101 protein-coding genes and 8 pseudogenes (1 of these 109 running past the window's edge) are annotated in these 111,410 nt (G+C 70.1%); 56 read left to right on the top strand and 53 right to left on the bottom strand.

Translation table 11 applies throughout. The features are described 5' to 3' along the window. Window positions 1-1,100 carry the 3' portion of a polyhydroxyalkanoate depolymerase gene (gene phaZ / locus RUMESO_RS20720; RefSeq protein ID WP_037283154.1) on the top strand. Its footprint begins 196 nt before the window's first position, so only the last 1,100 of its 1,296 coding nucleotides appear in the window; the start codon falls outside the window, past its left edge; the stop codon is at window positions 1,098-1,100. 1 nt (window position 1,101) lies between these two features. Here phaZ and RUMESO_RS20715 read toward each other — a convergent pair whose 3' ends face one another. Continuing rightward, window positions 1,102-1,959 carry an alpha/beta hydrolase gene (locus tag RUMESO_RS20715; protein WP_051521560.1) on the bottom strand — a complete coding sequence of 286 codons (858 nt, stop codon included), beginning with the start codon at window positions 1,957-1,959 and terminating at the stop codon, window positions 1,102-1,104. Continuing rightward, window positions 1,956-2,684, bottom strand: coding sequence for an alpha/beta hydrolase (locus RUMESO_RS20710; RefSeq protein ID WP_037283150.1), 729 nt, complete (start codon window positions 2,682-2,684; stop codon window positions 1,956-1,958). The genes RUMESO_RS20715 and RUMESO_RS20710 overlap by 4 nt, the downstream gene beginning before the upstream one ends. A gap of 124 nt (window positions 2,685-2,808) precedes the next feature. Here RUMESO_RS20710 and thrS point away from each other — a divergent pair, with 124 nt between their 5' ends. The 3 genes from thrS to RUMESO_RS20695 all read left to right on the top strand — a co-directional run bounded on the left by thrS (window position 2,809) and on the right by RUMESO_RS20695 (window position 6,890). Continuing rightward, entirely contained in the window at window positions 2,809-4,755 is a 1,947-nt protein-coding gene (thrS, locus tag RUMESO_RS20705) for a threonine--tRNA ligase (protein ID WP_037283147.1), read from the top strand. 99 nt (window positions 4,756-4,854) lie between these two features. Beyond that, on the top strand, window positions 4,855-6,513 hold the full coding sequence (locus tag RUMESO_RS26605) for a YsnF/AvaK domain-containing protein (RefSeq protein ID WP_051521559.1): 1,659 nt from the start codon (window positions 4,855-4,857) through the stop codon (window positions 6,511-6,513). Between the two features lie 167 nt (window positions 6,514-6,680). After that, window positions 6,681-6,890 carry a cold-shock protein gene (locus tag RUMESO_RS20695; RefSeq protein WP_037283145.1) on the top strand — a complete coding sequence of 70 codons (210 nt, stop codon included), beginning with the start codon at window positions 6,681-6,683 and terminating at the stop codon, window positions 6,888-6,890. Between the two features lie 584 nt (window positions 6,891-7,474). Here RUMESO_RS20695 and RUMESO_RS20690 read toward each other — a convergent pair. The 3 genes and pseudogenes from RUMESO_RS20690 to thyX all read right to left on the bottom strand — a co-directional run bounded on the left by RUMESO_RS20690 (window position 7,475) and on the right by thyX (window position 9,827). Then, the gene (locus tag RUMESO_RS20690; protein ID WP_037283142.1) at window positions 7,475-7,690 is read right to left on the bottom strand and encodes a hypothetical protein; all 216 of its coding nucleotides are present in this window, start codon (window positions 7,688-7,690) and stop codon (window positions 7,475-7,477) included. Between the two features lie 206 nt (window positions 7,691-7,896). After that, window positions 7,897-8,916 (bottom strand): hypothetical protein, encoded by a 1,020-nt coding sequence (locus RUMESO_RS25415; RefSeq protein WP_156363043.1) that lies wholly within the window; start codon window positions 8,914-8,916, stop codon window positions 7,897-7,899. After that, window positions 8,909-9,827, bottom strand: a pseudogene (gene thyX, locus RUMESO_RS20685) (FAD-dependent thymidylate synthase). Before thyX ends, RUMESO_RS25415 begins: the two are co-directional and overlap by 8 nt. Window positions 9,828-10,016: 189 nt before the next feature. Here thyX and RUMESO_RS20680 point away from each other — a divergent pair. Genes RUMESO_RS20680 through RUMESO_RS20655 form a run of 6 tightly spaced genes read left to right on the top strand, consistent with a single transcriptional unit; the run spans window position 10,017 to window position 15,493 of the window. Continuing rightward, window positions 10,017-11,588 (top strand): hypothetical protein, encoded by a 1,572-nt coding sequence (locus RUMESO_RS20680; RefSeq protein ID WP_051521558.1) that lies wholly within the window; start codon window positions 10,017-10,019, stop codon window positions 11,586-11,588. Further along, the gene (locus RUMESO_RS20675) at window positions 11,588-12,967 is read left to right on the top strand and encodes a surface lipoprotein assembly modifier (RefSeq protein ID WP_037283140.1); all 1,380 of its coding nucleotides are present in this window, start codon (window positions 11,588-11,590) and stop codon (window positions 12,965-12,967) included. The genes RUMESO_RS20680 and RUMESO_RS20675 overlap by 1 nt, the downstream gene beginning before the upstream one ends. Before the next feature lie 52 nt (window positions 12,968-13,019). Continuing rightward, window positions 13,020-13,448: a VOC family protein gene (locus tag RUMESO_RS20670; protein ID WP_037283138.1), complete on the top strand. Its 429-nt coding sequence runs from the start codon at window positions 13,020-13,022 to the stop codon at window positions 13,446-13,448. Window positions 13,449-13,452: 4 nt separating this feature from the next. Beyond that, on the top strand, window positions 13,453-14,166 hold the full coding sequence (locus RUMESO_RS20665; RefSeq protein WP_037283136.1) for a DUF1194 domain-containing protein: 714 nt from the start codon (window positions 13,453-13,455) through the stop codon (window positions 14,164-14,166). Beyond that, entirely contained in the window at window positions 14,163-14,864 is a 702-nt protein-coding gene (locus tag RUMESO_RS20660) for a DUF1194 domain-containing protein (RefSeq protein ID WP_037283135.1), read from the top strand. Before RUMESO_RS20665 ends, RUMESO_RS20660 begins: the two co-directional genes overlap by 4 nt. Further along, on the top strand, window positions 14,861-15,493 hold the full coding sequence (locus RUMESO_RS20655) for a DUF1194 domain-containing protein (protein WP_051521557.1): 633 nt from the start codon (window positions 14,861-14,863) through the stop codon (window positions 15,491-15,493). Before RUMESO_RS20660 ends, RUMESO_RS20655 begins: the two co-directional genes overlap by 4 nt. A 73-nt stretch (window positions 15,494-15,566) precedes the next feature. On the opposite strand, the gene RUMESO_RS20650 is transcribed toward RUMESO_RS20655, so the two are convergent. Both RUMESO_RS20650 and RUMESO_RS20645 read right to left on the bottom strand, forming a co-directional pair. Next, the gene (locus tag RUMESO_RS20650; protein ID WP_037283134.1) at window positions 15,567-16,073 is read right to left on the bottom strand and encodes a MarR family winged helix-turn-helix transcriptional regulator; all 507 of its coding nucleotides are present in this window, start codon (window positions 16,071-16,073) and stop codon (window positions 15,567-15,569) included. Between the two features lie 111 nt (window positions 16,074-16,184). After that, window positions 16,185-16,457, bottom strand: a complete 273-nt coding sequence (locus RUMESO_RS20645) for an FAD assembly factor SdhE (RefSeq protein WP_037283131.1) — start codon at window positions 16,455-16,457, stop codon at window positions 16,185-16,187. 77 nt (window positions 16,458-16,534) lie between these two features. Between RUMESO_RS20645 and RUMESO_RS20640 the strand changes: the two genes are divergently transcribed. The 3 genes from RUMESO_RS20640 to RUMESO_RS20630 all read left to right on the top strand — a co-directional run bounded on the left by RUMESO_RS20640 (window position 16,535) and on the right by RUMESO_RS20630 (window position 19,082). Then, complete coding sequence (locus tag RUMESO_RS20640; RefSeq protein WP_037283129.1) at window positions 16,535-17,737, top strand: pyridoxal phosphate-dependent aminotransferase; 1,203 nt, start codon at window positions 16,535-16,537, stop codon at window positions 17,735-17,737. 70 nt (window positions 17,738-17,807) lie between these two features. Next, entirely contained in the window at window positions 17,808-18,644 is an 837-nt protein-coding gene (locus RUMESO_RS20635; protein WP_211262947.1) for a TIGR02587 family membrane protein, read from the top strand. 12 nt (window positions 18,645-18,656) lie between these two features. Next, on the top strand, window positions 18,657-19,082 hold the full coding sequence (locus RUMESO_RS20630; protein ID WP_051521556.1) for a hypothetical protein: 426 nt from the start codon (window positions 18,657-18,659) through the stop codon (window positions 19,080-19,082). 1 nt (window position 19,083) lies between these two features. Here RUMESO_RS20630 and RUMESO_RS20625 read toward each other — a convergent pair whose 3' ends face one another. The 6 genes from RUMESO_RS20625 to RUMESO_RS20605 all read right to left on the bottom strand — a co-directional run bounded on the left by RUMESO_RS20625 (window position 19,084) and on the right by RUMESO_RS20605 (window position 23,863). Beyond that, entirely contained in the window at window positions 19,084-19,689 is a 606-nt protein-coding gene (locus RUMESO_RS20625) for a DedA family protein (RefSeq protein WP_037283127.1), read from the bottom strand. Next, a complete protein-coding gene (locus RUMESO_RS20620; protein WP_037283125.1) occupies window positions 19,689-21,074 on the bottom strand; it encodes an MATE family efflux transporter in 1,386 nt (461 codons plus the stop codon). The genes RUMESO_RS20625 and RUMESO_RS20620 overlap by 1 nt, the downstream gene beginning before the upstream one ends. Before the next feature lie 64 nt (window positions 21,075-21,138). Further along, entirely contained in the window at window positions 21,139-21,942 is an 804-nt protein-coding gene (locus tag RUMESO_RS20615; protein WP_051521555.1) for a GNAT family N-acetyltransferase, read from the bottom strand. Between the two features lie 62 nt (window positions 21,943-22,004). Continuing rightward, a complete protein-coding gene (locus tag RUMESO_RS27540) occupies window positions 22,005-22,478 on the bottom strand; it encodes a 2OG-Fe(II) oxygenase family protein (RefSeq protein ID WP_245639366.1) in 474 nt (157 codons plus the stop codon). A 20-nt stretch (window positions 22,479-22,498) separates the two neighbouring features. Beyond that, window positions 22,499-22,966 carry a 2-oxoglutarate and iron-dependent oxygenase domain-containing protein gene (locus RUMESO_RS27535; RefSeq protein ID WP_082484426.1) on the bottom strand — a complete coding sequence of 156 codons (468 nt, stop codon included), beginning with the start codon at window positions 22,964-22,966 and terminating at the stop codon, window positions 22,499-22,501. Between the two features lie 9 nt (window positions 22,967-22,975). Beyond that, window positions 22,976-23,863 carry an NAD-dependent epimerase/dehydratase family protein gene (locus RUMESO_RS20605; protein WP_037283123.1) on the bottom strand — a complete coding sequence of 296 codons (888 nt, stop codon included), beginning with the start codon at window positions 23,861-23,863 and terminating at the stop codon, window positions 22,976-22,978. Window positions 23,864-24,143: 280 nt separating this feature from the next. Between RUMESO_RS20605 and RUMESO_RS20600 the strand changes: the two genes are divergently transcribed. From RUMESO_RS20600 to RUMESO_RS25405, 3 genes and pseudogenes are all read left to right on the top strand, one after another. Then, entirely contained in the window at window positions 24,144-24,632 is a 489-nt protein-coding gene (locus RUMESO_RS20600) for a glutathione S-transferase family protein (protein WP_245639365.1), read from the top strand. 85 nt (window positions 24,633-24,717) lie between these two features. Then, window positions 24,718-26,671 (top strand): annotated as a pseudogene (parE, locus tag RUMESO_RS20595) (DNA topoisomerase IV subunit B). Between the two features lie 266 nt (window positions 26,672-26,937). Then, window positions 26,938-27,663, top strand: a complete 726-nt coding sequence (locus RUMESO_RS25405) for a hypothetical protein (RefSeq protein ID WP_156363042.1) — start codon at window positions 26,938-26,940, stop codon at window positions 27,661-27,663. 77 nt (window positions 27,664-27,740) lie between these two features. Here RUMESO_RS25405 and RUMESO_RS20590 read toward each other — a convergent pair whose 3' ends face one another. Further along, window positions 27,741-28,904, bottom strand: a complete 1,164-nt coding sequence (locus tag RUMESO_RS20590) for an acyl-CoA dehydrogenase family protein (protein ID WP_037283121.1) — start codon at window positions 28,902-28,904, stop codon at window positions 27,741-27,743. Window positions 28,905-29,030: 126 nt separating this feature from the next. On the opposite strand from RUMESO_RS20590, the gene RUMESO_RS20585 reads away from it, so the two are divergent. Together RUMESO_RS20585 and RUMESO_RS27530 are read left to right on the top strand one after the other, a co-directional pair. After that, a complete protein-coding gene (locus RUMESO_RS20585) occupies window positions 29,031-29,720 on the top strand; it encodes a winged helix-turn-helix transcriptional regulator (protein ID WP_037283119.1) in 690 nt (229 codons plus the stop codon). Window positions 29,721-29,764: 44 nt separating this feature from the next. Further along, window positions 29,765-31,645: a hypothetical protein gene (locus tag RUMESO_RS27530; protein WP_245639364.1), complete on the top strand. Its 1,881-nt coding sequence runs from the start codon at window positions 29,765-29,767 to the stop codon at window positions 31,643-31,645. 122 nt (window positions 31,646-31,767) lie between these two features. Here the strand turns inward: RUMESO_RS27530 and RUMESO_RS20570 are convergent, their stop codons facing one another. The 3 genes and pseudogenes from RUMESO_RS20570 to RUMESO_RS20560 form a co-directional block, all read right to left on the bottom strand. Further along, window positions 31,768-32,178: a c-type cytochrome gene (locus RUMESO_RS20570; protein WP_245639363.1), complete on the bottom strand. Its 411-nt coding sequence runs from the start codon at window positions 32,176-32,178 to the stop codon at window positions 31,768-31,770. Between the two features lie 62 nt (window positions 32,179-32,240). After that, entirely contained in the window at window positions 32,241-32,921 is a 681-nt protein-coding gene (locus tag RUMESO_RS20565) for an ABC transporter ATP-binding protein (RefSeq protein ID WP_037283115.1), read from the bottom strand. Next, window positions 32,914-34,162: pseudogene (locus RUMESO_RS20560) on the bottom strand (lipoprotein-releasing ABC transporter permease subunit). Before RUMESO_RS20560 ends, RUMESO_RS20565 begins: the two are co-directional and overlap by 8 nt. A gap of 149 nt (window positions 34,163-34,311) precedes the next feature. On the opposite strand from RUMESO_RS20560, the gene RUMESO_RS20555 reads away from it, so the two are divergent. Further along, window positions 34,312-34,986, top strand: a complete 675-nt coding sequence (locus RUMESO_RS20555; protein WP_037283112.1) for an NADPH-dependent F420 reductase — start codon at window positions 34,312-34,314, stop codon at window positions 34,984-34,986. Between the two features lie 4 nt (window positions 34,987-34,990). Here the strand turns inward: RUMESO_RS20555 and RUMESO_RS20550 are convergent, their stop codons facing one another. After that, a complete protein-coding gene (locus RUMESO_RS20550) occupies window positions 34,991-35,704 on the bottom strand; it encodes a ThuA domain-containing protein (RefSeq protein ID WP_037283109.1) in 714 nt (237 codons plus the stop codon). A gap of 120 nt (window positions 35,705-35,824) precedes the next feature. Here RUMESO_RS20550 and RUMESO_RS20545 point away from each other — a divergent pair, with 120 nt between their 5' ends. Then, window positions 35,825-36,319, top strand: a complete 495-nt coding sequence (locus RUMESO_RS20545; protein WP_037283106.1) for a DUF2243 domain-containing protein — start codon at window positions 35,825-35,827, stop codon at window positions 36,317-36,319. Between the two features lie 3 nt (window positions 36,320-36,322). Here the strand turns inward: RUMESO_RS20545 and proS are convergent. The 3 genes and pseudogenes from proS to RUMESO_RS20530 form a co-directional block, all read right to left on the bottom strand. Next, window positions 36,323-37,659: pseudogene (proS, locus tag RUMESO_RS20540) on the bottom strand (proline--tRNA ligase). Window positions 37,660-37,821: 162 nt separating this feature from the next. Then, a complete protein-coding gene (locus RUMESO_RS20535; protein WP_051521554.1) occupies window positions 37,822-38,253 on the bottom strand; it encodes a hypothetical protein in 432 nt (143 codons plus the stop codon). Between the two features lie 161 nt (window positions 38,254-38,414). Continuing rightward, the gene (locus RUMESO_RS20530) at window positions 38,415-38,855 is read right to left on the bottom strand and encodes a cupin domain-containing protein (RefSeq protein WP_051521553.1); all 441 of its coding nucleotides are present in this window, start codon (window positions 38,853-38,855) and stop codon (window positions 38,415-38,417) included. 106 nt (window positions 38,856-38,961) lie between these two features. On the opposite strand from RUMESO_RS20530, the gene RUMESO_RS20525 reads away from it, so the two are divergent. The 5 genes and pseudogenes from RUMESO_RS20525 (at window position 38,962) to RUMESO_RS20505 (ending at window position 45,591) form a co-directional block, all read left to right on the top strand. After that, on the top strand, window positions 38,962-39,903 hold the full coding sequence (locus tag RUMESO_RS20525) for a LysR family transcriptional regulator (RefSeq protein WP_342670809.1): 942 nt from the start codon (window positions 38,962-38,964) through the stop codon (window positions 39,901-39,903). A 66-nt stretch (window positions 39,904-39,969) separates the two neighbouring features. Continuing rightward, window positions 39,970-41,036, top strand: a pseudogene (locus RUMESO_RS20520) (AI-2E family transporter). Continuing rightward, on the top strand, window positions 41,033-41,788 hold the full coding sequence (locus RUMESO_RS20515; protein WP_082484421.1) for an HdaA/DnaA family protein: 756 nt from the start codon (window positions 41,033-41,035) through the stop codon (window positions 41,786-41,788). The pseudogene RUMESO_RS20520 and the gene RUMESO_RS20515 overlap by 4 nt, the downstream one beginning before the upstream one ends. A 24-nt stretch (window positions 41,789-41,812) precedes the next feature. Further along, a pseudogene (locus RUMESO_RS20510) lies at window positions 41,813-43,974 on the top strand (RNA degradosome polyphosphate kinase). Between the two features lie 60 nt (window positions 43,975-44,034). Then, the gene (locus RUMESO_RS20505; protein ID WP_082484451.1) at window positions 44,035-45,591 is read left to right on the top strand and encodes a Ppx/GppA family phosphatase; all 1,557 of its coding nucleotides are present in this window, start codon (window positions 44,035-44,037) and stop codon (window positions 45,589-45,591) included. Window positions 45,592-45,930: 339 nt separating this feature from the next. Here RUMESO_RS20505 and RUMESO_RS20500 read toward each other — a convergent pair whose 3' ends face one another. The 5 genes from RUMESO_RS20500 to RUMESO_RS20480 form a co-directional block, all read right to left on the bottom strand. Beyond that, window positions 45,931-46,431 carry a hypothetical protein gene (locus RUMESO_RS20500; RefSeq protein WP_051521552.1) on the bottom strand — a complete coding sequence of 167 codons (501 nt, stop codon included), beginning with the start codon at window positions 46,429-46,431 and terminating at the stop codon, window positions 45,931-45,933. A gap of 37 nt (window positions 46,432-46,468) precedes the next feature. Further along, window positions 46,469-47,470 (bottom strand): endonuclease/exonuclease/phosphatase family protein, encoded by a 1,002-nt coding sequence (locus tag RUMESO_RS20495; protein ID WP_037283102.1) that lies wholly within the window; start codon window positions 47,468-47,470, stop codon window positions 46,469-46,471. Window positions 47,471-47,480: 10 nt separating this feature from the next. Next, complete coding sequence (locus tag RUMESO_RS20490) at window positions 47,481-48,173, bottom strand: molecular chaperone DjiA (protein WP_037283216.1); 693 nt, start codon at window positions 48,171-48,173, stop codon at window positions 47,481-47,483. 26 nt (window positions 48,174-48,199) lie between these two features. After that, window positions 48,200-48,448 carry a GNAT family N-acetyltransferase gene (locus tag RUMESO_RS27525; protein ID WP_245639362.1) on the bottom strand — a complete coding sequence of 83 codons (249 nt, stop codon included), beginning with the start codon at window positions 48,446-48,448 and terminating at the stop codon, window positions 48,200-48,202. A gap of 222 nt (window positions 48,449-48,670) precedes the next feature. After that, entirely contained in the window at window positions 48,671-49,276 is a 606-nt protein-coding gene (locus RUMESO_RS20480) for a VOC family protein (protein WP_037283101.1), read from the bottom strand. Window positions 49,277-49,427: 151 nt separating this feature from the next. Between RUMESO_RS20480 and RUMESO_RS20475 the strand changes: the two genes are divergently transcribed. Beyond that, on the top strand, window positions 49,428-49,940 hold the full coding sequence (locus RUMESO_RS20475; protein WP_037283099.1) for a DUF4174 domain-containing protein: 513 nt from the start codon (window positions 49,428-49,430) through the stop codon (window positions 49,938-49,940). A gap of 79 nt (window positions 49,941-50,019) precedes the next feature. Here RUMESO_RS20475 and RUMESO_RS20470 read toward each other — a convergent pair whose 3' ends face one another. From RUMESO_RS20470 to RUMESO_RS20455, 4 genes and pseudogenes are all read right to left on the bottom strand, one after another. Next, a complete protein-coding gene (locus tag RUMESO_RS20470; RefSeq protein WP_037283098.1) occupies window positions 50,020-50,235 on the bottom strand; it encodes a hypothetical protein in 216 nt (71 codons plus the stop codon). Window positions 50,236-50,556: 321 nt separating this feature from the next. Next, window positions 50,557-50,913 carry a hypothetical protein gene (locus tag RUMESO_RS20465; protein ID WP_037283096.1) on the bottom strand — a complete coding sequence of 119 codons (357 nt, stop codon included), beginning with the start codon at window positions 50,911-50,913 and terminating at the stop codon, window positions 50,557-50,559. Between the two features lie 13 nt (window positions 50,914-50,926). Next, window positions 50,927-51,490: a DUF6497 family protein gene (locus RUMESO_RS25400; RefSeq protein ID WP_156363041.1), complete on the bottom strand. Its 564-nt coding sequence runs from the start codon at window positions 51,488-51,490 to the stop codon at window positions 50,927-50,929. Beyond that, a pseudogene (locus RUMESO_RS20455) lies at window positions 51,471-53,002 on the bottom strand (acyl-CoA carboxylase subunit beta). The gene RUMESO_RS25400 and the pseudogene RUMESO_RS20455 overlap by 20 nt, the downstream one beginning before the upstream one ends. A gap of 200 nt (window positions 53,003-53,202) precedes the next feature. Between RUMESO_RS20455 and RUMESO_RS20450 the strand changes: the two are divergent. The 3 genes from RUMESO_RS20450 (at window position 53,203) to RUMESO_RS20440 (ending at window position 55,927) form a co-directional block, all read left to right on the top strand. After that, a complete protein-coding gene (locus tag RUMESO_RS20450) occupies window positions 53,203-53,544 on the top strand; it encodes a DMT family protein (RefSeq protein ID WP_037283094.1) in 342 nt (113 codons plus the stop codon). Between the two features lie 4 nt (window positions 53,545-53,548). Beyond that, window positions 53,549-54,754 carry a multidrug effflux MFS transporter gene (locus RUMESO_RS20445; protein WP_037283092.1) on the top strand — a complete coding sequence of 402 codons (1,206 nt, stop codon included), beginning with the start codon at window positions 53,549-53,551 and terminating at the stop codon, window positions 54,752-54,754. 75 nt (window positions 54,755-54,829) lie between these two features. Next, the gene (locus RUMESO_RS20440) at window positions 54,830-55,927 is read left to right on the top strand and encodes a catalase family protein (RefSeq protein ID WP_037283090.1); all 1,098 of its coding nucleotides are present in this window, start codon (window positions 54,830-54,832) and stop codon (window positions 55,925-55,927) included. Between the two features lie 112 nt (window positions 55,928-56,039). Here the strand turns inward: RUMESO_RS20440 and RUMESO_RS20435 are convergent, their stop codons facing one another. Further along, window positions 56,040-56,747: a thermonuclease family protein gene (locus RUMESO_RS20435; protein ID WP_082484416.1), complete on the bottom strand. Its 708-nt coding sequence runs from the start codon at window positions 56,745-56,747 to the stop codon at window positions 56,040-56,042. Between the two features lie 189 nt (window positions 56,748-56,936). Between RUMESO_RS20435 and RUMESO_RS20430 the strand changes: the two genes are divergently transcribed. Both RUMESO_RS20430 and RUMESO_RS20425 read left to right on the top strand, forming a co-directional pair. After that, window positions 56,937-57,437, top strand: coding sequence for a hypothetical protein (locus RUMESO_RS20430; protein ID WP_051521550.1), 501 nt, complete (start codon window positions 56,937-56,939; stop codon window positions 57,435-57,437). Window positions 57,438-57,441: 4 nt separating this feature from the next. After that, the gene (locus RUMESO_RS20425) at window positions 57,442-58,200 is read left to right on the top strand and encodes a DUF1194 domain-containing protein (protein WP_037283088.1); all 759 of its coding nucleotides are present in this window, start codon (window positions 57,442-57,444) and stop codon (window positions 58,198-58,200) included. 91 nt (window positions 58,201-58,291) lie between these two features. Here the strand turns inward: RUMESO_RS20425 and RUMESO_RS20420 are convergent, their stop codons facing one another. From RUMESO_RS20420 to RUMESO_RS20405, 4 genes are all read right to left on the bottom strand, one after another. Beyond that, window positions 58,292-59,680 carry an alpha/beta hydrolase gene (locus RUMESO_RS20420; protein ID WP_245639361.1) on the bottom strand — a complete coding sequence of 463 codons (1,389 nt, stop codon included), beginning with the start codon at window positions 59,678-59,680 and terminating at the stop codon, window positions 58,292-58,294. 104 nt (window positions 59,681-59,784) lie between these two features. Next, entirely contained in the window at window positions 59,785-60,576 is a 792-nt protein-coding gene (locus RUMESO_RS20415; RefSeq protein WP_037283086.1) for an SDR family NAD(P)-dependent oxidoreductase, read from the bottom strand. After that, a complete protein-coding gene (locus RUMESO_RS20410; protein ID WP_082484413.1) occupies window positions 60,569-61,849 on the bottom strand; it encodes a zinc-dependent alcohol dehydrogenase in 1,281 nt (426 codons plus the stop codon). Before RUMESO_RS20410 ends, RUMESO_RS20415 begins: the two co-directional genes overlap by 8 nt. A gap of 12 nt (window positions 61,850-61,861) precedes the next feature. After that, on the bottom strand, window positions 61,862-62,719 hold the full coding sequence (locus RUMESO_RS20405; protein WP_082484411.1) for an SRPBCC family protein: 858 nt from the start codon (window positions 62,717-62,719) through the stop codon (window positions 61,862-61,864). Window positions 62,720-62,902: 183 nt separating this feature from the next. Between RUMESO_RS20405 and RUMESO_RS20400 the strand changes: the two genes are divergently transcribed. Continuing rightward, window positions 62,903-63,382 carry a hypothetical protein gene (locus RUMESO_RS20400; RefSeq protein WP_037283084.1) on the top strand — a complete coding sequence of 160 codons (480 nt, stop codon included), beginning with the start codon at window positions 62,903-62,905 and terminating at the stop codon, window positions 63,380-63,382. A 45-nt stretch (window positions 63,383-63,427) separates the two neighbouring features. Here RUMESO_RS20400 and RUMESO_RS26600 read toward each other — a convergent pair whose 3' ends face one another. Further along, entirely contained in the window at window positions 63,428-64,363 is a 936-nt protein-coding gene (locus tag RUMESO_RS26600; RefSeq protein ID WP_211262946.1) for a UDP-galactopyranose/dTDP-fucopyranose mutase family protein, read from the bottom strand. Next, window positions 64,258-65,772, bottom strand: a complete 1,515-nt coding sequence (locus RUMESO_RS26595; RefSeq protein ID WP_211262945.1) for a glycosyltransferase family 1 protein — start codon at window positions 65,770-65,772, stop codon at window positions 64,258-64,260. Before RUMESO_RS26595 ends, RUMESO_RS26600 begins: the two co-directional genes overlap by 106 nt. Window positions 65,773-66,100: 328 nt before the next feature. Between RUMESO_RS26595 and RUMESO_RS20390 the strand changes: the two genes are divergently transcribed. The 3 genes from RUMESO_RS20390 to thpR all read left to right on the top strand — a co-directional run bounded on the left by RUMESO_RS20390 (window position 66,101) and on the right by thpR (window position 71,313). After that, complete coding sequence (locus RUMESO_RS20390) at window positions 66,101-69,340, top strand: DEAD/DEAH box helicase (protein ID WP_037283082.1); 3,240 nt, start codon at window positions 66,101-66,103, stop codon at window positions 69,338-69,340. Window positions 69,341-69,405: 65 nt separating this feature from the next. Then, a complete protein-coding gene (locus RUMESO_RS20385) occupies window positions 69,406-70,731 on the top strand; it encodes an erythromycin esterase family protein (RefSeq protein WP_245639360.1) in 1,326 nt (441 codons plus the stop codon). Window positions 70,732-70,767: 36 nt separating this feature from the next. Then, window positions 70,768-71,313 carry an RNA 2',3'-cyclic phosphodiesterase gene (gene thpR, locus RUMESO_RS20380; RefSeq protein WP_037283079.1) on the top strand — a complete coding sequence of 182 codons (546 nt, stop codon included), beginning with the start codon at window positions 70,768-70,770 and terminating at the stop codon, window positions 71,311-71,313. An 85-nt stretch (window positions 71,314-71,398) separates the two neighbouring features. Here thpR and RUMESO_RS20375 read toward each other — a convergent pair whose 3' ends face one another. After that, a complete protein-coding gene (locus tag RUMESO_RS20375) occupies window positions 71,399-72,406 on the bottom strand; it encodes a UDP-glucuronic acid decarboxylase family protein (protein WP_051521549.1) in 1,008 nt (335 codons plus the stop codon). A 128-nt stretch (window positions 72,407-72,534) separates the two neighbouring features. Then, complete coding sequence (locus RUMESO_RS20370) at window positions 72,535-73,623, bottom strand: MDR/zinc-dependent alcohol dehydrogenase-like family protein (RefSeq protein WP_245639359.1); 1,089 nt, start codon at window positions 73,621-73,623, stop codon at window positions 72,535-72,537. A 292-nt stretch (window positions 73,624-73,915) separates the two neighbouring features. On the opposite strand from RUMESO_RS20370, the gene RUMESO_RS20365 reads away from it, so the two are divergent. The 8 genes from RUMESO_RS20365 to RUMESO_RS20335 are packed head-to-tail and all read left to right on the top strand — an operon-like array spanning window position 73,916 to window position 81,210. Beyond that, complete coding sequence (locus RUMESO_RS20365) at window positions 73,916-75,022, top strand: NAD-dependent epimerase/dehydratase family protein (protein ID WP_037283077.1); 1,107 nt, start codon at window positions 73,916-73,918, stop codon at window positions 75,020-75,022. After that, window positions 75,019-76,077: an SDR family NAD(P)-dependent oxidoreductase gene (locus RUMESO_RS20360; RefSeq protein WP_245639358.1), complete on the top strand. Its 1,059-nt coding sequence runs from the start codon at window positions 75,019-75,021 to the stop codon at window positions 76,075-76,077. The genes RUMESO_RS20365 and RUMESO_RS20360 overlap by 4 nt, the downstream gene beginning before the upstream one ends. Next, a complete protein-coding gene (locus RUMESO_RS20355) occupies window positions 76,074-77,159 on the top strand; it encodes a glycosyltransferase family 4 protein (RefSeq protein WP_037283074.1) in 1,086 nt (361 codons plus the stop codon). The genes RUMESO_RS20360 and RUMESO_RS20355 overlap by 4 nt, the downstream gene beginning before the upstream one ends. 1 nt (window position 77,160) lies before the next feature. Further along, window positions 77,161-78,264, top strand: coding sequence for a CgeB family protein (locus RUMESO_RS20350; RefSeq protein WP_037283071.1), 1,104 nt, complete (start codon window positions 77,161-77,163; stop codon window positions 78,262-78,264). Further along, window positions 78,261-79,352: a CgeB family protein gene (locus RUMESO_RS20345; RefSeq protein WP_037283068.1), complete on the top strand. Its 1,092-nt coding sequence runs from the start codon at window positions 78,261-78,263 to the stop codon at window positions 79,350-79,352. Before RUMESO_RS20350 ends, RUMESO_RS20345 begins: the two co-directional genes overlap by 4 nt. Further along, complete coding sequence (locus RUMESO_RS20340; RefSeq protein WP_245639357.1) at window positions 79,349-80,125, top strand: CgeB family protein; 777 nt, start codon at window positions 79,349-79,351, stop codon at window positions 80,123-80,125. The genes RUMESO_RS20345 and RUMESO_RS20340 overlap by 4 nt, the downstream gene beginning before the upstream one ends. Next, window positions 80,044-80,436, top strand: coding sequence for a glycosyltransferase family protein (locus tag RUMESO_RS27520; protein WP_425414937.1), 393 nt, complete (start codon window positions 80,044-80,046; stop codon window positions 80,434-80,436). The genes RUMESO_RS20340 and RUMESO_RS27520 overlap by 82 nt, the downstream gene beginning before the upstream one ends. Window positions 80,437-80,448: 12 nt before the next feature. Then, window positions 80,449-81,210: a potassium channel family protein gene (locus RUMESO_RS20335; RefSeq protein WP_037283066.1), complete on the top strand. Its 762-nt coding sequence runs from the start codon at window positions 80,449-80,451 to the stop codon at window positions 81,208-81,210. Window positions 81,211-81,490: 280 nt separating this feature from the next. On the opposite strand, the gene RUMESO_RS27515 is transcribed toward RUMESO_RS20335, so the two are convergent. Together RUMESO_RS27515 and RUMESO_RS20325 are read right to left on the bottom strand one after the other, a co-directional pair. Further along, on the bottom strand, window positions 81,491-82,258 hold the full coding sequence (locus RUMESO_RS27515; protein WP_037283063.1) for a hypothetical protein: 768 nt from the start codon (window positions 82,256-82,258) through the stop codon (window positions 81,491-81,493). 11 nt (window positions 82,259-82,269) lie between these two features. Further along, window positions 82,270-83,037 carry a ZIP family metal transporter gene (locus RUMESO_RS20325; RefSeq protein ID WP_037283060.1) on the bottom strand — a complete coding sequence of 256 codons (768 nt, stop codon included), beginning with the start codon at window positions 83,035-83,037 and terminating at the stop codon, window positions 82,270-82,272. A gap of 200 nt (window positions 83,038-83,237) precedes the next feature. On the opposite strand from RUMESO_RS20325, the gene RUMESO_RS20320 reads away from it, so the two are divergent. Both RUMESO_RS20320 and RUMESO_RS20315 read left to right on the top strand, forming a co-directional pair. Then, entirely contained in the window at window positions 83,238-83,822 is a 585-nt protein-coding gene (locus RUMESO_RS20320; protein ID WP_037283057.1) for a DUF1003 domain-containing protein, read from the top strand. 486 nt (window positions 83,823-84,308) lie between these two features. Continuing rightward, the gene (locus RUMESO_RS20315; protein ID WP_037283054.1) at window positions 84,309-86,189 is read left to right on the top strand and encodes a glycoside hydrolase family 2 protein; all 1,881 of its coding nucleotides are present in this window, start codon (window positions 84,309-84,311) and stop codon (window positions 86,187-86,189) included. A 31-nt stretch (window positions 86,190-86,220) separates the two neighbouring features. Here the strand turns inward: RUMESO_RS20315 and RUMESO_RS25930 are convergent, their stop codons facing one another. Together RUMESO_RS25930 and RUMESO_RS20310 are read right to left on the bottom strand one after the other, a co-directional pair. Continuing rightward, entirely contained in the window at window positions 86,221-86,379 is a 159-nt protein-coding gene (locus RUMESO_RS25930; protein WP_169791214.1) for a hypothetical protein, read from the bottom strand. A 59-nt stretch (window positions 86,380-86,438) separates the two neighbouring features. After that, entirely contained in the window at window positions 86,439-87,266 is an 828-nt protein-coding gene (locus RUMESO_RS20310) for an aldo/keto reductase (protein ID WP_037283051.1), read from the bottom strand. Window positions 87,267-87,474: 208 nt separating this feature from the next. On the opposite strand from RUMESO_RS20310, the gene RUMESO_RS20305 reads away from it, so the two are divergent. After that, window positions 87,475-88,080, top strand: coding sequence for an NADPH-dependent FMN reductase (locus RUMESO_RS20305; protein WP_051521547.1), 606 nt, complete (start codon window positions 87,475-87,477; stop codon window positions 88,078-88,080). A 21-nt stretch (window positions 88,081-88,101) separates the two neighbouring features. Here the strand turns inward: RUMESO_RS20305 and RUMESO_RS20300 are convergent, their stop codons facing one another. Further along, complete coding sequence (locus tag RUMESO_RS20300; protein WP_037283049.1) at window positions 88,102-89,466, bottom strand: glycoside hydrolase family 1 protein; 1,365 nt, start codon at window positions 89,464-89,466, stop codon at window positions 88,102-88,104. Between the two features lie 327 nt (window positions 89,467-89,793). On the opposite strand from RUMESO_RS20300, the gene RUMESO_RS20295 reads away from it, so the two are divergent. Next, complete coding sequence (locus RUMESO_RS20295) at window positions 89,794-90,825, top strand: aldo/keto reductase (RefSeq protein WP_037283046.1); 1,032 nt, start codon at window positions 89,794-89,796, stop codon at window positions 90,823-90,825. Then, window positions 90,822-92,165 (top strand): family 1 glycosylhydrolase, encoded by a 1,344-nt coding sequence (locus RUMESO_RS20290; protein WP_037283043.1) that lies wholly within the window; start codon window positions 90,822-90,824, stop codon window positions 92,163-92,165. The genes RUMESO_RS20295 and RUMESO_RS20290 overlap by 4 nt, the downstream gene beginning before the upstream one ends. Before the next feature lie 870 nt (window positions 92,166-93,035). Here RUMESO_RS20290 and RUMESO_RS20285 read toward each other — a convergent pair. The 8 genes and pseudogenes from RUMESO_RS20285 to RUMESO_RS20255 all read right to left on the bottom strand — a co-directional run bounded on the left by RUMESO_RS20285 (window position 93,036) and on the right by RUMESO_RS20255 (window position 102,163). After that, the gene (locus RUMESO_RS20285; protein WP_037283040.1) at window positions 93,036-95,360 is read right to left on the bottom strand and encodes an FdhF/YdeP family oxidoreductase; all 2,325 of its coding nucleotides are present in this window, start codon (window positions 95,358-95,360) and stop codon (window positions 93,036-93,038) included. A gap of 96 nt (window positions 95,361-95,456) precedes the next feature. Further along, entirely contained in the window at window positions 95,457-96,977 is a 1,521-nt protein-coding gene (locus tag RUMESO_RS20280; protein ID WP_037283038.1) for an FAD-dependent monooxygenase, read from the bottom strand. Window positions 96,978-97,049: 72 nt separating this feature from the next. Continuing rightward, a complete protein-coding gene (locus RUMESO_RS20275; RefSeq protein ID WP_245639355.1) occupies window positions 97,050-97,859 on the bottom strand; it encodes a DeoR/GlpR family DNA-binding transcription regulator in 810 nt (269 codons plus the stop codon). Between the two features lie 69 nt (window positions 97,860-97,928). Continuing rightward, the gene (locus tag RUMESO_RS27990) at window positions 97,929-98,339 is read right to left on the bottom strand and encodes an ABC transporter permease (RefSeq protein ID WP_281177592.1); all 411 of its coding nucleotides are present in this window, start codon (window positions 98,337-98,339) and stop codon (window positions 97,929-97,931) included. Window positions 98,340-98,544: 205 nt separating this feature from the next. Beyond that, window positions 98,545-98,796: pseudogene (locus RUMESO_RS27985) on the bottom strand (ABC transporter permease subunit); the annotation flags it as partial. A 194-nt stretch (window positions 98,797-98,990) separates the two neighbouring features. Further along, window positions 98,991-100,514, bottom strand: coding sequence for a sugar ABC transporter ATP-binding protein (locus RUMESO_RS20265; protein ID WP_037283036.1), 1,524 nt, complete (start codon window positions 100,512-100,514; stop codon window positions 98,991-98,993). After that, window positions 100,511-101,032 carry a DUF2291 family protein gene (locus RUMESO_RS20260; protein WP_082484406.1) on the bottom strand — a complete coding sequence of 174 codons (522 nt, stop codon included), beginning with the start codon at window positions 101,030-101,032 and terminating at the stop codon, window positions 100,511-100,513. Before RUMESO_RS20260 ends, RUMESO_RS20265 begins: the two co-directional genes overlap by 4 nt. Before the next feature lie 186 nt (window positions 101,033-101,218). Continuing rightward, complete coding sequence (locus RUMESO_RS20255) at window positions 101,219-102,163, bottom strand: D-ribose ABC transporter substrate-binding protein (RefSeq protein ID WP_037283034.1); 945 nt, start codon at window positions 102,161-102,163, stop codon at window positions 101,219-101,221. Window positions 102,164-102,442: 279 nt separating this feature from the next. Between RUMESO_RS20255 and RUMESO_RS26585 the strand changes: the two genes are divergently transcribed. The 6 genes from RUMESO_RS26585 (at window position 102,443) to RUMESO_RS20225 (ending at window position 108,801) form a co-directional block, all read left to right on the top strand. Further along, window positions 102,443-103,147: a hypothetical protein gene (locus tag RUMESO_RS26585; RefSeq protein WP_211262944.1), complete on the top strand. Its 705-nt coding sequence runs from the start codon at window positions 102,443-102,445 to the stop codon at window positions 103,145-103,147. Continuing rightward, window positions 103,078-103,989 carry an L-fucose/L-arabinose isomerase family protein gene (locus RUMESO_RS26580; RefSeq protein ID WP_211262943.1) on the top strand — a complete coding sequence of 304 codons (912 nt, stop codon included), beginning with the start codon at window positions 103,078-103,080 and terminating at the stop codon, window positions 103,987-103,989. The genes RUMESO_RS26585 and RUMESO_RS26580 overlap by 70 nt, the downstream gene beginning before the upstream one ends. Further along, the gene (locus RUMESO_RS20245) at window positions 103,986-104,810 is read left to right on the top strand and encodes a transketolase (protein WP_037283033.1); all 825 of its coding nucleotides are present in this window, start codon (window positions 103,986-103,988) and stop codon (window positions 104,808-104,810) included. Before RUMESO_RS26580 ends, RUMESO_RS20245 begins: the two co-directional genes overlap by 4 nt. 2 nt (window positions 104,811-104,812) lie before the next feature. Beyond that, a complete protein-coding gene (locus RUMESO_RS20240; protein ID WP_037283031.1) occupies window positions 104,813-105,772 on the top strand; it encodes a transketolase family protein in 960 nt (319 codons plus the stop codon). Continuing rightward, window positions 105,772-107,235: an FGGY-family carbohydrate kinase gene (locus RUMESO_RS20235; protein WP_037283030.1), complete on the top strand. Its 1,464-nt coding sequence runs from the start codon at window positions 105,772-105,774 to the stop codon at window positions 107,233-107,235. Before RUMESO_RS20240 ends, RUMESO_RS20235 begins: the two co-directional genes overlap by 1 nt. A gap of 522 nt (window positions 107,236-107,757) precedes the next feature. Then, window positions 107,758-108,801 (top strand): LLM class flavin-dependent oxidoreductase, encoded by a 1,044-nt coding sequence (locus RUMESO_RS20225; protein ID WP_037283025.1) that lies wholly within the window; start codon window positions 107,758-107,760, stop codon window positions 108,799-108,801. Between the two features lie 12 nt (window positions 108,802-108,813). Here the strand turns inward: RUMESO_RS20225 and RUMESO_RS20220 are convergent, their stop codons facing one another. Then, entirely contained in the window at window positions 108,814-109,146 is a 333-nt protein-coding gene (locus tag RUMESO_RS20220; RefSeq protein WP_169791213.1) for a Dabb family protein, read from the bottom strand. A gap of 169 nt (window positions 109,147-109,315) precedes the next feature. Here RUMESO_RS20220 and RUMESO_RS20215 point away from each other — a divergent pair, with 169 nt between their 5' ends. Both RUMESO_RS20215 and RUMESO_RS20210 read left to right on the top strand, forming a co-directional pair. After that, window positions 109,316-109,705 carry a hypothetical protein gene (locus tag RUMESO_RS20215; protein WP_037283023.1) on the top strand — a complete coding sequence of 130 codons (390 nt, stop codon included), beginning with the start codon at window positions 109,316-109,318 and terminating at the stop codon, window positions 109,703-109,705. Between the two features lie 53 nt (window positions 109,706-109,758). Further along, window positions 109,759-110,706, top strand: a complete 948-nt coding sequence (locus RUMESO_RS20210) for a glutathione S-transferase family protein (RefSeq protein ID WP_037283006.1) — start codon at window positions 109,759-109,761, stop codon at window positions 110,704-110,706. Window positions 110,707-111,410: the final 704 nt, after the last annotated feature.

Raw genomic sequence — 111,410 nt, 5'->3', positions numbered from 1 at the left:
TCTCGGCGGTCACGGGCGACGACGGTCGCGACCACACGGTCCGGATCGAGACGGTCGTCAGCAAGCCCTTCGGCAACCTCATCCACTTCCGCGTCCCCGGCCGCTTCCCGCGCGAGCGGCGCGTGCTCCTCGTGGCGCCCATGTCGGGGCACTACGCGACGCTCCTGCGCAAGACGGTGATCTCGCTCCTGCCCGACTGCGAGGTCTACATCACCGACTGGACCAACGCCCGCGACATCCCTGTCTCCGACGGCAAGTTCGACGTCGAGGACTACACCCTCTACGTCGCCGAGTTCATGCGCCACCTCGGGCCGGACATCCACGTCATGGCCGTCTGCCAGCCCGCGCCGCTGGTCCTCGCCGCGACGGCGTTGCTGGCCGAGGAGGCGCCCGAGGCGCAGCCGCGCACGCTGATCCTCGTGGGCGGGCCCATCGACCCGGACGCCGCGCCGACCGAGGTCACCGACTTCGGCCGCCGGACGACCATGGGCGTGCTCGAGCAGACGGTAATCCAGCAGGTCGGCTTCAAGTACCGGGGCGTGGGCCGGATGGTCTATCCGGGGCTCCTGCAGCTCGCGTCCTTCATGTCGATGAACGCGCAGACCCACAGCCAGAGCTTTCTCGACCAGATCCTGCGGACCGCCAAGGGCGAGGCGGGCGACCACGACAAGCACAACGCCTTCTACGACGAATACCTGGCCGTCATGGACATGACCGCCGAGTTCTACCTTTCCACCGTCGAGCGCATCTTCAAGGGCCGCGAGATCGCGCGGAACGAGTTCACCGTGGACGGGCGCCGGGTGGACATCGGCCGCATCTCGACCGTCGCGGTGATGGTCGTGGAGGGCGAGAAGGACGACATCTCGGCGCCTGGCCAATGCCTCGCCGCGCTCGACCTGCTGACCGGGCTCCCTTCCGCCAAGAAGGCCGCTCACCTGGAGCCCAAGGCAGGGCACTACGGCATCTTCGCGGGGAAGAGCTGGCGCGACAACATCAGGCCGCTGGTGCTCAAGTTCATCGACGGCAACTCCGGCAAGCACGGGCGGCGCGGGCGGGGGCTGTCGCTGATGCCGGCCGTCGCGGCCTCGACGGGCGAGTAGTTCAGAGGGCCCTGATCCAGTCCAGCGTGGCGCGGACCAACGGCTCGGTCTGGCCGGGGCTCAGGGCATCGCCGGCGATGACATGGGCCATGGGGTCGTCGCCCTGCCCCGGCGTGGGCGCGATGTGGCGCGACGGCCCGCCCCAGCGGCGCATCACGGCGGCGGTCAGGGCCGGGTCCACGATCTGGTCGGCCTCCGAATGGACGAAGAGCGCGGGCGCGCGGATCGCCTCGAGGTCGGCGCGGCGGATGGCGCGGACGGCCTGGGCCATGGGGACATAGGCGCGGACGGGGAAGCCGTTGGTCCAGATGCCGGAGGCGGAGCTCGCCGCCGGGGGTCGCTGCGGACGGCGGATCAGGTAGGGCGCCCAGTGGGCGGCGAAGGGCGCGTCGAGCGCGGCCTGAAGGCGGCGGAGGCGCAGGCCGAAGTTGGGCGACAGCATCGCCGCCGCCGCGACCGTCTCCCCCGTGGCGAGCGCCAGCGTCAGCACCGTGCAGCCGGTGGAGCAGGAGACGGCGAGGACACGGTCCCCGAGCGCATGCCCGATGGCGAGCGCCTCGGCCACGTCCGCCCGCCACTCGGCCAGCGTTGCCCGACCCATGGCGTCGCCGTCCTGGCCGTGGCCCGAGAGCCGGGTGCCGAAGTGGTTGGCGCCCAGGGCCTCGGCGACCTTTTCGGAGTAGGGCGAGACCTCGCGGCGGCTGGCGGAGAAGCCGTGGATGTAGACCACCGACCACGGCGTGCGGCGCGGGCCATCGGCCCAGAGGATGCGCTTCTCGCAGCCGGGCCGCAGGCCGGGGACCTGCGCCTCCCTCCCGGCGAGCCAGGCGTCGAGCGACTCCGGCGGAGGGAGCGTCACGAGACCTCCTCGATGGCCCGCGCGATGAGCTTGAGGCAGCGGGGCGAGGAGAAGCGGTGGTCGGCGTCCTTGACCAAAGTGAGGCGGATGTCCGGCCCCGTCGCGTGGTCGAGGAGGCGCAGCGCCGTCTCGGTCGAGACCTCCCGGTCGGCGGTGCCCTGGAGCATCCGCGTCGGCATCGGCAGGTGCAGGGGGGCACGGAGGACGAAGTTCTCGCGCCCGTCCTCGATGAGACGGCGTGTGATCCTGTAAGGCGCGCCGTAGTCCGAAGGCGTCTCGATGTGCCCGTCCTGCATGAGGCGCTCGCGCAGGAAGTCGGGAGCGTTGGCCCACATGCTGTCCTCGGTGAAGTCCGGCGCGGCGGCGATGGTGACGAGGCCAGCGACCCGCTCCGGCGCCTCGCGCGCGATCAGGAGGGAGAGCCAGCCGCCCATCGAGGAGCCGACGAGGACCACGGGCCCGGGCGCAAGGTCGAGGATCGCCTCGGCGTCCTCGCGCCATTCGGTGATGGCGTGGGCCTCGAACTCCCCCTCGCTCTCGCCGTGGCCGGAGTAGTCGAAGCGGAGGAAGGCGCGGCCCCTCTCTTTCGCCCAATCGGACAGCCAGGCGGCCTTGGTCCCCGTCATGTCGGACCGGAAGCCGCCCAGGAACACGACATGGGGCCCCTGCCCCGACTCGCGCCGCACCGCGAGGCGTCGTCCGTGCGGCGTGGTGATGATCTCCATGGTCCGGCCTCCTGTTCGCTCGCGCATGGTGCCCCGGGCCTTGACGCCTCCGCAAGCCGTGGGCAGAAACCCCGGACCCGCAACCGGGCGCATTCGTGGGCGCCAAACCGACGAGGAGCAGGCCATGGCCTCCATCTCCCTGACATTCCCCGATGGCAACTCCCGGGACTACGAGGCCGGGGTGACCGCCGCCCAGGTGGCGCAATCCATCGCCCCCTCGCTCGCCAAGGCCGCTGTGTCTGCCACGCTCGATGGCAAGCACTGGGACCTCCAGTGGCCCATCGAGCAGGACGGCCAGATCGCCATCCGGACGCTCAAGGACGCCGAGGGGCTGGAGCTGATCCGGCACGACCTCGCGCACGTCATGGCGCGGGCGGTGCAGACGCTCTGGCCCGACGTGAAGGTGACGATCGGCCCGGTGACCGAGACGGGCTGGTTCTACGACTTCGACCGCGCGGAGCCCTTCACGCCGGAGGACCTGGGCCTGATCGAGGCCGAGATGCGCAAGATCATCGCGGCGCGAGATGCTGTACGGACCGAGGTCTGGGACCGCGACCGGGCGCTTGCGCATTACGAGGCGACGCGCGAGCCCTTCAAGATCGAGCTGATCGACCGCATCCCGGAGGGGCAGCCGATCCGGATGTACTGGCACGGCGACTGGCAGGACCTCTGCCGCGGGCCGCACCTGCAGAACACGGGGCAGCTCCCGGGCGACGCGTGGAAGCTCATGGGCGTGTCGGGCGCCTACTGGTTCGGCGACGTGAACCGGCCGCAGCTCCAGCGCATCACGGGCGTCGCCTTCCGCACGCGGGACGAGCTCAAGGCCTATCTGACGATGCTGGAGGAGGCCGCGAAGCGCGACCACCGCAAGCTGGGACGCGAGATGGACCTCTTCCATATGCAGGAGGAGGCGCCGGGCATGGTCTTCTGGCATCCGAACGGCTGGACCATCTACCGCACGCTCGAGGACTACATGCGCCGGCGGCTCATCAAGGCCGGCTACAAGGAGATCAAGACGCCGCAGGTCGTGGACCGCATCCTCTGGGAGAAGTCCGGCCACTGGGAGGCTTACCGCGAGAACATGTTCATCGTGGAGGTGGACGAGGAAGGCGCCAAGGAGAAGCGCGTCAACGCGCTCAAGCCGATGAACTGCCCCTGCCACGTCCAGGTCTACAACCAGGGCCTCAAGAGCTACCGCGACCTGCCGCTGCGGCTCGCCGAGTTCGGGTCGTGCCACCGCTACGAGTCGTCGGGGTCCATGCACGGGCTGATGCGGGTGCGTGGCTTCGTGCAGGACGACGCCCATATCTTCTGCACAGAGGACCAGATCGAGGAGGAATGCGCGAGGTTCCTCGACCTCCTCAGCTCGGTCTACAAGGACCTCGGCTTTGCCAAGTTCGACATCAAGCTTTCCACGCGGCCCGACGTGCGGGTGGGCTCGGACGAGGTCTGGGACAAGGCCGAGACGGCGCTCGAGAACGCGATCCGCAAGGTGCGGAACGACTATGTCGTCGATCCCGGCGAAGGGGCGTTCTACGGGCCGAAGCTCGACTTCAAGCTGACCGACGCCATCGGGCGGGAGTGGCAGTGCGGGACGTTCCAGGCGGACTTCAACCTGCCCAACCGGCTGGACGCCGAATACGTGGGCGAGGACGGCGCCAAGCACCGGCCCGTGATGCTCCACCGCGCCGTGCTGGGGAGCTTCGAGCGCTTCCTCGGCATCCTGATCGAGCACTATGCCGGCAAGCTGCCCTTCTGGCTCGCCCCTCGGCAGGTCGTCGTGGCCTCCATCGTGTCGGACGCGGACGACTTCGTGCGCGAGGTGACGGAGGCGTTGCAGGCGGCAGGGCTCCGGGCGGAAGCGGACACGCGGAACGAGAAGATCAACTACAAGGTCCGCGAGCATTCGGTCGGCAAGGTGCCCGTGATCCTCGCCATCGGCCAGAAGGAGGTCGAGGCGCGGACCGTCTCGATGCGGCGGCTCGGCGAGGAAGGGCAGCGCGTGATGCCGCTGGGCGAGGCGATCTCCCTTCTCGCGCGGGAGGCGCGGGCGCCGGACCTGCAGGGCTAGGTTCCGCCCGAAATTAAGCGCGGCGCGCGGAACGAACCCGCGCGCCTGTCCGTTTGTCTGGCATCCCGCCCAGCGGGGCAGACAGGCAGCGGAATCCCCATGGCGCAAGTCCCCTCTTTCGACCCGACCGATCCCCGTGCCCGGGAGGACCGTCTTCGCGTTGCGGAGCGGCTCCCCGAGAACGGGGTCATCGAGCGCGTCGAGGAGCGGGCCGTCATCGGCAAGCGCATCGTGGACGAGGGCGGCATCCGGGTCTCCACCCGGACCGAGACCGTCCAGGACACCGTCCGCGACACGCTCGAGGATGTGGCCGTGGAGGTGGAGCGCGTCCCGGTGGGCCGCTTCGTCGAGGCGGCGGAAGCGCCGCGCAGCGACGGCGACGTCACCATCCTGCCTGTCTACGAGGAGCGCCTCGTCGTCGAGAAGAGGCTGTTCCTGGTCGAGGAAGTCCACGTCCGCCGCAAGGCCCGGAGCCGCGAGGTCGAAGTGCCCGTCGAGCTCCACCGCCAGGTGGCGGAGGTGGAACGGCTTCCCCCGCTGGGCGAACACGCAAGTCCAGACACCCACTCAGGAGTGACCAGAATGATGGACGACACCTATACCGGCACGCGCACCGTCACCGCGATGTTCGACACGGCGGCCGAGGCGGAGCGCGCGGCCTCGCGGCTGCGTTCGGCGGGGATCCCCGACAGCCAGATCCGCGTCACCCAGGGCTCGAACACGAGCTATTCGGGCACGGTCGACACCAGCGACACGACCTACCGCGACCAGCACAAGGGCTTCTGGGACTCGCTCGCGGACTTCTTCTTCCCGGAGGAGGATCGCTACGCCTACGCCGAGGGGCTGGCGCGGGGCTCGCACATGGTGACCGTGAGCGGGTTCGAGTCGACGATGTACGACGCCGTGGTCGACATCCTCGACGACGAGGGCTCGGTGGACCTCGACGCGCGGGAGAGCGAGTGGCGGTCGTCGGGCTGGTCGGACTACCGGACCTCGCCCTACTACGCGAACCCGAACGACATCTCGGGCACCGGCGGCATGGCTGGCGGGACCTCGGGGCTGTCGGGCGCGGCGGCGGGGCTGGGCCACACGATCGGCAGCGCGGCCGAGCGGACCGGCGACGCGATCGCCCGTGGGGCGGACCGGGTGGGCGATGCCCTGACCGGGGACAGCAACACGCGCGGCACGATCTATGACGACGGGATGCAGGACCGCAACCTGCAGATGGCGGCCGACACCGGGCGCCGCAGCCAGGCGGACCTGGGCTCGCAGCAGCAGGGCTATGCCGACACGGCGTCGATGCGGCAGACGACTGGGCTCGGCGCCACCGACTACCGCGACGAGGACTACAACGAGGACGGCACGCTCAAGGTCGTCGAGGAGCGACTGAACGTCGGCAAGCGCGAGGTCGAGGGCGGCGCGGTGCGCGTCCGGTCCTATGTCCGCGAGGAGCCGGTCTCGGCCGACGTGGACCTGCGGGCGCAGCGCGTCTACGTGGAGCGCCGTCCGGTGGACCGCGCGGTGAATCCGGGCGACGTGCAGTTCGGCGACCGGACGCTGGAAGCCCGCGAATACCGCGAGGAGCCGGTCGTCAACAAGGAGGCCCGCGTGGTCGAGGAGATCGGCCTGCGCAAGGAGACCGAGGTCGAGCGGCAGACCATCCAGGACACCGTCCGCAAGACCGAGGTCGAGATCGAGGACGAGCGGACCGGCGACCGCACGCGGCTGACGGGCGACCGGACGCGCGACGACATCTGACGGCGCGCAGCGTCTGAACGGGGCCCCGGGCGCGATGGCGTCGGGGGCCTTTCCTTTGCCGGGCCTTGCAATTTCGGGTTGCGGACACGTTGCCCGCTTGGCCCCGACGCCTAGGTTTCCCGGCGTGAACGGGCGCCAGGCGCCCAAGGCGCGACGGAGAGACGACGATGGCCAGCGGCACTGTGAAATGGTTCAACACGACGAAGGGCTACGGCTTCATCGCGCCGGATGATGGCGGGAAAGACATCTTCGTCCACATCTCGGCGGTGGAGCAATCGGGGATGACGGGGCTCGCGGACAACCAGAAGGTCGAGTTCGACATGATCGAGGGCCGCGACGGCCGGAAGATGGCCGGGAACCTGCGCAAGGCGCAATGAGGCCGGCGCAGGAGGTTGGAACGGCCGGAGCGTGGCTCCGGCCGTTTCCGTTCGGTCCCGGGCCGTCACGGTCGGCGTGTGGAGAGCCACGCCGCCCGTCGTTCCCGGGGGCCACCTCGTCCGGCGGCCAAGCCGGCACGGGTGGGAGCGCGCTTCGGCACGCGGCGGCTGGGTCTTTGCGATGCCTGCCCAAGGCATCTCCCAGGGGGTGAGGGGCCCGCGCCCACCCTTCAAAGAGCTCTCGTCCGTGAAGCCTCTCTCGCGCTTGGGCGAGCCCCGGACATGGTCAGTCATGTGATCCTGGCGAGGGGCTGGCCGACCAAAGCCCCTGCCGAGGGAGGCGCGAACCAAAGGACTCCCGCGCGACTCTGAGGAGGAGAGTGCGGGAGAGAGGTTAACGAGTGGTGAACGCGGCGTTCGGTGGGGGGTGGGGGGACGCAACACCTCAGGGGCAAGGGGCTGATATTGCTGCGGAAGTGCTCGCGTCAGTTGTTGCGTCGCCCCGGTGGGTGGGCTTCAGCCGGCCGCGAGGTGGGACGAATCAGCACCGTCTCGGGCCGGGGATGGCGGGGTGGGACACCACCCTACTCCGGCCGGGCGACTCGGCGCGAGCGGGCGAGGTAGGGGAGCACGAAGAGCCAGAGGCCGGTGAGGAGGAGCAGGAAGAGCGGCGCCAGCGGGAGGAAGTAGACCCACTGCGCGGGCTCGGAGCCCAGGCCCAGGGCGAGGAAGATGCCGGCGACCAGCAGGGCGAAGACGAGGCTCGTCCAGCGGTGGGTTTGGCGGATCAGGCGGGACATGGGTGGGCTCCGTGAGTGTGGGGCGGCAAGACGGGACAGCAGTTGAGGCCTGCCGCAGGGTGGGTGAAGCTCCGAAGGGGCGCCACCCACAGCGTCCCTCCTTCGCCCCGAGAGGGCCTCGGCGTGGGTTGCGAACCCGATGCGGACTTCACCTACCCTAAACCTGCTTTTCCTCACTCAACTGACGTTCTCCAAGACTTACACTATCAACCCAAACTGACCGGCATACTTGCCTTAGGCAGCATTTCAATAACCGATGCACTTGAGCCCCCGCTGCTTTCCGAAGAGCGCGTGAAACCCGTTTCGTGGAGTTTGTAAATCGCCGAAGCAGCGTGATTCAAAATAATGTCACGCGCTTCACCATTACTGCCCGCATCTACAAGAACCTTGTAGGTTAGCAGAGCGTTCTGTCGGTGCCGATTGACTGCTTCATTGTGCCGATTCGCAAGGAAGTTCCTTGAACAGAATATGAGCATAAACACAAGGACTGAGAACATCAGCACTTTCGCGAGAGTATACTGGACCAATTCGATGCTGTTTGTTGGCGCGAGCCATGTCCATTTTGGCAAAAAGAGCGCTATCAGGCCAAACAGGCCTACAGCAACAGCCATAGTCACTGTGGCCCGCCGCCAAGATCGGCTCTGGGCTTCATATCTGTCGGCCTCGTTCTTAAAATAGATTGCCTGCTGTGTAACACCCTGTTCGCTAGCTACCCTTCGGACATCATCGAGCACTCGTTCAATCTCTGCTTGGGCATCCTGTTGTTGAGCAAGTGCCAACTGCGACTCATCGCGCATCCTCTGAAGCGCTGCCTGCTGCTCGATCTCAAGACGTCCGAGGTCGGCAGTTCTTGCAACAGCATAGGCCACCAAAGGAAATAACTGAGTGAAGACACCTTGATATAGAGAGTCCAGCTTAGCTATTAAATTCTGCCGACGAGTTGTGTTGTCCCCGGCTTCCAAATCAAAGTTCTTAATTTCCTGAATCACTGAAAACACAGAGTCAGATAAATTCTGTATCATTTCAAGTTGTTGCTGAGGAAAATGTCCGAGCGAGCTGGACGGAAGCTGCCTGAATAGGGATACGAGCCTACTGACAGGCTCAACAGCATCTTCGAACGAATACTGGCCGTGTTTCGCGAGGACAACCGATGCAGGCTCAATACTTTGAACCCGCTCTAAGCTGCGCTGAACACTTGGAGCTTTCAAGTCTGCAAGATCAACCATTTGTGCCCCACACCCCCTCAAATTCCCGCCATTCCCCCTTGCTCATCCCAGAGGTCTCCTGCGTGACGACCTCCCCGGCAAGCCTCCGCTTCAGCACCTCGACACCTTTGGCGGAGAGTTGGGCGCCTCCCATCCGGTAGTCCTCGAAGGCCGACCAGGCGAAGGGGACCCAGTCGCGGGTGATGCGGGCCAGGGCCTCGGCGTAGACGCGGATCTCGTACTGGGCGTGGGAATCGGCGCGCAGACGCAGGAAGTTGAAGAGGTTGTGGAGGTTCGTCTTCCAGTACCACTGGGTGTAGACGTTCATGGGGAGGTTCATGCGGGCGAGCTCCCTCGCGAGGCCCTGCTGGCCCTCCTGCGAGATCATCGCCTCGTAGTGGTCGTAGGCCTGCGTGGCGTCCTCGCGCAGCCAGTCGAGGACGCGGGCGGCCTCGTCGTCGGAGAGGGTCTCGCCCCCGGCCCCTGGTTGTTGACGGCGCTCTTGGGGCGGCCAGCGCCTCGCGCGCGGGGATGTAGAACTCGCGGTCGAGGATGGAGTAGCGGGCGGAGTATTCGTTGACGCTCGCGGTGCGGTGGCGGATCCACTGGCGGGCCACGAAGACCGGCAGCTTCACGTGGAGCTTGACCTCGCACATCTCGAAGGGGGTCGAGTGCCAGTGGCGCATGAGGTAGCGGATCAGCCCCTCGTCGTTCTGCACGGACTTGGTGCCGCGCCCGTAGGAGACGCGGGCGGCCTGCACGATGGACGAGTCGTCGCCCATGTAGTCAACGACGCGGACGAAGCCGTGGTCGAGCACCGGGTGGACGAGGTGGAGGTGCTTCTCCATGCCCTCGGCGACGGGGCGGAGCGTGGGGCGGGCGGTCTCGCGGAGGGCCGCGATCTCGGCCTCCTGCTCGGGGGTCAGCGGCATGGGTCGGTCCTCCTTGCGACGGGGGGCAGCTTAGCGGCTGGGCGGGCGGCGGAAAGCGGCGCCGGACCTCGGGCGCGCGTGGGCCGTGGCCCGGCGGCGACACAGGACGGCGGGCCGAGTCCGCGCAGTTGACGGCGAAGCGGGTCGTCGGCGAGGGTCGGGCCAAATCCTTGTGGGACAGGTCGTCATATGAACCGCACTCTTATCATGCTTGGCCTCCTGGCCGCTCTTTCGGCCTGCGGCGACGGGCAGCCGTTCTTCGACGAGGATAGCGGCGGCGGTGGCGACGGCGGGACCAACGTGGATACCGACGACGACGGGATCATGGATTCCGAGGACACCGACGACGACAACGACGGCATCCTCGACGAGGACGAGGTCGATTCGGACAAGGACGGCCTGATCGACGACAAGGACCGCGACGACGACAACGACGGCATCCTCGACACGCGCGAGGCCGATTCGGACGACGACGGGCTGATCGACGACCTCGACCCGGACGACGACAACGACGGCACCCCCGACCGGCGCGAGCCCGACACCGACGACGACGGGCTGATCGACGACCTCGACCCGGACGACGACAACGACGGCACCCCCGACGCGAACGAGGTCGACACCGACGGCGACGGGCTGATCGATGATCGGGATCTGGACGACGACAACGACGGGACCCCAGATACCAGCGAGGTGGACACCGACGGCGACGGGCGGATCGACGATTTCGACCAAGACGACGACAACGACGGCACCCCCGACACCAGCGAGATCGACTCCGATGGCGACGGGGTGATCGACGACCTGGACCCCGATGACGACAACGACGGCGTGCCGGACGTCGACGAGGTCCCCGGCGGCATCAACGGCGACCCCGAACTGCCGCCAGGGACCGAGCGCCCGACCCCGGAGGAGAGCATCTTCCGCCGCGAGGCCCCGAGCGCGACCGGCGGCTATGTCAGCGACGTGACCTACAACGCCGCGAACGACACCTTCGAGGTCGACAACCTCGCCTTCGACGGCGACAACGTCTACACCCGCGAGGACAACCCGGCGGTGACCACGCTGAGCGACCCGGACGGGCAGGCGCTCTACACCGTCTACGAGGCCGCGACCGTGGTGCCGGATGACCTGAGCGGCAACGAGGTCAGCCAGCTCCAGTACCGGGCGATCCTGGGCCGGTCCACGACCGTCGCCGCGAACGGCGAGCCGACGACGCAATTCGCCATCGTGCGGACGGGGTCCTTCGTGGACTACGGCTTCGGCGGCTTCGTCTACGAGCGGAACGGCGGCGTGGAGCTGCCCACCAGCGGCCAGGCCACCTTCGCCGGGGACTATGCCGGGATGCGCGTCATGGCGGGCGCTGCCCCGGGCGACGACCTCTACTACGTGACCGGCGAGGCCCAGGTCGATGTCGACTTCGCCGACTTCAACGACGGCGGCGGCGTGAAGGGCCAGATCACCGACCGCGCCTACACGGACAGCGAAGGCAACGCCATCGTGGTCGACCTTCCCGATGCGGACCTGCTCTTCGACATCGGGCCGGGCACGGTGACGCAGAACGGCGAGATGGCGGGCGGCATCCGCAGCACCCGCGTGGACGAGAACGGCGAGGTCGTGGAATACGAGGCGGGCAACTACTACGCGATCATGGCCGGCGACAACGCGGACGAGATCGTCGGCATCGTGGTGGTCGAGAGCGCGGACCCCCGCTTCGACGGCGTGACGGCGCAGGAGACCGGCGGCTTCATCGTCTACCGGTGATGCGCGGTCCGCTCCTTACCCTGGCGCTCGCCCTTTGGGCGGGCGCTGCCCATTCGCAGGTCGTGACCGACGCGGCGGGCCTGCGCGAGATCTCGGCGCGGCTGCTGGCGCAAGGGCAGCCGGCGGAGGCCCGCAACATGGCGGAGGCCCTGCTCCGGCGCGACCCGGAGGACGTGACGGCGCTCCTGCTGCTGTCGCGGGCGGCCATCGAGATGGGCGAGACCAGGGAGGGGCTGGACGCGGCGCGGCGGGCGCACGGCCTCTCGGACGGGACGCAGCGCTTCCTCGCGTCGCGGCTGATCGCCAAGGCCTATTTCGACCTCGGACAGGACACGCTGGCCCAGTTCTGGCTGCGGCGCGCGCGAAGCGACGCCCCCAACGCCGAGGCGCTGGCCGCGCTCGAGCGCGACTACCGGTCGGTGCGGGCCCACAACCCCCTCTCGGTGTCGTTGAGCTTCGGGATCGCGCCCTCCTCCAACGTGAATGGCGGCACCTCGGCGGATGTCGTCTGGCTCTACATCCCGACCTTCGGAGGCTACCTTCCCACCATTCCCGTGGGGGACGCTCTGCCCCTCTCCGGCCTGCGCGTCTCGGGCGGGGCGACGCTGTCCTACCGGATCGCGACGGGGGAGCGGTCGGCCACCTTCCTCGAGACCGCCGTCAACGGCACGACCTATGTCCTGAGCGACGAGGCCAAGCGGACCGCCCCGGACGCGGAGGGGAGCGACTACGCCGACCTCGCCTTCTCCGAGAGCCTCGTCCATCGCTGGCAGGCCGAGGGGGCGACCGGCCCCTCGGCGCTGCGGGCGACGGTGGGCCGGACCTGGTACGGCGGCGAGCCCTACACCCGCTTCGCGCAACTGGGCTACGACCGGTCCTTCGTGCTGGACGAGGACGACCGGCTCTCGCTGTCGGTGTTCGCCGACTGGACCGAGCGGCGGCAGGAGCTGAGCGGTGGCGAGGTGGACCTCGACCGTACGCGCTCGATCGGCCTGAGGGGGCGCTGGACGCATCTGCGCGAGGGCGGGGACCGGTTCAACGTCTCGCTGGGCGCGCGTGACTACCTGAACGAGCTGCCCGACACGACCTACAGCGGCGTGACCGCCGGAACGGGCTACGACTGGGCCGAGCCGATCCTCGGGGTGCATCTCGGCCTGGGGGCGGAGATCGACTGGCGGCGGTTCGACGAGTCATTCCTCGCGCCGGAGGGGCGCGACGACCTGCGCGGGACCCTGCGGGCCACGATGGGGTTGCCGGGGCTCGAGGTCTGGGGCTTCGAACCCACGGTGACCATCGAGGCGAGCCGGACGGAATCGGATGCGGACCGCATCGACCGGAACGCCCTGAGCCTCGACCTCGGGTTCGAGTCGACCTTCTGACTGGCGCGGCCCGCCCGGCCTGCTAGGTTCCTTCCGCAAAGGGAGGGACGGAATGACGGTCCGATATCTGCACACCATGGTCCGCGTGAAGGACCTCGATGCGTCCAAGGCGTTCTACGAGAAGCTGGGGCTGCGCGAGATCCGTCGCATCGACAACGAGGGGGGACGCTTCAGCCTCGTGTTCATGGCGCCCCCGGGACAGGAGGAGTGCCCGGTCGAGCTGACCTGGAACTGGGACGGGGACGAGGGACTGCCGTCGGATTCGCGGCACTTCGGGCACCTCGCCTACGAGGTGGACGACATCTACGAGATGTGCCGGCAGTTGCAGGACTCGGGCGTGACGATCAACCGGCCGCCCCGGGACGGCCACATGGCCTTCGTGCGGTCGCCCGACAACGTGTCCATCGAGATCCTGCAGAAGGGCGAGCGGAAGCCTCCGCAGGAGCCCTGGTCCTCGATGCCCAACACCGGCCACTGGTGAGCGGATGCGCCGGCCCCCTGCCCTGCTGATGCTGGCATGGGGGGCGGCGCTGGCCGGGGGCGCCGAGGCGCAGGACTGCCGGCTCGCGCTGGTGCTCGCTCTCGACGTGTCGTCCTCGGTGGACGCGAGCGAGGACCGGCTCCAGCGCGAGGGGCTGGCGCGGGCGCTGGTCGCGCCGGGCGTGAGGGAGGCCTTCCTCGCGGGAGATCCGGTCGCCCTCGCCGCCTTCGAGTGGTCGGGTGAACATTCGCAGGTGGCGATCCTGTCGGGCTGGGAGCTGGTCACCGACGAGGCGGACCTCGACCGCATCTCGCGCACGATCCTGGACAGCCGGAGGAGCCGCAGCAACCTGCCCACGGCGGTGGGCGCGGCGCTGGGCCATGCGGCGACGGAGCTGCGGAACGCGCCGGCCTGCCGGGCCAAGACCATCGACGTGGCGGGCGACGGCGTCCACAACGACGGGTTCTCCCCCCGGCTCGCCTACGAGAACTTTCCGCTGGCGGACGTGACCGTGAACGCGCTGATCGTGGGCGGCGCGGGGGGCGAGGACGCGCGGCTCGTGGCCTGGTTCCAAGCCGAGGTGCTGCATGGCCCGGGGGCCTTCTCGGTCTATACGCGGGGCTACGACGACTACGCGAACGCGATGGAAGCCAAGCTCCTGAAGGAGCTGGAGCTGCCGATGGTGGGCGGGGTGCCCCTGGACGGGGCGGCGGGGTGACCGGGACTCTGGCCGCCGTGGCGGTGGCGCTGGGCCTGGCGGGCCCCGCGGCGGCGGACTGCCGGCTCGCGCTGGTGCTGGCGCTCGACATCTCGTCCTCGGTCGATGCGACGGAGGACCGGCTGCAGAGGGAGGGGCTGGCCGGGGCGCTGGTGGCGCCCGAGGTGGTGCGGGCCTTCCTGACCGGGGAGCCGGTCGCGATCTTCGCCTTCGAGTGGTCGGGGAGCCGGGTGCAGACCCCTCTCCTGCCCGGCTGGATGGTGGTGCGGGGCGAGCCGGACCTGAGGCGCGCGGCGGAGGCCATCGCGGGAAGCGAGCGGAGCCGGGACGACCTGAACACCGCGCTCGGCGCGGCGCTGCGCCATGCCTGGGAGGCGCTGCAGGCCGGGCCGCCCTGCCGGACGCGGACGGTGGACGTGTCGAGCGACGGGATCAGCAACGCGGGCGCCGACCCGGGCGAAGTCTACGCGGCCCTGCCCTTCGAGGGCGTGACGGTGAACGCGCTGGTGATCGGCGGCGAGGCGGAGGACAGCCCGCTCGTGGACTGGTTCCGCTGGGAGGTCCTGCACGGGCCGGACGCCTTCCTGATCCACGCGCGGGACTTCGGCGACTACGAGCAGGCGATGGTGTCGAAGCTCCTGCGGGAGCTCGAGCTGCCGGAGGTGGCGGGCGCCGTGCTCGGAGGGGCGTCCGGGTGAGGACCTGGGGCGGCCTGGCGCTCGCGCTCGGGCTGGCGGGACCGGCGGGGGCGGAGGGGTGCCGACTGGCCCTGGTGCTGGCGCTGGACGTGTCGGTGTCGGTGGACGCAGAGGAGGACCGGTTGCAGCGTGAGGGGCTGGCGCGGGCGCTGATGGCGCCGGAGGTGGCGTCGGCGTTCCTGCGGGGGGACCCGGTGGCGCTGTTCGCCTTCGACTGGTCGGGGGCCGCTTCGCAGCGGGCGATCCTGCCCGGCTGGGTTGTGGTGGAGGCGCAGGCGGACCTCGCCCGCGTGGCGGCGGCCATTGCGGGCAGCCGGCGGACGACCGGGCCGAGCGACTTCACGGCCGTCGGCGCGGCGTTGGAGTTCGCCGGCGCGGCCCTGGCGGAGGCGCCGCCCTGCCGGGGCCGGACGGTCGACATCTCGGGCGACGGGCAGATCAACGACGGGCCCCGGCCGTCCGCCGTCTATGCCGACCCGTTGTGGGAGGGGGTGACGGTCAACGCCCTCGTCATCGGCGGGGCGGAGGACGGGCGCACGCTCGGGGCGTGGTTCGAGGCGGACGTCTGCGGGGACCCGGGGCGTTCTGGATGCTTGCGGACGGCTATGGCGACTATGAGCGGGCCATGAGAACGAAGCTCCTGCGGGAGTTGGAGCGGCCCGTCGTGAGCGGGCCTGCCCTCGGAGGGGATGCGGGGTAAGGTCAGTAGATGTAGCGGATCTGGTCGGACCAGTACCGCTCCACCCGCTTGAGGGAATGGGTGAGGCCGTCGAGGGTGTCGGCGTCGAGGATGCCGCGCGAGGTCAGCCCCTCCGCGTGGGTGGCGAAGAGCCTGGCCACGATATCGCGCAGGCGGCGGCCCTTGTCGGTCAGGCGGACGCGGACGGAGCGGCGGTCGACCTCGCTCCTCTGGTGGTGCATGTAGCCGAGCTCGACGAGCTTCTTGAGGTTGTAGCTGACGTTCGAGCCCTGGTAGTAGCCGCGGGTCTTGAGCTCCCCGGCCGAGACCTCGTTCTCGCCGATGTTGAAGAGGAGGAGCGCCTGGACGGGGTTCACGTCCTCGATGGCGAGACGCTCGAACTCGTCCTTGAGGACGTCGAGGAGGAGGCGGTGGAGGCGTTCCACCAGGGCGAGGGCGTCGAGATAGCCGCGCATGAAGGCGGCGTCGCGTGCGGGAAGGATGGGCTCGGGGGCGAGGCGGAGGTTCATGTCGCGACTCCGTTGGATGGGATTTGCGACAGGTTGGCGTCAAATTACCAAGATAAGGTTAAGCTGGAACAACGTTTTCGTCCGAACCTCGACAATTCGATTCGAATCCGCTCAGTCCGGCCGCGTGAGGCCGACGGCGCGCTCGCGGATGCGGGCGACGAGCGGCGCGAGGCGTGCAGGCGGCTCGGCCGTGCCGGTGATCCAGGCGAGGAAGTCGTGGTCGTTCTCGGCCAGCAGCGATTCGTAGAGGTCGAGGTCGTCCGGTGTCAAGGCGGTCAGCTCCCTCGTGGAGAAGTCGCGCAGGATGAGGTCCATCTCGCGGATGCCGCGCCACATGGAGCGGGTCTTCAGCCGCCCGAGCCGTGCCTCGTGCGTTTCGGTCATGCTGCTGCCTCCTTGGCGCTTGCGGGACGGGCGGCGCGCGCCTAAGGCGAGCGGGTCCCCTGCCAGCGAGCCGTCCGATGTCCTTCCTGTCCAGCACGCTCGACCGCGTCAAGCCGTCGCCCACCATCGCCGTCACCACGCGCGCGCAGGAGCTGGTCGCCCTGGGGCGCGACGTGATCGGCCTGGGAGCCGGCGAGCCGGACTTCGACACGCCGGAGAACATCAAGGAGGCGGCGATCCGCGCGATCCGGGCGGGCAAGACGAAGTACACCGCCGTGGACGGCATCCCCGAGCTGAAGCGGGCGATCTGCCAGAAGTTCGACCGGGAGAACGGGCTGGCCTACCAGCCGGCGCAGGTCTCGGTCGGGACAGGCGGCAAGCAGGTGCTCTACAACGCGCTGATGGCGACGCTGAACCCGGGGGACGAGGTCGTGATCCCCGCGCCCTACTGGGTGAGCTACCCGGACATGGTGCTGCTGGCCGGCGGGCAGCCGGTCTTCGTCGCGGCGGGGCCGGAGGCGGGGTTCAAGATCACGCCGGAGCAACTGGAGCAGGCGATCACGCCCCGGACGAAGTGGCTGATCTTCAACTCGCCCTCGAACCCCACGGGGGCAGGCTACACGGCGGCGGAGATCAAGGGGCTCGCCGAGGTGCTGATGCGGCACCCCCATGTCTGGGTCCTGTCGGACGACATGTACGAGCATCTGGTCTTCGACGACTTCGAGTTCGCGACGCCCGCGCAGGTGGAGCCGGGGCTCTATGAGCGGACGCTGACGGTGAACGGGGTCAGCAAGGCCTATGCGATGACCGGCTGGCGGATCGGCTATGCCGCCGGGCCGGTGCCGCTGATCCGCGCCATGGGCAAGATCCAGTCGCAGAGCACGTCGAACCCCTGCTCGGTCAGCCAGTGGGCGGCCGTGGAGGCGCTGACCGGGCCGCAGGACTTCCTCGCGCCGAACCGGGCGCTGTTCCAGCGGCGGCGGGACCTCGTGGTGGGAATGCTCAACGAGGCGGAGGGCGTGCATTGCCCGAAGCCCGAGGGGGCCTTCTACGTCTATCCCGACATCTCGGGCTGCATCGGCAAGGTGAGCAAGGGCGGCGCTCGGATCGAGACGGACGAGGACTTCGCGACGGCGCTCCTCGACGAGACGGGGGTCGCGGTGGTGTTCGGGGCGGCCTTCGGCCTGAGCCCCGCCTTCCGGGTCAGCTACGCCACCAGCGAGACGCAGTTGAGCGAGGCCTGCGCGCGCATCCAGGACTTCTGCGCCGGGCTGCGCTGACGGCCGGCGGGGAACCGGCAAGGTCCCGGTTCGTTGGTGGCACGAATGCGGCCACCGGCGGAGCAAGGGCTTGTCGGACCAGTCGAAAAGCGATTCGCAGGGCCTGACGAACCGGGACTATGCGGTGGACCTCCTCCGGGCCTTCGGCGGGGCGGTGATCTTCGCCTTCCCGCTCCTGATGACCATGGAGATGTGGTGGCTGGGCTTCACCATGGACCGCTGGCGGCTGGTGCTGTTCCTGGCGCTCAACCTCGCGCTGCTGGAAGGGCTCTCCTTCGTCGCGGGATTCCGCAAGGCGTTCAGCCTGAAGGACGACACGCTCGACATGCTGGCGGCCTACGGGGTGGGGATCCTCGCCTCGGCGGCGCTGCTCCTGGCCTTCGACCTGATCTCCTGGGGGATGAACGCGGACGAGGTGCTGGGCAAGATCGCCGTGCAGGCCGTGCCGGCGAGCATCGGCGCGATGGCCGCGCGGCGGCAGCTCGGCGACAGCGAGGAGGAGGACGAGCGGCCGGACTGCTACGGGGGCGAGCTGTTCCTGATGCTGGCGGGCGCGCTGTTCCTGGCCTTCAACGTGGCGCCGACCGAGGAGATGATCCTGATCGCCTACGTGATGACGCCGTGGCACGCGATCGTGCTGGTCGTGGTGTCGCTGCTGATGCTGCACGCCTTCGTCTATTCGCTGGAGTTCTCGGGACAGGAGGAGAAGCCCGGCGGGAACGGGTTCTGGCGGACCTTCTGGGGCTACAGCCTCGCGGGGTACGCGATCGCGCTCTTGGTGAGCCTGTACGTGCTCTGGACCTTCGGGCGGACGGACGGGGTCGCCCTGGGGCAGGTGGCGATGATGGTGACGGTGCTGAGCCTCCCGTCCGCGCTGGGCGCCGCCATCGCGCGGCTGATCGTCTGAGGGAGGAATGGCGTGGCGGACATGGCGGCGGATCACGGGAGGCAGGAGCGGGCGCAAGGGGAATCGACGCCGTTGCTCGAATGGGTCGCGGGCGCGATCGGGGCGATCCTGACCCTGGCGCTGCTGGGCTTCCTGGGCTGGCAGGCCTGGACGAGCCCCGGCGACGTGCCCCCCGAGGTGACGGTGCGGCTGGAGGAGGTGCTCCCGGCCGGCGAGGGGTTCGTGGCGCGGATCGCGGCGGTGAACGGCTCGTCCGAGACGGCGGCCGGGGTGGAGGTGGAAGGCGTGCTCAGCCGCGGCGGCGAGGCGGTCGAGACCGCGCGGGCCACGCTCGACTACGTGCCCGGCCATTCGGAGAAGCGGGGCGGGCTGTTCTTCGCGGAGGACCCGCGCGAAGGGGACCTCCGGCTGAGGGCGCTGGGCTACCAGGAGCCGTGAGTCAGGCGCGGCGGCGCATCAGGCCCCGGACGAGGCGATAGAGGTAGAGCGCGACGATCGCGACCACGACGAGGGTGGAGACCGGGTTCACCCATTTCTCGACCAGCTCGTAGTTGTCCTCGAGGAGGTAACCGGCCCCGGCGAGGATCGCGATCCAGACGGCGCTGCCGACCGCCGTGTAGGCCAGGAAGGCCGGGAAGGACATTTCCGACAGTCCGGCGGGGACGGAGATCAGCGTCCGCACCGTGGGGACGAGGCGTCCGAAGGACACCGCCAAGGGGCCGTAGCGGTGGAACCACTGCATCGCGGTCTCCGCCTCCTCGCGCGACATGGTCAGCCAGACGCCGTGGCGGTCGAGGAAGCGCAGGAACCTCTCGCGGCCCCAGGCTCGGGCGAGGCCGTACCAGAGGAGCGTGCCGAGGGTGGAGCCCAGCGTGGCGACGATCAGGAGGCCCGTGAGGCCGATGGCGCCCTGCGCCGCCTTGAAGCCCGCGAGGGGGACGATGAGCTCGGATGGGATCGGCGGGAAGACGTTCTCGAGGATCATCAGGAGGCCCACCGCGAGGAGGCCCCCCTGCTCGATCCAGCCGGTGATGAAGTCGAACATCAGGCGTGCAGTCCTGTGAGGGGCCGGGAGGCGAGGCGCCAGAAGCGGGCCATGAGCAGCGAGGCGGCGCAGACGAGGGAGATGACGAGGCCGAGCCAGACGCCGATCTCCTCGCCGCCGAAGACGAAGCCGAAGGCGTAGGCGGCGGGGAGGCCGATCACCCAGTAGCTGAGGGCCGCCAGGACCATGGGGATGGCGGTGTCCTGGATGCCGCGCAGGAGGCCGATGGCGAGGACCTGCGCGCCGTCGAAGATCTGGAACACGGCGGCGAGCGCGAGGAGCGTGACCCCGACCTCGAGGACCTGCGGGCGGGCGGGATCGGAGGGGTCCACGAAGAGCGACAGGAGCGTCTCGGGCCAGAGGAGGAAGACGGCGCTGGCCAGGAGGGCGAAGCCCGCCGACATGAGGATGGCGACGAGCGCGCCCTGGCGCATCCCTTCGCTGTCCCCGCGCCCCAGCGCCTGGCCGGTGCGGACGGTCACGGCCTGCGAAAGGCCAAGGTGGAGCATGAAGGTGAGCGACGCGAGCTGGAGCGCGACGCCGTGGGCCGCGAGAGGCACGGCGCCGACCCAGCCGACCATCATGGCGGAGCCGGCGAAGAGCCCGACCTCGGCCAGGAGCTGGCCGCCGATGGGCCAGCCCAGGCGGAAGACGCGATCCAGGGCCGCCCAGTCGGGGCGCCAGAGGCGCTGGAGGAGGCGATACTCGGGCAGCTTCCAGACCGCGTAGCCGAGGAGCGCGAGGGCGCCGGCCGAGTTGGTGGTCAGCGCGACCCAGGCCGCGCCCTCGATCCCCATCTCGGGGAAGCCCCAGCGTCCGAAGATGAAGGCATACCCCAGGACGGCGTTCATCACGGCGATGCCGATGGTGGACCAGAGCAGGACCGCCGTGTGCTCGAGCGCCGAGAGGAACGAGCGCAGGAGCGAGATCACCAGGGCCGGCACGATCATCCAGCCGGCGATGTGGAGGTAGCGCCCGGCGTAGTCGGCGACCTCGGGCTTCTGGCCCATGGAGGCGAGCAGCGGCCCCGAGAAGATCAGGATCGGCATGATGAGCGCGGCGAAGCCCAGAATCAGCCAGAGGCCCATGCGGGTCACGCGGCGGACCTCGGTCGCGTCCCCTTCCTGCGCGGCGGTGGCGACGAGGGGCATCACGGCCACGGCGAAGCCCGAGCCGGTGATGAAGAGGATGAAGTAGAAGGAGCTGGCCAGCACGATGCCGGCGAGCGCGGTCACGTCGTACCAGCCCATCAGCACGACGTCGGTCGCATGAATCGCGAATCCCGCGATGTTCGAGCCGATCAGCGGCAGCGCGAGGCCGAGGAGGCCGCGCGCATGGCCGGACCAGCCCGCGAGGGGCTGCGAGAGGGTGGGCGCCTGGGTCATGGGGGCGAGTTAGGCTCGTTTGCAGGATGCGTCCAGAGGCGATGCGGCGGAGGGCGGGGTTCCCCTACCCCGCCTCCGGACGCCAGTTGGTGCGGAGGTAGAGCGGCTGGAAGCCGGCACGGGTGATGTTGCGGTAGGACGGGTGGTCGGCGATGCCGCCCGGCGGAGGCGTGCCGGTCTCGGTCACGGCGACGCGGGCGCCCTGCCCGCGCGCGTCGCCCAGGCGGCGGGCCAGGAGCGCGGATTGGGCGCCCTGGCGGCGGAACTCGGGGAGCGCGCAGCCCATGCCGAGCCAGGCGACCTCGCCCGAGACGGCAAGGGCCGCCGCCGCCCCGGGCGTCTCGCCCTCGTAGGCGACGTAGACCGTCCAGCCGGGCAGGCCGACCAGGGACGCGATCCAGGCGGCGAAGGGCGGCGGGGCTCCGAAGGCGGCGGCCACGACCGAGCCGAAGTCCGAGGCCCGATCGGGCCCAACGACGCGGAGGTCGAGGCGGCTGCCCGCCTCGGGCAGGTCGGTCAGGGAGCGGCCGAACTTGGTCCAGGAGCCGCTGGGCCGCAGCCCGAGCCGGGCGGGCCGGTCGTCGTCCTCGGGCAGTTGCAGGGTCCAGGCCGGCGAGGCGTTGCCGCGCATCCAGTCGGCGCTGGCGGCGAGGTCGTCCGCGGAGGGTTTCTCGGGCCCGGCGCGCTGGGCGCGGTTGAACTGGATCGTCGGAGCCGCCTTGATCGCATAGGCGGTCATGGCGCCGAAGCTCCGGCTCGCAAGGCCGGTCGCGGCGGCGAAAGGAGGCGGCGCGGCGGCGTACATCGCGTCCCAGGCCAGGGCCTCGATGCCCTCAGCCTCGGTGCGGTCAGGGAGGTCGCGTGCCATGGTCGCCCTCGGGGTTCGAGGGGATCATGGCACGACCTTGACCTTGGGTAAACCTAGAGGAGTCAGGTCCCGGGCGAGGTGAACTTGGCGCGGAGGTAGGGGCCCGAGCGGACGGGCGGATAGGCCGAGGAGCCGTCGAGGGGAACGATCTCGGCCTCCCAGTCGGGCTGGTGGAAGAAGGCGAGGCTCTGGCGCGCGGGCTGGCCGGGGATGGCGACGACGCGGTGGAGGGTGGAGACCCAGCGGTCGGCGGTCCAGCGGGCCATGAGGTCGCCGATGTTGACGACGAAGGTGCCGGGCGGGGCCGTGACCTCGATCCAGTCGCCGCTTCGGGGGTCCCTGATCTCGAGGCCGCGCGAGCCGGGCTGCGGGAGGAGGATCGTGAGGGAGCCGTAGTCGGTGTGGGCGCCCGCGCGCTGCTGGCCGGGGAGCGTGCTGGGCGGCGTGGCCGGGTAGTGGAGCGCGCGGAGGGCGGAGACGGGGACGGTCAGGTAGGCGTCGAAGTGGTTCTCGGGCAGGTGAAGCGCGACGGCCATGGCGCCCATGACGCGGGCGGCTAGGTCCTCCAGGGCCGTGTAGTAGGCCGTCCAGGCCTTGCGGAAGCCGGGGAGGTCGGGCCAGGGATCGGGACGTAGCAGAAGGCGTAGGCGTCGGGGTCGCTCAGGCCCTGGGGAATCGTGAGGGGCCGCCGTTGAAGCTTTCCTTGAGGTCGGGGGGCGGTCTCATCGCCGCGCGACTTCGCCATGGGCCGTCGCGGTCGGGGCCGAGCCAGGCCGTAGGGGTCGCCGGGCTTGGCGGCGACCTTGGCCTTCTCCTCAGGGGGTTGGGCGAAGAAGGCCTGCGCCGCCGCCCACACGCCCCGGATCGTCGCCTCGGGCACGCCGTGGCCTGCGAGCACGAGGAAGCCCGTCTCGCGGCAGATGCGGTCGAGATCCTCGGTCCGGGCCTGCCGGTCGGGGCCGGTCGCGCCCTCGAAGGCGGCGAGGTCGAAGGCGCGGACGAGCGGGGCGGCGGGGGCATCCATCGAAGGCCCTTACGGTTTGGAGGGGAGGTCGCGCCAGCCGTGGGACGGCGCGTAGTTGAGGAGTCGCTTGGCCTTGGCGTTGCAGTAGAAGGTCTCGTGCTCGCCCAGGGGTCGCTTGACCGGGATGCCCTTGTAGAAACGCTCGATCACCTCGGCCGTGGGGATGCCGACGGAGGAGTCGTCGTTGGACACGTTGAAGACCTGGTAGCCCAAGCCGTCCGTCTTGAGGCAGCGGTCCACCATGTGGCCGAGGTCGCGGGCGTCGATATAGGCGAAGATGTTGCGGCGCCGGACCTCGGGCGTCTCGCGCCAGGCCTTGGAATAGGTCAGGTATTCATGCGGCTCGATGACGTTGTTGATGCGGAGCGCGTAGATGTCGAAGCCGGTGCGCGCCTGGAAGCTGCGGGCCGTGACCTCGTTGACGACCTTGGACATGGCGTAGCTGTCCTGCGGGACGGTCGGGTGCTCCTCGTCCACCGGGATGTAGTCGGGCCGGACCTCACCCTGGGCGAAGCAGACGCCGTAGGTCGTCTCGCTGGACGCCACGATGATCTTGCGGATGCCGAGCTTGGTCGCGGCGTCGAGCACGTTGTAGGTGCTCAGCACGTTGACGCGATAGGTCTCGTTGTCCGCGGTCAGGAACATCGACGGGATGGCCGCGAAGTGGACGACCGCGTCGTAGCGGGCGGGCTCGCGGTCGAGGTCGTCGCCCGAGGCGGGCGAGGCCATGGCGTTGAAGACCTGGTGCCCGTCGGTGAGGTCCACCTTCAGGAACGGCACGCCCGGATGGCGATGCGGCGTGAGGTCGATGTTGGTGACCTGATGCCCCTGTTCGGCCAGATGGGCGATGGCGTGCTTGCCGGCCTTGCCGGAGCCTCCGGTGAAGAAGACGCGCATGGTGTTCCCTCCTTGCCTCGTCCGGAATGAAGCCCGGTGGGCGCCGGCTTTCAAGGGCGCGTGAGGAGGATTAGCAAGGAAGGTCTGACAGGAAGGAGTCCGCGATGCCCCTGCTCCATGGCTGCTATCGGTCCCGCGCGAGCCGCAACATCTGGCTGGCCCATGAGATCGGGATGGACCTGCCGATCCGAACGGTCTGGCAGGCCTACCGGCTGGACGACCCTTCGGGGCCAGCCGCGCCGCTCAACACGCACTCGCCGGAGTTCCTAGCGCTGTCCCCATGGGCGCGATCCCGGTGCTGGAGGACGACGGCCTCGTGCTGGCCGAGTCGCTGGCGATCAACCTCTACCTCGCGCGGCGCCATGGCGGGGACCTCGGGCCGCGCGACGAGGCGGAGAACGCGCTGATGGTGCAATGGGCGCTGTTCGGGGCGGCCAGCGTCGAGGAGCCGGCGCTCGCGATCCAGAACGCCTATCAGTATGGGCGCACGGAGACCGAGGAGGGCCGCGCCGAGGTCGAGCGGGCCAAGGAGCGGCTGCACCGGCCGCTGAAGGCCCTGGAGGCGCATCTGGGGGTGCGGCAGTGGATGGTGGGGAGCCGCTTCACGGTGGCCGACATCAACCTGGCCGAGATCGTCCGCTATGCGCAGGCCGACGCGGGGCTCCTGCCCCTTTATCCCGCCGTGGACGGGTGGCTGCGGATGTGCCAGGGGCGCCCGGCGTTCCAGCGGATGTGGGACGAGCGGTCGCGGGAGCCCGTTCGGCCCTGAGAAAAGGCCTGGGTGACGGACGGTCGCGTTGCGAAGCGAGGGAAAAATGGCTATCTGGGAAGAACACAACGAGAACATGACCGCCATGCCCGACGATCTGCTGAACGTGACCGAGACCTACGACGCTTCCTCGATCGAGGTGCTGGAGGGGCTGGAGCCCGTCCGCAAGCGCCCCGGCATGTATATCGGCGGCACGGACGAGCACGCGCTCCATCACCTCGTGGCGGAGATCCTCGACAACTCCATGGACGAGGCGGTGGCGGGACACGCCAACCGGATCGAGGTGGAGCTGCTCGCGGACGGGTCCTGCACGATCCGCGACAACGGGCGAGGGATGCCGGTGGACCCGCATCCGCGCTTTCCGGGGAAAAGCGCGCTGGAGGTGATCCACTGCACGCTCCACGCCGGGGGCAAGTTCTCGGGCAAGGCCTATGAGACCTCGGGCGGGTTGCACGGCGTGGGTGCGTCGGTGGTGAACGCGCTGTCGGATTCGCTCGTGGTGCAGGTGGCGCGGAACAAGACGCTTTACGAGCAGCGGTTCTCGCGGGGCATCCCGCTCGGGCCGCTCGCCGTTCTGGGCGCGGCGCCGAACCGGCGGGGGACCTCGTCCACCTTCCACCCGGATGCGGAGATCTTCGGGCACCACACGCTGCGGCCCTCGCGGTTGTTCAAGATGGTGCGGTCCAAAGCCTACCTCTTCTCGGGCGTGGAGATCCGCTGGAAGTCCGAGATCGAGGACGGCGACACTCCGATGGAGGCGACGTTCCGCTTCCCGGGGGGCCTCGCCGACTACCTGACGGAGACGCTCGGGGCCGTCAGCACCTATGCCGAGAAGCCCTTCGCCGGGACGGTGTCGTTCCAGGAGAAGTTCGGCGTTCCCGGCAAGGTGGAATGGGCGATCAACTGGACGCCCGCGCGGGACGGCTTCCTCCAGAGCTACTGCAACACCATCCCGACGCCCGAGGGCGGCACCCACGAGGCGGGGTTCTGGGCGGCGGTCCTCAAGGGGCTCAAAGCCTACGGGGAGCTCGCCAAGAACCGCAAGGCCGCCGACATCACGCGCGAGGACCTGCTGACGGGCGGCTGCGCGCTGGTCTCCTGCTTCATCCGCGAGCCGGAGTTCGTGGGCCAGACCAAGGACCGGCTCGCCACCACCGACGCCGCGCGGCTGGTCGAGGGGGCGGTGCGCGACCACTTCGACCACTGGCTCGCGGCGAACACCAAGAGCGCGGGGGCGATCCTCGACTTCCTGATCCTGCGGGCCGAGGAGCGCATCCGGCGTCGGCAGGAGAAGGAGACGGCGCGGAAGTCCGCCACGCGCAAGCTGCGGCTGCCGGGCAAGCTCGTGGACTGCTCGGCGTCCTCGCGCGCGGGGACGGAGCTGTTCATCGTCGAGGGCGACTCGGCCGGTGGCTCCGCGAAGATGGCGCGGGACCGGCGGACGCAGGCGCTGCTGCCGCTCCGGGGGGAAGATCCTGAACGTGCTGGGGGCGGCGTCCTCGAAGCTCGGGAGCAATCAGGAGATCGCGGACCTCGCGCAGGCGTTGGGGGTATCGCTGGGGAGCAAGTTCAACATCGACGACCTGCGCTACGAGAAGGTCATCATCATGACCGACGCCGACGTGGACGGGGCGCACATCGCGTCGCTGCTGATGACGTTCTTCTTCACGCAGATGCGGCCGCTGATCGACAAGGGGCACCTGTATCTGGCCTGCCCGCCGCTCTACCGGCTGACGCAGGGGGCGAAGCGGCTCTATGTGGCCGACGACACCGAGAAGGCGAAGTGGCTGGCGAAGGGGATCGGCGGCAAGGGCAAGATCGACGTCCAGCGCTTCAAGGGCCTGGGCGAGATGGACGCCAAGGACCTCAAGGACACCACCATGGACCCCGCGACGCGGCGGCTGATCCGGGTGTCGCTCCACGACGACGAGCCGGGGGAGACCGAGGACCTCGTCGAGCGGCTGATGGGGAAGAAGCCGGAGATGCGGTTCCAGTTCATTCAGGAGAACGCAAGGTTTGTTGAGGAGTTGGATGTGTGAGTTGGGGCAGTTCGATCTAGCGGAAGACTTAGAAGTATCCAAGCCGATAGCCGCTGAGATATAAGCGCCAGTGATCCGAAATTGATTGCAAGCTGCAAGCTATGCGGTCAGCTAAAGGAATTGCAGAAGAGTCACGTTATCCCGGCTTTGTGTTCGTTGGATGAAACAAACGAGCGGGACTGATTACCTTAGAAGCGGGGGCTAGTCCTAATCGTCGGATCCAAGATGGCGCCAAGGCACCCCTGTTCTGCTGGGATTGCGAACAGATGCTTTCCTCTTGGGAGAAAGAGTTTGCAGAGAAAGTCTTCTCGCAAATCTCATCAAGTGACGGGCCGAGAGGATCATATAGCGAGTGGTATTCTAAGTTTGCCGCATCCTTGCTCTATCGAGCCAGCCTATACTCGATCAGTGAGGGAGGTGTTTTCGCTCGCGTCGATCCGTCGCTGGAAGCTGACCTAGCTAAATGTATGGAAGTTTGGAGACGCTTCTTAATAGGAGAGCTTAGCAACCCAGGAACGAACGAGCTACATATGGTGCCAATTGGGTGGTTCTCGGACGTCAAGTCTGACGATACCCCGGTCTACTGGAACCGCTACATAAAACGGTCTGTCGAAATCGACATCCCGCATTCTGACAGTTTAGATTTTGTAGCAGTTTACTGTAAGATCGGACCGATTGCATTTTTCGGCCACGTCCGCAACTATGGGAAACTTTGGAAAGGCACACGGCTCAGCATTAATCATGGACTGCATAGCCCAAAATTTGTTGTCCTACCCGGCAACTTGCTTGATTACTTCTTCTCTCGAGCAAAGATGGCGGAAGCTATGGCACGTTCGGTGAATCCGAACCAAAGAGTGAAGACTGACCGAGAAGTTCGAAAGAACCTTGAACGAATGCGCACCTCTCCATTATTTGAGGCCATGCAGGCTGACGCGGAACGTTTTGGAGTTGCCGCGATAACTCATGCAGAAGAAGACGAAAGAACTGATTAATTTCGGAGGCGAGCCTTTAACGCGTCGATTAACTCTCTCGTCTGCCCTTCGTAGTCCTGCATAAGCTATCAAAGCAGTCAGAACACCCTCTCCACCCCCATCCCCAGCGCCATCCGCCCCGCATACTCCGCTTGCGGGCCCTGCTGCATCGGGTGATACCTCGCCCCCTGGAGGTCCCGGAACCGGCGCTCCACGCCGTTCTTGCGGTAGAAGGCCGCGCCGCCGGCGGCCTCCATCGCGAGGTCGGCCACCGCGAGGGCGTGGCGGGCGCAGAGCGTCCGGCCCATCATCACGCGATTGACGGTGTCGGCCGAGGGCGCGTTCTCGGCTACCACGTCGAGCATCCCCTGCAGCGCGAGGCGGGCGCCCATGAGCTCGGTGTCCATGCGGCCCACGAGGGGGATCGTGTGCGGCGTCGGGCGCAGGCGGGCCAATGCCACCGCGGCGTCGCGGGTGGCCTCGGCCACGCCGAGATAGGCCGAGTAGATCAGCGGGATCGCGGTCGTGGCGACGATGTGCCAGAACGGGTGCCACTGGCCGGCGGGACGGCGGAGCGCGACGCCGGCCTCGGGGACCACGTGGCCGTCGATGAGGACGTCGTGCGAGCCCGTGGCCCGCATCCCGAGCGTGTGCCAAGTGTCGAGGCGCTTCACCTGCGGCGAGGCGAAGGGCACCGCGAAGTGCAGCACTTCGTCGGGGGCGCCGTCCTCGCCCTTGAGGATCGCGCTGGCCATCAGGAGGTCGCCCACGGGGGAGCCCGAGGAGAAGATCTTGCGGGCGTTGATGCGGTAGCCGCCCTCGACGCGGACAGCCTCGCCGCTGCCGCCCACCCAGTCGGAGCCGCCGGTGGCGACGAGGACGAGCCGCTCGGCCGCGACGCGCCGGAGCAGGGGCTCGACGGCGGCGACGCCCTGGTGGCGCCAGCGCCAGGCGGGGACCGCGACCAGATGGGTGTGCATGGCGAGCGCGAGCGCGGTCGATCCGCAGTGACGCGCGAAGGTGCGGAGCATCAGGGAGAGCTCGGGGATGTCGGCCCCGCCGCCGCCGAGCTCGGCGGGGACGGCGGCCTCGAGGAAGCCCGCCTCCTTCAGGTCGGCGTAGTTCTGGGCGACGAAGGCGTCCTCCTCGTCGAGCCGCTGGGCGCGGTCGGCGAAGACCGCGCCCAGGGCCTCGGCCCTCTCGACGAGGGTCGGCGGAGCGGCAATGTGCTTGGCGGTAGTCGGCGCATCAACGAGGGTCATGGAATCCTCCAGGGGATGAATGCCGGGGAGTGTCCTCCTGTCGCGCGAATCGGTCCAGTCTCGAATCTATACTGGACCGGCGGCGTCCTCGGGCGCATGATCCGGCATCCTCGATGGAGGCGGGTCATGAGCTCCTCCTACGGCCAGTTCTGCCCGGTCTCGATGGCGGCGGAGGTCGTCTGCTCGCGGTGGACGATGCTGGTGGTGCGCGAGATGCTCTGCGGCTCCACGCGCTTCAACGACCTGCGACGGGGGGTGCCGCGGATGTCGCCGGCGCTCCTGTCCAAGCGCCTCAAGGAGCTGGAGCAGGCCGGGATCGTGCGGGTCGAGCCCACCGGGCAGCCCGGCATCAACGACTACCGGCTGACTCGGGCCGGGGAGGAGCTGCGGGGGCTGGTCGAGGGGCTCGGGACCTGGGGCCAGCGCTGGGTGGAGTCCAACCTGTCCCTGAAGAACCTCGACCCCTCGCTCCTCATGTGGGACATGCGGCGGCGCGTCGACCCCAAGTCCTTCCCACCGGGGCGGACGGTGGTTCACTTCCACTATCCCGAGCTGGACGAGGAGCGGCAGGACTGGTGGCTCGTGGTCGCGGACGGGACGGTCGACCTCTGCCTCCACGATCCGGGCTACGACGTGGACCTGGAGCTGCGCGCGCCCCTGCGCGTCATGACCGCGATCTGGATGGGCCACTGCTCCCTGCGGGCGGAGATGGCGGCCGGCACGCTGGAAGCCCATGGTCCGCCGGCGCTGGTGCGGTCGATCTCGACCTGGCTGGGGCTGTCCAGCTTCGCGCCGATCAAGCGCGAGGTCGCCTGAGCGGGGCCCTTGCCCTCGGCCGGCCCGCGTGGCCAAGTGGTCCGATGCGCCCTGCCCTCCTTGCCTTGCTCCTGCTCGCGGCCTGCGGGCGGCCGCTCACGCCCGACGAGGTGGCCTTCCTGTCGGACCTGCAAGGACCGGCGCTGGACACCTCTCGGGTCAGGCTGCACGACTCGCCGCGCCTGAGCGCGGTGCGCGTGCTGCCCGCGCCGCCGAGGCTCACCTGCCAGTCGCGGATCTTCCCGCCGCCCCGGGGCGACACGATCCGCACGGCGACGGGGGCCATCTCGATCTTCGAGGACGTCTACGTGCGCCGGGACCTCTACCGCGACGACATGGTGGAGGGGTGGCCCCGGGTCCTGCCCCTCGCGGACGCGATGCTGCTCGCGCACGAGATGGTCCATGCCTGGCAGTGGCAGCACCGGGACCTCACGGGATACTTCCCGCTGAAGGCCGCGTTCGAGCACGTCGAGACGGCGGACCCCTACCTCTTCGACCTCGACACCTCGGCCGACTACCTCGACTACGGCTACGAGCAGCAGGGCGCGATCATGGAGGAGTATGTCTGCTGCCGGACGCTGGCGCCCAAGGCTGGCCGGACGGAGCGGCTGCACGAGATGCTGTCGCGCTACTTCCCCCTGAAGCCGCTCGACGAGCCGATGACGGAGTGGGTCGAGCTGCCGTGTCGGGCGCGCAGGTGGAAGGTATCTGCGACGGGGAGCCTTCCGGAGAAGCGGAGCCATACCTACGTCGGGAGTGACGACAGGGAGGGTGCCATGAGGGGACTTCTGCTCGCCGCCGCGCTGGTCACGGGGGCGCCGCTGTGGGCCGAGGGGCGGGACGTGGCCCCGGTGATCCAGGGGATCGAGGACGACATCGACACGATCCGGGGCATCATCGAGGACATGGACGTGGCGCCCGAGACCTCGCTGCCGCTCCTGTCGGACAAGGAGGACTACCGTGAGGACCTGAACCGGCAGCTCGACCGCGTGCTGGGGCTGGTGCTGGGCGACCTCTACGGCGAGAGCCGGTCGGCGCTGTTCTCGCTGGACGAGGAGCGCGTGAGGATCGACGCGCGGATCGCGGAGCTGCGGATCGACCGGATCACGGCGCCCCGGAGCGCGGACGCGGTCGGCGTGATCGACCGGACGCTGAACCGCTACGCGGAAGGCTCCATGGAGGCCATCGACGCGGAGATCGCGCAACTTCAGGCGCAGAAGGAGGAGCTGGAGCGGCGGCGGGCGGCGCTGCTCAGGGACTTCGCGGACCGGCTGATGGCGGAATACGGCGTCGAGATCACGCCGGAGGAGGCGGAGGCGGCGCTCTATCAGGTGAACGGCGTGACCATCGTGGAGTCGGCGATGGCCTTCGAGGTGGTCCGCAAGATCGAGGAACGGCTGCGCGAGATCCAGGGCGTCACCGACGACGACTCGGTCCTGCGGCGCTACTATGCGGTGGCGGCGGTGACGCGGCTGCTGGTCGAGCGGCTCTACGAGCGGCACCTGCAGGATTACGAGGAGCAGTGGCTGCCCCGGCTCGCGGAGATCGAGCAGCGGAACGACGCCCTCATCGCCGAGACGGAGGCTGCCATCGGCGAGGCCGACGAGTCCCGTAAGCCCATCTACGAGGGGAACCTGCGGGTGCAGCAGCAGGTGGCGGAGGTGATCGACGCCTACCGCGCGATGCTGCTGGAACGCGAGGCGCTGACCCGGGACGGGCTGGAGGTCGCCCGCGCGGACGCCGACGTCGCGCTCAACACGCTCAAGACGCTGGAGGCGGCGGTGTCGCTCCAGTCGCAGATGCTGTGGTCGTCGTCGGAGTTCGAGAGCCTGATGGAGATCTCGCCGCCGGAGCTGATCCCGCTGGATGATGAGGAGATGTTCCAGCGGTTCCTCGAGGTCTCGCGGGAGCTGGCGACGAGCTAGGGGGAGGGCGCAACTCCCCCTACCCCGCCGGGCGGCGACCCGGGGACGGGATCACCATGGCAGAAGAAGGTTGAGAAACCTTTAACGGCTGAGAAAAAGCCGAGGGGAAGCCGTACCCTGCCCTAGCCCCTCAAGGCTGCTGGATGCTCTCCAGATAGTCCGCGAGCGCGAGCAGCTTTTCCGGAATCGGGGTGCCGACGCCCGGGGTCGTCCTCCACCACGACGGTGTCGCCTAGGTCGGTCCGGCCGAACTCGGGCATGGCGGGGCTGAAGTGGGCGCCACGGGCGAAGCCGTCGATGGTGCTCATCACCCGGTCGCGGGGGAAGGTGCCGCCGTTGCGGGCAGAGATGCGGGTGAGATCGGCGGGGTGCGGATCGAGACCGGCGGCCAGAGGGCCGTTGCCGGTGGCGTCCTCGCCGTGGCAGGCGGAGCAGGACTCGAGGAAGGCCGCGCGGCCTGAGACGGGCTCGTGCGGGTCGGGCACGCAGGCCATGAGCGCCAGCGGCGCGAGGAGGATGAGGGGGCGGCGCATGGGGGCTCTTGCTCGTTCTGTCCCAGGTTCGGCTGGCGAGCTGTGAGTCGCCTTGAGGTGGATCATGCCGGAACGACGTGGCCGGCGTCGAGCCTGAGGACCCGGTCCATGCGGGCGGCGAGCTGGAGGTTGTGCGTGGCGATCAGTGCCGCGAGGCCGGTCGAGCGGACGAGGACCATGAGCGCGTCGAAGACCCGGTCCGAGGTGGCGGGGTCGAGGTTGCCCGTGGGCTCGTCGGCGAGGAGCAGGCGCGGCGCGTTGGCGAGCGCCCGGCAGAAGGCGACGCGCTGCTGCTCGCCGCCCGAGAGCTCGGCGGGGCGGTGCGTGGCGCGGTTCCGGACGCCGACTCGGTCCATGAGGTCGAGGGCGCGGGCCTCGGCCTGGGCGCGCGGGGTGCCGTGGGCGAGCTGGGGGAGCACCACGTTCTCCAGCGCCGTGAACTCGGGCAGGAGGTGGTGGAACTGGTAGACGAAGCCCACGAGGTCGCGCCGCGCCATGGTGCGACGGCGGTCGCTGAGGCGGGTCATGTCGGTGCCGTCGAGGAGCACCTGACCCGCGTCCGGCGTGTCGAGGAGGCCCGCGACGTGGAGGAGCGTGGACTTGCCCGCGCCCGAGGGGGCGACGAGGGCCACGACCTCGCCGGGGGCGACGGCGAGGTCCACGCCGCGCAGCACCTCAACGGCGGTGGGCTTGCCGGGGTTGTAGGTCTTGGTGACGCCCGAGAGCCGCAGGGTGTCACTCATAGCGCAGGGCCTCGACGGGGTTCATGCGGGCGGCGCGGCGCGCGGGGAAGAGCGTGACGACCCAGGACAGGAACAGGGACAGGGACACCGCCGAGAGCACGTCGCCCCATTCGAGCTTGGCGGGCAGGCGATAGATGCCCCGGATCGAGGGGTCCCAGACGCCCCCGCCCGAAAGGTAGTTCACGGCGGCGAAGATCGGGTCGATCCAGATGGCGAAGGCGCAGCCGAGGAGGACGCCGAGGATCGTGCCGATGGTGCCGATACTTGCCCCGCAAAGGAAGAAGACGCGCAGCACCGCGCCCTCGGTCAGGCCCATCGTGCGGAGGATGCCGATGTCGCGGCCCTTGTTCTTCACCAGCATGATGAGACCCGAGATGATGTTCATCGAGGCGATCAGCACGAGGACCGAGAGGATCACGAACATCACGTTGTCCTCGACGGTCAGCGCACTCAGGAACGCACCGGAGGAGTCCTTCCAAGTCCAGGCGAGCGTCATGGGACCGGCGGCCTGAAGGATCGCGGGGACGATCGCCTCCACGTCGTCGGGGTCGTCCAGCATGACCTCGATCTCGTCCGCGACGCCGTCGCGGTTGAAGAACTTCTGCGCCTCGGGGAGCGGCAGGTATGCGCGGGTGCGGTCGATGTCGTAGCGCCCGGCTGGTGAAGATGTAGGTCACCGTGTAGGCCGAGACGCGGGGGCTGACGCCCATCGGCGTGCGGGCGCCATCGGGCGAGATGATGCGGAGCTTGTCGCCCACCATGATGCCCAGCTCGCGCGCGACGCCGGAGCCGATGGCGATGCCCTGCGGGAAGTCGTCGAGGCTGCCTTCGGCCTCTTCCGGGTGCGCGACGCGGGGGATCGTGGCGAGGTCCTCGGGCGCGATGCCGAAGACCTCCACGCCCGAGTTGCGGCCCTGGAACGTCGCCATGACCTGCCCGCGCACGAGGGGGGCGGCGCGGGTCACGCCGGGGACCTGAGCGATCAGGTCGGCCATGGCCGAGGCGTCGGCGATGGTGGCGACCTGCCGACCGTTCGCGTCGATCTCGGGCTGCTTGTAGACCGTGACATGGGCGTTGGCGCCGAGGATCGTGTCCACGAACTCCTCGCGGAAGCCCGAGCGGACGGCGAGCGTGGCGATCAGCGCAAAGACGGCGAGGGTGACGCCGACGAGGCTGATCCAGGTCATGACCGAGACCCCGCCCTCGGCCCGCTTGGCGCGGAGGTAGCGCCAGGCGATCATCCATTCGTAGGGGCGAAGGGGCGGCTCATCCGGGGTCCTTTCGGTCGCGTGGGACCATTGCCCCCGGGCGCGGGCAAGGTCAACGCGAGGCGGCTGACGGGCGCTCACCAGTCCGCTAGCATGGCGCCGGGCCAGCACGGAGGGACGCGATGCGGATCGGGATCGTGGGCGGCGGGTCGGTGGGGCAGACGCTCGGGGCGGGCTTCGCCAAGGCGGGGCACGAGGTGGTGCTCGGCATCCGCGAGGTGACGCCCGAGACGCTGGCGCAGCCGCGCAACCAGGCCAGGACGTTGGCCGAGTGGCAGGACGAGACGGGTGCGCGGGTCGTGACCATGGAGGAGGCGGCGTGGCGCGGCGAGGCCGTGGTCAACGCCACCAACGGGGCGGGATCGCTGGAGGCGCTGCGGATCGCGGGGACCAGGAACCTCGCGGGGAAGGTGCTGATCGACGTGGCGAACCCGCTCGACTTCTCGAAGGGGATGCCGCCCTTCCTGATGGCGGAGTATTCCGGGCCGACCTCGCTGGGCGAGCAGGTTCAGGCGGCGTTCCCCGAAGCGCGGGTGGTGAAGTGCTTCAACACCGTCACGGCGTCGGTGATGACCAATCCGGGCCTCGTGCCGGGGGAGCACGACCTGTTCCTCTGCGGTGACGACGAGGCGGCCAAGGAGGCGGTGCGGGAGCTGGCCCGTGGGTTCGGGTGGAGCCGGTTCGTGGACCTGGGCGACATCAAGGGCGCGCGGGCGCAGGAGATGTTCGTGGTGATCTGGGTCCGCCTCTGGATGGTCAGCGGGGACCCGATCTTCGGCTACCGGATCGTACGGTAGCGCCTCACCAGTGGTTGCCGGGGCTCTGGAACTGATCCACCCCCTGCCCTTCGGCCAACGCCTTGCCCTTGGCCGCCCAGACGAGGCCGCGACGGAGCATTTCGTAGGGCGCTCCCTGAGCGATGACGTTCGCCTTGTGGCCCAGCGCGTTGTAGTAGACGCGGCCGAGGCCCCACTGGCGGGTCCAGACGACCGGCATCTCCACGGGGCCGTTGGGCGAGTGATACCAGCTCACCGTCGGGAAGGTCGTCCTGGCGAGGATGCGGTTCGCGGGGTCGACGTGGAGGTAGTACTGCTCCGTCGCGACCTCGAAGTCGCCGATGCCCTGAATCAGCTCGTGGTCGGGCTCGGTCATGCGGACGGTGTAGCGGACGCCATCGCCGCCGGGGTGGGCGACCCATTGGCCGCCGGTGACGAACTGCCAGAGGGGGTTGCCCCGGAAGGCGTCGCACATCCCGCCGTGGCAGCCGCCGATCCCGGTGCCGCGCGCCACCGCTTCGGAGACGTTGGTGGCCCGCTCGCGGCTCAGTTCGCTCATGGTCCAGACGGGGACGATGAGGTCGAGGGCGCGCAGCCCCTCGGCGTCGTCGAAGGCGTCGAGGGAGTCGGTCACGGTGACCTCCATCCCCTCGCCTTCCAGCATCCGGCGGAAGATGTCCGCCACGAGGTCGGGCTCGTGGCCGGCCCAGCCGCCCCAAGTGATGAGTGACTTCGTCATTCATGGTCCTCCCAGATCGGGCGCCAGAGTTTCCGAGCGGTGGCCGGAATGCAAACGGTTCGCGTGACGGGACGGTGAGTCCACCTAGGTTCCTGGTCCGATCGGAAGGGGAGCAACCGGATGGCGCTGGACGAGGACCAGGAGTTCCCGACGACCGCCGGCATCCTGCTCGGGGCGGGCCTCGGGGGATTCTTCGACGGCATCGTCCTGCATCAGGTGCTCCAGTGGCATCACATCGCCACCAGCGCGGGCTATCCGGCCGACAGCCTGGAGAACCTGAAGCTCAACACGCGTCTCGACGGACTCTTCCACGTCGTGACCTATGCCCTTGTCGCGCTGGGGCTCGCGCTGCTGTGGCGGACTGCGCGGCTACGGCATCGCTGGTGGTCGTCCCGACTCTTCGTCGGGACGCTGCTGATGGGGTTCGGGCTGTTCAACCTGGTCGAGGGAGTGGTGGACCACCAGCTTCTGGGGCTCCACCACGTCAACGAGACGGCCCCGCGCGAGCAATGGCTCTGGTGGGACCTGGGATTCCTGGCATGGGGGGCCGCCATGCTGGCCGTCGGATGGGCCTTGGTGCGGAACGGCCGCCGCGCGACGAAGCGGCCGTCCTGAGGGTCAGATGCCCTCGTAGATTTCCGCGATCCGCGCGACGGCGGCCTCGGGCGACATCTCCTCGCTCTCGCCGGTGCGGCGCGAGGTCAGCTCCACGACGCCGTTCTTGAGGCCGCGAGGGCCGACGGTGATCCGCCAGGGCAGGCCGATCAGGTCCATGGTCGCGAACTTCTCGCCCGCCCGCGCGTCGCGGTCGTCGTAGAGGATGTCGAGGCCCTTGGCCTTGAGGCTGCCGTAGAGCATCTCGCAGGCGGCGTCCGCGTCGGTGTCGCCCTGCTTGAGGTTGACGATGCCGGCGGCGAAAGGCGTCACGCCTTCGGGCCAGATGATGCCCTTGTCGTCGTGGCTGGCCTCGATGATCGCGCCGAGGAGCGCGACACGCCGATCCCGTGCGAGCCCATGTGCACCGGAACCCGCTCGCCAGTCGCCGTGGTGACGAAGGCGCCCATCGGCTCGGAATACTTGGTGCCGAAGTAGAAGATCTGGCCGACCTCGATCCCGCGCCCCACGCGGCGGCGCTCCTCGGGGATCCGGTCGAAGAGAGCGGGGTCGTGCGTCTCGTCGGTGCGGGCGTAGAGCGAGGTGAACTCGTCGCAGATGGATTGCACCTGCTCGGGGTTGCCGTAGTCCACGTCGCGGGCGCCGAGTTCCAACTCGGTCACGGCGCTGTCGTAGAAGACCTCGGATTCGCCGGTGGAGGCCAGCACCAGGAACTCGTGGGTGTTGTCGCCGCCGATGGGGCCGGAGGCGGCGCGCATCGGGATCGCGGTCAGGCCCATCCGCTCGTAAGTGCGGAGATAGCTGACCATGTGGCGGTTGTAGGCGTGGAGCGCGCCTTCCTTGTCGATGTCGAAGTTGTAGCCGTCCTTCATCAGGAACTCGCGCCCGCGCATGACGCCGAACCGGGGCCGGACCTCGTCCCGGAACTTCCACTGGATGTGGTAGAGCGTGAGCGGCAGGTCCTTGTAGCTGTTGACCCCCGAGCGGAAGATGTCGGTGATCATCTCCTCGTTGGTCGGGCCGTAGAGCATCTCGCGCTTGTGGCGGTCGGTGATGCGGAGCATCTCCTCGCCGTAGTCGTCGTAGCGGCCGGATTCGCGCCACAGCTCGGCCGACTGGAGCGTCGGCATCAGGAGCGGGATGTGCCCGGCGCGCTGCTGCTCCTCGTGGACGATCTGCTCCACGCGCTTGAGGACTTTGAAGCCGAGCGGCAGCCAGGAGTAGATGCCCGCCGACTGCTGCTTGATCATGCCCGCGCGCAGCATGTAGCGGTGCGAGACGATCTGCGCCTCCGCCGGGTTTTCCTTGAGGACGGGGAGGAAGTAGCGGGTCAGGCGCATTGCGGGTCCTAGCGGCGGGTTCCTTGGCCGCGCCGGTCTAGGGCAAGCGGACCGGCCGGGCAAGCGGCGGCCCCTCCGCAAAAGAAGCGGGCGCCGCGAGGGCGCCCGAAGTGGGGGACAGGACAGCGGAGGACGGGCGCCGGAGCGCCCGCCCGGGAAGGTTCATTCGGCGGGCGTCATCGCCGCGTCGCGGGCCATGCGCCCGGCCCGAGTCGGAGCGGTGCCGAAGCCGAACCGGACCACGGTGAACAGGAAGAGCAGCATGGACGCGGCGGTCAGCAGCGAGCCGACCTGCAGCGCGGGGATCAGCCCGTTCCGCCCGGCGATCTCGCCCGCGAGGCCGGACGCCATCGCGATGATGCCGGTGATGGCGAGCACCGCGTGGATGCGGGGAAGCCAGCCCTGCGCCGCCTGCGGCGTCAAGCGGTAATAGATGGCGAAGAGCGCCATGGTCGCCCAGCCGACGAGATTCAGGTGGGCGTGCACGGGGGCGAACTGGAACTGCTGGGCCATGCCCATCCAGATGCCGAGGCTCATGCCCGTCATCACGCAGAGCACCGCGGCCAGGAAGAAGACGAAGGGGATATCGCGCATGGAATCCTCATGAGAAATCGCAACATCAAATCGGTCATCGGGGCCGGAGGACCGGCCCCGGTAATCAGGATGCGAAATGCATCCGCGCTTCGGGGGCGATGAACACCCGGCCCCTGCCCTGCGTCAAGCCGCCGCAAGGGCCGGGTCAGGAATACCCGACCTCAGAGCGGCGGGCCGGTGAAGGTGAGGTTGTGGCGCGTGGCGCTCTCGGTGATCGGGCCCATGTCCTCGGGGATGCGGTAGGCGTTCCGCGCCATGTCGGCGAAGAAGCCCTCGAAGCCGCCGGGAGTCAGGATCACGAGGTGGCGGCACTCGGTGAGGGCCTTGAACGTATGCTCCGTCCCGCGCGGGATGAAGGCCGTCTCGCCCGGGCCCTTGCGGAAGGTCCGGCCCGCGAGCCAGAACTCCATCTCGCCCGAGAGGAGGATGAAGGTCTCGTCCTCGGCGTGATGGACGTGGCGCGGCGGGCCCGAGAGCGCGGGCGAGGTGCTGTCCACGATGCTCATGGCCCCGCCTGTCTCGGCAGTGGACAGGATGGTGCGGTAGGTGACGCCGCCCCAGTCCAGGGTCTCGGGGGCAGGGCTCGGGGGAAAATGCTTCATCTCAATCTCCGTGGTTAATTCGGCGGAACCGATGCCAAGGGAGATAACTTCGGACGAAACTTATGGAAAATGGATTGATCGTATAGTCATCATCCGTCCCATGAATATGGCGACCTTCGACTTGAACCTGCTGCGCGTGCTGGATGCGCTGCTGCGCGAGGGGTCCACCACGGCGGCCGGGCGTCGCGTCGGCCTTTCGCAGCCCGCCGTCTCGGCGGCGCTGGCGCGGCTCCGGGATGCTCTCGGCGATCCCCTCTTCGTCCGGCGGGGACCGAGGCTGGAGGCCACCGACTACGCCCGGAGCCTCGCGGTGCCGCTGCGCGAGCATCTCGATTCGCTCCAGCGGCTCCTGTCGGGGCCGGAGGCCTTCGATCCGGCGACCGCCAGCGTCAGCTTCCGAATCGCGGGGTCGGATTTCTTCGGCGAGATGCTGATGCCGGAGTTGGGGCGGACGCTGCTGGCCGAGGCGCCGGAGGTGCGGGTCCACCTCCTCGACCTCGTGCCCACGAACTACGCCGACACCCTCGACCGCTACCTCGCCGACCTCGCGCTGATCCCTCGGCAGGACGCGCCCGACTGGATCGAGTGGGAGCCGCTCTTCCATTCGAGCTTCTGCATGATCGCGCGGCGGGGGCATCCCCGGCTGGCCGGCGTCGAGCCCGGGACGCCGGTGCCGCTGGACCTGTTCTGCGAGCTGGACCATGCGCTCATGTCGCCCGAGGGGCGGACGCGGGCGATGATGGACGACGCGCTGGAGCGGGTCGGGCGGGCGCGGCGGGTGGCGATGACCCTGCCCTTCTTCGGCGGCATCTGCCGGAGCGTCGCCACGACCGACATCGTGGCGATGATTCCCGGGCAGCTCGCCCGGCACATGGCGCCCATTCTGAGGCTGGAGGTCTACAAGGCGCCCCTGCCCCTTCCCGCGCCGCTGATCGGCCTGGTCTGGCACCGTCGCGCCACGACCTCGCCCTCGCACCGCTGGCTGCGCGAGCAGGTGGCGCGCATCCTGAGACCGCTCAACGAGGGCGAGGCGAACCTGCCGGGCTGAGCCGTCCTTGCCAGCGGGCGGGGGCTCGGGCACATCTGGGCGACGGCAACAGGGAGTCGAGCCGCCATGGCGGTCACGATGGGGCAGCAGGCACGGATCTGGGGCATCGCGGCCCTGGTCTTCCTGCTGCTGCTCTGGCTGCTGGGCGACGTGCTGCTGCCCTTCGTGCTGGGGGCGATCCTGGCCTACCTGCTCGACCCGCTGGCCGACCGGCTGGAGCGGATGGGGCTCAGGCGGGTCTGGGCGGTGGTGCTCATCACCCTGACGGCGGTGCTGGCCATCGCCGGGGCCATCGTCCTCCTGATCCCGACGCTGATCGACCAGGCGACCGCGCTGGTCGCCATGACGCCCGACCTCGTCACCCGCATCAGCGAGAGGCTGCTGGAGCGATTCCCCGAGCTCACGGACGAGAGCAGCGCGCTGAGGCAGCAGATCGCGGACCTCGCGGCGGGGCTGCAGGAGCGGGCGGGGCAGCTCCTCAACACGGTGCTGACCTCGGTGTGGGGGTGCTGAACTGGCTGCTCATCGTCGTGGTGGTGCCGGTGGTGACCTTCTACCTGCTGCTCGACTGGGACGCGATGGTCGAGCGGATCGACGACCTCCTCCCGCGCGAGCACGCGCCGACGATCCGGGCGCTGATGCGCGAGAGCGACGACCGGCTCGCCGCCTTCATCCGGGGGCAGGCGCTCGTCTGCCTGATCCTGGGGACCTACTACGCGGTCGCGCTGGTCATGGTCGGGCTCAACTTCGGGCTCGTGGTCGGGGCCATCGCGGGGTTCCTGACCTTCATCCCCTATGTGGGCGCGCTGGTGGGGGGCGTGCTGGCCATCGGCCTCGCGCTCTACCAGTTCTGGGGGGACTGGGTCTGGGTGATCGCCGTCTGGGCGATCTTCCAGTCGGGGCAGTTCGTCGAGGGCAACTTCCTGACGCCCAAGCTCGTGGGCGAGCGGGTGGGCGTGCATCCGGTCTGGCTGATCTTCGCCCTGGCGGCCTTCGGTGCGCTGTTCGGCTTCCTCGGCGTGCTGGTCGCGGTGCCGGTCGCGGCGGTGATCGGGGTGCTCGTGCGGTTCGCCATCGGCAAGTACAAGCAGAGCCGCCTCTATCAGGGCACGCACGGCAACCCCCTCCCATGAGCGACGAGCAACTGAGCTTCCTGGGGGCCGAGGGCTGGCCCGAGAAACCGCGCCGCGTCACGCGGACCACCGCACCCGCACTGGACGCGGAGCAGCTCAGCTTCGACTGGGCGCTCCCCGTGGCGCTGGGGCCCGAGGACTTCTTCGTCTCGGAGGCGAATACGGACGCCCATGCCATGATCGCCGGGGGCTTGCGCTGGCCGGACGGGAAGCTTGCGCTCGTGGGGCCGGAGGGATCGGGCAAGACGCACCTGGTCCGCATCTGGCAGGGTCTGGCCGGGGCCGAGCGGCGCGACGCGCGGGATCTGTCGGGGGACCTGCCTCCACCGGGCGCGGCGGTCGCCGTCGAGGACATGGAGACCCTGCCGCGCGAGGCCGAGGCGGCGATGTTCCACCTGCACAACCACATCCTCGCCACCGGGGGCCGGCTGCTGCTGACCTCGGACCGGCCGCCGGCGCGCTGGGGGATCAGGCTCGCCGACCTCGCCTCGCGGATGCAGGCGACGACGGTCGTGCGGCTCGATTCCCCCGACGACGCGCTGATCGAGGCGCTGCTCGCCAAGCAGTTCGCGGACCGGCAACTGTTCCCCGCGCCGGGGGTGCTGGCCTTCGTGGCGCGGCGCATCGAGAGGTCCCATGCGGCGGCGGCGGCGGCGGTGGCCTCCATCGACCGGGCGAGCCTCTCGGAGGGGCGCAAGGTGAGCCTTCCGCTGGCCCGCCGGGTGCTCGACTCCGCCGAGCCGGCTGCCTAGGCTGGCGGCCCGAAGAGGACCACGATGCCCGACGCCGACTTCCTCAAGGCCCCCTTCCCCGCCCCGGTCGCGGCGCCCGCCGACATGACCGGACCCGCGCGGTTCTTCAACCGAGAGCTGTCGTGGCTGGGCTTCAACTGGCGGGTGCTGGAGGAGGCGCAGAACCCGCGCGTGCCGCTGCTGGAGCGGCTGCGGTTCCTGTCGATCTCGGCCACCAACCTCGACGAGTTCTACACGGTGCGGGTCGCGGGGCTGCGGGAATTGGCACGGGCCGGGAACGTCACGCCCTCGCCCGACGGGCTCACGCCCGCGCGGCAGTTGACGCTCATCGACGCGGAGGCGCGGCGGCTCATCGCGGCGCAGCAGGGCAACTGGGAGGGGCTGAAGGCCGAACTCGCGCGCGAGCGGATCGTGATCCTGACCCGCCAGGAGGTCGAGGACGGCGACCGGGCCTTCCTGGAGGACGTGTTCCTCAATCGGGTCTTCCCGATCCTGTCGCCGCTCGCCATCGACCCCGCGCACCCCTTCCCCTTCATCCCGAACGAGGGCTTCGCGCTGGCGCTCGCGCTCGAGCGGTCGGGCGAGCGGCGCAGCCTGCGCGCCCTGCTGCCCGTTCCGTCGCAGATCGACCGCTTCGTCGCGCTGCCCACGGCGGGGGGCACCGGTTCCTGCCGCTGGAGGAGCTGCTGCTCCTGCATCTCGACCGGCTGTTCCCGGGGTATCGGCTCACGGGGTCCTGCGCGTTCCGGGTGCTGCGGGACAGCGACATCGAGGTCGAGGACGAGGCCGAGGACCTCGTGCGCGAGTTCGAGACGGCGCTGAAGCGGCGGCGGCGGGGCGAGGTCGTGCGGCTCAAGATCACCGCCAACGCGCCGCCCTCGCTCAAGACGCTGGTCATGGACAATCTCCATGTCGAGCCGCAGGAGGTGGTCGAGGTCGACCGGATGATCGGCATCGGGAACCTCAGCGAGCTGGTGCTGGATTCGCGCCCCGACCTGCTCTGGCCGTCCTTCGTGCCGCGCGTGCCGGAGCGGGTGCAGGACCACGGGGGCGACATCTTCGCGGCGGTGCGGCAGAAGGACATGCTGCTCCACCACCCCTACGAGACCTTCGACATGGTCATCCGCTTCCTGCAGCAGGCGGCGCGCGACCCGGACGTGGTGGCGATCAAGCAGACGCTCTACCGGACGTCGCGGAACAGCCCCATCGTGGATGCCCTCATCGAGGCGGCGGAGGACGGGAAGTCCGTGACCGCGCTGGTGGAGCTCAAGGCGCGGTTTGACGAGGCGGCGAACATCCGGCAGAGCCGACGCCTGGAACGGGCGGGCGCGCATGTCGTCTACGGCTTCACCAGCCTCAAGACCCACGCGAAGATGAGCGTCGTGGTGAGGCGCGAGGGGGAGAAGCTTGTCACCTACACGCATTTCGGGACGGGGAACTACCACCCGATCACCGCGCGCATCTACACGGACCTGTCGCTCTTCTCGGTGGACGGGCGGCTCGGGCGGGATGCGACCAAGGTGTTCAACTACGTGGGCGGCTACGCCATGCCGGAGAACCTGGAGAACCTCGCCATCTCGCCCCTGACGCTGAAGCCGCGGCTCCTCGAACTGATCGCGGCGGAGGCGGAGCACGCGCGGGCGGGGCGGCCGGCGGCGATCTGGGCCAAGATGAACTCCATCATCGACGAGGACCTGATCGACGCGCTCTATGCCGCCTCCCAGGCCGGGGTGCGGATCAACCTGATCGTGCGGGGCATCTGCGGGCTGAGGCCCGGCATCGCGGGGCTGAGCGGGAACATCCGCGTCAAGTCCATCGTGGGTCGGTTCCTGGAGCACAGCCGGATCGTCTGTTTCGGGAACGGGCATGGGCTGCCGTCGCGGCGGGCGCGGGTGTTCCTGAGCTCGGCCGACTGGATGGGGCGCAACATGGACCGCCGCGTCGAGACGCTGGTCGAGGCCATGAATCCCACGGTCAAGGCGCAGATGGTCGATCAGATCATGGCGGCGAACCTCGCCGACGTGGCGAATTCCTGGGTCATGTCGCCCGACGGGAGCTTTGCCCGGGCCAGGGTCGAGGAGGACGCCTTCTCGTGCCACCGCTTCTTCATGGAGACGCCGTCGCTGTCGGGCCGGGGGTCCAAGGGGGCGGCGGATGTGCGCCCGCCGGCCCTGGGCGCCGTCTGATCCGTCGTTGACGACCGCGTGTTCCGCCCCACCTAGCGACTGCACAGGACCCTGATGCCGATGACCATGGCCCCCGACGACACCTTCCGTGCCGACGTGCCAAGGACCCCGGGCTGGGGCGCGGGACGGCCGCTGTTCGAGCCGAACGAGAGGCTGCATGTCGGCGTGATCGACGTCGGATCCAACTCGGTGCGCTTCGTGGTCTTCGACGGCGCGGCGCGGAGCCCGGCGTACTTCTACAACGAGAAGATCATGTGCGCGCTGGGCGCGGGGCTGTCGGAGACCGGCAGGCTCAATCCCAAGGGCAAGGCGCGCGCGCTGGACGCGCTCTGCCGTTTCGCGGCGCTGGCGCGGGGGATGGGGCTGCAGAGCATGATGGCGGTCGCCACCGCCGCCGTGCGCGAGGCCGAGGACGGGCCCGCCTTCGTCGAGGAGGTGGAGCGGACGACCGGCCTCTCGCTGGAGGTGATCCCGGGCGACGAGGAGGCGCGGCTCTCGGCCCAAGGGGTGCTGCTGGGCTGGCCGGGCTCCTATGGCCTCGTCTGCGACATCGGGGGCGCGTCGATGGAATTGGCCGACCTTGCCCGGGGGCAGGTGGGCCGGCGCGTGACCTCGCCTCTGGGCGGGCTCAAGCTGCAGGAGGTCAAGGGCGGGCCTAAGGCGCTGAGCAAGCACATCGCCGAGGTGATCGGCCGGCTGCACGAGGAGATGGGCGGCGAGACGGGGATGCGGCTGTTCCTCGTGGGTGGGTCCTGGCGCGCCATCGCACGGGTGGACATGCACCGGCGGGACTGGCCGCTGACCGTGCTGCACGAGTACCGCATGACCCCCGCCGCCGTGGCCGCGACGCGGGCCTACATCGCGGACAAGGATATCGAGGCCATGCGACGGCAGCTCGGCATCTCCGAGGACCGGATGGCGCTGGTGCCCGTCGCGGTGCAGGTGCTGGACGAGCTGGTGCGGGTGTTCAAGCCGAAGGACATCGCGGTGAGCTCCTACGGCATCCGCGAGGGGATGCTCTACGAGCGGATGCCCAAGGAGCTGCGGGAACGGGACCCGCTGCTCGAGGCCTGCCGGTTCCAGGAGCGGCGGGACGCAAGGCTGCCGGGCTTCGGGGAGACGCTGTTCAAGTTCGTGCTGCCGCTGTTCCCGGAGGCCGACTGGCAGCGGCGGCGCATCATCGAGGCGGCCTGCCTGCTCCACGACGTCAACTGGCGGGCGCATCCGGACTACCGGGCCGAGACCTGCGTGGACGCGGCGACGCGGGCGAACCTGGGCGGGGTCAAGCACGAGGAGCGGGTCTATATCGGGCTCGCGCTGCTCTACCGCTACTCCTCGCGCCGCGAGGGGACGCGGTTCGACGCGTTGTTCAAGCTGCTCTCGGATGCCGACGCCAAGGAGGCGGAGGTGCTGGGGCGCGCGATGCGGCTGGGGGCCATGCTGTGGCTGGGGGCGCACGACGCGCCGGGGGCCTTCCTGTGGAAGCCCGAGAGGAAGGCGCTGACGCTGAGCCTCGAGAACCGGGCGCGGCCGCTCTTCGGCGAGGTCGCGCAGGCACGGCTCAAGGCGCTCGGGCAGGCGATGGGGGCCGAGGCGCGGGTCGTCTTCGCGGACTAGGGGCGTGGTGGTCACTGGGGTCTCCGAAGGCCGGGGATGCGGCCCGGGCCTTGTCTGATCTGTTGCGAATCAGGATGCCGGAGAGAGGTTAACGAATTGTGGGACCTGCGTTCGGTGGGGGGCTGGGGGACGCAACACCCCGAGGGTAAGAGCCTGGATTGACAGGTGAAGTCCCCCGGCGGGGGTCGTTGCGCGGCCCAGTAGGGTGCGCTTCAGCGCACCGCTTGGCCGTGGCCTATGCGATTCGGGCAGGGGTCGGCTCCGAGCGAAGCCGATGCTCCAGGATGCCCTGATGAACGGTGCGCTGAAGCGCACCCTACGGTAGCAGGGCAGCCTCTGTCACAACTCCATGTCGCGGCTGGGGTCGATGTGGAGCTGGTTGTCGGGCTCCGCCTCGGGCGGGGGGCGCGTCCAGGGGGCGGCCTCGTCGTCGGGCTCGCTCGGCGCCGGGGCGCGCAAGGTCGGCTCGGAGGGCGCGGGCTCGGACTCGTCCGGGGTGGCCTCGGCCGGCTGCCAGGGCGGGGCGTCGGCGCGGCGGCGGAAGACGATGTCGCCGTTGGGGAGGATCTCGGGCGGCTCGTAGTAGGTGACGGAGTCGATCTGGCCCACCACCTCGGCGAAGGCGGGGCCCATCTCGTCCAGGAAGGCCTGGAGCGCGGCGAGGTGCTGGACGGTGATGCCGGCCAGCTCCTGCAGGGGCGGCTGCACGTCCTCGAGGAGGCCGCGCAGGAAGAGGTTGGCGCCTTCGCGCAGGAGGTCGTTGCCGTCGTCGGAGGAGTCCTGGGCATGGCCCGCGAGCGGGGCCGCGACCAGCGCGGCGGCGAGGATGAGGCGTCTCATGCGGCGCAATATAGCGCCGATGGACCCGTCCCCCAAGTCACAGGTCGATGTCGAGCGTGACCGGGAAGTGGTCGGAGGCGTGCAGGAGCGCGCGGCGGAGGGCTTCGTCCGCCCAGCATTCGGGGTCGTCGAAGGGGTGCCAGATGCGCCAGGCGGGCTTCCTGGCGCGCAGGTCGGGCGAGACCATGACGTAGTCGAGGAGCGCCGAGAGCCAGCGGCCGTCGGGGGGCACGCGGAAGCGGGCGGTGGTGGGCGAGGCGGCGGTGGGGCCGCAGAGCGCGAGGCGGGCGTGGGGGTCGTAAAGGTGGACGGCGCCCTTCTCGCCCATGACGATCTCGACGCCGGAGCGGCCAAAGACCTCCTCCTGGTCGTCGAGGCCGGGGCCGTCGTTGAAGTCGCCGAGCACGATCAGCGGGTCGCGGGCGGCGAGGTGGCGGTCCACGCGGGCGCGCAGCCAGACGCATTGGGCGAGTTGCTTGCGGCGGTTCTCCAGCGCGATGCGGGCGGCCTGGGCCTCGTTGCGGGCGCCGTGGGGGGCCTTGGACTTGGCGTGGACGCCGATGAGGCGCAGGACGGAGCCCTTCGTGGTCAGGGCCTCGATCTCGAGGGGGGGCTTGGACCAGATGATCGGGTCGGGCGGGTTGCCGTTGAAGCCGACCCGGTAGGTGCCGTCGAAGCGCGGCGGGTCGCCGCCCTGGGGGTCGTGGCGGACGGTCAGGACGGCGGGGTCGTAGAGGAGCGCGATCTCCTGCTGGGAGTTGGAGTGGAAGCCCATCAGGACCTCGCGGGTGCGGAGACCCATGACCTTGGCGAAGACCTCCAGGGCCGGGGTGCCGTCGCGGGCGCGGTGGCGGGCGTCGGGGGCCTCGACCACGAGGATCGCGTCGGCGTCGAGGGCGCGGAAGACGTGGCCCAGGCCCTGCGTCTGCTCGGCGCGGGTCACGCCCTCGCGCCCGCCGCGGCCTTCGTCATTCCAAAGGCGGGCGTGGTCGTCGAAGAGGTGGTCGAACCACTGACAGTTGTAGGTCGCGATCCTCAAGATTCGGGCCTCACGGCGCGGGCCGGGGGCTGCCGCCGCTGATGTGCTCCCAGGCCTGATTCACGGCGATGAGGCGCTTCTCGGCGAGGCGGAGGCATTCCTCGGGGAGGCCGTGGGCCATGAGGCGGTCGGGGTGCGTCTCGCGCACGAGGGCGCGCCAGGCCTTGCGGGCCTCCTCGACGGGGGCGCCGTGGGGGACGCCCAGCACGTCGTAGGGGTCGCGCTCGGCGTCGGGGACGAACTCGGCGCGGATGCGCAGGAACTCGTGCTCGGGGAGGCCGAAGATGCGGGCCACCGCGTTCAGGAACTGGTTCTCCTCCGGGTGGTAGTCGCCATCGGCGACGGCGATGTGGAAGAGCCCTTCGAGGAGGTCGGCGAGCTGGGCCGCGCCTTCGCCGAACATCCGGCGGATGCGCTGGGCGTAGTCCTCGAAGCCCGCGACGTCCTGCCGGGCGAGGTCGTAGACGCGGGCGACGTTCGCCTCCTCCCCGTCGGGGATGATGAAGACCTCGCGGAAGGCGGCGACCTCGTTCCGGGTCACGAGGCCGTCGGCCTTGGCGATCTTGGCGCCCAGCGCGACGGTGGCGATGGCGAAGCCCACGGTCTTCTCGGGCGGGGTCCTGAGGCGGTCGAAGAGGGTGGACAGGGCCTCGCCGCCCTTGAGGCGGGCCAGGGTCTCGGTGACGCGGGTCCAGACGGACATGAGGCCCCCTTTCGGGACGACGAGGTTCACAGGCGGCGCCCCATCAGGACGAGGTCGAGCCAGCGGCCGAACTTGTAGCCCACCTCGGGCAGGCGTCCATGCTCCTGAAAGCCGCAGGCGGCGTGGAAGGCGAGGCCGGCGGCGTTCTCGGCGGAGATGGCGCCGATCATGGTGTGCTTGCCCTGGTCGCTCGCGGCCTGGGCGAGGGCGTCGATGAGCTGGCGGCCGATGCCCCTGCCCTGCGCGTCGGGGGCGAGGAGGATCGTGTGCTCCACGGTGCGGGTGTAGCCGTTGCCGGCGCGGAACGGGAAGCAGCGGGCGAAGCCCCCGGACGCGGGTGCCGTCGTCCCAGACGAGGAAGGGGTCGGGACCCTGCGTGAGGGCGGCGATCTCGTCGGGGGTGCGCTCGGTGGTGTGGAAGATCGAGGTCGTCTCGCGGATCACGGGGGTCCAGATGGCGTGGAGGTCGGCGGCGTCGCGCGGCTCGGCGGGGCGGATCACAGCGAGACCTCGCCGTGGAGGGTGGAGAGGCGCGCGCGCAGGGTCGGCGAGTCGCTGGTAACGACGGTCACGCGGGGGTCGCGCAGGCCTGCGAGGAGCTCGCGCAGGCGGGGCGCGCGGGGATGGCCGACCTCCAGCGCGAGGAGGCGGACGCCCCGGTCGGGAAGGCGTTCGGCGGGGTGGCCGCCCGCGCGCCACTGGATCAGCGTCGGGAAGGCCGCGCCCCAGGGGAGGCTGCCGTCCGGGGGGACGGCGACGGTCCAGGCGAGGTCGCCGCGCGTGAGGTCGAGGGGCTGGCCGGCCTCGGGCGGGGCCTCGGCGAGGGCTTGGGCGTGGTCGGGGACGCGGGCGATCCAGTTGCCGAGCGCGGGCTCGCGGGCTTCGTCCAGGGCGAACCAGCGCGGGCGGCCCGGGTCGGGCGCCTCGGGGTCGGGCGCGATGACCTCGAGGTAGAGGCCGGGACCGAGGGAGAGAAGGCGGTTGTGCGTGCCGAAATGGGCGTGCTGGCCGCCGGGCTCCAGCGGGACGCCGAGGCGGGACTCGGCCCAGGCGGCGCCGTCCTCCAGCGAGGCGCAGGTGATGGCGAGGTGGTCCAGCTCCATCAGGGCGCACCTCGGGGCGTCGTTGGGGTCGTCTGGGGCATCCGGGGCCTCCCGATCACGTCGGGGCGTTTGTGGCATGGCCGGGAGCGGTCGCCAAGGCAGGGTGCCCCGCCCCCTTCGCGGAAGCGTCGGCCGCGCCTATATCGTAGGCATGATCCATGCCCTCGCCGCCCTCCTCATCCTTCTGGCCGCACCGCAAGCCGCCCTCGCGCAGGATTTGCCGGGGAGCGAGGCGTCGCAGAGCGAGGCGGGCCTGGCCGGCGATCCCGTCGCGATGTGGCAGGCGGAGCCGACCGGCGTGCTGTCGGCCGAGGGCGTGGACCTCGCGGCCTTCCGCTACCTCGCCCGGCCGCTCGTGGTCTTCGGGGACAGCCCGTTGCAGCCGCAGGTGGTCGAGCAGCTCCGGTTGATCGAGCGGGAGATCGGCGACCTCGCCGGGCGGGACGTGGCCGTCATCGTGGACACCGACCCCTCGGCGCGGAGTGCCGTGCGGCAGGCCCTGCGGCCCCGGGGGTTCGCGCTGGTGCTGCTCGACAAGGACGGGCGGGTGACGCTGCGGCGCCCGGCCCCGCTGTCGGTCCGGGAGATCGCGCGGGCCATCGACCGCACGCCGCTGCGGCGGGAGGAGCTGCGGAACGGGGCCGGGGACGAGCCGATCAACTAGGGGCTGCCCTGAAAAGGACAGGGCCGCCGGAGGTTGCCCCCGGCGGCCCTTCTCGATCAGGGGCCGTGGGCCCCGGGGATCAGTAGCAGTTCGGAGCGCCGGGCGCGACGTTGCACGAGATCGCGCCGGCGGCGGCGCCGTAGAGCGCGCCTTCGGCCAGGTTGCCGTCGGTCGCGGCGGCGACGGCGCCACCGATGGCGGCGCCGGTGGCGGCCCGCTCGACGTCGGTCTCACCGCAGGCGGAAAGCGCGGCGGCGAAGGCGAGGACGGCGAGCGTCCGGATGGTGAGGGTCATTGTGGTTCTCCAGAATGATGGTGGCCCCAGATGCGGAGAGGGATGCCACTCCCGCCCATGGCGTGCAAGGCAGGGTTTCCCTCCCATGCGGAAAAACCCGCCGACCTGATGCAAGGGGCTACGAATGGGGTGGGGGTGGTCCTGCCTCTCGGCAGAACCACCCCCTGGGGAAGGGTGACGATTTGGGTGATCAGCGGGAGGCTGCCTGCTGGAGCATCCCCCCGCGAACACAATGTGGCACGACCGGCGCGATTCGGTCATCACCTAAATCCCAGCGTGTATAAATCTCGGCAACTTCCCGCCTAGGTTGCGGCGCCTGGGTCACTCCTCCTCGTCGAGGAAGACGTCCGGGAAGGCGGCGCGGGCCTTGGCCACGTCGATGCGAAGGAGGGCGTCGTAGCTCTCGGGATCGAAGTTCTCCTCCGCCGGGACGACCTCGCGGCCGAAGAGCCAGCTCAGGCGACCCGCGTCGAGGTTGCCGCGCACGAAGGGCTCCTCGCCGAAATGGTCCCAGAGGGCGGCCATGAAGGCCTCGTCGGCGGCGCGGTCGAGGGCCTTGCGGTCGCGCCAGCGTTCGCGCGCGACGATGCGGGTCGCGCCCTTCTTGGAGCCGTGGCGGATGGTGAACTGGAAGTCGGTCCCCGGCAGGCGGCCCGGGAAGCCCTTGTGTTTCTCCATCAGAGGGACTCCGTCAGAAGGCTTGGGCGATGCAGGCGCCGTCGGCGATACGGAAGCCCTCGAAGAACTGCACGGCCTCGGGGTCCGCCTCGCCGAAGGGGACCTCGCGATCGGAGAGGGCGATCACCACCTCGGTCGGGCTCCAGCCGTTGGCGTCGAGAGCGGGGAGCGCCAGCGACTCGCAGAGCCAGGCGAAGTCCTGGGCGACGTCCTCGTAGGCCGCGCCCTCCCCTCCCAGTCCCGGGACGACGAGGCGGAAGCGGGCGAGGCCGCCGGTCGCGGCACCCCCCTCGCCCGCGTCGGCGGCGGCCTCGGGGTCCTCGGCGGCGTCCGGGTTGTCGGGCGGCGGCTGGTCGAGGGGTTCGCTCTCGTCGAGCTCGCCCTCGGGCAGGGCCTCGGGGTCGGTGCCGGCGTCGGGGGCCATGACATCCCCGGCCTCCTCCAGCACCACGTCGAAGAGGGTCGCGGCGTGGCCGGAGGGGAGCTGGAATTCCTGCGCGGCCAGCGGGCCGCCGACGCCGAGCGCCATGGCGAGCGCGCCCGCGCGCGCGGGCCAGTCAGAGCGGGATGTTGTCATGCTTCTTCCAGGGGTTCTCGAGCTTCTTGTGGCGCAGCATCGCGAAGGCGCGGGCGACGCGGCGGCGGGTGGAATGGGGTTGGATGACCTCGTCGATGAAGCCGCGCTCGGCCGCGACGAAGGGGTTGGCGAAGCGGGATTCGTAGTCCTGCGAGCGCTGGGCGATCCGGTCCGGGTCGTCCTTCTCGGCGCGGTAGAGGATCTCGACGGCGCCCTTGGCGCCCATGACGGCGATCTCGGCGGTGGGCCAGGCGTAGTTCACGTCGCCGCGCAGGTGCTTGGAGGCCATCACGTCGTAGGCGCCGCCGTAGGCCTTGCGGGTGATGACGGTGACCTTGGGGACGGTGGCCTCGGCGTAGGCGAAGAGGAGCTTGGCGCCGTGCTTGATGATGCCGCCGTATTCCTGCGCGGTGCCGGGGAGGAAGCCGGGCACGTCCACCAGCGTTAGGATCGGGATCGAGAAGGCGTCGCAGAAGCGGACGAAGCGGGCGGCCTTGCGGCTCGCGTCGATGTCGAGGCAGCCGGCGAGGTGCATGGGCTGGTTGGCGACGACGCCGGTGGTGGAGCCTTCGAGGCGGATGAAGCCGGTGACGATGTTGGGGGCGAAGTCCTTCTGGATTTCATAGAGGTCGCCCTCGTCCGCGACCTTCAGGATCAGCTCCTTCATGTCGTAGGGGGTGTTGGCGTTCTCGGGGACGAGGGTGTCGAGCGAGGGCTCGACGCGCGCGGGGTCGTCGAAGAAGGGGCGGAGGGGGACGCCGGAGCGGTTCGAGAGGGGCAGGAAGTCGATGAGGCGGCGGGCCTCGGCGATGGCCTCCACGTCGTTCTCGAAGGCGGCGTCGGCGACCGAGGAGCGACGGGTGTGGGTCAGCGCGCCGCCCAGCTCCTCGGCGGTGACGACCTCGTTCGTTACCGTCTTCACCACCTCGGGGCCGGTCACGAACATATAGGAGGTGTCCTTCACCATGAGGATGAAGTCGGTCATGGCGGGGAGTAGACGGCGCCGCCCGCGCAGGGGCCCATGACGAGGCTGATCTGGGGGATGACGCCGGAGGCGAGGACGTTGCGCTGGAAGACCTCGGCGTAGCCGGCGAGCGAGGCCACGCCTTCCTGGATGCGCGCGCCGCCCGAGTCATTGATGCCGACCACGGGGGCGCCGTTGCGGACGGCCATGTCCATGATCTTGCAGATCTTCTGGGCGTGGGTCTCGGAGAGGCTGCCCCCGAACACCGTGAAGTCCTGCGAGAAGACGTAGACCGTGCGGCCGTTGACCGTGCCCCAGCCGGTCACCACGCCATCCCCCGCCGGGCGGTCGGCGTCGATGCCGAACTCGGTCGCGCGATGGGTGACGAACATGTCGAATTCCTCGAAGCTCCCCTCGTCGAGGAGGAGCTCCAGCCGCTCGCGCGCGGTGAGCTTGCCGCGGGCGTGCTGCGCCCGGATGCGCGCCTCGCCTCCGCCCAGCCGCGCGGCGCGGCGGCGGGATTCGAGCTCCTGAAGGATGTCGTTCATGGGGGACCCTCACGGACGGTGCGGAGGCCAGACAAGCGCAACCGGGGCGCAAAGCCAATCCCCGGCGGCGGGGGGCCCTCTATCGGGAGACGCACGATTCCGTCACGTCGTGTCGCGCTGGAACGGGCCTTCGTCCGGAAACCCGCAATTGTGCGGCACGACGCGCTTCGGCTAGGAAGCCGCATTGCCCGGAGTGCCCCATGCCTGTTTCCATCGTGACGATTGCCCTGTTGGCCGCCTCCAACGTCTTCATGACCTTCGCCTGGTACGGGCACCTGCGGTTCAAGGGCGCGTCCCTGGCGCTGGTGATCCTGGTCTCCTGGGGGATCGCCTTCTTCGAATACTGCCTGCAGGTGCCGGCGAACCGCTGGGGGTCGGCCGTGTTCTCGGCCGCGCAGCTCAAGACGATCCAGGAGGTGCTGACGCTGTCGGTCTTCGCGGTGTTCTCCGTCACCTACCTGCGCGAGCCGTTCACCTGGAACTACCTCGTGGGATTCGCCTTCATCGCCATGGGCGCGTTCTTCATCTTCCATAAGTGGTAAGCCGATGGTTGCCGTTCCCCAAGTCCGGTTCCTCGACCGGACGACGCCGCCCCACATCGCGACGCTGATCCTCTGCTCCGGGATCTCGTCGCTGAACCAGACGATCTTCCTGCCGTCGCTCGCGCATATGGCCGAGCATTTCGAGACGTCCTACGCGGTGATGCAGATCGCGGTCTCGGGCTACCTGGCGATGACGGCGGTGCTGCAGGTCGTGGTGGGGTCCGTCGCCGACACGCTGGGGCGGAGGCCGGTGATGCTGGGGGCGATCGCGATCTTCGTGCTGGCGACGCTGGCCGCGCTGGTCGCGCCCACGGCGGGGATCTTCCTGGCGGCGCGAATGGCGCAATCGACCGTCGTGGCGGGGATCGTGCTGTCGCGGGCGGTGGTGCGCGACACGGTGGGCCCGACCGAGGCCGCGTCCAAGCTCGGCTACATCACGATGGGCATGGCGCTGATCCCGATGGTCGGGCCGATGGCCGGCGGGGCGCTGGACGAGGCCTGGAACTGGCGGGCCTCCTTCCTGCTGCTCGCGGTCTCGGGGGCGCTGGTGCTCGCGCTCGTGGCGGCGGACCAGGGCGAGACGATGGGGCGGCGTGGCGAGGGCCTCGGGGCGCAGCTCCGGCAGTATCCGGCGCTGCTCGGGTCGCGGCGGTTCTGGGGCTACTCGCTCTGCTCGGCCTTCGCGTCGGGGGCCTTCTTCGCGCTTCTGGGCGGCGCGGCCTTCGTGGCGGAGCGGCTGTTCGGCCTCACGCCGCTCTGGACGGGGATCGCGCTGGGCTCGCCGTCCATCGGCTACGTCGCGGGGAACTACCTGTCGGGGCGCTACTCGATGCGGGTGGGGATCGACCGCATGGCGGCCTGGGGTTGCGTCGTGGCGGCGGCGGGACTCGGGGCCTCGCTGCTGCTCACCCTGGCGGGGCTGTCGCATCCCCTCCTGTTCTTCGGCTTCTGCCTCGCGCTGGGCCTGGGCAACGGGATGACGCTGCCCAACGCCATGGCGGGCTCGATCTCGGTGCGGCCGGACCTCGCCGGGACGGCGAGCGGGCTCTCGGGCGCGATCATGACGGCCGGCGGCGCGGCGCTGTCGATGCTCGCCGCCTCCGTGCTGACCGTGGAGACCGGTCCCTGGCCGCTCCAGGCGCTGATGGCGGGGAGCGCGGCGCTGGCCGGGTTCTCGCTCCTCCTCGTGCGGGGGACGTCGGAGGGCTGACGGGAACCGAGGCACGGACCGCTCCGTTGGGGCGAGTCCGCGCGGGCTGGCCGCGCCCGGCCGGAGGACCCCGCGATGAAGGACCCGATCCGCTACACGCTCGACCTCGAGAGGCCCGAGGCCGACGAGGCCGACACCGTCGCAGGCCTCGAGGAGGCGCTGCGGGAGATCATGGAGACCACGGCCAAGGATCTGGGCCATGCGATCCGGTCCGTGCACGCCAAGAGCCATGCGCTGATCGTGGGGACGCTCTCGGTGCTGCCCGGCCTGCCGCCGGAGTTGGCGCAGGGGCTGTTCGCCAGGGCCGGCGAGCACCCTGCCCTTCTTCGCATCTCGACCAATCCGGGGGACCTGCTGCCCGACCGCGTGTCGCTGCCGCGCGGGGCCGCGCTCAAGGTCCTGGAGGTCGAGGGCGCCCGGCTGCACGGGTCGGAGGACGAGGCCACGCAGGACTTCCTGCTGGTGAACGGGCCCGCGTTCGCCGCGAGGTCGGCCAAGCAGTTCCTGGGCAACCTCAGGATGCTCGCCAAGACGACCGACCGGGCGGAATGGGCCAAGGTCGCGCTGTCGGCCGTGCTGCGGACGGCCGAGAAGGGGCTGGAGGCGGTGGGGGGCGAGAGCGCCACGCTCAAGACCCTGGGCGGGGCGGCGAACGTGCATCCGCTGGGGGAGACCTACTTCTCGCAGACCGCCTTCCGGCATGGGGACTTCGTGGCGAAGTATTCCCTGGCGCCGGTGTCGCCGGCGCTGACGCGCCACGCGGGTGAGGAGATCGCGATCGAGGGACGGGACACGATCCGCGAGGTCATGGACCGCGACACGCGCGAGGGCGTCATGGAGTGGGAGCTGCGGGCGCAGCTCTGCCGCGACCCGGAGACCATGCCGGTGGAGGACCCGACGGTCGTCTGGGACGAGGCGGAGAGCCCGTTCGTGGCCGTCGCGCGCCTGCGGGCCGAGCCGCAGGGGTCGTGGAACCCCGAGCGGGCGGCGCGGGTGGACGATCCCATGCGCTTCTCGCCCTGGACGGGGCTGGAGGCGCACCGGCCGCTGGGCGCGATCAACCGGGTGAGGAAGCCGGTCTACGAGGCCTCGGCGGCGTTCCGGTCCCGCGTCAACGGCTGCCCGGTGCACGAGCCGTCGGTCGGGGAGCTGCCGGGCGCCGTGGCGGTCTAGCGCCGCCGCATGGTGGCGTCCGCAGGTCGGGCTTCGGCCCGTCCGTCCGTGCGCCGGTGGCCGAGGTGACGTGGCGGGCTGAAGCCTGCCCTGCGGACCGTGGGCTTCTTCCCTACCGCGCCGGACGCCAGCCGGCGGCCTCGGCCTCGTCGGGGGAGCAGAACCAGCGCTCGCCCTTCGACTCGTCGATGGTGGTGCGGCCGTAGAGGGCGCTGCCAGGGAGGTGGTAGATGCGGCCCGAAGGCGAGATGTTGCCCTTGATCTCGCAGCCCTCGGGCGCGCTCAGGACCTCCACGTCGGTGATCCCGATGTCCGCGTCGGCGACGATGGGGGCATCCGGGTCGCGGCGGTAGTCCTCGGGCCGCCGGAACTGGCCTCTCCAGACACCGACGCGGGCGCCCTGCGCGTGCGCCTCCTGCACGACGTAATCCGTGGAATAGTCGCGGTAGGCCAGCGCCATGCCGCCCGCGACGAGCATGGCGCCGATGTCCGCGCCCCCCACCATGCATCGGGCGACGGTGCGGCCGTAGCGGTCGGTGTCGAGCGCCTCGCAGGTGGCCTGGCGTCCCTCCCAGCGGGCGCGGGCCTGCTCGATGGCCCAGGCGCCGCAGTCCCATTCCGCGCCATCGGCGTCGAGGCAGGTCTGATGCTTCTCCGGCGCGTCGACGCCATGGAGGCGGACGCGGGTGTCGCCCACGTCGTAGGTGTCGGCGTCGATGACGCGGAGCCGGCCGTGGGGACCGGCGGGAGGTGCCTCCCGCTCGACCGAGATGCCGAACAGCGCGGCGATGGCCGCCAGGATGAGGAAGCGATGGGCCATGCCCAATATCTGCCCCAATTCCGTCTTAATTCAAACGCAAATATTAATGGAACGTTAATGGCCCCTTCACTTGGACGCCACGGCCCCCCGCACTTCCGGACATCGGGAGTTCGTTGTTGGGGAGGTCGGAAGGTGGTATCCTGAATCAGGGAAAATGCCTTCGCGACGTTCCCGGGATGGGAGGCCACGATGCCGCTGTCCTCTTGTGTCGTCTCCGTCCTCGTTGCCGTGACTACAAGTCCCGCCCTGGCCTGCCCCGACCCGGGCCCGGACTGGACCGCGACGCCCTTCCTGGGCGAGCTCACCTTCAGCGGGCACAACGGGCTGAGCGACCTGTCGATGTCGACCAAGGCCGGGGGCGTCTGGAACCTCCGGGACTGCGGCCTCGAGGGGGAGGCTCTCACGGGATTCCGAGGGGACGGCCTCGTCGACATACGGCCGGACCTCCTCCTGCACTGGCGCGGCGAGGCCGGGCAGCTCGTCGTCGGCACCGAGTTCGACGAGGACACCTTCCTCCTGATCCACGGTCCCGAGGGCATCTGGCTCTTCGACGACAATGGCCGGGGCCACGACCCGCTGGTCGTCATCGACGCTCCCAAGGCGGGGGACTATGTCATCTGGATCGGCACCCATGGCACCACTCGCTTCACCCGGACGGGCACGCTCCTCGTCAGCCAGGCGGGGCCATGAGGAGATGAGCCCGGTCCGCGCGCGCGTGGCTCGGGTTGCCGGAGGGGGCCTGGCCGTGCTGCTGGCGCTGGCGTCGCCTGCCGGGGCGGGCGGCTGCCGCCTCGCCCTCGTGCTGGCGCTCGACGTGTCGTCCTCCGTGGACGAGGCCGAATACGGCCTCCAGCGCGAGGGGCTGGCGCGGGCGCTGGTGGACCCGGAGGTGGCGCGGCTCTTCCTGACGGGCGACCCGGTCGCGCTCTACGTCTTCGAGTGGGCCAGCCCCTCGATGCAGGAGGCGCTGCTGCCGGACTGGGTGCTGGTGGAGACCGAGGACGACCTCGCGCGGGTGGCGACGACCCTCCTCGAGCATCCCCGGACGGGCGCCCATGACCGCCAGCGCTCCACGGCCGTGGGAGCGGCGCTGATCCATGCCGGGGAGGCGCTGGGCGCCGCCTCGGATTGCGCGGCCCGCACGGTGGACGTGTCGGGGGACGGGCGGAGCAACGTCGGCTTCGATCCGCGCTACGTCTATGCGAACTACCCGTTCGACGGCGTGACGGTGAACGCCCTCGTGGTCAGCAGCGGCGTTCAGGGTGGCGGCCATCCGAGCGGCGACGACGAGCTGACGCTCTGGTTCCAGTCCAACGTCCTTCGCGGCCGGGATGCCTTCTGGGTCCTGGCCGACGGCTACGAGGACTTCCAGCGCGCCATGACCGCCAAGCTCCTGCGCGAGCTCACGACGCCCGCGGTGAGCGGCTGGCCGGCGGAAGGGCACGCCGGCTGAGAACGGCTAGGCGCCCGTCAAAGACGCCCGGGAGCGAACCGCCCCCGGGCGCCCCGACGTCCCGTCCCTTGGGGGACCAAGGGCTCGGGCGTCAGTTCCCCGTGTCGGTGGCGGTCCCTTCCTCCACCGGCTCGGCGGTGCCCTCCGCCTGCGCGGCGTCGTCGCCCGTCATCGCGTCGGGCGCCTCGGCGGCGGTGGCCTCCACGTCCGAGACCTCGCCGGTCGTGGCGTCGGCCGTCGCCGGCTGGGCGGCTTCGGCACCGAAGGCGGCGCGCAGGTCGGCGATGGCGAAGTCCTCGGCTTCCTTGGCGGTGGGCACCACGGCGCCCATGCCGAAGAATTCGTGGGTGACGCCCGGATAGGTCATCTGGTGGACCTCGACGCCGGCCTGCTGGAGGTTCTGCGCCAGAATCTCGCCCTCGCTCTGGAGCGGGTCGATCTCGGCGTTGACGATGGTCGCCGGGGGCAGGCCCTGGAGGTCGTCGCGGTTCACGAGGTCGATGCGCGGGTCGGCGGCCTGGGACGGGTCGGTGAAGACGTTCTTCACGAACCACTCCATGGCCATCTTCGAGAGCGGCTGGGCGTCGGCGTAGGTGGTGTAGGACGGCGTGGTCATGTCCTTGCCCGCCACCGGGTAGACCAGCAGCATATGGTCGATGGGCGTGAGCTGGTTGTCCCGCGCGTGGACCGCCACGTCGAAGGCGAGGTTGCCGCCCGCGCTCTCGCCCGCGACGGCGAGACGTTCGGTGTCGGCGTTGAGGTCGCCGGAGTTCTCCACGAAGTAGTCGAAGGCCGCGTTCGCGTCCTCATGCGCCGCCGGGAACGGGTTCTCGGGGGCGTGGCGGTATTCGACGGAGACCACCACCGCGTCCGCGCCGGCCGAGAGCGCCCGGGCCGAGGCGTCGTAGCTGTCGATGTCGGCGATCACCCAGCCGCCGCCATGGAAGTAGACGATCAGTGGGAAGGGCCCCTCGCCGTCGGGCGTGTAGACGCGGGCTGGCTGCTGGGAGCCGTCGCCGGCCGGGTAGGTCACGTCGCGCGTCTTGATGGCGGCGAGCTCGGCCGGCATCTCGATGCCCTGGTCCTGCATCACCGCCATGACGGCATCGGCGGGCTCGGGCGCGGCGCGCTGCTCCTCGACCGAGACGGTGCCGATGGGCGGGGCGCCGAGCTCCTGGAGCTTGTCGAGGACGGCCTGCATCTGCTCGTTGGGCTGGTCCGGCGGGTTGGCCACCTCGCCCGCCGCCATGGCGTCGGCGGCCATCGAGGCGTCGGCCGTCATGGTATCGCCCGTCGTGTCCGCGGCGCCGGTGGCGTCCTGGGCGGTCATGGTGTCCTGGGCGGCGGCATCGCCGGTGGCCGGGGCGGCCGTGGCGGCATCGTCGGTGGCGGCCTCTTGGGCCAGGAGGGCAATGGGCGAAACGGACAAGGCCGCCGCGAGCGCCGCGCTCGCGGTCGTCGTCTTCAATAGAGATTTCATGGAAGTGGGTCCTTTCGGGATCCGCTGGGAACATGATGTTACAAATGTTAAAGCGGGGCGCCGGTTCCGGGCCCCGCCCTATCACAAGGTCGTATGGCGGCGCCTCAGCCGGCCTTCTCGTCCCGCTCGGTCTCGGAGACCCAGCGGTTCATGCGGGCCAGCACCGGCTCGGGCAGGACGCCCGCGAAGGTGGTGACGAGCTTGTTCATCAGGCCCGGCGTCATGCCCGCCCGGCCCGCCTTCATCGCCTCGTAGCCAAGGCGCGCGGTGTGCTCGGGCGTGTCCTTGAGCGAGGTCTCGCCCATGGGCGAATCCTCCATGTCGCCGCGCCGGAAGATCTCGGTGTCCACCGGGCCGGGCATGAGGCAGGTGACGGTGACGCCCCGCTCCCTCATCTCGTCGTTCAGCGCGAAGGCGAGGCTGTCGAGATAGGCCTTGGTGGCGTTGTAGACGGCCTGGTAGCTGCCCGGGATGAAGCCCGCGATGGAGCCCGTCACCAGCACCCGCCCTTCGCCCCGCGCCTGCATCCGGGGCAGGACCCGGTGGAGCAGGAGCGTGGTGCCCAGCACGTTGAGCCCGATCAACTCGCGGATGCGGGGCCATTCCTGATCGGCGAAGGCGTGGCCGAGGGTGAGGCCGGCGTTCGCCATGAGGTAGTCCACCTCCCGCGCGCCGACCTGATGCCAGAGGGTCAGGACCCCCTCCTCGGTCGAGAGGTCGGCCTGCACCACATCGACCTGGCCGCCGAGCTGGCGCACGTCGCGCGCCGCCTCCTCGATCGCGGCCTCGTTGGCGCAGATGACGAGGTCGCAGCCGTCCTCGGCAGCGCACCGGGCGAGCTCCCGCCCGATGCCGGAGGAGGCGCCGGTGACGACGGCGAGCTTGCGGTCAGGCATCGACCACCGCCCCGGAGCCGGCCGGGACCGAGCCCGGCGCGCTGGAGAGCCCCGCGCGGTTGGCGATGTTAGCGCGGCCCGCCTCCTGCCGTCCTTTCGCCCATTTGGGCTTGAGCACGACCTTGGTCCATTCGTTCTGGTTGTAGGCGAAGTTCTTGTAGCCCTGGGCCGCGTCCTCGAGCGACATCGTGTGCGAGATCAGGAAGGTGGTGTCGATCTGCCCTTCCTCGATCCGCTTGAGGAGGTCGCGGTAGTAGCGCTGGACGTGGGTCTGGCCGGTGCGCAGCGTCAGGCCCTTCTCCATCAGCGCGCCGGTCGGGAACTTGTCGGAGAAGCCGCCGTAGACGCCGGGGACCGAGACGCGCCCGCCCTTGCGCACGGCCAGGATCGCCTGCCGGAGCACGCCGATGCGGTCGGCGCCCATGCCGACCTTCTGCTTGAGGGTGTCGATCGGGTTGAAGTTCTCGAATCCGTGGCTCTCCATGCCGACGGCGTCGATCACCGCGTCGGGCCCCTGCCCGCCCGTCATCTCGAGCAGCGCCTCGAGGACGTTGGTCTGGGTGTAGTCGATCACCTTGGCGCCGATCTGGCGGGCGAGCTCCAGCCGGTGCGGGTGGTGGTCGATGGAGATGACTTGCTCGGCGCCCATGACCACGGCGCTCTGGGCGGCGAAGAGGCCCACGGGGCCGGCCCCCCAGACGACGATGGTGTCACCGGGCTCCACGGTGGCCTGGTCGGCGGCCATCCAGCCGGTCGACAGGATGTCGGTCAGGAACAGGACCTTCTCGTCCTCCAGATGGTCGGGGACCACGAGGGGACCCACGTCCGAGAAGGGGACGCGGACGTATTCCGCCTGCCCGCCCGGATAGCCGCCGGTCATGTGCGAGTAGCCGAAGAGCCCGGACATGGGGTGGCCGTAGAGCGACTCGGACATATCCTGCTTCTCGGCGGGGTTGGAGTTGTCGCAGTGCGAGAACTCCTGGTTGCGGCAGTGGAAGCACTGGCCGCAGGAGATGGTGAAGGGGACGATCACCCGCTGCCCGACCTGGAGCGTCGAGGAGGGGCCGACCTCGACCACCCGGCCCATGAACTCGTGGCCCAGGATGTCGCCCTTGAGGACGGCGGGGATGACGCCGTCGTAGAGGTGCAGGTCCGAGCCGCAGATGGCCGTCGACGTGATCTCGATGATGGCATCGCGGGGGTTGACGATCTGGGGGTCGGGATGGGTGTCCACGCGGACGTCGTGCTTGCCGTGATAGGTGAGAGCGCGCATCGGGGGTCCTCCTCAGACGGCGGCGATGTTGTTCTGGATGTCGCGCTCGACGGCCTTCTGGAACTTGCCGCCCTCGCCGCGCTGGTTCTTGTTGGTGGCGATCTCGCCGGTCTCAAGGAGCATCTTGAGCCGCTTGAGGTCGCGGCGGGACTGGATGGAGGGCTCGGCCGAGAAGACCTTGGCGACCATCTGGCCCAGCGCGCCCATGGGCGGCCGGTAGGCGACGTGCGCCTCGACGATGGTGCCGCGCCCGCCGGGGGCATCGCGGAACGAGACCTTGCCCTCGGTCTCGATCTGGGAGTCCTCCGTCGACCGCCAGGCGATCTGCTCGCCGGGCTTCTCGTTCACGATGCGGGACGTGACCTGCATCGTCATGCCGAGCGGGGCGCGGATGGTCCAGGCGGTGACCCCGGGCGAGACCTCGCGGACGTCCTCGATGTTCTCCATGAACTTGGAGAGATTGCGGAAGTCGCGCCAGAACTCGAAGATCGCCTGCCGGGGGCGGTCGATGGTGACGCTGCGGCCGGCGACGGCGTAGTCGCCGAAGCGCGCCTGCTTGGCCGTGCGGCCCGGGGCGTCGTCGGGCAGGCGCGGAATCTCGGCGTGGCGCTGGACCTGGGGCTGGGACGGTCCCATCAGCGAGTAGGCGGCGAGACCCGCGAGCGCGCCGAGGCCCAGCACGGTCGCGGCGGCCACGGCCTTGTGCTCGGTGAGCTGATCGGTCAGCCGGGACACTCGCCCCTGCGACAGGTGCTCGTCGATCCGGCGGTTCACCGCGGAGAAGCCGGGGTCGGAGGATATGGGGTCCCGGGACTCGGGGGGCCAGGTGGGACGGGGCTGGTGGAGCCAGTCGGAGCGATCTTGGTCCATGGGAACTCCTGTGGATGGTCGGGCGCTTGGCCGGTCGGGCCCCCAACGCGGAAGGTGGAACTTGGGTCCGATCGAGGGGTCGCCGCAGGAGGAATTCGGCCGGGACAGGCGCGGCACCGCGCGGTTGGAAACGAGGGGCCGGGCCTGCTAGGCTCGGGTCGCGGCTTGCGGGAGGACGGCGTGATGGGGCGGCACGACTGGGAGCGGGAGATCGAGATGGCCGTGCGGCTCGAGCCCTGGACGCGGACCGGGCCGAACCGTCTCGTCAAGGTCGTGGACGCGCCGCCGACTCTGCCCGCGGGTGCGCAGCCCCGGCTGGGTCCGGTGCCGTCGACCACGCACCGGGTCTCGGGCTACTTCACGATGGCCCGGTTCCTGATCGGCCTGACGCCGGAGTTCATGCGGCGCGACCTGGGGCTCCATGTCGACTCCCTGCGGAACGGCGCGGTCGTCTACGACCTTCTGCGGCTGCCCAACCCGTCCGAATACAGCTACGAGCTGACGGCGGACTTCCCGGGCGGCCTGGCGGCGGGGACGGGCAGCCCCGACTTTCCGGCCGGGGCCCGCCACGTCCATCAGTGGGCGCTCCGGGAGACCGCGTCGGTCCCCGTGAACATGGACCGCGCTGTCGTGCTTGGGCCGGGGCAGATCTTCCGGGGCTGAGCCCCTTGGCCGCGACCCCGCCCGGGCGGAGTCGCGATGGTCCGGTCACTCCGCCGCGGTGGAGGCGGCGCCGGTCTGGATGGCCATCCGCTCGGCGAGCCGGCGGTAGGTGGCGAGCGCCTGCCCGACCACCTGGTCCATGTTGTAGTAGCGGTAGGTGCCTAGCCGCCCGAGGAAGATCACGTCGTCCCGCTGGTTGGCGAGGGCCTCGTACTTCTTGTAGAGCGCCTGGTTCTCCGGGCGGGGGATCGGATAGTAGGGGTCGCCCTCCGCCGAGGGATACTCGTAGGTGATCGAGGTCCGAGGCGCGACCTGGCCGGTGAGGTGCTTGTATTCGGTGATCCGGGTGTAGGGCACCGCCTCGTCTGGGTAGTTCACCACCGCCACCTCCTGGAAGCGCCGCTGGTCGAGGATCTCGTGCCGGAAGTGGAGGCTCCGGTAGGGGAGCGGCCCGAAGCGGTGGCCGAAGAAGGCGTCGATGGGGCCGGTGTAGACCGTCAGCGGCGCGAGCTCCGAGGGCTTGAGGTCGTGGTAGTCGGCGCCCAGCGCGAGGTCGATGTTGGGGTGGTCGAGCATCTTCTCGAACATCCGGGTGAAGCCGTCGCGCGGCATGGCCTGGAAGCTGTCGAGGAAGTAGCGGTCGTCGAGGTTCGTGCGCGTGGGCACGCGCGACGTGACCGACTTGTCCAGCTCGGACGGGTCGAGGCCCCACTGCTTGCGGGTGTAGCCCTGGAAGAAGGTCTCGTAGAGGTGGGTGCCCACCGCGTTCACGACGACGTCGCGGCTGGTCTCGATCTTCTCCACCGGCTCGGCCTGCGCGGCGAGGAAGGCGGCCGCATCCTCGTCGGTCTGGAGGTTCAGGTCGTAGAGGCCGTTCAGCGTGGTGCGGTTGATCGGCATGGGCAGGAGCTTGCCATCCACCTGCGCGAGCACGCGGTGCTCGTAGGGGCGCCAGGCGGTGAAGCGCGACAGGTAGTCCACGACCTGATCGCTGTTGGTATGGAAGATATGGTGGGGCCGTACTGGTGGATCAGGATGCCCGCCTTGTCGTGGTGGTCGTAGGCGTTCCCGGCGACGTGGGGCCGCTTGTCGATGACGAGGACGCGCTTGCCCGAGCCCTCGGCGAGCCGCTCGGCCATCACGCTGCCCGCGAAGCCCGCGCCGGCGATCACCACGTCGTAGGGCTTGGCCCCGCCCCGCTTGATCCCCGGCGCGGCGAAGCGGTCGGGCGCGCGGCGGGCGCGGCGCATCTGGGCGGCCTCGGTCACGAGGCGGTCCATCCGGCGGAAGGTGGCATCCCAGCTCATGTCGGCGAGCACCTTGTCCACCTCGGGGAGCCAGATCTCCGGGGCCTTGGACAGGGCGAGCGCCTCGTCGCAGGCTTGGACGAAGGCCTCGGGCGTGTCGGCGATCTTGACGCCGTCGAGGTTGCCGTAGTGGCGCACCACGTCGCGGATCGGCGTGGAGACCACGGGACGCCCGGCCGAGAGGTATTCGGGCGTCTTGGTGGGCGAGATGAAGCGCGTGGCCTCGTTGATGGCGAAGGGCATCAGCGCCACGTCCCAGCCGGAGAGGTAGGCGGGAAGCTCGGCGTAGCCCTTGCCGCCGAGGTAGTGGATGTTCGGCCGCTTGGGCAGGTCGGCCTCGCTGATCTTCACCACGGGGCCGACCATGACGATGTGCCAGTCGGGCCGCGCCTGCGCGAGGTGGTCGAGGAGCGCGAGGTCGAGTCTCTCGTCGATCACGCCGTAGAAGCCGAGGCGCGGGCCGGGGATCGTCGCCATGTCGTCGGGCATCGGCATCCCCTTGCGGGCCTGCGCGAAGTGCGGGCCGTCCACCGAGGAGGGGAAGGGGTGGATGTTGTCGTGCTGGAGCTTCTTGGCCTCGTAGATGCTCCAGCCGCCGGTGAACACGGCGTCGGCGGCCTCGAGAAGCGCCTGCTCGCGCGCCTTGAGCTCGGGCGGGGCGAACTTGAACTGCGAGAGCTCGTCCATGCAGTCGTAGACGATGGCCTCGGCCTCGACGCCCTCGGCCAGCGGCCACATCATCGGCGTGTAGAACCACAGGACCGGCTTCTGCGCGCCGAGGAGCTGGCGGAAGTCGTCAAAGAGCCGCTTGACGATGGACTCGCGCTCCCCGGGCGGCGCGGCGTTGGGGATGGCCGGGCGGATCGCCCGGACCGACGTGCCCTTGACGGGATGGACCTCGTAGAAGGGCTTGTCATAGGTCGTGGGGACCGGCTCCTCCCAGACGTAGACCGGGCGGGTCCGGGCGAAGCGACCCATCAGGTGCTGCGGCCGCTGCAGGACGAAGTCCCAGCGCAGGTGAGAGAAGCAGATCAAGGGGCCGGCCGAGAGGTCGTTCAAGGGAATAGGGGTCGCGTCCGGCATCGTGTCTCCTGATCCAAACTGTCCACGGTTGGGACCCGACCCGGAAGGGCTGGCCAAAGCGGCGAAATCTGTGGGGCCTGGTCCGATGCGCCTTGCAAATCAGCGCGGTCCCTAAACGTCGTCACCCCACCAAGGTTCCGGGAGGTGGCGGAAGACCGCCGATCGGACTCGCCCGACACGCGAATCCGGCGGAACCGGGATCGCGCTTGACGCGAGTACGGGCGGGATCCCGCGCCCTGGAACAGACCTCCCGTCCCGCGTGTTTGCTGCTGGAACGGTGGCGCCTGCAGCTTCGAGGTCGGGCCGGCGCCCGAGGCGGGAACACGACATGATCAACGGAATACCCCTGGGGCTCGAGGCCACGCGGCTCCTTGCGCTCTGGCGAGACGGGGGCAGGACGCCCATTCTCCATGCGACGGCCGGCGAGACGCGGGCGGAGGACATCGCCCGGCTGCTGCGCGAGGTCGCGCCGGAGACACGCGCCGTGGCCTTCCCGCCCTGGGACGTGCTGCCCTACGACTGGGCGGCGCCCTCGCCGCAGGCCATGGGGCGGCGCATGGCGGTGCTGCGGCAGCTCGCCGACCCCGGCGCCGCGCCGGGGATCGTCGTCGCCACGCCCGCCGCCCTCCTCCGCCGCGTGCCCCCTGTGGGCGCGGAGCGACAGTTCACGGCGCAGGTGGGCGAGCCGCTGGATCCGGAGGCCCTGCGCGCGTTCTGCGCGGGCGCGGGCTATCGCCTCGACGAGCGGGTGGACGAGCCGGGCGAGGTGGCGATCAGGGGCGAGGTCGTGGACCTCTTCGATCCCGACGAGGGCTGGCCCTACCGGATCGAGGTCGGCGACACGGTGACGGCGATCCGCCGTTACGACCCCGCGACCCAGCGCTCCGTCGAGGACATCGACAGGCTGGTGATCGACGCGGCCTCGGAGGTTCCGGGGCGTGCCGAGGACGAGGAGGAGCGCGGCATCGACCGGCGCCTCCTCGACGCCTATCCGACGCTCGTTCCCTTCTTCGACCACCTGCCCGGGGCGCGGCTCACGCTTGGCCCCGGCGCGGCGCGGGCGCGCGACGGAGCGCTTGCCGTGATCGCGGAGGCCTTCGCCGAGCGGCGGCGCCACGACGGCCCCTCGGGCCGCGTCCCCGGGCCCGAGAGGCTCTATCTGTCCGCCGAGGACTGGGACCGTTTCGCATCCGAGCGGGGGACCGTCGAGATGGACGCGGCGGGGGCGGGATCGGTGCCCGCCTTCGCCGAGGCCAACCGGCCGCGCGGGGCCCTCGCCGGATTCCTGCGCGCGCAGGGCGAGGCGGGCCGGCGGATCGTCCTGATGGGCCATGCCGGGCGGGACAAGGCAAGGCTCGCGCGGCGCCTGCGCGAGGCGACCGGCGAGAGCCCGGCGACCGTGCCGGACTGGGACGCCGTGCTGGCGGCCGAGCCGGGGAGGGTCGTGGCGCTGGCGGCGGGGCTCGACCGGGGCTTCGTGGACGAGGCCCGGAGGCTGGCCGTGATTTCCCCCCGCGAGGTGCTCGGGAGCCGTGCCGGCGTGGCCCGCGCCGAGGGCTCGGCCACCGCCTGGGCCGTCGTGGCGACGGAGCTGCACGAAGGCGACCTCGTCGTCCATCTTGAGCACGGGGTGGCGAAGCTCGACGGGCTCGAGTCCGTGGAGGTGGAAGGGCTCGACGGCGAGGCCATCGCGCTCGGCTATGCCGAGGGGCAACGGCTGCTCGTGCCGTCCTCGGAGGCGGGGCGGGTCTGGCGCTACGGCTCGGACGAGGGCGAGGTCGCGCTCGACAGGCTGAACACGGCGGGATGGGACCGCCGCCGCGCCAAGGTGATGAGGGGACTCGCGGAGACCGCGCGGGGGCTGATCCGCGCCGCCGGGGAGAGGCAGGCACGGACGGCGCCGAAGCTCGTCCCCGAGCCCGCGCCCTACGAGGCGGTGGCCGCGCGCTTTCCCTACGAGGAGACGCCGGACCAGGCCCGGGCGATCCGCGACGCCCTCGCGGACATGGCCTCGGGCACGCCCATGGACCGGCTGGTGATCGGCGACGTGGGCTTCGGCAAGACCGAGGTGGCGATCCGCGCGGCGGCGGCCTGCGCCTTCGCGGGGCGGCAGGTCATGCTCTTGGCGCCGACCACGGTGCTCGCACGGCAGCACCACCGCAACCTCCAGCGCCGCTTCGAGGGGTCGGGCGTCGAGGTCGCCCACCTGTCCCGGCTGGTCGGCGCGTCGCAGGCCAAGCGCGTCAAGGCGGGCCTGCGCGACGGCGGCGTCCGCATCGTCGTGGGGACCCAAGCCCTGCTGAGCGACACGGTGGAGTTCGCCGACCTCGGCCTCGCCATCATCGACGAGGAGCAGCGGCTGGGGCTGGAGCACAAGAACAGGGTCCGCGCGCTGGCGGGCGACGGGCACCTCCTGACCATGACCGCGACGCCGATCCCGCGCACGCTGCAATCGGCGCTGGTGGGTCTGCAGGACCTGTCGGTGATCGCCACGCCCCCCGCGCGACGGCGGCCGATCCGCACCACCATGTCGAACCGCGACGCCGCCACGCTGCGGCAGGCCCTTCTCCGCGAGAAGCGGCGCGGCGGGCAGAGCTTCGTCGTCGTCCCGCGCGTCGAGGACGTCGGGCCGATGGCCGAGGAACTGCAGCGGCTCCTGCCCCGGTTCGACCTGAGGGTCGCGCATGGGCAGCTCCCGGCGAAGGAGATCGACGAGGTCATGGTCGCCTTCGCCGAGGGCGAGGGGGACGTGCTGCTCGCCACCTCGATCATCGAATCCGGGCTCGACGTGCCGCGCGCGAACACCATGGTCGTGCTGCGGCCGGACCTGTTCGGGCTCGCGCAGCTCCATCAGTTGAGGGGCCGCGTCGGGCGTGGCGGCGCGCAGGCCTACTGCCTCCTGATGACCGAGGAGGGGCAGGAGCTGTCCCCCGCGACGGTCAAGCGCCTCGGGACGCTCCAGGCGCTCGACCGGCTGGGGGCGGGCATGGCGATCAGCGCGCAGGACCTCGACCTGCGGGGCGGGGGCGAGCTCTTCGGGGAAAGGCAGACGGGGCACGTCCGGCTGATCGGCCTCGCGCTCTACCAGGAGCTGCTGGCCGACGCGATCCGCGCGGCGCGGGGCGAGCCCGCGATCCGGCGCGAGGTGGAGTTCCGGGCGGAGGCGATGGGCACCCTGCCGCCGGACTACATCCCGGAGCCCGAGGTGCGGGTCAACCTCTACCATCGCCTCGCGCGGACGCTGGCGGCCTCCGACGTGGAGCGGATGGAGGAGGAGGTCGCCGACCGCTTCGGGCCCCCTCCCCCGGAGGTCGTGGCCCTCCTGCGCGCGGCGCGCATCCGGGCGCTGGCGCGGGCCCTGGGCGTGACCCGCATCTCGGCCGGGCCCGAGGCCGTGGCGCTCGACTTCGAGCCGGGGAGCGGGGCGGAGGAGCATCATGCCGAGACGGTCGAGGCCTCGGGAGGGCGACTGCAATGGCTCAAGGGGCGGCTGGTGCTGCGGCAGGCCAGCGCGGACGCGGATGCGCGGATGGCGCTGGTGCTGGACCTGCTGGAGGAGATCGCCTGACCCGGAGGCGTCCGGAACAAGCCCGGACCCGCCGGGTTGAGTCGGCGCCCGAAGGAGACGCCGCCATGAGCCACGCCGCCGATCCCGTCCGCACCCGCACCCTCCCCGAGATGATCGCGGAGGCCGCCGAGCCCCTGCCCGCGTTGGACGACCCCGCCTTCGGCCGTCTGTTCGATCGTTGGGGCGACCGGCGCGTCGTGCTCCTGGGCGAGGCGAGCCACGGCACGGCCGAGTTCTACCGCGCCCGTGCGGCGATCAGCCGGCACCTGATCGAGCATCATGGATTCGACGTGGTGGCGGTCGAGGCCGATTGGCCCGATGCGGCGGTCCTCGACGCCCATGTCCGTCATCGTCCGCGCCGGGACGGAGAGGAGCCGCCCTTCCAGCGCTTCCCGACCTGGATGTGGCGCAACACCGAGGTCGCGGCCTTCCTCGACTGGCTTCGAGGGTTCAACGCGAACCGCCCGCGCGAGCGGCAGGCGGGGTTCTACGGCCTCGATATCTACAACATGAGCGCCTCGATCCGCTCCGTGCTGAGCTACCTCGACGAGATCGACCCCGAGGCGGCCTCCGTGGCGCGCGAGCGCTATGGCTGCCTCATGCCCTGGCACGGCGAGCCCGCCGAATATGGCCGGGCCGTGCTGACCGAGGGCTACCGCCGCTGCGAGAAGCCCGTCGTGCAGCAGTGGCGCGACCTGCTGGAGAAGCGCCTCGCCTACGCGGCGGAGGACGGCGAGGGCTTCCTCGACGCGGAGAGGAACGCCCGCCTCGTGGCGGCGGCCGAGCGCTACTACCGGATCATGTACCACGGCGACGCGGAGAGCTGGAACCTGCGCGACTCGCATATGTTCGAGACGCTCCAGAGCATCCTCGAGTCCCGGGGGCCGCAGTCGCGCGCGGTGGTCTGGGCGCACAACTCCCACATCGGCGACGCGCGGGCGACCGACATGGGGATGCGGCGGGGCGAGCTGAACATCGGCCAGCTCTGCCGACAATGGTGGGAGGACGAGGCCGCGCTGATCGGCTTCGGCACCCACGCCGGGATCGTCGCCGCCGCCACCCATTGGGACGGCGACATGGAGGTGAAGCAGGTCCGCCCCTCGCGCGAGGGGAGCTACGAGCGGGTCTCGCACGATGCCGGGATCCCGCGCTTCCTCCTCGACCTCAAGCGCGACGAGGACCTGCGGCGGCGACTGGAGGAGCCCCGCCTGGAGAGGTTCATCGGCGTGATCTACCGGCCCGAGACGGAGCTCGCGAGCCACTACGCCAAGGCGGTCCTGCCCCGGCAGTTCGACGGCTGGGTCTGGTTCGACGAGACCACCGCCGTGACGCCGCTGGAGCCCGAGCACCACACCGGCCGCACGCCCGAGACCTGGCCTTTCGGCCTCTGACTTGTTCGTGCCACGCAGGCCTGCCACACCAAGCCCATGCGCGCCTTCGTCGCCATCGACCTGCCGGACCCGGTGATCTCCGCCCTGGAGGCGCTGCAGGAGGCCATGCCGCTGGGCAAGCCGGTGGATCCCGACCAGATGCACCTGACCCTCGCCTTCCTGGGCGAGCAGCCGGACGATCTCATCGAGGCGGCGCATCACGCGCTTGGGGGCATCCGCTTCCCGGCCTTCGAGCTGCGGCTCTCGGGTCTCGGCACCTTCGGCAACCGCGAGCCGACCGTCCTCTGGGCGGGCATCAGGGACGCGACCCAGGTGAAGGCCCTGCACGACCGCATCCTGCCCGCGCTCCATGGCGCCGGGCTGCCGCTGGAGCGTCGTCGCTTCCGCCCCCACGTCACGCTGGCCCGCTTCGACCGCTCCGGCCCTCCGGAGCACGAACGGCTGGCGCGCTTCCTGTCGCGCTGGGAGGGGTTTCCCTCCCCGCCCTTCATGGTCACGGACTTCGGCCTCTGGCGCTCGACGCTGCGGCCCAAGGGCGCGATCCACGACGAGCTGGCTCGGTATCAGCTCGAAGGGTCCTAGGACGGGCCTCGGCCTGCCCCGCGCTCGGGACCGGTGGAGCATGGCGAGCCGAAGCCCGCCCTGCGGATCGCGGGCCCCCCGCGGCTCATCCGGCCCGCGCTTCCTGGCGCTTGCCCTCGGCCAGCGCCTCGCGGAAATGCGCGATCGTGCGCGCGAGCCCCTCGGCCAGGGGGACCGTCGGTGCCCAACCCAGCTCGTCCCGCGCACGCGAGATGTCGGGGCGGCGCTGCCGAGGGTCGTCCTGAGGCATGGGCCGGTGGACGACCGGACTGTCCGAACCCGTCATCTCCAGCACCATGTCGGCGAGCTCGCGCACCGTGAACTCGCCGGGGTTGCCGATGTTCACGGGTCCCTTCGCATCCGATGCCATCAGCCGCGCGAGGCCCTCCACGAGGTCGTCCACGTAGCAGAAGCTCCGCGTCTGCGAGCCGTCGCCGTGGATGGTCAGCGGCTCGCCCGCCAGAGCCTGGCAGACGAAGCTGGAGACCACGCGCCCGTCCTCGGGGCTCATGCGCGGTCCGTAGGTGTTGAAGATGCGGACCACGCGCACCTCGACGCCCATCCGCTCGTATTCGAAGAACAGCGTCTCGGCGGCGCGCTTGCCCTCGTCGTAGCAGGCGCGCGGGCCCCAGGTGTTCACGGAGCCGCGGTAGCTCTCGGCCTGCAGCGTCACCTCGGGATCGCCGTAGACCTCCGAGGTCGAGGCCTGGAGGATGCGGGCGCCCTTCTCGCGCGCCAGCTCAAGGAGGTTCAGGCTCCCCTGGATGCAGGTGCGGAAGGTGTGGAGCGGATCGCGCTGGTACTGGGGCGGAGAGGCCGCGCAGGCGAGGTTCCAGATTTCGTCGAGCGGGCCGTCGACCGAAAGGGGCTGCCCGATGTCGTGCCGGTGGAAGGAGAAGCGCGGCTCCCGCATCAGCGGCGCGAGGTTCGGCAGCCGCCCGGTCTGGAGGTTGTCCACGCAGATGACCTCGTGCCCCTCCCGCACGAGACGCTCGGCGAGGTGGGAGCCCAGGAAGCCGGCCCCGCCGGCAAGGAGGACCCGACGGGGGCGGGTGGTCTTCAGGTCCGACGAGAGTTGTTCCTTGCGGGCCATGAGCACCTCGATTGGGGGGCGCGGATCGCGCCGTCATGCGGCCCGCCGCTCGCGGCGGTCCTCCGCCACGGGCCTCCCGGGCCGCGCACGGAAGCTTGAACGAAGAACCTAGATCTAAGTTCCCTGAATCAACCCGTTGATGGAGCGAGGGGAAACGGCGGCGGGCCGGACGGGCGGAGCTTGGCCGACGCGGCCCGCGCGACGATCCTCCCTTGACCGAGCCGTTCCGCCCTCGGGCTCTCGGCCCTCAATCGAAGGCGATCCAGGCCTTCACGAAGCCGTCCAGCTTGTCCCGCGTGGCGTTCAGCGCCTCGTCGAGCCGCTCCAGGGGAAAGCGGTGGGTGACCAGCGGCCGGGGGTGCGATCCGTCCGCTCGCGGCGGCCTCGACGGCCTCGCGCAGGCCGCGCAGGTTGACCTGCGGGTCGCGCTCGTGCGCGTTGACGATGTCGAGACCGCGCCAGTTCCAGCCGCCGATGTTGAGCGTCCGGGACCCGTCCTGGTGGTAGCCCGCGATCACCAGCCGCCCGCCCTCGGCGACGATGTCGCCGGCGAGGTTGAGCGGCCACTCCTTGCCCACTGCCTCGACCACCACGTCGCACATCCGCCCGTCGGTCACGCGCCGGACCTCCTCGATGATGCCCCAGTGGTCCTGCATCGGGATCGTGTGCGCCGCCCCCATCTCGCGCGCCAGCGCGAGCGAGCTGTCCCGCCGCGAGATGGCGATGACGGTGGCCCCGGCCTGCGCGGCAAGCCGGGTGACGGCGGCCCCGATGAAGCCGATGCCGATCACCGCCACCGTCTGCCCGGGCTCGATCCGGCTCCGGCGGGCGATGTTCACCGCGCAGCCGAACGCCTCGCCGGGAAAGGGAACACCGGCGAGCCCGGGAGGGAGCCGCACGGCCTGCTCGGCCCGGACGACGTCGTGGGTGGCGTAGCCGTGCTGGTTCAGGACCGCGACCCGGTCCCCGGGCGCCAACCCCTGCACGCCATCCCCCACCGCGTCCACCACGCCCCAGCCCTCGTGTCCGAGGCCCCCTGGCTCGGTCGGGAACTGCATCCAGTCGGGTCCCGCCCAGGGCTCGAGGTTCGAGGCACAGACGCCGCAGCCCTCCAGCCGGACACGGAGCTCGCCGGGCCCGGGCTCGGGCAACGCAAGGTCCACCACCTCGACCTGCCCCGGCCCGACGATGCGCGCCGCGCGCATCCCGGCGCTCATCGGGACGCCTCCGGGACGCTGGGGAAGGAGGGCAGGCATCGGCGCATGGCGACTTCCTTTCGGCGGCCCGCGCGGCTCGAGCAAGGGAAACCGCCGGGCAGGGATTGCGTTCCGGGGCCGCACGGCCCCGCTTCGTCCTGAGCGAGCTGGTCGGCGCCGGCTCTCCCATGAGTGATAGGGCGGAATGCGCCCGGGTCCCGTCCGGCGCGCTGCGTCACGTCTTCGGGAACCTTAGTAGCTCACCGGAGTTTGGGCACCACGGGCGCGAACGGGCGTCACGGCAGGGGTCCCCATGACGAAAGTACTCATTACCGGCGGCTGCGGCTTCATCGGGCGGCACGTCGCCGAGGAGATGCTGGCGCACGGCCACGAGGTCCGTCTCTACGATGCCATGATCGACCAGGTGCACGGCGTCTCCCAAGTTCACCTCCCCGAGGGCGCCGAGGTCGTGCGCGGCGACGTCCGCGACGCCGACCGGATGCGGCAGGCGATCCAGGGCTGCGACGGCGTGATCCACCTCGCCGCCGAGGTGGGCGTCGGGCAGTCGATGTACGAGATCGCCCGCTACGTGGGCGCCAACGACCTCGGCACGGCGGTGCTGCTCGAGGCGATGCTCGACCACCCCGTGCAGCGCATCGTCGTCGCCTCCTCCATGAGCGTCTATGGCGAGGGCTATTACGCCACCCCCGACGGCCGCCTGCTGGAGACGATCCGCCGCCGCCCCGAGGACGTCCGCGCCGGGCGCTGGAACCCCACCGGCCCGGACGGCGAGCCCCTGACGCCCCGGCCGACCGACGAGAACAAGCGCGTGGACCTCGCCTCGATCTACGCGCTGACTAAATACGCGCAGGAACGCGAGGTCCTGATCTTCGGCGAGGCCTACGACGTGGAGGCCGTGGCGCTGCGGCTCTTCAACGTCTTCGGGGCCGGGCAGGCGCTCTCCAATCCCTACACCGGGGTCCTGGCCAACTTCGCCTCGCGCCTCGCCTCGGGCGAGCGGCCGACGATCTTCGAGGACGGCGAGCAGCGGCGCGACTTCGTCCACGTCCGCGACGTGGCCCACGCCTTCCGCCTCGCCTACGAGAGGCCCGAGGCCAAGGGCGAGCTGTTCAACGTCGGGTCCGGTCAGGCCTACACCATCTCCGGCGTCGCACGCCTCCTGGCCGGCGCCATGAACCTGCCCCATCTCCAGCCCGAGATCCTGGGCAAGTCCCGCTCGGGCGACATCCGCAACTGCTTCTCGGACATCGCCAAGGCGCGCGACCTGCTGGGCTTCGAGCCGAAGCATCGCCTCGAGGACTCCCTGGACGAGTTCGTCGAATGGGTCCGGGGCGAGGCCGTGGTGGACCGCGGCGCCGAGATGCAGCGCCAGCTCCAGGAGCGGGGGCTCGTGTCGTGAGCGGGCCGGTCCTCGTCACCGGGGGCTCGGGCTTCATCGGCTCGAACCTGGCCGACAGCTTCCTTCAGGACGGCCACGAGGTCTTCGTCCTCGACAACCTCTCCCGCCCCGGCGTCGAGCAGAACCTCGACTGGCTCAAGGCCCGGCACGGCAACCGCGTCCACCCGGTGACCGCCGACCTGCGCGACGAGGACGCCCTGCGCGACGCCATGCGCGAGGCAGGGGCCGTCGTGCACCTCGCCGCCCAGACCGCCGTGACGACGAGCCTCGCCGATCCTCTCGCGGACTTCGAGGTCAACGCGCGCGGCACGCTGAACGTGCTGGAGGCCGTGCGGGCGACGGGCCGTCCCATCCCCGTCCTCTTCGCCTCCACCAACAAGGTCTACGGCTGCCTTTCGGACCTGCCCATGGCCGAGGCCGCCGACCGCCACCTCCCCGCCGACGAGACGCTCCGCGCCAAGGGCATCGGCGAGGATCGGCCGCTCGACTTCCATTCGCCCTACGGTTGCTCGAAAGGGGTCGCGGACCAGTACGTGCTCGATTACGCTAGATCCTATGGGATCCCTTCGGCGGTGCTCCGCATGAGCTGCATCTACGGCCCCCGCCAATTCGGGACCGAGGACCAGGGCTGGGTGGCCCACTTCCTGATCCGGGCGCTCTCGGGCGAAGGCATCACCCTCTACGGCGACGGCAGGCAGGTGCGCGACATCCTCCACGTCTCGGACGCGGTGGCGGCCTACCGGACGGTCCTCAAGGACATCAGCCGCCTCAAGGGCCGCGCCTTCAACCTGGGCGGCGGTCCCCGGAACGCCGTGAGCCTCCTTGGCCTCCTCCGCGAGATCGAGCGGGTCGCGGAGCGGCACGTGCCCGTCTCCTTCGGCGACTGGCGGCAGGGCGACCAGCTCTGGTTCGTGGCCGACACCTCGCGGCTGCAGGCCGAGACCGGATGGCAGGCGCGCACTGGCTGGCGCGAGGGGCTCCAGGGCCTCGCGGACTGGCTGAGGGCCAACCGCCCCGGCCTCGCGGCGCCCGAGCCCGAGCGCATCCGCGCATGACCGAGAGACTCAGTCTCCTGATGACCCTCGACTCGGTCGGGGGGGTATGGCGCTACGCGATGGACCTCGCGGGGGCCCTGCGCCCGGCCGGCGTGGAGACCGTCTTTTTGGGCTTCGGCCCTCCACCCTCGCCGGCGCAGCGCGCCGAGGCCGAGGTGCTGGGCAAGCTCGACTGGGCGGACGCGCCGCTCGACTGGCTGGTGCAGGACGAATCCGCCCTGGCCCGCGTGCCCGGCTTGATCGACGATGCCGCGCGGCGGCACGGCGTGGACCTCCTCCAGGTCAACATGCCCACCCAGGCGGCGGGGCTGGAGACCGACAGGCCGCTTCTCGTCGTCTCGCATTCCTGCGTGACCACCTGGTTCCGTGCCGTCCGGAACTCGGGCCTGCCTCCCGGCTGGGAGTGGCAGGGCGAGCTGAACGCCCGCGGCCTCGCCCGCGCCGACCTGATCGTCGCCCCGTCCCAGTCGCACGGCGAGGCGCTCCGGGCCTGCTACGGCCCCCTGCCCCGGCTCCGCGTCGTCCTCAACGCCGTCACCACGCCCGAGCCCACGCGCCTGCCCGAGAAGCCCATCGTCATCGCCTCCGGTCGCTGGTGGGACGAGGGCAAGGGCGGTCGGGTCCTCGACGCGGCGGCCGATCTGACGAACTGGCCGGTCCGCCTCCTCGGCCCGACCCACGGCCCCAACGGAGCGGCCTTCGCCGCCGAGAACGCCCGGCTCGACGGCGAGCTGCCCCACGCGGAGGCCATCGCTCTCATGCGGGAGGCGGGCATCTTCGTCTCGCCCTCGCTCTACGAGCCCTTCGGCCTCGCGGTGGCCGAGGCAGGTCGGATGGGCCTGCCGCTGGTCCTCTCCGACATCCCCACGTTCCGCGAGCTCTGGGACAACGTCGCCTGGTTCGTCCCGCCCGGCGACCCGGAGGAGCTGGCCGTCGCGCTGGACCGCCTCGCCTCCGACCCGCACCAGCGCCGGCGCCTGGGCGAGGCCGCGCGCCTGCGCTCCCGCCGCTTTACGGCCGAGGCGCAGGCCCAGGCCATGCTGTCGCTCTACGAAGGGCTCGTCCCCGTCCCCGCGAGGTGAGATGCGCTTCCTCTTCTATACCCATTCCCTGATCTCGGACTGGAACCACGGCAACGCCCATTTCCTGCGCGGCATCATGCGCGACCTCCTCCGGCGCGGCCACGAGGCGCTGGCGCTGGAGCCCGCAGGCGCCTGGAGCCGCGAGAACCTCGTCGCCGACCGGGGGGAGGAGGCCGTCGCCGCCTTCCACCGCGACTTCCCGAAGCTTGCCACGCGCATCTACCCCGAGGAGTTCGACCACGAGGCCGTGCTCGACGCCGCCGACGTGGTGGTCGTCCACGAATGGACCGAGCCCGCGCTGGTCGCCCGCATCGGTGCGGCGCGGAAACGCGGGGGCCGCTTCACGCTCCTCTTCCACGACACCCACCACCGCGCCGTCTCGGCCGAGGGCGACATCGAGGCGATGGACCTCTCCGGCTACGACGGCATCCTCGCCTTCGGCGAGGCGCTCCGCGAGCGCTACCTCAAGGCCGGCTGGGGTCGCCAGGTCTTCACCTGGCACGAGGCCGCCGACGACGCGCTCTTCCATCCGATGCCCGGCGAGCCCGAGGAGGGCGACCTGATCTGGATCGGCAACTGGGGCGACGACGAGCGCACGGCCGAGCTCTACGAGTTCCTGATAGGGCCCGCCCGCGACCTCCACCTTCGGACCAGCGTGCGTGGCGTCCGCTACCCCGAGACGGCGCTCCGCACCCTCTCCGAGGCCGACATCGCCTATGGCGGCTGGATCCCGAATGCCGAGGTCCCCCGCGCCTTCGCCCGCCGCCGCGTGACCGTCCATGTCCCCCGGCGCCCCTACGTCGAGCAGCTTCCCGGCATCCCGACCATCCGCCCCTTCGAGGCGCTGGCCTGCGGCATCCCCCTCGTCTCCGCCCCCTGGGACGACGCCGAGGGCCTGTTCCGCCCCGGCGACTTCCTCTGGGCCAAGGACGGCGCGGAGATGCGGAGCCACCTGCGCGCGCTCGTCAACGACCCCGCGCTGCGCGCCGAGCAGGCCGCCGGGGGCCTCGAGACCATCCAGGCCCGCCACACCTGCCGCCACCGGGTCGAGGAGCTGCTGGGCATCCTCTCCGATCTGCGCGCCCCCGCAAGGAAGACCGCATGACCAAGACCATCGCCTTCTACGGCTCGTCGCTCCTCTCGGCCTACTGGAACGGGGCGGCGACCTACTATCGCGGGATGATCCGGGCGCTGGCGAAGCGCGGCTACCGCACGACCTTCTACGAGCCCGACGTCTACGACCGGCAGAAGAACCGCGACATCGACCCGCCCGCGTGGGCCGAGGTCGTGGTCTACGACGGCACCGTCGACGCGCTGAGGAAGGTCGCCGCCGAGGCCGCCCGCCACGACATCGTCGTCAAGGCATCGGGCGTCGGCTTCGAGGACGACCTCATCCTGCAGGAGGTGATGGCCGCCGCCCGCCCCGATGCCCTCAAGGTCTTCTGGGACGTGGACGCCCCCGCCACCCTGGCCGAGATGCGCGACTCCCCCGACCATGCGCTCCGCCGGATGCTGCCCTCGCTCGACCTCGTCCTGACCTATGGGGGCGGCGACCCGGTGGTCGCTGCCTACCAGGGCTTCGGCGCCCGCGAATGCGTGCCCGTCTACAACGCGCTCGACCCGGACACCCACCACCCCGTCCCGCCGGACCCGCGCTTCGCCTGCGACCTTGCGTTCCTGGGCAACCGCCTCCCCGACCGCGAGGCGCGCGTGCATGAGTTCTTCCTGCAACCCGCCGCAAGCCTTCCCGACCGGAGCTTCCTCCTCGGCGGCAACGGCTGGCCCGGCTCGAACCTTCCCCCGAACGTCCGGGCCATCGGACACGTCCCCACCGCCGATCACAACGCGCTCAACTGCACGCCGCGCATGGTGCTGAACGTCGCCCGCGACAGCATGGCGTCGAACGGCTTCTCCCCCGCCACCCGCGTCTTCGAGGCCGCCGGCGCCGGCGCCTGCCTCGTCACCGACGCCTGGGAGGGGATCGAGCTGTTCCTCCAGCCCGACGAGGAGGTGCTCGTCGCCCGCGACGGGCAGGACGTGGCCGAGCTCGTCCGCACCGTCACGCCGCAGCGGGCCGAGCGGATCGGCCAAGCCGCCCTGAAGCGCGTCCTCGCTCACCACACCTACGACCAGCGCGCCGCGCAGGCCGACGCGCTGTTCCAGGCGCAGGCCCGCCGGGAGGCCGCCGAGTGACGCCGCCCCTCGACATCGTCATCCTGGGGCTCTCGCTCTCCTCCTCCTGGGGCAACGGCCACGCGACGACGTTCCGCGCGCTCCTCAAGGGGCTCCGCGAGGAGGGCCACCGGGTCCTCTTCCTCGAACGCGACGTGCCCTGGTATTCCGGGCCGAACCGCGACCTGCCCGAGCCCGACTTCTGCGAGTTCGACCTCTACGACGACCTCGGCGGGATGCTGGCGGCGCACCGCGCCAGGCTGCGTGCGGCGGACGCCGTCATCGTCGGATCCTATGTCCCCGACGGAATCGAGCTCATCGACCGCCTGGCCGCCATGCGCCCCCGGCAGCTCTGCTTCTACGACATCGACACGCCGGTCACCCTCGCCGCCCTCGACGCCGGGCGCGAGGACTACGTGGCCGCCCGCCAGCTTCCCCTCTTCGACATCTATCTCTCCTTCTCCGGTGGCGAGGTCCTCGACCACCTCGAACGGGAGCGCGGCGTGAGGCGCGCCGAGGCGCTCTACTGCTCGGTGGACCCCACGGCCTACGAGTCCGATCCCGCGGCCGCGAAGCGCTGGGACCTCGGCTATCTCGGCACCTACAGCGACGACCGCCAGCCCACGCTCGAGGCGCTGCTCCTCGAGCCCGCGCGGCGGCGCCCGGACCTCGGGTTCGTCGTCGCCGGCCCCATGTATCCCGACACCATCGACTGGCCCCCGAACGTCGAGCGGATCGACCATCTTCCCCCGCCGGCCACGCGGGCTTCTACAACGCGCAACGCTTCACGCTGAACGTGACCCGCGCCGCGATGCGCCGGATGGGCTGGTCGCCCTCGGTCCGACTCTTCGAGGCCGCCGCCTGCGGCACGCCCATCGTCTCGGACCCCTGGCGAGGCCTCTCGGACCTACTGCCCGAGGATTCCCTCGTCGTCGCCCACGGCACCGAGGACGTGCTGCGCGCCCTCGCCCTGCCCGAAGGCCAGGCGCTCGCGCTGGGTCGGGCGGCCCGGACGCGGGTCCTCGCCCGCCATACCGGCCTCGCCCGGGCGCGCGAGCTGGCCCGGGCGCTCCGTCCGCAGGACCTCGCGGCGACGGGGACCTGAGCCGCCCCGTCCATGCTGGCCACGCTCCGCGAACTCTATGAAGGCCGATCCGAGCGGGCGCACCGCTTCCGCCGGGCCCTCCTGATCTTCGACCTCGTCACGCTGGCCTTCATCGTGGCGACCTCCTTCGCCCCGCGCGCACCGCTGGTCGAGCACATCGACGTGGTCCTCGGTATCCTCATCGGCCTCGAGTTCGTCGCGCGCATCGCCGCCAGCCGCGCCCGCGGGCGCGAATTCCTGCGGCCGAGCACCTGGGCCGACCTCGTCGCCATCGCCTCGCTGGTCGCCCCGGTCACCGGCGAGGCGGGGGGCTTCCTGCGCGTGCTGCGGACGCTGCGGGTCCTGCGCACCTACACGATGCTGAACGACTTCCGCGACCGCCAGGGCCCGATCACCCGCAACGAGGAGACGGTCATGGCGATCGCCAACCTCCTCGTCTTCATCTTCGTGATGACAGCCGTCGTCTACGAGACCCAGCACTGGCGGAACCCGGACATCGGCAACTACGCCGACGCGCTCTACTTCACCGTGACGGCGCTGACGACGACGGGCTTCGGCGACATCACCCTCCCCGGGACCTCGGGGCGGATGCTCACCGTCCTCATCATGATCTTCGGCGTCACGCTGTTCCTGCGCCTCGCGCAGGTGCTGTTCCGGCCCCACAAGGTGCGCTTCCGCTGCCCCACCTGCGGGCTCCTCCGGCACGATCCCGACGCGGTCCACTGCAAGGCCTGCGGGACGCTCCTCAACATCCCGGACGAGGGGCTCGACTGAGGCCCCGGGAGGGGCCGCCCGGGGGCCATGAAGGAGACATGGGGAACGGGGACGCGGCCCCCGGGCGGCGGGTGCCCGGCAGCGCCCACATGGGATGCCGCCGCATCCCGACGCCGCCGGGCGAACCCGACCGGACCAACCTACACGACACGGAAACTGGGCCTACTCGTCGAACTCACTCGGCAACCCATCCGGCTGGTCCCGGATCGCACGATTCGCGCCCCCGGGTCTGTTACCTAGGTGACACCCCGCTCGATCCCTCCCTCGGGAGAGGCACCCCTCACAGCGCCAGCAGCAGCGCCGAATAGGCCGCCGCCCCTCCGGCGAAGGCCCAGAACCGGCTCTGCCGCTCCGAGGGCACCTCCTCCTTGAGGACGTTGAGCACGACGCCCCCGCCCAGGAAGGCCGTCAGCACCGCGACCGCCGCCTCCGGCACGTCGGTCAGCAGGCCCAGGAGCCACCCCGCCACCACCGCGGCGACCAGAACCCAGCGCCCGATCCGCCGATAGGGCTCCTTGTCGTCCTCGTTGAGCCCGTAGTCCGTGACCACGAAATGCAGCGCCATGGCTGTGGCGAAGAAGGCGAGCGACCGCAGCGTCATCACCTCCCGGTGGAACAGCAGGTAGCCCACCAGCGCGTTGTAGACCGAGAACGAGGCCATGTGGATCCAGAACACCCGGGGGCTCGTCGAGGCCTCCGCCCTCCCCTCCGAGCCGCGCCCGCCCTGCACCGGCTCGCCCTCCCGCCTGGACCGCGAGGTCTGCGCGAGGCGGTGGAGGCCATAGAAGGTGAGGAGCCCCGCCAGCGCGATCAGGAAGACGTGCCGGTCGGCAAGGCCCAGCTCCCCCGCCGCCTTCGCCACCGTCTCGCGGCTCTCGGCCAGCTCGGGCATGAAGTGGACGAAGACATAGGCCACCGACACGCCCCCCGCGACCGAGAGCCAGATGCTGCGGGGCGTCCCCTCCAGGAACCTGAGGTAGGGCGTCACGACATGGACCAGCACCAGGGCCAGGAGCGCGACGAGCGCGGCGATCACGAGCGGCGACATGGCATCCTCCCTCACCCTCCCCCGAGCACCTTGGACAGCGCGAAGGCCGTGAGCAGCCCCAGCACGACGAAGAGCCCGGCGAGCCCGCCTTCCCCCTCCACCGCCTCGGGGACCATCGTGTCGGCGATCATCGTCAGCAGCGCCCCCGCCGCCAGCGCGCTCACCATCGCGAGGAGGTCCGGCGAGGCCCCGCCCATCAGCGCCGCCCCGGCCGCCGAGGCGAGCCCGGAGGCGACCGCGATGCCGATCCAGAGCCCGAAGACGTAGAGCGCGCTCCGCCCCGCCTTGCGCATCCCCACCGCGCTCGACAGCCCCTCGGGCAGGTTCGACAGGAAGATCGCCGACAGCACCGCGAGGCTCACGCCGCCACCGCTCAGCAGGCCCACGCCCAGCACCACCGATTCCGGGATGCCGTCGAGCAGCGAGCCCACGGCGATGGCGAGGCCGCCACCGTCGCCCGCATCCGTCTGCTGCTCGCCCGACCGCTTGCGGTGCCGCGCCTTGTCGGTCACGGCGCCCTGGCTCACCAGCCAGTTCGCGCCGGTATAGGCGAGCGAGCCCACCACCGTCCCGATCAGGATGGGCCGGAAGCTGGCCAGCTCGAAGCCTTCGAGGATCAGGTCGTAGGCCACCGCCGAGATCAGCACGCCGCAGCCGAAGGCCATGATGCTGGCCGTCACCCGGCGGGGCAGGTTCGCGATGTAGGCCAGCGCCGCCCCGATCACGAGGGCCGAGCCGCCCAGAAGGCCCCGAAGGCCCGCCTGCACCCAGACCGCCACGGCCCCTCAGCCGTCGCGGCGCCGGGGAGGGGCGGCATGGGACATGGGAAGCTCCTGAACGACTTGGCGTCGGTTTTTCAACGGCAGTGCCACGCCCTTGTTCCCGGGCAGGAGCGGGAAGAATCCGGGAACACTGGATGGAAGGGCGCAGTTGAAGGGTGCCGGACCACCTCTCCACCGGCCTTGTCAGGACACCACGGATGACCGCCACCGCGAAGGACACGCCCATCCCGGGTCGCCCGGCCAGCCCGACCTGGCCCCCGCCCAGCGCCTCGGGCCTGAGCTCGGTCCTCGAGCGCAACATCCAGTCGCTCACCGACCGCAAGCGCCGCGAGGAGGCCGAGGCGACGGTCCAGGAGAAGGTGGCCGAGGCGATCACCCGCTTCACGGGCTCGATGCTCTTCGTGTACATCCACCTCGCCTTCTTCGGCTTCTGGATCGTGGCGAACCTCGGCTGGATCCCCGGCGTGCCGCGGTGGGACAAGTCGTTCGTGGTGCTCGCCATGTGGGCCTCCGTCGAGGCCATCTTCCTTTCGACCTTCGTGCTCATCAGCCAGAACCGCATGGCCGCCAGCGCCGACAAGCGCGCCGACCTCGACCTGCAGATCAGCCTCCTGGCGGAGCACGAGATCACCAAGCTCGCGACCCTCGTCGCCGCCATCGCCGACCGGCTGGAGGTCCGCACCGAAGCGGACGCGGACCTGGCCGAGGTCCAGCAGGACGTGGCCCCGGAGGCCGTCCTCGACGAGCTGGAGGCCGCGAACGGCAACGACAGGGGGGGCTAGGCGATCGCGTCGCACACCTGCGTGAGCGCCGCTCTCCGGGACCTCAGGCCCGTTGCCGAGCCTACCGCCGCTCCCCATTTCGCGTCGCGGGACAACTGCATGAGCCTTCGCGATGATCCGGCCCAAACCGCGCCCGGTCCGCCCTGGACGCACACCTGCCTTCGGCCCAACCGGCCGCACACCGAAATGTGAGCGAGCCGGAGGGAACCGGACGCAGACAAGTCTCGACGGCGTGGTTCCTGCCCTGCTATCTCGACCTCGGATCGGGTTCGTCCCGGTTCCAGACTAATCCCGGAGGGTCGGCTCCCATGACACGGCAGGACCAATCCCGCTTGGGATGAAGCCGACAGGCAACAATCAAGCGCGACGACGCGGATTGTTTCCAAAGAAACAACAAAGAGACCACATTTCGCCATAATATAAGGCGATGAACCGCCGAAGAAGCGGTCCAGGGACCCCGGTCCCCTCTACTCGAGCGAGGCGAGCATGAAGACCCGAGCGGACGACTTCGGACTGAGCGCGCTGCCGGTCCTGACCCGGGACACGGCCCCCAACCCCGCCCGGATGCGGCGCGAGACGCTGCCGCTCGACGGGCTATGGAACCTGTCCGTCAACGGCGGCGCCATCGAGCCCGTGCAGGTTCCGTTCGCGCCCCAGGCCAAGGTGAACGGCATCCGCGTCCCCGACGGCGACGCCGTGCTGCGCTACTCGACCACCTTCGAGCTGCCCTCCGACTGGACCGGTGCGCTCCTTCACCTCGAAGGCGTGGACCACGAGGCCGAGATCCTGGTGAACGACGTCCCTCTCGCACGCCACACCGGCGCCTGGGACCCCATCGGCGTCTTCATCCCGCGCGAGGTGCTGGCCCGCGGCCTCGCCGCCGAGGCGACCATGCTTCACAAGGTCGAGGTCACGGCGCGCGACAACTCCCGCGCCCGCACGATCCTCTCGGGCAAGCAGGAGCGTCAGGCCGCCGAGGGCGTGATCTTCTACGGCAACATGTCCGGCATCTGGAAGTCCGTCTGGATCGAGCGCGTCTCCGAATGCCGCATCCATGACTTCCTCGTCGTGGCCGAAGCCTCGGGCCGCCTCTGCGTCACCGTCGAGGTCGCCGGCGCCCGCGAGGGCCACGAGGTCGCGCTCCACCTCGCGCACGAGGACGGCAGCGCCATCGCGCTCCGGGGCGAGGTCGTCGGCGGGCGCGCGACCCTGATCGGCCGCGTCGAGGACGTGCAGGTGTGGTCCACCGCCACGCCGAACCTCTATTTCGGCTCGCTCTCGCTCCTCGACGGGGACGGACGCTCGGTCGACGAGATCGAGACCTACGTGGGCTTCCGCGACTTCGTCATGAAGGAGGGCTACTACCGCCTGAACGGCCAGCCCTTCTACCTCCAGGGCCTCCTCAACCAGGCGATCTACCCCGACACGCTCTACACCCCCACCGACGCCCATACCCTCACCGACTACGAGCACACTCTCCGGCAGGGCTTCAACGGCGAGAGGCGGCACCAGACCACGCCGCGCCACCGCGACCTCTGGCTCGCGGACCGGATGGGCTACTGGCTCTCCATCGAGATGCCCTCCGCGCGCAACCTCCTCGACCGCCGCGTCCGCGCCGAGGCCGTCGAGCAGTGGAAGCGCATCGTCCGCGCCTATGCCTGGAACCACCCATCGGTGTTCTTCCTCGCTCCCGGCAACGAGGACTGGGGCCTCCTCGAGCACCCCCACCACCGCGTCCCCGCCACCCCCAAGCACCGCGAGGGCTTCCAGTTCGAGCTCGCGGAGGCGACGGAGAAGGTGGCGCCTCCCGGGATGCCCTACGCCGCCAACGACGGCTGGCGCGTCGTCACCGCCCGCAGGCGGGGGCAGAAGGTCAGCCGCGTGGACACCGAGCGGCTGATGCTCAACATCCACGAATACGCGGGCAACGACCTGATCCGCCGCATCTACGGCCGGATCCCCCGCTTCCCTGCCCCCGGCAGTTGGGGCAAGAACCCCCGCCATGTCTTCCACTCGCCGGACTACAGCTATGACGGCCGAACCCCCATCGTGATGTCCGAGATCGGCGGCCGCGCGCTCCTCAACCGCACCGCCAAGGGCGTCTTTGCCTATGGCCGCATCCACCGCGACCCCGACTCCTGGGCGCAGGAGCTCTCGGACCTCATCACCCTCATGGGCGAGCTTCCGGTGGTGCGCGGCGGCTACGTGCTGACGCAGACGCGCGACGCCGGCAACGATCCCGACGACGAGTCCTCGCGCGGGGAGATCAACGGCATCCTCGACGGGCGGGGCAACCCGAAATACGCGGGCGAGGCCGTGCGCCTCGCCAACCAGCGCGCGCGGGAGCTCTGGGCGCAGGGCTTCTGACCGCATGGGGGGCGGGCGACCGCCCCCTGGCTCACGCGCCGCCGATGGGCGTCGTGACCTTCCCGGTGCCGCCGCAGTCCGGGCAGTCCTTCCCGTCCACCCTGCCCGTGCCCTCGCACCTGCGGCAGGTGTTCTCGCCTGAGCCCACCGTGCCGGGCGGGACTTCCTCGGGTGTCTCGTCGCTGGCCATGATCGCCTCCCTGCCGGTCGCGCCCCGTCAACCGGGCCGCCGCTCCGATGGTTCCACCCTCATGAGAAGGTATGCGGGTCCGGCCCGGTCCGGTGCCCGTTCTCCAACGCCTCGATGGCCGCCACCTCCTCGGGCGTCAGCTCCACCTCCAGCGCCCGCAGGTTCTCCTCCAGCCGCTCCGGCTTCGTGGACCTCGGGATGACCGAGCAGCCCAGCGCCAGATGCCAGGCCAGGATCACCTGCGCCGGGCTGGCCCCGGTCCTCTCGGCGGCCTTGCGCACCGCCGCGCTCCCGAAGCTCCGCGACTGCCCCAGCGGCGTCCAGCTCTGCGTGACGATCCCGCTCTCCGCGTGCCGCGCCCGCAACTCCCCCTGCGGCAGCTCCGGGTGCAGCTCGACCTGGTTCACGACCGGCACGACCCCCGTCTCGGCCACGATCCGGTCGAGGTGCTCCGGCAGGAAGTTCGACACCCCGACCGAGGTCACGACCCCCTCCTCGCGCAGCCGCACCAGGGCCCGCCAGGTCTCGACGTAGAGGTCCCGCGCCGGGGCCGGCCAGTGGATCAGCACGAGGTCCACCCGGTCGAGCACCAGCCGCTCCAGGCTCTCCTCCACCGCCCGCAAGGTGCTGTCATAGCCCTGGCGGTCGTTCCACACCTTGGTCGTGACGAAGATGTCGTCGCGCGGCACCTCCGCGTGGCGCACCCCCTCCCCTAGCCCCCTCTCGTTCCCGTAGAGCGCGGCACCGTCGAAGAGCCGGTATCCGACCTTGACCGCGTCCACGACCAGGCGCGCCGTCTCGCGCTCGGGCACCTGCCAGAGGCCGAATCCCATCTGGGGCATGGTGCGGCCGTCGTTGAGGGTCAGGAGGGGGGATGGTGGCGTCATCGGTCTCTCCTCGGGTTGCTCCCGCTCAAAGCTAGCGGTCCCGGCCCGGGGACAAGACCGATCTCGAAGGGACCGGGCCCGCCGCTTCGGGCAAGGCCGCCATGCTCCCTCGTCAAGCGTGTCGCCGTGTCGCAGGGCGCCCTGACCCCGCCGCGCCCAGGTATCGGCCAAGGAACCCCCGGCGCCCCGCGCCCAGAAAGGAATCGGCATGGCCCTCAAGCTGAACGTCATCATCGGATCCACCCGTCCCGGCCGCGTCGGCCCCTCCGTCGCCCGCTGGATCGCCGACGTCGCCGCCGAGCACGGCGCCTTCAAGGTGGAGCTGGTGGACCTCGCCGACTTCGGCCTGCCCCTCCTCGACGAGGCCGCCCATCCCCGGCTCCAGGCCTACGCCAACGAGCCGACCCGGCGCTGGAGCCAAAGCGTCGACTCGGCGGACGCCTTCCTCTTCGTCACGCCCGAATACGACTTCTTCCCGCCCGCCGCCCTCGTCAACGCGGTGCAGGTCCTCATCAAGGAATGGGCCTACAAGCCCGCCGGGGTGGTGAGCTACGGCGGCATCTCGGGCGGCCTGCGCGCCGGGCAGGAGCTTCGCCAGCTCCTCGTCAACGTGAACGTCCACCCCCTGCCGCAGGCCGTCCCGGTGCCCTTCGTCCCGCAGCATCTGGCCGAGGATGGCGCCTTCCGGGCCACCCCGCCGATGCAGGACGGCGCCCGCCTCCTGCTGGACGAGCTCCACAAATGGGCCGTGGCGCTGAAGACCCTGCGGCCCGGGTCGGCCGAGGAACCCACCCGCCAGGACAAGGCCGCCTGAGGCCGGACGGCAGCCGGGCCGTCACTCGACGCTCGGCTGCCCCTCCCTCCAGTCCCAGCCCTCCATCAGCGGCAGGAACTTCCGCACGCCACGCCCGTCGAGCACCGGCTCCTCGAAGCGGTAGGCCGGCAGCTCGGCCGAGCCGATCTCGCCCCGCGCGAGGCGCGCGTAGAGCAGCGACAGCTCCGATCCCCTCCGATTGAAGGTCCCGTCCAGGTAGTAGATCCCCTGCGGGTCGATGGCCCGGTCCGGCTGGCGGCAGAGCGAGCACCAGTCCGTCGAATCGAGGTAGGGGTACCAGCAGAACCCCTCGAAGGGCAGGCCGCGCCGCTCCAGCTCCGGCACCAGCGCCTCGCATTCCTGCACCATGTACTTGAGCCAGCTCATCCGGTCCTCGATCCGGCCCCGGACGTTGGTCTCGGTCAGCATGACCGGGAAGGGATAGCGCTCCACGTAGTCCAGCGCGACCTGCCTGAAGCCCACGGGCCGGAACTCGTCGCTCTGCCCATGCACGTTCCAGCCGAGCTCGCTGTGCGCGTAGTAGTCGAGCCCCAGGACGTCGATCCGCGCCGGGTTGTCGCGGAACCAGGCCGCTTCCTCGACCGAGAGCCCGTGCTCGACCAGCGTCCCCCAGAGCGGATGCCGCTCGTCCACGCGCCCCAGGATCAGGTCCAGCACCACGAAGCGCAGGTCGTTGCCGAAGTCGGTGTGGTACTGCGACTGCGGGTCGAGCGCCTGGTGCCTCTCGCAGGTGTCCACGTGGACGATGCGCAGGTTCGGGACCATCCGCTCCAGCATCGGCGTCACGAGGCAGATCGCGCGGGCCTTGCCGAGGATGATCGGAACGATCCCCGCCCTGTCGCGCCAATGCGGATACCACTCGCCCATGAACCCGGCGAGCACGGCGGTCGCCAGCGGTTCGTTGATGACGGTGTAGTCCGTGACCCAGGGATAGCGCCGGGCGAAGGCGCGCACGAAGTCGCGGTAGGCCTGCGGGAACTCCGGGTTGGCGAAGCCGTGCTCCAGCCACTGCGGGAAGCTCGTGTGGTGCAGCGGATCGGCGATGGGCCGCAGCCCCAGACGGCGGACATACCCCAGGTAGCGGTCCGTCCAGGCCCAGTCGTAGACGCCGCGCACCCTCTCGATCTTGTGCCAGGGGATGCAGGCCCGGAACGTGTCGATGCCGTCGGCCACGAGGAGCTTGAGGTCCTCCTTGTAGCGCACCGTATGCTCGGTGGTGTCGAGCACGTCGGTCGCGTGGCCGAACATCTGCGTCCCCTCGAATCCCGTGAGGTAGGTCAGCCGCGGCACGGCGGTCTGGGGCCGCTCCCTCGGCTCGGACGCGAGGACGTCTGCGATGATCTGTCTGGACAGGTGTCTCGTCATGTGGGTTCCGGGTTCTCTGGCCAGTGGGTCGGGCTGGACGTGGATGCCGGCGCCGGGGCCCGCGGAACGGCAGTTAGCCCGGAGCGCCCCGCGCACAACCCGGAGGCGTCCCGCTTTTCCTGTCCATCCCCGGCCCAGGCCGTCATGCGGAGCCTCGTCCTTCCCCTGCACGACACTGCCCTAACGCCCTCTCCCGCCGGGAGAGTTCCCGTCTCGCCTCGCTGATCGGGCGGGTTTCCGACGATTTCCCTCGGGGTGGCCCGACGGCAAACCGCCCTATCTCCTGCGGGGGCCGGACGGGGCCGGTCGACAGCACGGAGGGGCGACATGGAATTTCGGCGGATGGGCCACAGCGGCACGGCGGTCTCGCACCTGTGCCTCGGCACGATGACCTTCGGCGCCGAGTCGACCGAGGAGCAGTCGTTCCGGATGATGGACGACTACGTGGCGGCGGGCGGCAACTTCATCGACACCGCCGACGTCTACACCGCCGGCGCCTCCGAGGAGATCATCGGCCGCTGGCTCAAGGCCCGCCCCACCGAGGCCCGAGGCCTCGTCCTCGCCACCAAGGGCCGCTTCCCCATGGGCGGCGGGCCCAACGACCTTGGCCTCTCGCGCCACCACCTGACCCGCGCCCTCGACGCCTCCCTGAGCCGCCTCGGCGTGGAGATCGTGGACCTCTACCAGGTGCACGCCTGGGACGCCCTGACGCCGCTGGAGGAGACCCTCCGCTTCCTCGACGACGCCATCCGCCAGGGCAAGATCGCCTACTGGGGCGTCTCCAACTACCTCGGCTGGCAGATCACCAAGGCCGTCCATGTGGCCAAGGCCCACCTCTTCGCCCCGCCCGTCACGCTCCAGCCCCAGTACAACCTCCTCGCCCGCGACATCGAGCACGAGGTCGTCCCCGCCTGCCTCGACGCCGGCATCGGCCTCCTGCCGTGGTCGCCCCTCGGCGGCGGCTGGCTGACGGGGAAGTACAAGCGCGACCAAAGCCCCACCGGCGCCACCCGCCTCGGCGAGGACCCCAACCGCGGCGTCGAGGCCTACGGCCCCCGCGCCACCCGCGAGCAGACCTGGACGATCCTCGACACCCTCCAGCAGATCGGCGGGCCGCAGGGCCGCTCCCAGGCCGAGGTGGCCCTCGCCTGGCTCGCCCAGAAGCCGGCCGTCACCTCCGTCATCCTCGGCGCCCGCACGCCCGAGCAGCTCGCCCAGAACCTCAAGGCCGCCGACCTGCGCCTCTCCCCGGACGACATGGCCCGCCTCGACGACGCGAGCCGCCCCTCGGTCGGCGACTACCCCTACGGCCAGAAGGGCGTCGACCAGCGCCATCGCCGGATCGAGGGCGGCCGATGAGCGGCTTCATCTTCGCCACCGGGGTGGAGAACAGCTACCCCACGGTCGGGGGCCGCCGCGTGGACGAGATGGAGAAGTGCGGCCACTATCTCCACTGGAAGCGCGACTTCGAATGCGTGACCGAGATCGGCATCAAGTTCCTCCGCTACGGCCCGCCGATCCACCGCACCTGGCTCGGCCCCGGCCGCTACGACTGGGACTTCGCCGACGAGACCTTCGCCGAGCTCCAGCGCCTCAGGATCATGCCCATCGTGGACCTCTGCCACTTCGGCGTGCCCGACTGGATCGGCAACTTCCAGAACGGCGACTTCCCCGCCCTCTTCGAGACCTACGCCCGCGACTTCGCCACCCGCTTCCCCTGGGTCCAGCTCTACACGCCGGTGAACGAGATGTTCATCTGCGCCCAGTTCTCCGGCCGCTGGGGCTGGTGGAACGAGCAGATGACGACCGACCGGGGCTTCGTCACCGCCCTCAAGCACCTCGTCCGGGCCAACGTCCTCGCCATGCGCGCGATCCTCGAGCCGCGCCCCGACGCGCTCTTCATCCAGAGCGAGTCGTCGGAATACTTCCACGCCTCCTCGCCCGCCGCGATCCAGATCGCCGAGATGTACAACCAGCAGCGCTTCCTGTCGCTCGACCTCAACTACGGCCAGCGCGTCAACAGCGACATGTACGAGTTCCTCATGGACAACGGCATGACGCGCGACGAATACCACTTCTTCCTCGAGAACCGGCTCAAGCGGCACTGCGTGATGGGGACGGACTACTACGTCACCAACGAGCACCGCGTCTTCGCCGACGGCCGCATCGAGGCCTCGGGCGAGATCTTCGGCTACGACGAGCTCACCCGCCAGTATCACGAGCGCTACCAGATGCCGGTCATGCACACCGAGACCAACCTCGTCGAGGGTCCGACCGGCGAGGAGGCGGTGAACTGGCTCTGGAAGGAATGGGCCAACGTGCTGCGGGTGCGCAACGTCGGCATCCCCATCGTCGGCTTCACCTGGTACTCGATCACCGACCAGGTGGACTGGGACTCGGCGCTGCGCGAGGACCGGGGCAACGTCAACGCGCTGGGCCTCTTCGACCTCGACCGCAACATCCGCAAGGTCGGCGAATGCTACCGCCAGATCATTCAGGACTGGTCGAGCGTCCTCCCCGCCATGAGCCACGCCCTGGTTCTGCCACTTGATATGCCCGACGAATCCGAATCGGAGCGGGACGGCGGCACCAAGGACGAGCGCCTCCGGCGCCACGCCCTGCGCCACGTCCGCCGCCCCGGCAACCGCTCCGGTCCCAGCGGCCCGATCCGCTCCCCCGGCCCTCCTGGCGGGTGGTAGGCAGCGACCGCCGTCCGGCCGCAACGACCTGCGCGATGCGAACGCCCTTCGATCCCGCCGCCGCCTCGGCCCGGCGAGCGGGGCCGCCCGGCTCCACGGGACCTTCTGCCCCGCGCCCCGCGACGGTGGTCGGTCACGCGCCGGGTGAGCCGGGCCCGCCCGCTCCGCGAATCACCCCCGTGCCCTTTCGGCCACTCCCAAGCCCGTCTGCTCGGGGCGACGCAACGCGCGCAGCCGTAGCAATTCGTTAACCCCGCTCCGGCATCCTGGGCTTCGAATCACCCATCTTCCAGGATCCCGCCATGTCCCTTGCACCCTACGCGCGCCCGCCCCGATGCTCCGGCCGTCACGACAGCGCCGCCCACCTCGTGCGTCGGCGACGGAGCATTTCCGGCCAGCAGGCCCGATCAGAAGATCAGCAACGCGAGGCCGATAACGCCCGCGATCCCGATGAGAAGCGCGCAGCCGAGCATCCGGGCCAGGGCGAGGTCATCCTCCGGCTCGTACGGCACCGGGTCGCCCCAGGGCGACGGCGGCTCCTTCTCATCCTCCGGGTCGGGTTGGGGACGCGATCCCTCCCGAGGCTCGGACCGTCGCGGTCCCGAGGGATGCCAGGGTCGTTTCGTCGGCCGCTCGGTGCCCATTACAGAGGCAATCGTCATGTTCCACCCGCCAGCGCTGATCCTGGCCTCCAAACAATATCATAGAGCTTACAGCTAGGTTAATGACATGCAGGGCATAAGTGTCGAATCCACACAATGCGATGGAAATTACAACTACGGATTGTTTCCATTCCAAGCTTTGCAATCGCCAGCATGGGCCAGGGGCCCGGGCCCAGCCACCCCCGACCGTCTCCAACAATGGCGCGGATCAGGGCGTGGCGCCGTCGGTCCTGATCCGCACCGGCACGCCCTTGTAGGCCGGGGTCTTGGACAGCTCGTCGTGGTAGCCGACCGGGATCAGCGGGTTGGCCTCCGGGTAGTAGGCCGCGACGCAGGCGTCCGGCAGATCGTAGGGCACGACCTTCAGGCCGGCGACCTTCCGCTCCGTCCCGTCCGCCACCGCGCATTCGACCGTGACCCGCTGCCCCTCCGACAGCCCGCGCCGCGCCATCTCCTCCGGGTTGACGAGCAGCACGTCGCGCGGCCCGTCAAGGCCTCGCAACCGGTCGCGGAAGCCGTAGATCGTGGTGTTGAACTGGTCGTTCGACCTCAGCGTGACCAGCGTCAGCTCCTCCCCCTCCGGTGCCTGCCCCAGCGAGGACAGCACCTTGGGCGCGGTGAACTCGGCCTTGCCGCTCTCGGTCTTCCACGTGCGGTCGCGCGCGGCGTTGCCCTTGTAGAAGCCCCCCGGCGTGAAGAGTCGCCGGTTGAAGTCGCTGAACTTGTCGGGGTAGGTCGCCTCGATGGCGTCGCGGATCAGGCCATAATCGCCCACCCAGTCGTCCCACCGCACCTTGGGGTTCGGCGGAACCGTCGCCTTGGCGATCCCCGCGACGATGGCCACCTCGGACCTCAGATGCGGCGAGGCGGGCTTCCGCTTGCCCAGCGAGCCATGGATCATGCTGAGCGAATCCTCCATGGACACGGCCTGCGGCCCCGTCGCCTGCAGATCCTCCTCGGCGCGCACGAGGCAGGGCAGGAGCCAGCTCGCCTTCCCGGGGAACAGGTGCGAGCGGTTGAGCTTCGTCGCGATCTGGACGTTCAGCTCCAGCCGCTGCCACGCCGCCTCGATCCGCCGGTTGTCCGGGATCGCGCGGGCGAAGTTGCCGCCCAGGGACACGAAGCCCTTCACCGACCCGTCGAGCACCCCCTCCGCGACCTCCACCGTCGTGCGCCCCGTCTCGCGCGGGGGCTCGAAGCCGTAGAGATCCTTCAGCTTGTCGAGAGGGACGAGCTCCGGCTTCTCGCTGATCCCGACCGTGCGCTGCCCCTGCACGTTGGAATGCCCGCGCACCGGCGAGATGCCTGCCCCCTCGCGCCCGATGTTGCCGCGAAGCAGCAGCAGGTTCACCAGCATCCCGATGTTGAGCCAGCCATGGACGTGCTGCGTGAGGCCCATCCCGTAGATGCCGATCACCTTCTCCGACCGGGCATAGAGGTCCGCGACCACCTCCAGCTCGGCGCGGCGCAGGCCCGATTCCCGCTCGATCTCCTCCCAGGACACCTCGCCCAGCCGCGTGGCGAGCTCGTCGAACCCCTTCGTGTTCTCGTCGATGAAGGCGCGGTCCAGCACGCCGCCCTGCATCGCCTCCAGCTCCAGCACGCGCTTGATGACCCCCGCGATCGCCGCGACGTCGCCGCCGGGCCGGACCTGCAGGTAGAGGTCCGAGATGGTCGTCGTGGGGCCGGTCGTCATCTGCACCGGGCTCTGCGGGTTCGCGAACTCCACAAGGCCCCGCTCACGGATCGGGTTGAAGGTGATGATCTTGCAGCCCCGCTCCTTGCACTCCTGCAGCGTGTGCAGGAAGCGCGGGCTGTTCGACCCGGTGTTCTGCCCGAAGAACAGGATCAGGTCGCAGTGGTCGAAGTCCGAGAGGATGCAGGTCCCCACCGGCGACCCCGTCACCTTCTTGAGGCCGACGCTCGTGGTCTCGTGGCACATGTTCGAGCTGTCGGGCAGGTTGTTGTGCCCATAGAGCCGCCCGAACAGCGCATAGAGATAGGCCGTCTCCAGGCTGCCCTTCCCGGACATGTAGAAGACCGTGCCCTTGGGATCGAGCGCCTTCAAGCCGGCCCCGATCCCCTCGAACGCCTCGTCCCAGGTGGTCTCCACGTAGCGGTCCGACGCGTGGTCGTAGCGCATCGGATGCGTCAGCCGCCCCGTCTCCTCCAGGTCGTGGTCCGACCAGCCGCGCAGCTCGGCCACCGTGTGCTCGGCGAAGAAATCGGGCGTGCAGCGGCCCAGCGTCAGGTCCCAGATCGTCGCCTTTGCGCCGTTCTCGCAGAACTCGAAGAGGTGCGGCTCGGCGGGCTTGGTCCAGGCGCAGGAGGTGCACATGTGCCCACCCGGCTTGTTCTGCCGCATCAGCGTTCGCATCGCCCCCGCCGAGGGCTTCTGGTCCGCCAGCACGCTCGCGATGCCCCGCAGCGAGCCCCAGCCGCCCGTCGCCTGGTCGTAGTACGGCGTGTCGGGGTTCTGGCGCAGCTCCTCGTACCGGTTCCTCGGGTCCCCCGAGTCCTCGCGGTCGTTCATCGGATCCTCCCTCGGGATGACCGCGCCCGGCAGACCGGAGCGGACCGGTTCAGGCCGGAAACGTCCGCTCCCACCAGGGGTTCCTCGCGCAGCGCCTCAGCCCGCGAATGTGATGCCCCGCGCGCCGAGGTAGCCCCGGAGCGCCTCGGGCGAGCCCTCCGCATCCGCGAGCGCGACATGGCTGTCCGGTCGGACCAGATAGGCGGCGTCCTGCGCCAGCCCTGCCCTCGCGGGCCCGGGACCCCAGTCGAAGACGTGGAGCGGGAGTCGCCCCGTCGCACCAGTCCCGCAACCCGGCGCTCGGCCGGGCCCGTACACATGGACCTGCCAGGCGATGTCGTTCAGGGGCTCGTGGTTGTCCATCTCCCTGACCCAGGGCAGCCGATCGCCGCCTTCCACCTGCCCGGCCCGGCCCGCGCTCAGCGGACCTCCGCGATAGTTCACCAGGGTCTGCGACACCAGGCGGAACATCATCTCGCGCAGCGGGGCGAGGCGGAAGGCGGTCCCCGTCAGGACCGGGACGACGCGCGTCCGCACGAGGTCGGCCAGCGTCCCCTCGGCCGTGGCGAGGGTGAAGGCACGGTCCGTGGTCGCCACCAGCGTCCGCGCGAAGGCCATCCGCTCGGCCTCGTAGCTGCCCAGCAGCGCATCGGGCGCCTCGCCCCTCCGCACGGCCGCGAGCTTCCAGGCGAGGTTCACCGCGTCGCCGATCCCGGTGTTCATCCCCTGCCCGCCGGCCGGGCTATGGACATGGGCCGCGTCCCCCAGGAGGAACACGCGCCCCCGCCGGAAATGCCCGGTGACGCGATGGTGGACGCGGTAGGTCGAGAACCAGTTCACCTTTCGGATCCGCAGCCCCAGGCTCCCGATCGCCACATGGCTCACGTCATCGAAGCCCAGCCGCTCCTCCGCCCCCGCGCGGTCGTCGCGCACCGTGCCGATCAGGCGCCCCTGCCCTTCGTCGCCGGTGGCGAACAGCAGGACGAAGTCCGAGCCCTGGAACGCGACGTTCACCTCGCCGTTGACCGCCGGGCCCGAGACCTCCACGTCGGCCACGTAGAAGACGCGCGGGTAGGTCCCGCCCTCGAAGCCGGTCCCGGTCCCGTGGCGCACGGTCGAATGCGCCCCGTCGCAGCCGGCAAGCCAACTCACGGCCTCGGTCACCTCCACCCCGTCGGGCCCGTGCAGGCGCGCCGCGACATGGTCGCCCCGGTCCTCGAAGCCCACGAGCTCGGTCTTTCGTTCGACCCGGACGCCCATCGCCTCCAGCCGCGCGGCGAGCAGCCTCTCGTGCCGGTCCTGCGGGTAGACCAGCACGAAAGGAAAGGGCGTGAGATCGGCGCCCGCCGAGCCGAAGCTCACCCGCACGCGTCGCCGCCCCCGGGCCCAGAGGTTGAGGGCCGGGTTCGGCCGACCGTCCGCGATGACCTGCTCCGCGAGGTCGAGCTGCCGATAGAGCTCCAGCGTCCGGGCATGGACGACCATCGCGCGGGAGGTGGCGGCCACGCCCTCGCCCCGGTCGACGATGCGGACGGACAGGCCCTGCCGAGTGAGCCAAAGCGCCAGCACGAGGCCAGTGGGCCCCGCCCCGGCGATCAGGACGTCGTGCCGTGCCATCTGGGGACCTCATCCCTGCCGACCCGGGTTCATCCGCAGAATCCGCCCGAAGGCGCGATTCGTGCAAGGCTTCTACGCAGCGACGAGGACGTCGATGCCGCGGCGTTCGAAGGCCTGGGCGTCGCGGTCGGAGATGCCGCTGTCGGTGAGGAGGGCGTGGACGACCTCGAGGCTGCCGAGGCGGGTGAAGGCGGGCTTGTCGATCTTGGTGGAGTCGGCGACGAGGTAGACGCGGGCGGCGGCGCGGATCATCGCCTGCTTGAGCTGGAGGTCGGCGAAGCTGGGGTAGGTCAGCCCCGAGTCGAGCCCCACGCCGGCGGTGGCCAGGAACAGCTTGCCGGCGAAGATGCGCCCGAAGTACTCCACCGAGGCGTCGCCCGAGAGCGACAGCGTGGGCGCCTTGAACTGGCCGCCCGGCATGTGCACGGCAAAGCCCGGCACCGCCCCCAGGATCAGCGCGATGTTGAGCGCCGGCGTGATGACGGTGAGCTCGCGCCGCTCCCGCAGCCGCAGCGCCACCTCGGTGGTGGTGCTCCCCGCGTCCAGGATCAGCGTCTCGCCGTCCGCCACCAGCGAGGCCGCCAAGGCCCCGATGCGGCGCTTCTGCTCCATGTTCTCGCTGTGCTGGAGCGCCAGCGCCCCCACCTGCTGCGGCACGGTGTTGAGATAGGCCCCGCCGTGCTCGCGCGTGACCTGCCCCTCCGCCTCCAGCCGCTCCAGGTCCTGCCGGATGGTGGCCTCCGACACCTGAAAGGCGGCCGCAAGGTCGCGCACCCGCGCGCTCCCCTCCTCCTGCAGCCACTCCAATATCCGACGCCGCCGCGGCTCCGACAATAGGCCGGGCTGCACGTCCATCCGGAACTCGCTCGGCTTCGTGTCCACTCCCGGCACCCTCTCGGCGTCGCGTCCCCAGTCATGGTGCCCGGCGGGGCCTGGCCATCCGGCCGCGCGTCACCGCCCCAGCGCCGCCTGCCGCTGCAGCACCACGCGGGCCTGGAGCTTGCTCTGGGCCTGGTCCACGACCACGGCCGCGATGATGACGAGGCCCTTGATGACCGTCTGCCAGAAGGACGACACGCCCATCATCACGAGCCCGTCCGACAGGATGCCGATGACGAAGGCGCCGACGATGGTGCCGCCGATCCTGCCCCGCCCGCCGGACATGGAGGTCCCGCCCAGCACCGCCGCCGCGATGGCGTTGAGCTCGAAGGTCTCGCCGGTCGCGGGGTGCGAGGCCTGGAGCTGCGAGGAGATGACCAGCCCCACGAGCGCCGCGCAGAAGCCCGAGAACATGTAGACGGCCATCTTCACGCGGTTGACCTTGACGCCCGACAGCGCCGCCCCCCTCTCGTTGCCGCCCACGGCGTAGATGTGCCGTCCGAGCGGCGTCCGCCGCGCGACATACCCCGGCCGCGAGAGCCACGACGATCAGGAGCCAGATGGACACGGGGATGCCGAGCAGGTTCCCCGCCCCGAGCACCCGGAACGTGTCCGACCCGTAGTCCGGGGTTCCCGTTGAGGTTCGGGAAGGTCTTCCCTTCCGAGGACAGCAGCGCCGCCCCCGCGCGACATAGAGCGTCCCCAGCGTCGCGATGAAGGGCGCCACGTTGAGCTGCGTGATGAGGAGGCCGTTGACGATCCCCACGCCGACCCCCACCGCGATCACGATCAGGCAGATCTCGAACGTGTTGAACTGGATCGTCCATGCGAAGCCGAGGTCCAGCCCGTTCAGCACCAGCCAGCCGGCCACCATGCCGCAAAGGCCCACGATGGAGCCCACGGAGAGGTCGATCCCGCCGGTGATGATGACGAAGGTCATGCCGATCGCCAAGAAGGCGTTCAGCGCGACGTGCTTGGACATGATGAGGAAGTTCTCGGCCGTCAGGAAGTTCGGCGCCGCGAAGGCGAAGACCGCGAAGACCAGGAACAGCGCCACGAAGGTCCGCAGCCGCAGCAGGAGGAGCAGCGTGGAGCCCGAGGCAGGCGCCTCGCGGGAAGGGGCAGAGACGGCGGTCATGCGGCGTCCTCCAGTTGGGTGGGGGCGGCGGCCCGGGCGACGCGCGCGGCGTCGGCCTCCCGGGCCTCGAAGCTGGCCGAGATGCGGCCGTTCGCCATGACGACGATGCGATCCGACAGCGACAGGACCTCGTCGAGGTCCGAGGTGACGAAGACGATGCCGAGCCCCTGCGCCGAGAGTTGGCGCATGACCCGGAAGACCTCGGCCTTGGCGCCGATGTCGATCCCGCGCGAGGGCTCGTCCATCAGGAGGACACGGGGCTGCGTCATCAGCGCCTTGCCGATCACCACCTTCTGCTGGTTCCCGCCCGAGAGCGAGAACACCGGATTCTCGACCGAGGCTGCCTTGATCCCGAGCCGCTTCACGAAGTCGATGGCCTTGCGCGCCTCGGCCTTCAGGTCCAGCCGCCCGGCACGCGTGAAGTCGCGCAAGGACGACAGCGTCAGGTTCTCGCGGATGGCCATCGTGCCGATGAGCCCGTCGCGCTTGCGATCCTCCGGGATCAGCGCCACCCCTCGCCGGATGCGGCCCGCGACGTCGCCGACCAGGGCCTCGCCGCCGATGAAGACGCGCCCCGTCGCATGGGGATGCTGCCCCATGATGCAGTCCAGAAGCTCCGTCCGCCCGGCGCCCATCAGACCGTAGATGCCGACGATCTCCCCCTCGCGCACCGAGAGCGAGACGTGGTCCACGAGCCACCCTCCGCCCTGTCGCGGCAGGCAGACCTCCTCGGCCCGCAGCACCTCCGGCCCGAACTGGGCGGCCCCCTCGCGCGGAAAGTCCTTCGAGGCGTCGCCGATCATGTTCCGCACGATCCAGGGCACGTCCACGCCCGCCATCGCCCGCGCGCCCGTGATGACCCCGTCGCGCAGGACAGTGATGTAGTCGCCGATCCGGATCAGCTCCTCGAGCCGGTGGGAGATGTAGACGATCCCCACCCCATGAGCCTTGAGGTCCGCGATCACCCGGAACAGCACCTCGACCTCGGTGGCCGAGAGCGCCGAGGTCGGCTCGTCCAGGATCAGGATGCGCGCGTCGCGGGCGAGGCTCTTGGCGATCTCCACGATCTGCTGCTGCCCGATCCGCAGGTCGCCCACGGGCGTGTCGGGGTCGATGTCCTGCTCCAGCCGCTCCATGAGCCGCCCCGCGGCCTCGCGCTGGGCACCGGCGTCGATGTCCACGCCGACGCGCGTCTTCTCGTGCGCGATGAAGATGTTGTCCGCGACGCTCATGTTCGGGAACAGGTTCAGCTCCTGGAACACGATCCCGATGCCGTGCCGCTCCGCCTCGCGGGTGGAGCGGAAGCGGACGGGCTGGCCGTCCATCTCGATCCGCCCCTCCGTCAGCTCCTCCACGCCCGCGATGACCTTCATCAGCGTGGACTTGCCGGCGCCGTTCTCGCCCACGAGGACGTTCACCGCGCCCATCCGCAGGTCGAAATCGACGTCCTTGAGAGCCCGCGTCCCCGGATAGACCTTGGTCCCGCCCCGGATCGTTAGGCCGATGGGATGCTCGGTCACGCCCTATCCCCCAGCGTCAGCCTCGTCGGCACGACCTGGATCGGCTCGCTGGCCGAACGCAGCGCGAAGGCTCCCTCGAATCTCACGTGCTTGCCCGTGAGGTCGCCCTCCGGCAGGGTCAGAGCCTCGGTCGCCTTGGTGTTCAGCGCCCGCGCCAGGGCCGCGAACTCGATCTGATCCTTGAAGTCGGTGAACAGGTAGAAGGGAGAGGCATCGCGCAGGGCGGTCCCCTTCACCACGGGCCCGAGTTGGATCTGCACGTCGCCCGTGCCGTCCCCGTCCACGTCCACGTCGAGGGTCGCGGCCCGCGACTCGCGGTCGGCGCCCACCACCGTGCCCTCGCCCTTGGCAAGGAAGTTCCAGGCGCCTCCGCCCGCGGCCTGGTTGCCATGCGCCGCGCCGGCCGCCTCCAGCCCGCCCGCGATGGCGGCCTTCAGGTCCGCGATCTCCACCGCTCCCTGCGACACATGGGGGAACGAGCCGGGTCTCGTAGGTGTCCTGCACCACCTGCCCCACATGGTCGGCCGGCGCGGAGGCGGACGCGCCCTCCCCGGCTACGGCCTCGGGCATCTTCTGGACGATCTTGCAGCCACCCAGCATCGCGACCGCGACGAGGCAGGCAAAGAGGGAGCGGGTCATGGGGAGGGCCGGAGCAAGGAAGATGTCGCGGCCCGGCCCATAGGGGACCGGGCCGCCGGGAACGCTCAGTTGCCGAGCGCGAAGGTCTCGAGCTGGGCGGCGTTGTCGGCGTTGATGAGCGTGCAGTCCATGAGCTGCTTCTCCTCGAGGCCCGTCGAGCCCGTGGTCAGGTACTTGTCGGCCTGATCCACCGCCATCTGCGCCTGGGCGTAGGCCGGCTGCAGCACGGTCGCCTTGATCCCACCCGCGAGGATCGAATCGCGCACGTCGTTCGATCCGTCGAAGCCCACGACGATGACGTCGGTCCGCCCCGCGGCTTCGAGCGCCGCATAGGCGCCCATCGCCATGGTGTCGTTCCCGGAGATCACGCCCTTGAGGTTCGGGTTCGCCTGCAGCATCGACTCCATGACCGTATAGGCCTCGGTCTGCGACCAGTTGGCGGTCTGCTGCGCGACCATCTTGAGGTCCGGGTACTGGTCGATGATGTCGTGGTAGCCCGAGGACCGGATGCCCGCGTTGGTGTCCGATTCCTTGCCCAGGAGCTCGGCGTACTCGCCCGCCTCGCCCATGAGCTTCACGAACTCCTCGGCGCCGAGCTGCGCGCCCTGGTAGTTGTTGGACACGATCTGGCTGACGGCGACGCCCGACTGGGTGATCTCGCGGTCGATCAGGAAGCTCGGGATGCCGGCGTCCTTGGCCCGCTGCACGGCGGCCACCGAGGCGTCGGCCCCGGCGTTGTCGAGGATGATCGCCTTCGCGCCCTGCGCGATGGCCGTGTCGAAGAGCTCGGACTGCTTGTTGGCGTCGTCGTCGTGGACGAGCACCAGCGTCTCGTAGCCCAATTCCTTGGCGCGCGCGTCGGCGCCGTCGGCCTCGGCCTTGAAGAAGGGGTTGTCGGGGCTGGGCGTGATGATGACGATCAGGCCCTTAGATTCCTGCGCGAAGGCCGGCACCACGCCGGTCGCCCCCACGGCCAGGACGCCCAGCATCACGCGGCGGTTGATGTTCATGTGATTCCTCCCTCGATCGGCCCCTCCCGGGCCGCAACGGAGATCACAAGAGAACGAAAGTCCTCCCCATGTCAATTGTTTTCGTTTTGCCCCAAGACCTCGCTGTTATGGCACCGTGGCAACAGCCAAGCGATTCCGGGAGGGGCAACGCAACGCCCGTTGCGGTAACGAGCCATTAACCTCCGGCTGCTAGCTTCCTGTTGCAAGCTGACTTCAAGCGCGGTAAACGCAACCAAACGAAACCAATCGCAAGGCAGGCCAGGAAGGAGAGGAGGAGCCATGACGCTGACCATCATGGGCGAGAACGTCACGACGCAGGAGGCGGGTTCCGTCCCTGTCACTCCCCAGATTCGCCGCGAGGTGACCTTGGGCGTGGTGATCGGCAGCCGCGCCTTCTTCAACGGCGCCCCGTGCCGCCAAGCCCGCGAGGAGGTCCTCGGCCAGCTCCAGGCCCTCGGCGTCCGCGCCCTGATTCTCCCATTCGACGCCACCCACAACGGCGCCGTCCAGTCCATCTCCGACGCCCAGCTCTACGCCGACTTCTTCAAGCAGCACCGCGACGTCATCGACGGCCTCGTCATCTGCCTCCCCAACTTCGGCGACGAGATCGCGGTCGTCGAGCTGGTGAACCGCGCCAAGCTGAACGTCCCGATCCTGCTCCAGGCCTCCAACGACGAGAACGACAAGGTCTCGGTCAAGGAACGGCGCGACGCCTTCTGCGGCAAGATAAGCGTCTCGAACAACTTCTGGCAGTACGGCATCCCGTTCAGCGAGACGACGTTCCACACCGTCGACGCCGGCGGCCCGAGTTCGCCGCCGACCTCGACCGCTTCGCCCGCGTCTGTCGCACCGTGCGCGGCCTCCGCAACGCCCGCCTGGGGTCCATCGGCGCCCGCACCGGCGCGTTCCAGACGATGCGCTACAGCGAGAAGCTCCTGCAGGACTCCGGCATCACCGTCGTCACCGTGGACCTCTCCGAGATGATGGGCGCCGCCAACCGCCTGAGCGACAGCGACCCCGACCTCCTGGCCAAGATGGAGCGGATCAAGGCCTACGGCCGCATCCCCGCCCACATCCAGCCCGCCCAGATCCTGCGTCAGGCCAAGTGGTCCCTCACCGTCGACCGCTGGATCGTCGAGAACGGCTGCGACGCCTCGGCGATCCAGTGCTGGCGCTCGCTCCAGGACAACTTCGGCTGCGCGACCTGCGTGACCATGTCGATGATGGGCGAGGAGCTGATGCCCTCCGCCTGCGAGGTGGACATCATGGGCGCCCTCTCGATGTACGCCCTTGCGCTGGCCTCCGGCGCGCCGCCTGCGATCCTCGACTGGAACAACAACTTCGCGCGCGAGCCCGACATGTGCGTCTGCACGCACTGCGGCAACTTCCCCAAGAAGTTCATCGGCGACACCCCCGAGATCGGCGAGCTGGACGTGCTGGGCGAGACCATCGGCCGCGAGAAGTGCTTCGGCGCCGTCAAGGGCAAGGTGAAGGCCGGTCCAATGACCTACTTCCGGGTGTCGAGCGACGACCGCGCGGGCACGCTCAAGGCCTATCTCGGCCAGGGCGAGTTCACCGACGACCCCTACGGCATGGACGGCGGCATCGCTGTCTGCCGGGTGCCGCGTTTGCGCAACCTGATGCGCTTCGTGACCCAGAACGGCTTCGAGCATCACGTCGCCATGGTCCGCGGCCACCACGCCGAGGTCGTGAACGAGGCCCTGACCCGCTACCTCGGCTGGCCGCTCTACGACCACGACACCGCGCCCGAGCCCATGCTCGTCCCCCGTCCCCCCGCCCCGCCGCTTCTGAAGGGACTCCGATGACCCTCCCCAACGACCCCCTTCCCCTGATCCGCGAAAAGGCGCTCTGGATGCGCCGCCAGGCCTTCCGCATGGTGCACGAGGCCCAGCTCGGCCATCCCGGCGGCGACTTCTCGGCGACCGACATCCTTGCGACGCTCTACTTCGGCGTGCTGCGGCATGACCCCGAGGACCCGCGCGCGCCCGGCCGCGACCGCTTCATCATGTCCAAGGGCCACGCGACGGGCGCGATCTACACCGCCCTCGCCGCCGCGGGATTCTTCCCGGAGGAGTGGCTCGACACCTACATGAAGCCCAGGTCGCTCCTGAACGGGCACCCGAACCGCAACTACCTGCCCGGCATCGAGACCAACACCGGCCCCCTCGGCCACGGCTTCCCGGTCGCGGTCGGCATCGCCATCGCGGGCCAGATGGACAAGGCCGGTTTCCGCACCTTCGTCCTGACCGGCGACGGCGAGCTTCAGGAGGGCTCCAACTGGGAGGCGGCGATGACCGCCGGCCACCGCAGGCTCTCGCACCTCACGCTGGTCGTGGACCGCAACCGCCTCCAGCAGGGCGCGGGCACCGAAGAGACGAACGGCCTCGACCCCCTCGACGACAAGTTCCGCGCCTTCGGCTGGCACGTCGAGCAGGTGGACGGCCACGACCACGCCGCACTCCTCGATGTCCTGGGCGCCCCCATCGGCGACCGCGCGAAGCCGCTCTGCGTGATCGCGGACACGGTGAAGGGCAAGGGCGTGTCGTTCATGGAGAACAAGGCCTCCTGGCACCACGGCGTCCCCAACGCCCAGCAGTTCGAGCAAGCGATGAAGGAGCTCGTGTGACCATGGCGCAACCCGCTCCCCAGCAGGCCGGCCTCTACGACTGCCGCGAGGCCTGGGCCGCCACCCTCGAAACCCTCGCTGCCCAGGACCCCCGCATCGTCGCGGTGGTCAACGACTCGGTCGGCTCCTCCAAGCTCGGCGGCTTCCAGAAGGCCTTCCCCGAGCGGCTCGTGAACGTCGGCATCGCGGAGCAGACCATGGTCGGCGTCGGCGCCGGCCTCGCCAACGGCGGCAAGGTGCCGTTCGTCTCGGCCGCCGCCTGTTTCCTGACGGGTCGCGCGCTCGAGCAGGTCAAGGCGGACGTGGCCTACTCGAACGTCAACGTGAAGCTCGTGGGCCAGTCCTCCGGCATCGCCTACGGCGAGCTCGGGCCGACGCACCACTCCATCGAGGACCTCGCCTGGCTGCGGCCGCTGACCAACCTCACGGTCATCGTCCCCTCCGACCCCTGGGAGACCGCCGAGGCCATCCGCTGGGCCGCCGCCCACGAAGGGCCCGTCTTCATCCGCGTGAGCCGGATGCCGGTCCCCGAGCTCGACGTCCCCAACCGCCGCTTCCAGGCGGGCAAGGCCGAGATGGTCCGCGACGGCGGCGACCTCGCCATCATCGCTAGCGGGACCACGGTCCACCTCGCCGCCGAGGCCGCCGACCGGCTGGCCCGAGAGGGGGTCCGGGCGCGGGTCCTGAACATGGCTACGATCAGCCCGCTCGACCGCGACGCGGTGCTCGCCGCCGCCGGAACGGGCGCCATCGTCACCGTCGAGGAGGCCAACGTCCACGGCGGCCTCGGCAGCGCCGTCGCGGAGGTCACGTCGCAGAACCGCCCCGTCCCCATCGAGATGGTCGGCTTCCCAGGCTTCCTGCCCACCGGCTCGGTCGAGTGGCTCTTCGAGGAATACGGCCTGTCGCCCGAGGGCATCGCCTCTGCCGCGCGTCGTGCGCTCGCCCGCAAGGGGGCGTGATGGCGCCGACCCGCATTCTGGCCATCGACCAGGGCACGAGCAGCACCAAGGCAGTCCTGTTCGAGCCGGACGGGACCGCCGTCGCCCGTGCAAGCCATCCGCTGGCGTCGAGCTATCCCCGCGACGGCTGGGCCGAGCAGGACGCGAACGCGATCTGGGAGAGCGTCAAGGCAGCCCTTGCCGGCATCGTCGCGCAGGTGGGCACGGACGGTATAGCCGGCCTCGCCATCGCCAACCAGCGCGAGACGCTGGTGGTCTGGGACGCCGAGACCCACCGCCCTGTCGCCCCCGCGATCATCTGGCAATGCCGCCGCACGACTGGCGCCTGCGCGGCCCTCATCGCCGCCGGGCACGACGCGCGGGTGCAGGAGCTGACCGGCCTCGGCATCAACCCCCTCTTCCCAGCCTCGAAGCTTGGTTGGGTGCTGGAGAACGTTCCCGAGGCGAGAGATCTGCTTGCACAAGGACGCCTGCGCGCCGGGACGGTCGATAGCTGGCTCCTTTGGAACCTTACAAAGGGCGCAAGCTTCGCGACCGATCACTCCAACGCCTCGCGCACACAACTCTTCGACACCGGGTGGCTTGAGTGGTCCGAGGAGCTGGGCGAGCTGTTCGGCGCCCCCGTCGCGGCCCTGCCCGAGCCGCGCGCATCGGACAGCCGCTTCGGCGAGCTGGCGGAGGGGACCGCCCTGCCCGCCGGGACGCCGGTGCTCGCCATGATGGGCGACAGCCACGCGGCGCTCTATGGACATGGGGTGCGCGGGCCCGGCGCGGTCAAGGCGACCTATGGCACCGGCTCCTCCCTCATGGCGCTGACGCCGGGCCGGATCGCCTCCTCGCACGGTCTCTCGGGCACCATCGGTTGGTCGACCCGCGCCAATGGCGTCGCTTACGCGATCGAGGGCAACATCACCGTCTCCGCGCAGGCCGCCGCCTTTGCCGCGCAGCTCCTGGGCATCAAGGATGCCGCCGCCCTTTCGGACCTCGCGCAGACGGTGGAATGCTCCGAGGGCGTGACCTTCGTCCCGGCGCTAGCGGGCCTCGGCGCGCCGCACTGGACCGACGCGGCGCGCGGCACCGTCGGCGGCCTCACGCTCGCGAGCAAGCCCGCCCATGTCGCGCGGGCGACCTTCGAGGCCATCGCGCTCCAGATCGCGGACGTGCTTGCGGCCATGGAGCAGGATATCGGCCAGCGTCTCGACTCCCTCCGCGCCGACGGCGGGGCCTCGGCGAACGGCTTCCTGATGCAGCTCCAAGCCGACCTGCTCGACCGTCCCGTCCATCGCGGAGAGGTGGCCGAGGTCGGCGCGCTCGGCGTCGCGACGATGGCCTTCGAGTCCCTGGGGATATCGGTCACAGGCGAAGGGCAGACGACCACCTTCGAGCCCGACATGGACCCCTGCCGCCGCGAGGCGATCCTTAAGGGCTGGCGCCACGCCCTTGCGCAGGTGCTGGGGGCCTAGGGCTTCCAGCTCCGCTTGGTCGACACGGCCCGCTCGGCCGTGAGCACCGGATCCTCCGAGTAGTCTTCGAAGTTGCGTCCGCTGGTCTGGACGCGATGCAGGTTCACTGCCGGAGCGAGCGACACATGAGCTGACTTGGACCCCACTCCTCCAACAAGCGAGCCGCCACCCCGGGCACCGTTGGGCCCATCCACGATGCAGATCCTCCCGATCCCCAGCCGCACGAGGACGGTAGGGACCAGAAGTCCCGGCCCGGGAGAAGGCTGACTTGTTCCTCCAGCGCCTTGGCCTCCATTAGGTCGGCCATGCGAGCCTTGGTGTCGGCGTCGCGCATGGCATCTTCCTCAAGAACTGAATCGCTCCGGGACCGATACCCCCCGAGCGCCCGACGGAGCAGCACGCATCGGTCCTCGCCACCCCGCGTCAGCCCGATGCCGCACAGCGCCTGTGCATCCCGGCCCTTTACGCTGGACCTGGAGACCCATAGCTCCCGTTCCACACGCCCGGCACCCGGAGACCGCCATGACCGCCCTTTCCCTCGGCCTCGATACGTTCGGCGACGTCACCCTCGGGGCGGATGGCAAGCCAAAGCCCATGGATCAGGTCCTCCGCGATGTGGTCGAGGAGGCGGTGCTGGCCGATTCGGTCGGCATCGACTTCATCGGACTGGGCGAGCACCACCGCCCGGACTTCGCCATCTCCTCGCCCGAGATCGTGCTGGCCGCCATCGCTGGGCGCACCTCCCGCATTCATCTCGGCACCGCCGTCACCGTGCTCTCGACCGATGACCCGGTGCGGGTGTTCGAACGCTTCTCGACCCTGAACGCCGTGTCGAACGGCCGGGCCGAAGCGATCCTGGGGCGCGGGTCCTTCACCGAAAGCTACCCTCTCTTCGGCTTCGACCTTCAGGAATACGACCTCCTCTTCGAGGAGCGGCTGGACCTCTTCGTCCGCCTCCTGCGCGAGGAGAAGGTGACGTGGCAGGGCGAGACCCGCACGCCGCTCCAGAACGCGACCGTCTATCCACGGCTCGGACCCGAGGGGCTGACGACCTGGGTGGGGGTAGGCGGCAGCCCGGAGTCCGTCGTCCGTATCGTGCGCCACGACCTTCAGCTCATGCTGGCGATCATCGGCGGCGATCCCTTGCGGTTCAAACCCTTCGTGGAGCTCTATCACCGCGCCTGCCAGCAGCTCGACCGCGCGCCCCGCCCGATCGGCGTCCACTCACCGGGCTTCGTGGCCGAGACGGACGAAGCCGCGCGCGAGGCGCTCTGGCCCCACTACCAGACGATGTTCGGCCGCATCGGTCGCGAGCGGGGCTGGCCCCCGGTGACCAAAGAGCGCTTCCTCGCGGAGGTCGAGCAGGGTGCGCTCTACGTGGGCTCTCCCGAGACGGTGGCCCGCAAGATCGTGCGCACCGTCCAAGGACTCGGCATCCAGCGGTTCGACCTGAAATATGCGACTGGCACCCAGCCGCACGAGGAGCTGATGGCCTGCCTCCGCCTTTATGGCGAGAAGGTGATTCCTCGCGTGCGCGAGCTGCTGGATCTCGAGGCCGCGGCCTGAGGGCCGCGGAGGTTACTCCGCCTCGATGTCGTAGACGACGATCCCATCGGCACCCCCTTCGCAGAGCGCCACGAGACGCGCCCCCGCTGCCTTGTGCCGGGGGTGGCCGTCATAGGACATGTGCGCGGCCCTGTCGCGGAAGGCGATGACGAAACCGTAGGGGTGGCCCTCGCTCTTGGCCTCATAGTCGCGGTTCGGGCCGTGGCGGAAATCGAGCATCCCTTCGACGACGGCCCGCAAGGCCTCAAGTTCCGCCATCACGAAACGGAGCTCGCCCGGGTCCGCGTCGGAGCGGACTGCGCAGAAGACACAGTGCAACAGCAGGTTCGGACTCCTCCGGGACATGGGGTGATCTTGAACATCATCCATATCCCCATCTCCAATGGGCATGGAAGACTGGGATCAGCCTCGTGGTCTCTATCGGCCTGCCTGCTCTGATGTAGGCAAGGCGGCCCGACGTAGCTTCGGCTTACGTTTCAGCCGACATAATTCCTTCCCATCTGGATGGAATGAAATGCTCCGTATCGGGATTATCCTGCAAATCGAGAAGGTCTATTTGGTCCGCATACCCGCGAAGGGGAGAACGGACATGCAGGCTGCAATTCTCGGAAGCCGCAACATGGGCGGGACCTCAGCCTCGCCTTCCGCTGGGGCGAGGCAGCACGTCATGCTCGGCTATAAGGGTTCCGCCACGGGGAAGGCCACCACCGATAGGCCCGGCAACGCTGAATGCCCACCAAAGACCATGACTGACTTCGTATCGAGCCTCGGTCTCGATGTCCTCGGCGTAGGCGACCTCGCCGCCATGCGGCTGCTGGAACGGCCAGGGATGCTCAACATCCATAGGAGTCAAGGCTTTGACCTCGGCACCAAGATCGCGCCCACCTACCAGCGCGGGGCCTGAGCGGACGTTCCGCTCTCGACCCGGGCTCCCCATCTTCATGGAAGGAACGACAGATGCTCTATCAGGGACGCTGGGTGGCCGACTGGCAGCCCGTGCAGGCCAAGGACGCGAAGGGCGGATTCGTCCGCCAGGTCTCATCCTTCCGCAACTGGGTGACGCCGGACGGCGCACCAGGCCCGACCGGCATCGGCGGGTTCCCGGCTGAGGCGGGACGCTACCACCTCCATGTGGCCCTTATCTGCCCCTGGGCCTCGCGCACGCTGATAGGGCGGACGCTGAAGGGGCTCGAGGACGCCGTCTCGGTCTCGGTCGTGGAGCCCGAACTGACCGCAAAAGGCTGGCGCTTCCCGAAAGGCAGGGATCCGGTAACGGGCGCGACCTACCTTCACGAGATCTACACCGCCGCCGACCCGGTCTTCACGGGACGCGCCACGGTGCCGGTGCTCTACGACAAGCAGACCGGGACCATCGTCTCGAACGAATCCGCCGACATCCTGCGGATGCTCAACTCCGGATTCGGCACCCTCGCTTCCGGGGCCGACCTCTACCCCGAGGATCTGCGGCCCGAGATCGATGCTCTTAACGACCGCATCTATCCCCGTCTCAACAATGGCGTGTATCGAGCGGGCTTCGCCACGACGCAAGTCGCCTACGAGGAGGCCTTCGGCGAAGTCTTCGCCCAGCTCGACGAATTGGAGACACGGCTCTCGGACGGGCGCCGCTTCCTCTTCGGCGGCCGGCTGACCGAAGCCGACATCCGCCTCTTCGTGACACTCATCCGCTTCGACGTCGCCTACCACGGCCTCTTCAAATGCAACCTGCGCCGCATCGCGGACTATCCTGCGCTGCAGGGTTACATGATCAGGGTCCTAGATCTCCCAGGCGTGCGCGGCACGGTCAGCATCGACCACGTCAAGCGTGGCTATTACTCGATCAAGGCACTGAACCCCACCGGGATTGTCCCCAAGGGCCCGGCGCTGGACTGGCTGCGAGACGCCTGACCGTTCCGCTTCTCTCCGGTGGCGCCTGCTCCCAAGGGCGGCACAGTGTCAGGAAGTGGCATGGCGTGGTCCCCCCATCGAGGGACACTTCGGCCACGACAATCCACCTCGCGCGGCGCGGCGCACCCATTCCCCTCGCAGTGACTAGGGTTCCGAGGCCAGGTTCTGGAGTGCCGGGAACCTGCCGGATCGCAGTGGTCCTTCTGTCAGTTCCCGGCCAGTATCGTCGAACGAGTCGACCGTCGACAGCGAGGGCGACCGGGATCCCCCGACAGTGCCGACAAGATGACCATACACGAACTGCTCGGCTCAACAAACGCGCTGCGAGTTTCGTTCGGCCTCGGCCTGAGGCGGAGGCCTGCGTGAAGCGAAATCTTCACGCGAAGAGTGTCACGTCCATGTGGCAGGCCCGCCAGGTGCTGAGGTGTTCGAGCCACAAGCCACGGGTCACCAAGCCGCCCCGCTTTGGTCATCTTTTCGCTCCGGTTGTGGGGTGTTAACGGCCCGTTAACCCTGCGATCTGCGCGGGGACAGACGAGGGACAGCCATGTTGGGTTGGTCGAGCCAGATGCCGCGCGCGGGCGGCGTTCCTGTGGGGCCTGCGCCGGGGCTGCGGCGGCTGGGGGGGCGGCGCGCGGGCGCGGGCCGGGCCTATCCGCTGGCCAAGCGCGGCTTCGACCTTGTGGGGGCGGGGCTTCTGCTGG

Origin of the sequence: Rubellimicrobium mesophilum DSM 19309, assembly GCF_000600335.2 — a bacterium.
GTDB lineage: Bacteria > Pseudomonadota > Alphaproteobacteria > Rhodobacterales > Rhodobacteraceae > Rubellimicrobium > Rubellimicrobium mesophilum.
Note: the sequence above shows the minus strand (reverse complement) of the source record. Positions and strands in the feature narration are given on the sequence as shown.

Coding starts and splice junctions, on each gene's coding strand:
- RUMESO_RS20225 (WP_037283025.1), top strand. CDS start 107,758: ATGACCGCCCTTTCCCTCGGCCTCGATACGTTCGGCGACGTCACCCTC.
- RUMESO_RS25930 (WP_169791214.1), bottom strand. CDS start 86,379: ATGGCCAGCGACGAGACACCCGAGGAAGTCCCGCCCGGCACGGTGGGC.
- RUMESO_RS20435 (WP_082484416.1), bottom strand. CDS start 56,747: ATGGCCCATCGCTTCCTCATCCTGGCGGCCATCGCCGCGCTGTTCGGC.
- RUMESO_RS20405 (WP_082484411.1), bottom strand. CDS start 62,719: ATGGACCAAGATCGCTCCGACTGGCTCCACCAGCCCCGTCCCACCTGG.
- RUMESO_RS20590 (WP_037283121.1), bottom strand. CDS start 28,904: ATGACCCTCGTTGATGCGCCGACTACCGCCAAGCACATTGCCGCTCCG.
- RUMESO_RS20295 (WP_037283046.1), top strand. CDS start 89,794: ATGGAATTTCGGCGGATGGGCCACAGCGGCACGGCGGTCTCGCACCTG.
- RUMESO_RS20545 (WP_037283106.1), top strand. CDS start 35,825: ATGGCGCTGGACGAGGACCAGGAGTTCCCGACGACCGCCGGCATCCTG.
- RUMESO_RS20385 (WP_245639360.1), top strand. CDS start 69,406: ATGAGCCACGCCGCCGATCCCGTCCGCACCCGCACCCTCCCCGAGATG.
- RUMESO_RS20365 (WP_037283077.1), top strand. CDS start 73,916: ATGACGAAAGTACTCATTACCGGCGGCTGCGGCTTCATCGGGCGGCAC.
- RUMESO_RS20220 (WP_169791213.1), bottom strand. CDS start 109,146: ATGTCCCGGAGGAGTCCGAACCTGCTGTTGCACTGTGTCTTCTGCGCA.
- RUMESO_RS20535 (WP_051521554.1), bottom strand. CDS start 38,253: ATGCGCGATATCCCCTTCGTCTTCTTCCTGGCCGCGGTGCTCTGCGTG.
- RUMESO_RS20415 (WP_037283086.1), bottom strand. CDS start 60,576: ATGCCTGACCGCAAGCTCGCCGTCGTCACCGGCGCCTCCTCCGGCATC.
- RUMESO_RS20500 (WP_051521552.1), bottom strand. CDS start 46,431: ATGAGACGCCTCATCCTCGCCGCCGCGCTGGTCGCGGCCCCGCTCGCG.
- RUMESO_RS20285 (WP_037283040.1), bottom strand. CDS start 95,360: ATGAACGACCGCGAGGACTCGGGGGACCCGAGGAACCGGTACGAGGAG.
- RUMESO_RS20370 (WP_245639359.1), bottom strand. CDS start 73,623: ATGAGCGCCGGGATGCGCGCGGCGCGCATCGTCGGGCCGGGGCAGGTC.
- RUMESO_RS27530 (WP_245639364.1), top strand. CDS start 29,765: ATGCGCCCTGCCCTCCTTGCCTTGCTCCTGCTCGCGGCCTGCGGGCGG.
- RUMESO_RS20255 (WP_037283034.1), bottom strand. CDS start 102,163: ATGAACATCAACCGCCGCGTGATGCTGGGCGTCCTGGCCGTGGGGGCG.
- RUMESO_RS20680 (WP_051521558.1), top strand. CDS start 10,017: ATGAACCGCACTCTTATCATGCTTGGCCTCCTGGCCGCTCTTTCGGCC.
- RUMESO_RS20355 (WP_037283074.1), top strand. CDS start 76,074: ATGACCGAGAGACTCAGTCTCCTGATGACCCTCGACTCGGTCGGGGGG.
- RUMESO_RS20470 (WP_037283098.1), bottom strand. CDS start 50,235: ATGACCCTCACCATCCGGACGCTCGCCGTCCTCGCCTTCGCCGCCGCG.
- RUMESO_RS20215 (WP_037283023.1), top strand. CDS start 109,316: ATGCTCCGTATCGGGATTATCCTGCAAATCGAGAAGGTCTATTTGGTC.
- RUMESO_RS20515 (WP_082484421.1), top strand. CDS start 41,033: ATGAGCGACGAGCAACTGAGCTTCCTGGGGGCCGAGGGCTGGCCCGAG.
- RUMESO_RS20310 (WP_037283051.1), bottom strand. CDS start 87,266: ATGACGCCACCATCCCCCCTCCTGACCCTCAACGACGGCCGCACCATG.
- RUMESO_RS27540 (WP_245639366.1), bottom strand. CDS start 22,478: ATGGCCGTCGCGCTTCACCTGCCCGAGAACCACTTCGACGCCTACCTG.
- RUMESO_RS20425 (WP_037283088.1), top strand. CDS start 57,442: ATGAGCCCGGTCCGCGCGCGCGTGGCTCGGGTTGCCGGAGGGGGCCTG.
- RUMESO_RS20305 (WP_051521547.1), top strand. CDS start 87,475: ATGGCCCTCAAGCTGAACGTCATCATCGGATCCACCCGTCCCGGCCGC.
- thpR (WP_037283079.1), top strand. CDS start 70,768: ATGCGCGCCTTCGTCGCCATCGACCTGCCGGACCCGGTGATCTCCGCC.
- RUMESO_RS26585 (WP_211262944.1), top strand. CDS start 102,443: ATGACGCTGACCATCATGGGCGAGAACGTCACGACGCAGGAGGCGGGT.
- RUMESO_RS20475 (WP_037283099.1), top strand. CDS start 49,428: ATGATCCATGCCCTCGCCGCCCTCCTCATCCTTCTGGCCGCACCGCAA.
- RUMESO_RS20605 (WP_037283123.1), bottom strand. CDS start 23,863: ATGCGCGTCTTCTTCACCGGAGGCTCCGGCAAGGCCGGCAAGCACGCC.
- RUMESO_RS20690 (WP_037283142.1), bottom strand. CDS start 7,690: ATGTCCCGCCTGATCCGCCAAACCCACCGCTGGACGAGCCTCGTCTTC.
- RUMESO_RS20465 (WP_037283096.1), bottom strand. CDS start 50,913: ATGGAGAAACACAAGGGCTTCCCGGGCCGCCTGCCGGGGACCGACTTC.
- RUMESO_RS25415 (WP_156363043.1), bottom strand. CDS start 8,916: ATGGTTGATCTTGCAGACTTGAAAGCTCCAAGTGTTCAGCGCAGCTTA.
- RUMESO_RS20420 (WP_245639361.1), bottom strand. CDS start 59,680: ATGAAATCTCTATTGAAGACGACGACCGCGAGCGCGGCGCTCGCGGCG.
- RUMESO_RS26580 (WP_211262943.1), top strand. CDS start 103,078: ATGCGCTACAGCGAGAAGCTCCTGCAGGACTCCGGCATCACCGTCGTC.
- RUMESO_RS20210 (WP_037283006.1), top strand. CDS start 109,759: ATGCTCTATCAGGGACGCTGGGTGGCCGACTGGCAGCCCGTGCAGGCC.
- RUMESO_RS25400 (WP_156363041.1), bottom strand. CDS start 51,490: ATGACAACATCCCGCTCTGACTGGCCCGCGCGCGCGGGCGCGCTCGCC.
- RUMESO_RS20430 (WP_051521550.1), top strand. CDS start 56,937: ATGCCGCTGTCCTCTTGTGTCGTCTCCGTCCTCGTTGCCGTGACTACA.
- RUMESO_RS20615 (WP_051521555.1), bottom strand. CDS start 21,942: ATGGCACGCGACCTCCCTGACCGCACCGAGGCTGAGGGCATCGAGGCC.
- RUMESO_RS20345 (WP_037283068.1), top strand. CDS start 78,261: ATGACCAAGACCATCGCCTTCTACGGCTCGTCGCTCCTCTCGGCCTAC.
- RUMESO_RS20670 (WP_037283138.1), top strand. CDS start 13,020: ATGACGGTCCGATATCTGCACACCATGGTCCGCGTGAAGGACCTCGAT.
- RUMESO_RS20490 (WP_037283216.1), bottom strand. CDS start 48,173: ATGTCCGTCTGGACCCGCGTCACCGAGACCCTGGCCCGCCTCAAGGGC.
- RUMESO_RS20675 (WP_037283140.1), top strand. CDS start 11,588: ATGCGCGGTCCGCTCCTTACCCTGGCGCTCGCCCTTTGGGCGGGCGCT.
- RUMESO_RS20550 (WP_037283109.1), bottom strand. CDS start 35,704: ATGACGAAGTCACTCATCACTTGGGGCGGCTGGGCCGGCCACGAGCCC.
- RUMESO_RS20290 (WP_037283043.1), top strand. CDS start 90,822: ATGAGCGGCTTCATCTTCGCCACCGGGGTGGAGAACAGCTACCCCACG.
- RUMESO_RS20410 (WP_082484413.1), bottom strand. CDS start 61,849: ATGCGCGCTCTCACCTATCACGGCAAGCACGACGTCCGCGTGGACACC.
- RUMESO_RS27535 (WP_082484426.1), bottom strand. CDS start 22,966: ATGGATGCCCCCGCCGCCCCGCTCGTCCGCGCCTTCGACCTCGCCGCC.
- RUMESO_RS20530 (WP_051521553.1), bottom strand. CDS start 38,855: ATGAAGCATTTTCCCCCGAGCCCTGCCCCCGAGACCCTGGACTGGGGC.
- RUMESO_RS20315 (WP_037283054.1), top strand. CDS start 84,309: ATGAAGACCCGAGCGGACGACTTCGGACTGAGCGCGCTGCCGGTCCTG.
- RUMESO_RS20450 (WP_037283094.1), top strand. CDS start 53,203: ATGCCTGTTTCCATCGTGACGATTGCCCTGTTGGCCGCCTCCAACGTC.
- RUMESO_RS20710 (WP_037283150.1), bottom strand. CDS start 2,684: ATGGAGATCATCACCACGCCGCACGGACGACGCCTCGCGGTGCGGCGC.
- RUMESO_RS20350 (WP_037283071.1), top strand. CDS start 77,161: ATGCGCTTCCTCTTCTATACCCATTCCCTGATCTCGGACTGGAACCAC.
- RUMESO_RS27515 (WP_037283063.1), bottom strand. CDS start 82,258: ATGTCGCCGCTCGTGATCGCCGCGCTCGTCGCGCTCCTGGCCCTGGTG.
- RUMESO_RS20390 (WP_037283082.1), top strand. CDS start 66,101: ATGATCAACGGAATACCCCTGGGGCTCGAGGCCACGCGGCTCCTTGCG.
- RUMESO_RS20665 (WP_037283136.1), top strand. CDS start 13,453: ATGCGCCGGCCCCCTGCCCTGCTGATGCTGGCATGGGGGGCGGCGCTG.
- thrS (WP_037283147.1), top strand. CDS start 2,809: ATGGCCTCCATCTCCCTGACATTCCCCGATGGCAACTCCCGGGACTAC.
- RUMESO_RS20555 (WP_037283112.1), top strand. CDS start 34,312: ATGCGGATCGGGATCGTGGGCGGCGGGTCGGTGGGGCAGACGCTCGGG.
- RUMESO_RS20525 (WP_342670809.1), top strand. CDS start 38,962: ATGGCGACCTTCGACTTGAACCTGCTGCGCGTGCTGGATGCGCTGCTG.
- RUMESO_RS20620 (WP_037283125.1), bottom strand. CDS start 21,074: ATGACCCAGGCGCCCACCCTCTCGCAGCCCCTCGCGGGCTGGTCCGGC.
- RUMESO_RS26605 (WP_051521559.1), top strand. CDS start 4,855: ATGGCGCAAGTCCCCTCTTTCGACCCGACCGATCCCCGTGCCCGGGAG.
- RUMESO_RS20565 (WP_037283115.1), bottom strand. CDS start 32,921: ATGAGTGACACCCTGCGGCTCTCGGGCGTCACCAAGACCTACAACCCC.
- RUMESO_RS20640 (WP_037283129.1), top strand. CDS start 16,535: ATGTCCTTCCTGTCCAGCACGCTCGACCGCGTCAAGCCGTCGCCCACC.
- RUMESO_RS20600 (WP_245639365.1), top strand. CDS start 24,144: ATGGGCGCGATCCCGGTGCTGGAGGACGACGGCCTCGTGCTGGCCGAG.
- RUMESO_RS20440 (WP_037283090.1), top strand. CDS start 54,830: ATGAAGGACCCGATCCGCTACACGCTCGACCTCGAGAGGCCCGAGGCC.
- RUMESO_RS20480 (WP_037283101.1), bottom strand. CDS start 49,276: ATGGAGCTGGACCACCTCGCCATCACCTGCGCCTCGCTGGAGGACGGC.
- RUMESO_RS20650 (WP_037283134.1), bottom strand. CDS start 16,073: ATGAACCTCCGCCTCGCCCCCGAGCCCATCCTTCCCGCACGCGACGCC.
- RUMESO_RS20245 (WP_037283033.1), top strand. CDS start 103,986: ATGACCCTCCCCAACGACCCCCTTCCCCTGATCCGCGAAAAGGCGCTC.
- RUMESO_RS20335 (WP_037283066.1), top strand. CDS start 80,449: ATGCTGGCCACGCTCCGCGAACTCTATGAAGGCCGATCCGAGCGGGCG.
- RUMESO_RS20375 (WP_051521549.1), bottom strand. CDS start 72,406: ATGGCCCGCAAGGAACAACTCTCGTCGGACCTGAAGACCACCCGCCCC.
- RUMESO_RS20645 (WP_037283131.1), bottom strand. CDS start 16,457: ATGACCGAAACGCACGAGGCACGGCTCGGGCGGCTGAAGACCCGCTCC.
- RUMESO_RS20240 (WP_037283031.1), top strand. CDS start 104,813: ATGGCGCAACCCGCTCCCCAGCAGGCCGGCCTCTACGACTGCCGCGAG.
- RUMESO_RS20585 (WP_037283119.1), top strand. CDS start 29,031: ATGAGCTCCTCCTACGGCCAGTTCTGCCCGGTCTCGATGGCGGCGGAG.
- RUMESO_RS20695 (WP_037283145.1), top strand. CDS start 6,681: ATGGCCAGCGGCACTGTGAAATGGTTCAACACGACGAAGGGCTACGGC.
- RUMESO_RS20260 (WP_082484406.1), bottom strand. CDS start 101,032: ATGTGGGGCAGGTGGTGCAGGACACCTACGAGACCCGGCTCGTTCCCC.
- RUMESO_RS20235 (WP_037283030.1), top strand. CDS start 105,772: ATGGCGCCGACCCGCATTCTGGCCATCGACCAGGGCACGAGCAGCACC.
- RUMESO_RS20320 (WP_037283057.1), top strand. CDS start 83,238: ATGACCGCCACCGCGAAGGACACGCCCATCCCGGGTCGCCCGGCCAGC.
- RUMESO_RS20505 (WP_082484451.1), top strand. CDS start 44,035: ATGACCATGGCCCCCGACGACACCTTCCGTGCCGACGTGCCAAGGACC.
- RUMESO_RS20400 (WP_037283084.1), top strand. CDS start 62,903: ATGGGGCGGCACGACTGGGAGCGGGAGATCGAGATGGCCGTGCGGCTC.
- RUMESO_RS26595 (WP_211262945.1), bottom strand. CDS start 65,772: ATGCCGGACGCGACCCCTATTCCCTTGAACGACCTCTCGGCCGGCCCC.
- RUMESO_RS20625 (WP_037283127.1), bottom strand. CDS start 19,689: ATGTTCGACTTCATCACCGGCTGGATCGAGCAGGGGGGCCTCCTCGCG.
- RUMESO_RS25405 (WP_156363042.1), top strand. CDS start 26,938: ATGCTTTCCTCTTGGGAGAAAGAGTTTGCAGAGAAAGTCTTCTCGCAA.
- RUMESO_RS20280 (WP_037283038.1), bottom strand. CDS start 96,977: ATGGCACGGCACGACGTCCTGATCGCCGGGGCGGGGCCCACTGGCCTC.
- RUMESO_RS20445 (WP_037283092.1), top strand. CDS start 53,549: ATGGTTGCCGTTCCCCAAGTCCGGTTCCTCGACCGGACGACGCCGCCC.
- RUMESO_RS20570 (WP_245639363.1), bottom strand. CDS start 32,178: ATGCGCCGCCCCCTCATCCTCCTCGCGCCGCTGGCGCTCATGGCCTGC.
- RUMESO_RS20300 (WP_037283049.1), bottom strand. CDS start 89,466: ATGACGAGACACCTGTCCAGACAGATCATCGCAGACGTCCTCGCGTCC.